The organism is Paraburkholderia sp. J94, from assembly GCF_905220285.1.
GTDB classification, from domain to species: Bacteria; Pseudomonadota; Gammaproteobacteria; order Burkholderiales; family Burkholderiaceae; genus Paraburkholderia; species Paraburkholderia tropica_A.
On the sequence record NZ_CAJMZH010000005.1, the window covers coordinates 55577 to 170919 of the forward strand.

The 115343-nt window shown below is 64.4% G+C and carries 104 protein-coding genes and 1 pseudogene (1 of these 105 cut by a window edge); 58 read left to right on the top strand and 47 right to left on the bottom strand.

The annotated features are described in order from the left end of the window. The first annotated feature begins 218 nt into the window (after window positions 1-218). Window positions 219-1313, top strand: a complete 1095-nt coding sequence (serC, locus tag U4Y88_RS11480) for a 3-phosphoserine/phosphohydroxythreonine transaminase (protein WP_321783974.1) — start codon at window positions 219-221, stop codon at window positions 1311-1313. Next, on the top strand, window positions 1306-2694 hold the full coding sequence (locus U4Y88_RS11485) for a tetratricopeptide repeat protein (protein WP_321783976.1): 1389 nt from the start codon (window positions 1306-1308) through the stop codon (window positions 2692-2694). Before serC ends, U4Y88_RS11485 begins: the two co-directional genes overlap by 8 nt. A gap of 50 nt (window positions 2695-2744) precedes the next feature. On the opposite strand, the gene U4Y88_RS11490 is transcribed toward U4Y88_RS11485, so the two are convergent. The 12 genes from U4Y88_RS11490 to U4Y88_RS11545 all read right to left on the bottom strand — a co-directional run bounded on the left by U4Y88_RS11490 (window position 2745) and on the right by U4Y88_RS11545 (window position 15892). Next, on the bottom strand, window positions 2745-3050 hold the full coding sequence (locus U4Y88_RS11490) for a hypothetical protein (protein WP_224013316.1): 306 nt from the start codon (window positions 3048-3050) through the stop codon (window positions 2745-2747). Between the two features lie 53 nt (window positions 3051-3103). Further along, entirely contained in the window at window positions 3104-4591 is a 1488-nt protein-coding gene (locus U4Y88_RS11495; protein WP_321783978.1) for an alginate export family protein, read from the bottom strand. Window positions 4592-4596: 5 nt separating this feature from the next. Next, a complete protein-coding gene (locus U4Y88_RS11500) occupies window positions 4597-5550 on the bottom strand; it encodes a glyoxalase (protein WP_321783980.1) in 954 nt (317 codons plus the stop codon). 43 nt (window positions 5551-5593) lie between these two features. Next, the gene (locus tag U4Y88_RS11505; RefSeq protein WP_321783982.1) at window positions 5594-6325 is read right to left on the bottom strand and encodes a YoaK family protein; all 732 of its coding nucleotides are present in this window, start codon (window positions 6323-6325) and stop codon (window positions 5594-5596) included. Further along, window positions 6307-6558 carry a DUF1427 family protein gene (locus U4Y88_RS11510; protein WP_321783984.1) on the bottom strand — a complete coding sequence of 84 codons (252 nt, stop codon included), beginning with the start codon at window positions 6556-6558 and terminating at the stop codon, window positions 6307-6309. Before U4Y88_RS11510 ends, U4Y88_RS11505 begins: the two co-directional genes overlap by 19 nt. A gap of 52 nt (window positions 6559-6610) precedes the next feature. Beyond that, window positions 6611-7312, bottom strand: coding sequence for a phosphohydrolase (locus U4Y88_RS11515; RefSeq protein WP_321783986.1), 702 nt, complete (start codon window positions 7310-7312; stop codon window positions 6611-6613). Between the two features lie 62 nt (window positions 7313-7374). Further along, on the bottom strand, window positions 7375-7779 hold the full coding sequence (locus U4Y88_RS11520) for a DoxX family protein (RefSeq protein ID WP_321783988.1): 405 nt from the start codon (window positions 7777-7779) through the stop codon (window positions 7375-7377). A gap of 16 nt (window positions 7780-7795) precedes the next feature. Next, on the bottom strand, window positions 7796-9688 hold the full coding sequence (locus U4Y88_RS11525) for an amidohydrolase (protein WP_321783990.1): 1893 nt from the start codon (window positions 9686-9688) through the stop codon (window positions 7796-7798). A 144-nt stretch (window positions 9689-9832) separates the two neighbouring features. Next, window positions 9833-10468: a hydrolase gene (locus U4Y88_RS11530; protein ID WP_065059686.1), complete on the bottom strand. Its 636-nt coding sequence runs from the start codon at window positions 10466-10468 to the stop codon at window positions 9833-9835. A gap of 123 nt (window positions 10469-10591) precedes the next feature. Next, window positions 10592-11584, bottom strand: coding sequence for an alpha/beta fold hydrolase (locus U4Y88_RS11535; RefSeq protein WP_224013324.1), 993 nt, complete (start codon window positions 11582-11584; stop codon window positions 10592-10594). 335 nt (window positions 11585-11919) lie between these two features. After that, complete coding sequence (locus U4Y88_RS11540; RefSeq protein ID WP_321783992.1) at window positions 11920-12831, bottom strand: LysR family transcriptional regulator; 912 nt, start codon at window positions 12829-12831, stop codon at window positions 11920-11922. Window positions 12832-12922: 91 nt separating this feature from the next. Beyond that, the gene (locus tag U4Y88_RS11545) at window positions 12923-15892 is read right to left on the bottom strand and encodes a winged helix-turn-helix domain-containing protein (protein ID WP_321783994.1); all 2970 of its coding nucleotides are present in this window, start codon (window positions 15890-15892) and stop codon (window positions 12923-12925) included. A 488-nt stretch (window positions 15893-16380) separates the two neighbouring features. Here U4Y88_RS11545 and U4Y88_RS11550 point away from each other — a divergent pair, with 488 nt between their 5' ends. Next, window positions 16381-17313, top strand: coding sequence for an AraC family transcriptional regulator (locus U4Y88_RS11550; RefSeq protein WP_310631124.1), 933 nt, complete (start codon window positions 16381-16383; stop codon window positions 17311-17313). On the opposite strand, the gene U4Y88_RS11555 is transcribed toward U4Y88_RS11550, so the two are convergent. The 3 genes from U4Y88_RS11555 to U4Y88_RS11565 are packed head-to-tail and all read right to left on the bottom strand — an operon-like array spanning window position 17310 to window position 23185. Beyond that, window positions 17310-18836, bottom strand: a complete 1527-nt coding sequence (locus U4Y88_RS11555; protein ID WP_224013328.1) for an efflux transporter outer membrane subunit — start codon at window positions 18834-18836, stop codon at window positions 17310-17312. The two genes, U4Y88_RS11550 and U4Y88_RS11555, sit on opposite strands and share 4 nt — an antisense overlap. Continuing rightward, window positions 18829-21996: an efflux RND transporter permease subunit gene (locus tag U4Y88_RS11560; RefSeq protein WP_321783996.1), complete on the bottom strand. Its 3168-nt coding sequence runs from the start codon at window positions 21994-21996 to the stop codon at window positions 18829-18831. Before U4Y88_RS11560 ends, U4Y88_RS11555 begins: the two co-directional genes overlap by 8 nt. A 13-nt stretch (window positions 21997-22009) precedes the next feature. Further along, entirely contained in the window at window positions 22010-23185 is a 1176-nt protein-coding gene (locus U4Y88_RS11565; protein WP_415774425.1) for an efflux RND transporter periplasmic adaptor subunit, read from the bottom strand. 344 nt (window positions 23186-23529) lie between these two features. Between U4Y88_RS11565 and U4Y88_RS11570 the strand changes: the two genes are divergently transcribed. Further along, entirely contained in the window at window positions 23530-24246 is a 717-nt protein-coding gene (locus U4Y88_RS11570) for a TetR family transcriptional regulator (protein WP_321783998.1), read from the top strand. On the opposite strand, the gene U4Y88_RS11575 is transcribed toward U4Y88_RS11570, so the two are convergent. From U4Y88_RS11575 to U4Y88_RS11600, 6 genes are all read right to left on the bottom strand, one after another. After that, window positions 24225-25532: an ATP-binding protein gene (locus tag U4Y88_RS11575; RefSeq protein WP_321784000.1), complete on the bottom strand. Its 1308-nt coding sequence runs from the start codon at window positions 25530-25532 to the stop codon at window positions 24225-24227. The two genes, U4Y88_RS11570 and U4Y88_RS11575, sit on opposite strands and share 22 nt — an antisense overlap. Continuing rightward, a complete protein-coding gene (locus U4Y88_RS11580) occupies window positions 25507-26247 on the bottom strand; it encodes a response regulator (RefSeq protein ID WP_321784002.1) in 741 nt (246 codons plus the stop codon). Before U4Y88_RS11580 ends, U4Y88_RS11575 begins: the two co-directional genes overlap by 26 nt. A 242-nt stretch (window positions 26248-26489) precedes the next feature. Next, the gene (locus tag U4Y88_RS11585) at window positions 26490-27077 is read right to left on the bottom strand and encodes a hypothetical protein (protein ID WP_321784003.1); all 588 of its coding nucleotides are present in this window, start codon (window positions 27075-27077) and stop codon (window positions 26490-26492) included. A 40-nt stretch (window positions 27078-27117) separates the two neighbouring features. After that, window positions 27118-27612 carry a hypothetical protein gene (locus U4Y88_RS11590; protein ID WP_321784005.1) on the bottom strand — a complete coding sequence of 165 codons (495 nt, stop codon included), beginning with the start codon at window positions 27610-27612 and terminating at the stop codon, window positions 27118-27120. Window positions 27613-27657: 45 nt separating this feature from the next. Continuing rightward, window positions 27658-28083, bottom strand: coding sequence for a hypothetical protein (locus U4Y88_RS11595; RefSeq protein ID WP_321784007.1), 426 nt, complete (start codon window positions 28081-28083; stop codon window positions 27658-27660). 161 nt (window positions 28084-28244) lie between these two features. Beyond that, complete coding sequence (locus tag U4Y88_RS11600; protein ID WP_224013335.1) at window positions 28245-29132, bottom strand: LysR family transcriptional regulator; 888 nt, start codon at window positions 29130-29132, stop codon at window positions 28245-28247. A gap of 149 nt (window positions 29133-29281) precedes the next feature. On the opposite strand from U4Y88_RS11600, the gene U4Y88_RS11605 reads away from it, so the two are divergent. Together U4Y88_RS11605 and U4Y88_RS11610 are read left to right on the top strand one after the other, a co-directional pair. Next, window positions 29282-30574 carry an MFS transporter gene (locus U4Y88_RS11605; protein WP_321784009.1) on the top strand — a complete coding sequence of 431 codons (1293 nt, stop codon included), beginning with the start codon at window positions 29282-29284 and terminating at the stop codon, window positions 30572-30574. Window positions 30575-30639: 65 nt separating this feature from the next. Further along, window positions 30640-31569 carry an amidohydrolase family protein gene (locus tag U4Y88_RS11610; RefSeq protein ID WP_321784011.1) on the top strand — a complete coding sequence of 310 codons (930 nt, stop codon included), beginning with the start codon at window positions 30640-30642 and terminating at the stop codon, window positions 31567-31569. On the opposite strand, the gene U4Y88_RS11615 is transcribed toward U4Y88_RS11610, so the two are convergent. Beyond that, entirely contained in the window at window positions 31536-32609 is a 1074-nt protein-coding gene (locus tag U4Y88_RS11615) for an alkene reductase (RefSeq protein WP_321784013.1), read from the bottom strand. The genes U4Y88_RS11610 and U4Y88_RS11615 overlap by 34 nt on opposite strands. A gap of 126 nt (window positions 32610-32735) precedes the next feature. Between U4Y88_RS11615 and U4Y88_RS11620 the strand changes: the two genes are divergently transcribed. Continuing rightward, on the top strand, window positions 32736-33623 hold the full coding sequence (locus tag U4Y88_RS11620; RefSeq protein WP_321784015.1) for a LysR family transcriptional regulator: 888 nt from the start codon (window positions 32736-32738) through the stop codon (window positions 33621-33623). A gap of 34 nt (window positions 33624-33657) precedes the next feature. Here U4Y88_RS11620 and U4Y88_RS11625 read toward each other — a convergent pair whose 3' ends face one another. Beyond that, window positions 33658-34551: a LysR family transcriptional regulator gene (locus U4Y88_RS11625; RefSeq protein WP_224013340.1), complete on the bottom strand. Its 894-nt coding sequence runs from the start codon at window positions 34549-34551 to the stop codon at window positions 33658-33660. Window positions 34552-34744: 193 nt separating this feature from the next. Between U4Y88_RS11625 and U4Y88_RS11630 the strand changes: the two genes are divergently transcribed. Both U4Y88_RS11630 and U4Y88_RS11635 read left to right on the top strand, forming a co-directional pair. Next, entirely contained in the window at window positions 34745-35728 is a 984-nt protein-coding gene (locus tag U4Y88_RS11630; protein WP_321784017.1) for an aldo/keto reductase, read from the top strand. Window positions 35729-35816: 88 nt separating this feature from the next. Then, window positions 35817-36557 (top strand): SDR family oxidoreductase, encoded by a 741-nt coding sequence (locus tag U4Y88_RS11635; protein ID WP_321784019.1) that lies wholly within the window; start codon window positions 35817-35819, stop codon window positions 36555-36557. An 18-nt stretch (window positions 36558-36575) separates the two neighbouring features. On the opposite strand, the gene U4Y88_RS11640 is transcribed toward U4Y88_RS11635, so the two are convergent. The 3 genes from U4Y88_RS11640 to U4Y88_RS11650 form a co-directional block, all read right to left on the bottom strand. Continuing rightward, window positions 36576-37034 (bottom strand): hypothetical protein, encoded by a 459-nt coding sequence (locus U4Y88_RS11640; protein ID WP_321784021.1) that lies wholly within the window; start codon window positions 37032-37034, stop codon window positions 36576-36578. A gap of 112 nt (window positions 37035-37146) precedes the next feature. Next, window positions 37147-38409, bottom strand: coding sequence for an MFS transporter (locus U4Y88_RS11645; protein ID WP_321784023.1), 1263 nt, complete (start codon window positions 38407-38409; stop codon window positions 37147-37149). A 252-nt stretch (window positions 38410-38661) separates the two neighbouring features. Continuing rightward, window positions 38662-39621: a LysR family transcriptional regulator gene (locus U4Y88_RS11650; RefSeq protein ID WP_310633316.1), complete on the bottom strand. Its 960-nt coding sequence runs from the start codon at window positions 39619-39621 to the stop codon at window positions 38662-38664. Between the two features lie 109 nt (window positions 39622-39730). On the opposite strand from U4Y88_RS11650, the gene U4Y88_RS11655 reads away from it, so the two are divergent. After that, the gene (locus U4Y88_RS11655; RefSeq protein WP_224013346.1) at window positions 39731-40897 is read left to right on the top strand and encodes a mandelate racemase/muconate lactonizing enzyme family protein; all 1167 of its coding nucleotides are present in this window, start codon (window positions 39731-39733) and stop codon (window positions 40895-40897) included. Between the two features lie 69 nt (window positions 40898-40966). Here U4Y88_RS11655 and tehA read toward each other — a convergent pair whose 3' ends face one another. The 3 genes from tehA to U4Y88_RS11670 form a co-directional block, all read right to left on the bottom strand. Then, entirely contained in the window at window positions 40967-41962 is a 996-nt protein-coding gene (tehA, locus tag U4Y88_RS11660; RefSeq protein ID WP_321784024.1) for a dicarboxylate transporter/tellurite-resistance protein TehA, read from the bottom strand. Between the two features lie 194 nt (window positions 41963-42156). Then, window positions 42157-43368, bottom strand: coding sequence for an Ig-like domain-containing protein (locus U4Y88_RS11665; protein ID WP_321784026.1), 1212 nt, complete (start codon window positions 43366-43368; stop codon window positions 42157-42159). A 130-nt stretch (window positions 43369-43498) separates the two neighbouring features. Beyond that, window positions 43499-44401, bottom strand: a complete 903-nt coding sequence (locus U4Y88_RS11670; protein WP_224013348.1) for a LysR family transcriptional regulator — start codon at window positions 44399-44401, stop codon at window positions 43499-43501. A 103-nt stretch (window positions 44402-44504) separates the two neighbouring features. On the opposite strand from U4Y88_RS11670, the gene U4Y88_RS11675 reads away from it, so the two are divergent. The 4 genes from U4Y88_RS11675 to U4Y88_RS11690 all read left to right on the top strand — a co-directional run bounded on the left by U4Y88_RS11675 (window position 44505) and on the right by U4Y88_RS11690 (window position 47315). Beyond that, the gene (locus U4Y88_RS11675) at window positions 44505-45710 is read left to right on the top strand and encodes an MFS transporter (RefSeq protein ID WP_310631167.1); all 1206 of its coding nucleotides are present in this window, start codon (window positions 44505-44507) and stop codon (window positions 45708-45710) included. Window positions 45711-45756: 46 nt separating this feature from the next. Continuing rightward, window positions 45757-46563 carry a 2,5-didehydrogluconate reductase DkgB gene (gene dkgB / locus U4Y88_RS11680; RefSeq protein WP_321784028.1) on the top strand — a complete coding sequence of 269 codons (807 nt, stop codon included), beginning with the start codon at window positions 45757-45759 and terminating at the stop codon, window positions 46561-46563. Between the two features lie 10 nt (window positions 46564-46573). Then, window positions 46574-46990, top strand: coding sequence for an SRPBCC family protein (locus U4Y88_RS11685; RefSeq protein ID WP_321784030.1), 417 nt, complete (start codon window positions 46574-46576; stop codon window positions 46988-46990). A 106-nt stretch (window positions 46991-47096) separates the two neighbouring features. Next, entirely contained in the window at window positions 47097-47315 is a 219-nt protein-coding gene (locus U4Y88_RS11690) for a hypothetical protein (protein WP_224013352.1), read from the top strand. 15 nt (window positions 47316-47330) lie between these two features. Here the strand turns inward: U4Y88_RS11690 and U4Y88_RS11695 are convergent, their stop codons facing one another. Next, window positions 47331-48662, bottom strand: coding sequence for a cation:proton antiporter (locus tag U4Y88_RS11695; protein WP_321784032.1), 1332 nt, complete (start codon window positions 48660-48662; stop codon window positions 47331-47333). A gap of 178 nt (window positions 48663-48840) precedes the next feature. Here U4Y88_RS11695 and U4Y88_RS11700 point away from each other — a divergent pair, with 178 nt between their 5' ends. Both U4Y88_RS11700 and U4Y88_RS11705 read left to right on the top strand, forming a co-directional pair. Beyond that, window positions 48841-49236, top strand: a complete 396-nt coding sequence (locus U4Y88_RS11700; protein ID WP_321784034.1) for a DUF3022 domain-containing protein — start codon at window positions 48841-48843, stop codon at window positions 49234-49236. Between the two features lie 5 nt (window positions 49237-49241). Further along, complete coding sequence (locus U4Y88_RS11705; RefSeq protein WP_321784036.1) at window positions 49242-49970, top strand: MgtC/SapB family protein; 729 nt, start codon at window positions 49242-49244, stop codon at window positions 49968-49970. A 12-nt stretch (window positions 49971-49982) separates the two neighbouring features. Here the strand turns inward: U4Y88_RS11705 and U4Y88_RS11710 are convergent, their stop codons facing one another. From U4Y88_RS11710 to katE, 3 genes are all read right to left on the bottom strand, one after another. Beyond that, window positions 49983-50309: a chemotaxis protein gene (locus U4Y88_RS11710; protein ID WP_321784038.1), complete on the bottom strand. Its 327-nt coding sequence runs from the start codon at window positions 50307-50309 to the stop codon at window positions 49983-49985. Between the two features lie 125 nt (window positions 50310-50434). Beyond that, window positions 50435-51268 (bottom strand): CHAD domain-containing protein, encoded by an 834-nt coding sequence (locus U4Y88_RS11715; RefSeq protein WP_321784040.1) that lies wholly within the window; start codon window positions 51266-51268, stop codon window positions 50435-50437. 27 nt (window positions 51269-51295) lie between these two features. Next, window positions 51296-53404 carry a catalase HPII gene (gene katE / locus U4Y88_RS11720; protein ID WP_321784042.1) on the bottom strand — a complete coding sequence of 703 codons (2109 nt, stop codon included), beginning with the start codon at window positions 53402-53404 and terminating at the stop codon, window positions 51296-51298. 201 nt (window positions 53405-53605) lie between these two features. Here katE and U4Y88_RS11725 point away from each other — a divergent pair, with 201 nt between their 5' ends. Continuing rightward, entirely contained in the window at window positions 53606-53866 is a 261-nt protein-coding gene (locus U4Y88_RS11725; protein ID WP_224013359.1) for a DUF1488 domain-containing protein, read from the top strand. Window positions 53867-53952: 86 nt separating this feature from the next. On the opposite strand, the gene U4Y88_RS11730 is transcribed toward U4Y88_RS11725, so the two are convergent. Then, on the bottom strand, window positions 53953-54285 hold the full coding sequence (locus U4Y88_RS11730) for a DUF1488 domain-containing protein (protein ID WP_310631190.1): 333 nt from the start codon (window positions 54283-54285) through the stop codon (window positions 53953-53955). Window positions 54286-54316: 31 nt separating this feature from the next. Further along, window positions 54317-55222, bottom strand: a complete 906-nt coding sequence (locus U4Y88_RS11735) for a LysR family transcriptional regulator (protein ID WP_321784044.1) — start codon at window positions 55220-55222, stop codon at window positions 54317-54319. Between the two features lie 127 nt (window positions 55223-55349). Between U4Y88_RS11735 and U4Y88_RS11740 the strand changes: the two genes are divergently transcribed. After that, window positions 55350-56945, top strand: a complete 1596-nt coding sequence (locus U4Y88_RS11740) for an MFS transporter (protein ID WP_321784046.1) — start codon at window positions 55350-55352, stop codon at window positions 56943-56945. Window positions 56946-57055: 110 nt separating this feature from the next. After that, window positions 57056-58732: a tannase/feruloyl esterase family alpha/beta hydrolase gene (locus U4Y88_RS11745; RefSeq protein WP_321784048.1), complete on the top strand. Its 1677-nt coding sequence runs from the start codon at window positions 57056-57058 to the stop codon at window positions 58730-58732. Window positions 58733-58810: 78 nt separating this feature from the next. On the opposite strand, the gene U4Y88_RS11750 is transcribed toward U4Y88_RS11745, so the two are convergent. Continuing rightward, on the bottom strand, window positions 58811-59599 hold the full coding sequence (locus U4Y88_RS11750; protein WP_321784050.1) for a hypothetical protein: 789 nt from the start codon (window positions 59597-59599) through the stop codon (window positions 58811-58813). Between the two features lie 100 nt (window positions 59600-59699). Between U4Y88_RS11750 and U4Y88_RS11755 the strand changes: the two genes are divergently transcribed. Further along, window positions 59700-59963, top strand: a complete 264-nt coding sequence (locus U4Y88_RS11755; RefSeq protein WP_310631179.1) for a hypothetical protein — start codon at window positions 59700-59702, stop codon at window positions 59961-59963. A gap of 49 nt (window positions 59964-60012) precedes the next feature. Here the strand turns inward: U4Y88_RS11755 and U4Y88_RS11760 are convergent, their stop codons facing one another. Continuing rightward, window positions 60013-60420, bottom strand: a complete 408-nt coding sequence (locus tag U4Y88_RS11760) for a TraR/DksA family transcriptional regulator (protein ID WP_321784052.1) — start codon at window positions 60418-60420, stop codon at window positions 60013-60015. Between the two features lie 370 nt (window positions 60421-60790). Here U4Y88_RS11760 and U4Y88_RS11765 point away from each other — a divergent pair, with 370 nt between their 5' ends. The 4 genes from U4Y88_RS11765 to U4Y88_RS11780 all read left to right on the top strand — a co-directional run bounded on the left by U4Y88_RS11765 (window position 60791) and on the right by U4Y88_RS11780 (window position 64301). After that, window positions 60791-61708 carry a LysR family transcriptional regulator gene (locus tag U4Y88_RS11765; RefSeq protein ID WP_321784055.1) on the top strand — a complete coding sequence of 306 codons (918 nt, stop codon included), beginning with the start codon at window positions 60791-60793 and terminating at the stop codon, window positions 61706-61708. 185 nt (window positions 61709-61893) lie between these two features. Further along, complete coding sequence (locus tag U4Y88_RS11770) at window positions 61894-62037, top strand: hypothetical protein (RefSeq protein ID WP_224013367.1); 144 nt, start codon at window positions 61894-61896, stop codon at window positions 62035-62037. Between the two features lie 128 nt (window positions 62038-62165). Then, window positions 62166-63194 (top strand): sensor domain-containing diguanylate cyclase, encoded by a 1029-nt coding sequence (locus tag U4Y88_RS11775; RefSeq protein ID WP_224013368.1) that lies wholly within the window; start codon window positions 62166-62168, stop codon window positions 63192-63194. Window positions 63195-63380: 186 nt separating this feature from the next. Further along, window positions 63381-64301 carry a bestrophin family protein gene (locus U4Y88_RS11780; protein ID WP_321784057.1) on the top strand — a complete coding sequence of 307 codons (921 nt, stop codon included), beginning with the start codon at window positions 63381-63383 and terminating at the stop codon, window positions 64299-64301. 42 nt (window positions 64302-64343) lie between these two features. Here the strand turns inward: U4Y88_RS11780 and U4Y88_RS11785 are convergent, their stop codons facing one another. Beyond that, on the bottom strand, window positions 64344-65768 hold the full coding sequence (locus U4Y88_RS11785) for a PLP-dependent aminotransferase family protein (RefSeq protein ID WP_321784059.1): 1425 nt from the start codon (window positions 65766-65768) through the stop codon (window positions 64344-64346). Window positions 65769-65968: 200 nt separating this feature from the next. On the opposite strand from U4Y88_RS11785, the gene U4Y88_RS11790 reads away from it, so the two are divergent. The 9 genes from U4Y88_RS11790 to moaD all read left to right on the top strand — a co-directional run bounded on the left by U4Y88_RS11790 (window position 65969) and on the right by moaD (window position 78220). Next, a complete protein-coding gene (locus tag U4Y88_RS11790; RefSeq protein WP_321784061.1) occupies window positions 65969-68296 on the top strand; it encodes an FdhF/YdeP family oxidoreductase in 2328 nt (775 codons plus the stop codon). Between the two features lie 90 nt (window positions 68297-68386). Next, window positions 68387-69781, top strand: coding sequence for a cytochrome ubiquinol oxidase subunit I (locus tag U4Y88_RS11795; RefSeq protein ID WP_321784063.1), 1395 nt, complete (start codon window positions 68387-68389; stop codon window positions 69779-69781). A 46-nt stretch (window positions 69782-69827) separates the two neighbouring features. Further along, on the top strand, window positions 69828-70814 hold the full coding sequence (gene cydB / locus U4Y88_RS11800) for a cytochrome d ubiquinol oxidase subunit II (RefSeq protein WP_224013373.1): 987 nt from the start codon (window positions 69828-69830) through the stop codon (window positions 70812-70814). Window positions 70815-71134: 320 nt separating this feature from the next. Beyond that, the gene (locus U4Y88_RS11805; RefSeq protein WP_321784065.1) at window positions 71135-73414 is read left to right on the top strand and encodes an FdhF/YdeP family oxidoreductase; all 2280 of its coding nucleotides are present in this window, start codon (window positions 71135-71137) and stop codon (window positions 73412-73414) included. 110 nt (window positions 73415-73524) lie between these two features. Beyond that, window positions 73525-74913, top strand: a complete 1389-nt coding sequence (locus U4Y88_RS11810; protein ID WP_321784067.1) for a cytochrome ubiquinol oxidase subunit I — start codon at window positions 73525-73527, stop codon at window positions 74911-74913. Between the two features lie 4 nt (window positions 74914-74917). Further along, window positions 74918-75925, top strand: a complete 1008-nt coding sequence (cydB, locus tag U4Y88_RS11815; RefSeq protein ID WP_321784068.1) for a cytochrome d ubiquinol oxidase subunit II — start codon at window positions 74918-74920, stop codon at window positions 75923-75925. A 278-nt stretch (window positions 75926-76203) separates the two neighbouring features. Further along, window positions 76204-77307: a GTP 3',8-cyclase MoaA gene (moaA, locus tag U4Y88_RS11820; protein ID WP_415774426.1), complete on the top strand. Its 1104-nt coding sequence runs from the start codon at window positions 76204-76206 to the stop codon at window positions 77305-77307. A 62-nt stretch (window positions 77308-77369) separates the two neighbouring features. Beyond that, complete coding sequence (locus U4Y88_RS11825) at window positions 77370-77912, top strand: molybdenum cofactor biosynthesis protein MoaE (protein WP_321784070.1); 543 nt, start codon at window positions 77370-77372, stop codon at window positions 77910-77912. A 50-nt stretch (window positions 77913-77962) separates the two neighbouring features. Beyond that, a complete protein-coding gene (moaD, locus tag U4Y88_RS11830; protein WP_321784072.1) occupies window positions 77963-78220 on the top strand; it encodes a molybdopterin converting factor subunit 1 in 258 nt (85 codons plus the stop codon). 91 nt (window positions 78221-78311) lie between these two features. On the opposite strand, the gene U4Y88_RS11835 is transcribed toward moaD, so the two are convergent. Then, window positions 78312-78725, bottom strand: coding sequence for a DUF3331 domain-containing protein (locus U4Y88_RS11835; protein WP_321784074.1), 414 nt, complete (start codon window positions 78723-78725; stop codon window positions 78312-78314). A gap of 572 nt (window positions 78726-79297) precedes the next feature. On the opposite strand from U4Y88_RS11835, the gene U4Y88_RS11840 reads away from it, so the two are divergent. The 10 genes from U4Y88_RS11840 (at window position 79298) to U4Y88_RS11885 (ending at window position 89355) form a co-directional block, all read left to right on the top strand. After that, window positions 79298-80152 carry a transporter substrate-binding domain-containing protein gene (locus tag U4Y88_RS11840; RefSeq protein ID WP_224013384.1) on the top strand — a complete coding sequence of 285 codons (855 nt, stop codon included), beginning with the start codon at window positions 79298-79300 and terminating at the stop codon, window positions 80150-80152. A 39-nt stretch (window positions 80153-80191) separates the two neighbouring features. Beyond that, the gene (locus tag U4Y88_RS11845) at window positions 80192-80854 is read left to right on the top strand and encodes an amino acid ABC transporter permease (protein WP_224013385.1); all 663 of its coding nucleotides are present in this window, start codon (window positions 80192-80194) and stop codon (window positions 80852-80854) included. A 31-nt stretch (window positions 80855-80885) separates the two neighbouring features. Beyond that, window positions 80886-81539: an amino acid ABC transporter permease gene (locus tag U4Y88_RS11850; protein ID WP_321784076.1), complete on the top strand. Its 654-nt coding sequence runs from the start codon at window positions 80886-80888 to the stop codon at window positions 81537-81539. Next, window positions 81536-82363, top strand: a complete 828-nt coding sequence (locus tag U4Y88_RS11855) for an amino acid ABC transporter ATP-binding protein (RefSeq protein WP_224013387.1) — start codon at window positions 81536-81538, stop codon at window positions 82361-82363. Before U4Y88_RS11850 ends, U4Y88_RS11855 begins: the two co-directional genes overlap by 4 nt. Beyond that, complete coding sequence (locus tag U4Y88_RS11860; protein ID WP_321784077.1) at window positions 82360-83610, top strand: M20 family metallo-hydrolase; 1251 nt, start codon at window positions 82360-82362, stop codon at window positions 83608-83610. Before U4Y88_RS11855 ends, U4Y88_RS11860 begins: the two co-directional genes overlap by 4 nt. A 40-nt stretch (window positions 83611-83650) precedes the next feature. Then, window positions 83651-84349, top strand: coding sequence for a DUF1989 domain-containing protein (locus U4Y88_RS11865; RefSeq protein WP_224013389.1), 699 nt, complete (start codon window positions 83651-83653; stop codon window positions 84347-84349). 220 nt (window positions 84350-84569) lie between these two features. Beyond that, a complete protein-coding gene (locus U4Y88_RS11870) occupies window positions 84570-85205 on the top strand; it encodes a cupin domain-containing protein (RefSeq protein ID WP_415774433.1) in 636 nt (211 codons plus the stop codon). 12 nt (window positions 85206-85217) lie between these two features. Further along, on the top strand, window positions 85218-86198 hold the full coding sequence (gene speB, locus U4Y88_RS11875; RefSeq protein WP_321784081.1) for an agmatinase: 981 nt from the start codon (window positions 85218-85220) through the stop codon (window positions 86196-86198). A gap of 429 nt (window positions 86199-86627) precedes the next feature. Next, the gene (locus U4Y88_RS11880) at window positions 86628-87788 is read left to right on the top strand and encodes a porin (RefSeq protein WP_224013392.1); all 1161 of its coding nucleotides are present in this window, start codon (window positions 86628-86630) and stop codon (window positions 87786-87788) included. Window positions 87789-87951: 163 nt separating this feature from the next. Then, window positions 87952-89355: a DHA2 family efflux MFS transporter permease subunit gene (locus U4Y88_RS11885; RefSeq protein WP_321784083.1), complete on the top strand. Its 1404-nt coding sequence runs from the start codon at window positions 87952-87954 to the stop codon at window positions 89353-89355. Window positions 89356-89392: 37 nt separating this feature from the next. Here the strand turns inward: U4Y88_RS11885 and U4Y88_RS11890 are convergent, their stop codons facing one another. The 6 genes and pseudogenes from U4Y88_RS11890 to U4Y88_RS11915 form a co-directional block, all read right to left on the bottom strand. Further along, complete coding sequence (locus U4Y88_RS11890; protein ID WP_321784085.1) at window positions 89393-90637, bottom strand: acyl-CoA dehydrogenase family protein; 1245 nt, start codon at window positions 90635-90637, stop codon at window positions 89393-89395. Between the two features lie 48 nt (window positions 90638-90685). Further along, window positions 90686-91450: an SDR family oxidoreductase gene (locus U4Y88_RS11895; protein WP_321784086.1), complete on the bottom strand. Its 765-nt coding sequence runs from the start codon at window positions 91448-91450 to the stop codon at window positions 90686-90688. A gap of 44 nt (window positions 91451-91494) precedes the next feature. Then, window positions 91495-92178 (bottom strand): histidine phosphatase family protein, encoded by a 684-nt coding sequence (locus tag U4Y88_RS11900; RefSeq protein ID WP_321784088.1) that lies wholly within the window; start codon window positions 92176-92178, stop codon window positions 91495-91497. Between the two features lie 124 nt (window positions 92179-92302). Next, the gene (locus tag U4Y88_RS11905) at window positions 92303-93202 is read right to left on the bottom strand and encodes a LysR family transcriptional regulator (protein ID WP_321784090.1); all 900 of its coding nucleotides are present in this window, start codon (window positions 93200-93202) and stop codon (window positions 92303-92305) included. A gap of 107 nt (window positions 93203-93309) precedes the next feature. Further along, complete coding sequence (locus tag U4Y88_RS11910; RefSeq protein WP_321784092.1) at window positions 93310-95142, bottom strand: SLC13 family permease; 1833 nt, start codon at window positions 95140-95142, stop codon at window positions 93310-93312. Between the two features lie 167 nt (window positions 95143-95309). Next, a pseudogene (locus U4Y88_RS11915) lies at window positions 95310-96249 on the bottom strand (LysR family transcriptional regulator). 154 nt (window positions 96250-96403) lie between these two features. Here U4Y88_RS11915 and U4Y88_RS11920 point away from each other — a divergent pair. The 7 genes from U4Y88_RS11920 (at window position 96404) to U4Y88_RS11950 (ending at window position 102691) form a co-directional block, all read left to right on the top strand. Then, window positions 96404-97273, top strand: coding sequence for an NmrA family NAD(P)-binding protein (locus U4Y88_RS11920; protein ID WP_321784094.1), 870 nt, complete (start codon window positions 96404-96406; stop codon window positions 97271-97273). A gap of 248 nt (window positions 97274-97521) precedes the next feature. After that, complete coding sequence (pqqA, locus tag U4Y88_RS11925) at window positions 97522-97593, top strand: pyrroloquinoline quinone precursor peptide PqqA (protein ID WP_110327818.1); 72 nt, start codon at window positions 97522-97524, stop codon at window positions 97591-97593. Between the two features lie 84 nt (window positions 97594-97677). Next, window positions 97678-98589, top strand: a complete 912-nt coding sequence (pqqB, locus tag U4Y88_RS11930; protein WP_321784096.1) for a pyrroloquinoline quinone biosynthesis protein PqqB — start codon at window positions 97678-97680, stop codon at window positions 98587-98589. Between the two features lie 103 nt (window positions 98590-98692). Beyond that, a complete protein-coding gene (pqqC, locus tag U4Y88_RS11935; protein WP_224013402.1) occupies window positions 98693-99439 on the top strand; it encodes a pyrroloquinoline-quinone synthase PqqC in 747 nt (248 codons plus the stop codon). A gap of 22 nt (window positions 99440-99461) precedes the next feature. Next, entirely contained in the window at window positions 99462-99737 is a 276-nt protein-coding gene (gene pqqD / locus U4Y88_RS11940) for a pyrroloquinoline quinone biosynthesis peptide chaperone PqqD (protein ID WP_224013403.1), read from the top strand. Further along, window positions 99730-100878, top strand: coding sequence for a pyrroloquinoline quinone biosynthesis protein PqqE (gene pqqE, locus U4Y88_RS11945; protein WP_224013404.1), 1149 nt, complete (start codon window positions 99730-99732; stop codon window positions 100876-100878). Before pqqD ends, pqqE begins: the two co-directional genes overlap by 8 nt. Then, entirely contained in the window at window positions 100844-102691 is a 1848-nt protein-coding gene (locus U4Y88_RS11950) for a S9 family peptidase (RefSeq protein ID WP_321784098.1), read from the top strand. The genes pqqE and U4Y88_RS11950 overlap by 35 nt, the downstream gene beginning before the upstream one ends. A 44-nt stretch (window positions 102692-102735) precedes the next feature. Here U4Y88_RS11950 and U4Y88_RS11955 read toward each other — a convergent pair whose 3' ends face one another. Together U4Y88_RS11955 and U4Y88_RS11960 are read right to left on the bottom strand one after the other, a co-directional pair. Further along, window positions 102736-103044 carry a non-heme iron oxygenase ferredoxin subunit gene (locus U4Y88_RS11955; RefSeq protein ID WP_224013406.1) on the bottom strand — a complete coding sequence of 103 codons (309 nt, stop codon included), beginning with the start codon at window positions 103042-103044 and terminating at the stop codon, window positions 102736-102738. A 51-nt stretch (window positions 103045-103095) separates the two neighbouring features. Beyond that, a complete protein-coding gene (locus tag U4Y88_RS11960) occupies window positions 103096-104178 on the bottom strand; it encodes a fatty acid desaturase family protein (RefSeq protein WP_321784100.1) in 1083 nt (360 codons plus the stop codon). Between the two features lie 175 nt (window positions 104179-104353). On the opposite strand from U4Y88_RS11960, the gene U4Y88_RS11965 reads away from it, so the two are divergent. The 8 genes from U4Y88_RS11965 to U4Y88_RS12000 form a co-directional block, all read left to right on the top strand. Continuing rightward, entirely contained in the window at window positions 104354-105415 is a 1062-nt protein-coding gene (locus U4Y88_RS11965) for a LacI family DNA-binding transcriptional regulator (protein ID WP_321784102.1), read from the top strand. Between the two features lie 463 nt (window positions 105416-105878). Then, complete coding sequence (locus U4Y88_RS11970) at window positions 105879-106277, top strand: hypothetical protein (protein WP_310633105.1); 399 nt, start codon at window positions 105879-105881, stop codon at window positions 106275-106277. Window positions 106278-106507: 230 nt separating this feature from the next. Then, window positions 106508-107695, top strand: a complete 1188-nt coding sequence (gene hpnI / locus U4Y88_RS11975; protein ID WP_415774434.1) for a bacteriohopanetetrol glucosamine biosynthesis glycosyltransferase HpnI — start codon at window positions 106508-106510, stop codon at window positions 107693-107695. A gap of 58 nt (window positions 107696-107753) precedes the next feature. Continuing rightward, window positions 107754-108809: a flippase-like domain-containing protein gene (locus tag U4Y88_RS11980; protein WP_224013411.1), complete on the top strand. Its 1056-nt coding sequence runs from the start codon at window positions 107754-107756 to the stop codon at window positions 108807-108809. Between the two features lie 40 nt (window positions 108810-108849). Then, on the top strand, window positions 108850-109638 hold the full coding sequence (locus tag U4Y88_RS11985) for a metallophosphoesterase (protein ID WP_224013412.1): 789 nt from the start codon (window positions 108850-108852) through the stop codon (window positions 109636-109638). 139 nt (window positions 109639-109777) lie between these two features. After that, window positions 109778-113053, top strand: a complete 3276-nt coding sequence (locus U4Y88_RS11990; protein ID WP_321784106.1) for an efflux RND transporter permease subunit — start codon at window positions 109778-109780, stop codon at window positions 113051-113053. Window positions 113054-113119: 66 nt separating this feature from the next. Further along, a complete protein-coding gene (locus U4Y88_RS11995) occupies window positions 113120-114328 on the top strand; it encodes an efflux RND transporter periplasmic adaptor subunit (RefSeq protein WP_321784108.1) in 1209 nt (402 codons plus the stop codon). Beyond that, window positions 114325-115343 carry the 5' portion of an efflux transporter outer membrane subunit gene (locus U4Y88_RS12000; protein WP_321784110.1) on the top strand. Its footprint extends 445 nt past the window's final position, so only the first 1019 of its 1464 coding nucleotides appear in the window; the start codon lies at window positions 114325-114327; the stop codon falls past the right edge of the window. The genes U4Y88_RS11995 and U4Y88_RS12000 overlap by 4 nt, the downstream gene beginning before the upstream one ends.

Genomic DNA, 115343 nt, shown 5'->3' on the forward strand with positions numbered 1-115343 from the left:
GCGTGCAATGCGCCTGAAAGCCTCAGATTACAGTTCTGAATATTACTGAAAGGCTGCGGAAATCCACATCCGCGAAATTGGCGTACGTTTGCCCCTTTGCTCCGCTCCTCATCGCGGCGTCATGCTTGTTAGGCTTGAGCGTCACTGAAACTGGCGTCTGAAGCGCACCTCCGCGCTTTAACGCGCCGCTGAACACACGCTCCGACGCCCGACGCCCGATGAAGTCCAACGCTCTCAATTTTTCCGGCGGTCCCGGCGCATTGCCGGCCGCCGTGCTCGACGCCACGCAGACCGCCATCGCCGCCTTGCCCGAAACGGGCCTGTCCGTGCTCGGCATGAGCCATCGCTCGGACTGGTTCGTGCAGATCGTCGACGAAGCCGAACGCAATCTGCGCGCCCTGCTCGGTTTGCCCGACCGCTACGAGATCTCGTTTCTGCAAGGCGGCAGCAGTCTGCTGTTCGCGACGATTCCGCTGAACTTCGCGACGCGCGCGTTCGCGCCGCCCGACTACGTCAACTCCGGCTACTGGAGCCGCCGCGCGAGCAGCGAAGCGAAACGCGTAGGCGCGTGCCGCGTGGTGTGGGACGGCGCGCCGTCGAGCTTTCGCGAGTTGCCGTCGCTCGACCGGCTCGCCGTCGCGCCGAGCGCCGCGTATCTGCATTACGTGTCGAACGAAACCGTCGAAGGCTTGCAGTTCGCCGCGCCGGACACCACGCCGCGCGTGCCGCTGATCGCCGATATGTCGTCGGACTTTCTCTCGCGTCCCGTCGACGCGGGGCGCTACGGCATGATCTACGCGCACGCGCAAAAGAATCTCGGCCCGGCGGGCGTGACGGTCGCGCTGATCGACCGCGAGCTGCTCGCGCGCATTCCCGACGGCCTGCCGCAGATTCTCGACTTGCGCACGCAGATCGAGCATCGCTCGAACTACAACACGCCGCCCGTGTTCGCGATCTACGTGCTCACGCTGGTCACGCGCTGGCTGCGCGAGACCGTTGGCGGACTCGATGCGATGCAGCGCATCAACGAAGCGAAATCGACGCGGCTCTACGACACGCTCGACGCGATGCACGATGTGGTCGACGTGCACGCGCTCAAGCCGTGGCGCTCGCAGATGAACGCGGCCTTCACGTTCCGCGATGCGCGTCTCGACCGCGCGTTCCTCGACTTCGCGGGCGAGCGCGGCATGGTGGGACTGGAAGGCCATCGCTCGATTGGCGGACTGCGCGCGTCGATCTACAACGCGGTCACGCTGGAAGCCGTCGACACGCTCTGCGACGCGCTGCGCGAATTCGGAGCGCGTCATGGCTGATGTGCTCATCGCGAGCGAAGCGGATTCGATTGAAGCGCTCTCGCAAGCGCTCGACGCCGCGCCGCTCGATATCGGCCTGCATACGCGCATGCTCGCGGCCCTGCGCGCCGCGCAAGATCTCGCGGGCAGCGCGGCGCATGAACTGGCGCTCGCGGCCTTTGGCCTCCTCGGCGCGACGCACGGCGATCAGCCCACGGATCAGCACGCCCTGGTGCTCTACAACATCGCGACGGTCTACGCGATGAACGGACGGCGCAAGGACGCGATCCGCTGGTATCGGCATACGCTGCGAGTCGATCCTGCGCTCGCCATCGCACATCAGAATCTGGCCGCGACGCTCGACCGCGAAGGACTCGCCGACGAAGCGCGCGTGCATCGCGAACGCGCGTACCGGCTGCAACGCGTGTTCGTCGATCCGGCGATCAGTGCGGAGCAATTGCGCGTGCTGATATTGGGCGTGGGCCAAGGCACCGGCAACGTGCCGATCGACGCGCTGCTCGACGCGCAAACGACCACGCGCATCCGCTACGCGATCGATTGCGCCGACGAAGCGGAAGACGCGCAGTTGCCGCCGCATGACGTGGTGTTCAATGGCATCGGCGACGCCGACGTGGCCGCACGCACGCCCGAACTCGCCGCGCGTCTCGCGCGTTTCGCGGCGCGTTGCGAACGGCCGCTGCTCAATGCGCCGGAAGCGATTGGGCGCACGCATCGTCATCGGCTGGAGACGTTGCTCGACGGTGTGCCCGATGTGATCGTGCCGCGCTGCGTGCGCTTCGATGAACGTCCGTCGAACGTGGATGAGCTCGCGGCGCACCTCGCGCAAGCGAAGCTCACGCTACCGCTCTTGCTGCGCCCGCTCGCCGCGCACGGCGGCGAAGGCGTAACGCTGCACGCGTCGATCGAGTCGCTGTGGCATGCGCTCGCCGATGTCGATGCGCCCTGCTATCTCACGGCCTTTCACGATTTCCGCGCCGCCGACGGGCATTACCGAAAATACCGCACGCTATTCGTGGCAGGCGAGCCGTATCCCTACCATCTCGCCATTTCGCGTCACTGGATGGTCCACTACTTTTCCGCCGAGATGGCCGGGAATCCGTGGAAGCTCAACGAGGAACAGCACTTTCTCGCCGACCCGCGCGCAGCGCTCGGCGAGCGCGCGAACGATGCGATCCGCGCGATCGGCGAGCGGCTCGGGCTCGCTTATGGCGGTGTCGATTTCACGCTCACGGCCGATGGCCGCGTGCTCGTGTTCGAAGCGAACGCGACCATGCTCGCGCATCGCGAAACGCCGCACGGCCCGTTCGCGCACAAGAACCGCACCATCGAGCGGATCATCGACGCCTTCGGGCGCATGCTGCGCGACGCGGGCGCGCGTTAATGCGCTAACGCACCAAAGCATTCACGCATTGACGCATTAACGACGCCCTCTCACCAGAATTGCGGCAGCACGAGCGCGCTCGTCTTCGGCGCGCTCTTGCGGCGTCGGTGCAGTTTCACCTGCGTCTGCGCGATGCCGCTCCACGCCTGCTCCGCACGGCGCACGGCGCAATCGAACGATTCGTCCTCGACCGTGCAGCGGTTATCGACCGTGATCTGCCAGCCCTGACGCGTACGCGTGCAGCGCACGCGGTCGTCCTCCATCAGATCGGCGTACCAGCGCCAGACGCGTGCGTCATCGGCGTTTGCGCGCGCGGCGGCGGACAGCCGCGCGACTTCGAGATTATGCGTCGACATGACCATCTCGTTCCCCTGTTTTCATTACGCTCAACGGTTCCATCGTCAATCCGTCACCAGCCGAATTTCGCTTCGACGCCGACATAATCGGCATTGCGCGCGCCCAAGGCGCGCAGCGAATCGCCCACGTTGAAATGCACGGCTTCGAGCGCGAGCGCCACGTTGTCGTTGACGATCCAGTCGGCGCGCACCTGCGCATACATGCCGGTCCAGCTATTGCCCTTGCCCGCCGTGCCCGGCACCGTCGCCATGCCCTGGCCGTAGACCGCGTCGGCGGTCGTTTCGCGCCACTGGAAACCGAGCGCGGTCAGCAGCGTGAGCTTCGGCGTGATCTTGAAGGTCAGCGACGGCTTCACGTGAATCAGGTTGCTATAGCCGGTGTAGCCCGCGAGCGTGAAGTAATAGCCGTTCGGAAACAGCGGATTGAACGTGCCCACGTGGCCGTCGCCGGGATGCCGGTCGCCGGACGCGCCATCGACCTGCAAGCCCACGCGCGGCGTGCCCGGCAGCGCCGCGAGCGTATAGCCGCCCAGCGCGCCGAACGCCCACGCGCTGACCGCGCTCGCGCCCACGTGACCGGTCTGGAGCATCGTTTCCACGTCCCAGTCGAACGGCGCCGATTTGCCCGCGTAGCGCGCATCGAACACATCGCGCCGCTCGTTGCCGCTCGCGTCGATGAAGCGCGCGTTGTCACGCTCGTAGCGCGACCAGTACGCCGAGAGATCGCCGGGGCCGAGACTCGCGCGCTCGACGCGCACGCCGTCGAAGGTCAGATGACCGTTGGAGACATCGTCGAAGGTCGAGTCGTCGCGATACTGCACCGGCTGCGTCAGATAGCCGATGAAGCGCCATTTGCCGATCTCGTAGTCGGCCCAGAGCGCGTCGAAGGCCTGGCGCACGTTCGGGCCGTCGCGCACGGACACGAAGCGCTGCAAGTCGAACGCCATTTCCTGACGCCCGACGCGCGCCTTGAACGTGCCGCCGCCCACGCCGTAGACGAACGCGACGAACGCCTGTTCGATGTCGAGCGGATTCTTGTCGACGGGTGTGACGGAGTCCTTACCATAGGGACGCGCGTCTTCAAGCTGAAAAAACGCCTGGACGTGTTCGCCGAAACGCGCATCGGCATGCACTTCGGCGCGCTGGATCAGCCAGCTATCCGGTTTGTTCGCACCGAGGCCGAACAGCGGCGTGTTGTTCAGTTCGAAGCGCTCGCGCAGATTCGCGCCGAGCGAGAGATACCACGACGGGTCGCTCGACAGCGGAATGTACTTGAGCGTATCGAGCGGCTTGCGCGGCACACACGGATTCGCGAGCGCGCCCCAGTCTTCCTGCCAGCGGTTGAACGACGGGATCGGGCGCTGCGCGTTGCAGGCCGCAGCACTCGAAGCCGAAGCCGACGCAGAAGCCGCCTGCGCGTCCGTACTCGTCGCATTCGCCGCATTCGCCGCGCCCGCGTGCAGCCCGGCGAAGGCGGCGCCCGCGAGCGCCGCGCGCCGCCATCCCTGCGCCTCGCGGCGCGATCTCTTGCTCGTGCGCATGCTGCTTACTTCGCGCGCTGATGCAGTTCGGCCACGTAGCCGCCGGGGAACTCGACCATCGCCGTGCGCCCTTCCACGTTCTGCGCGACGGGCACCAGCACCTTCACGCCGGCGGCCTGCGCCTTGGCGAGCGTGGCGTCCAGATCGGGCACGTCGTAGCCGGTGGTTTCGCGGCCATACGGGTAAGGCAGCTTGCCGTCCGTCACGAACACGAGCATGTTGCCGAAGCCCGATTGCAGACGCACGCGGCGAATCGTTTCGCCCGGCTTGCCGATCTCGGCGCCGTCCGCGCGATGATTATCGGAGACGATCTTGCCGTGCGAGAAGCGCAGGAATCGCTTGATGAAGTTCTGCGCTTCGTACTTCGAAACATACACGCGGTTGTCCGGCACGTATTCGAGCGGCGCATACGACGGCGCCTTCGTGTGCCAGTAAAGCTGCATCGTCAGACCGCCCGGCCACTGGATGATGGCGTCCTTGCCGATCGGATCGTCGAACGATTCGACCAGCACGTCGGCGCCCGCCGCGCGCGCGGCGCGCACGGCCTTGTCGATATCGGTGACCAGATAGCCGGTGCGCTCGTTGCCGAACGGGTAGGGAACCGGCGTCTGGAACGCGAACACCGAGAGCATGCCGACCGGCGTCTGCACGTATTGCGACGCGGTCTTGCTCGGCGTCGGCGTGACCGTGAAGACGGCGCGCGGCGACGCCTTGCCGCCGAAGGTCGCGAGGAAGCTGTTGACGAACGCGTCGATGTCGTCGTTGGCGACGTAGACGTGCGTGGTGTCGTATTGCGGACCGACCGAGACGACCGGCGACTGCGCGGCTTGCGCGGCGTGCGCGGATTGCGGATATTGCGCGTCGTCGGCGAAGGCGCTCGACGCGGGCAGCATGACGCCCAGCGCCGCAAGCGCGACGACGAGCGTGCGCAGGGGTCGTTGAAATGCGGAAAGATTCACGTAGTGCTCCTGATGAAAAAGCGAAACGATAAGGCGTAGAGATTCAGGCGGCGGATTCGACAGGCTCCGCGCGCCACGCCGATGCGGCCAGCGCGGCGAGCAGCGCGAGCGGCACGATCAGCGCCCAGAACGAGGCGCTGAGCCAGCCGAGCGCTCCGCCGCCCGCGCCCAGCGCGAACGCGAGCACCGGCGGCAGCGTGCGGGCGAGCCGCTCGCGCGTATCGGCGCGATCCACCTGCGCGCGGCCCGGAAACAGCAGATCGAATACGTCGATCACGGCCTGCGTGACGTTGCCGGTCATCACCGTGTTGGCGACCACGCTGCGCGACGCGAGCCGCGCATGCGCGTTCTGCACGCCCATGCCCGCCGCGCCGAGCAGGCCGCAGACGATCGTGAGCGGCGCGTCCGCATTCGTGATCGGCGCGGCCAGCACGCCCGCGATCATGAACGCGGCGAGCAGCGCGATCTGCAAGGTGTACAGGCCGCCCGCGCGCGTGCCGTGCGCCGCATCGCGCAGCGCGTTGTCGAGCACGCGCGCCGCCACGATGCCCGCGATAAAGGCCGGAAACGCGAGCCACTTGATCAGCAGCCCGCTGCCCGCGCCTGCGAGCCCCGAGCCGATCAGAATGAAATTGCCGGTGACGTGCGCCGTGAACAGCCCGAACAGCGCGACGAAGCCGAGCGTATCGACATAGCCCGCGACGAACGCGAGCGCGACGTTCTCGCCGCGCAACGGCGCGAGCACGGCGGCGGGATTCAAGGCTCGTTGCTGCATGACGTTTGCGCCGCGGCGACGGTGGTGGTCGGGTTGACTGGCTGTGATTGTGATTGCGTCTGCGCCACGGGCTGTTTCAGTTGCGCCTGCACGAACGGAATCGCGTGCTCGCCGATCACGATGCCGAGCAGGCCCGCGAGCGCGATCAGCGGCGGCGCGGGCGACTGCACCCGCGAAAAGTAATAGAGGAGACCGACCACGAGGCCCGCTCCCAACGAAATCAGATACGACATGATTGCTTCTCCTTGCTGTGCTGCTGCACCGAACCGCAACGGCGCGGCGCGCTTACCGGGAATGAAGGCGCACGCGCCCATCCGCTGCGTGTGCGTTTCGCCAGCGCGAGCCCAGAATCTGCCCGCAAAAATTCGTGCGGCAATAGTCGGGGTCGACGCGGTCGAGCACGTCGGCGCTCGCGGTGCCGAAAGTCGTGTGCGGCCGGTGCGCCACGCCGCGCCCAATCGCGCCGATGATCTCTTCCTCGAAGCCCTTGCCGCGCGGATACGCGGCCAGCACCCCCGAGCGCTCGCCGCACGTGTAATCGTCGAACTGCGCCGCGACGAGATCCGTGCGCACCGCCGCCGCGAGCACCTCCGCGAGCGGCGAAACACGCGCGGGCACGCCCGGCGTGGTGTGCAGCGCGATCGCGAGCCACGCCTCGTCCTGATCGCGCACGCTCGCGCCGTAGTGACGCAACAGGCGACGCGCGGCATCGGCGCTGTCGAGTTCGTAGCGCGCCGTCGAATGCGCGTAGGCGGCGCTCAAACCCATGTTCGCGTACATCGAACTGACGTAGAGCGTGCCCTCGTCGCAGGCGAGCCCGCCGCGCCGCGCGTTGAGCGCCGCGAATACGAACACGCGGCTCGCGTGACCGAGCAGGACGGGCGGCAGCGCCGCGTGCGCGCTCTCCGCTGCGGCGATGGCGAGCGGCGTGCTCGGAATATGCACGCCCGCCACTTCTCCGCCCGCCCTCCATGACGCTGTTCGCATGCCCCGTTTCCCGTCTCTTGTTCTAATTGATTGTCGATGGCGCGCGCTCACGCGCGCCGCCATCAGGCGCGATGCGTCCGCGCGGCGAGCGGCCCGTTCAGCCGGTAACGGCCCGCGCCGCCGATCGCCACGGTGCCGAACAGGATCAGCAGCATCCACGCGAACTGCCCTTGTTCGAGCGTCCAGTCGGGATGCACGAGCCCGAGCGCGACCAGCGTGACGACGAGAATCGGCAGCGACGCAAGCCGCGTGTAGATGCCGAGGATCATCAGCACGGGACACACGACTTCGGCGAAGATCGCAAAGGCGAGCGTGAAGCCGCTGCCCAGATGCAGCGGATCTTCGATCGCGCCCAGCTGCGCATGCACGTGCAGCGCCTTCGGCAAACCATGCACGAACAGCACGAGCAGGCTCGCGGCCACGCGCAGGAACAGCAGCGCGGCGTCGGTGGTATCGATGCGTTTCATGGCGGCGCGCTCCCGTTCAGAACGCGAAGCAGCTACAGCCGAGCGCGCCCCAGAAACCGTTCTGGTCCGAGACCGGCGCGTTGCTGCGCCACGCCCGGCCGTGTGCGTGCTGATGCACGCCGCACAGATTCACGCAGGCGTCGCTGCACGATTGCGCGGCGTTCGCCACCGAGTTTGCGACCACCGGCCGATAGCGCGCATAGCCGCCGAACTCCGCGACCGGCGACCACGTCGGGCTCACCGGCAGCGCGGGCGGCGCGAGCGTATCGAATTCCTCAACGGCGTAGACCACGCGGCCGTTCACCACGGTCAGCACCGAAGTCAGATGCTTGATCGACTCTTCCTCGATCGTGAAGAAGTCGTCGCTGAGCACGGCGAAGTCGGCGTACTGGCCGGGCACGAGCGCGCCCTTCTTCGTCTCGTCGTTCGAGAACCACGCGCTGCCCACGGTGTAGCGGCGCAGCGCTTCCATGCGGTCGAGACGGTCGCGTTGCGCGTACATCGGCGTGCCGCCCACGGTGCGGCCCGAGGCCAGCCAGTAGAGCGAGACGAACGGGTTGTAGCTCGCGACGCGCGTGGCGTCGGTGCCCGCGCCCACGGGCAGGCCCGCTTCGAGCATCTTGCGCACGGGCGGCGTCTGCGCGGCGGCTTCGGCGCCGTAGCGCGCGATGAAGTATTCGCCCTGATACGCCATGCGATGCTGCACGGCGATGCCGCCGCCGAGCGCCGCGATACGCTCGATATTGCGCTCCGAAATCGTCTCGCAGTGATCGAAGAACCAGCGCAGGCCGTTGAACGGCGTATCGGCGTTCACACGCTCGAACACGTTCAGGAAGCGGTCGATCGATTCGTCGTAGGTCGCGTGTAGACGCCACGGCCAGCGGTTCTGCACCAGCAGGCGCACGACGTCTTCGAGTTCCTTCTCCATGCCTTCGGGCAGGTCGGGACGCGGCTCCAGGAAGTCCTCGAAGTCGGCGGCCGAGAACACGAGCATTTCGCCCGCGCCGTTGACCTTGAGGAAGTCGTCGCCGTCGCCGGGACGCGTGGCCTTCACCCACTTCGCGAAGTCTTCCACCTCGCGCTTGGCGTTCTGCGTGAACAGGTTGTACGCGATGCGGATGCTCAGCTGATCGCGCTTCGCCAGTTCCATGATGACGGCGTAATCGTCGGGATAGGCCTGATAACCGCCGCCCGCGTCGATGGCGCTCGTCACGCCGAGGCGATTCAGTTCGCGCATGAACTGGCGCGAGGAATTCATCTGGTCGTCGAGTGCGAGCTTCGGACCTTTCGCGAGCGTGGCGTAAAGCAGGCCCGCGTTCGGACGCGCGATCAGCATGCCGGTGGGATTGCCGCGCCGGTCGCGCTGGATTTCACCGCCCGGCGGATTGGGCGTGTCGCGGTCGTAGCCCACTGCGCGCAGCGCCGCCGCGTTGAGCAGCGCGCTATCGTAGAGGTGCAGGATGAAGACCGGCGTGTCGGGCGCGATCGCGTTGATTTCTTCGAGCGTCGGGCCGCGCTTTTCCGCGAACTGGAATTCGTTCCAGCCGCCCACCACGCGCACCCATTGCGGCGCGGGCGTGCGCGCGACCTGCTCGCGCAGCATGTTGAGCGCGTCGGCCAGCGACGGCACGCCGTCCCAGCGCAATTCCATGTTGAAGTTCAGACCGCCGCGAATCACGTGCAGATGCGAGTCGTTGAGACCCGGAATCACGGTGCGGCCGTTCAGGTCGATACGGCGGGCGTCGTCGCGCGCCCATTGCATGACGTCGCGCTCGGTGCCGGTCGCCACGACCTTGCCGTTCGATACGGCCAGCGCGGTGACGAACGAGCGGCGCTCGTCCTGGGTTGCAATCTTGCCGTTGTAGATCACCAGGTCGGCGACGCGGGCAGGTTGATCGGGTGCGCTCATCGACGCTCTCCTGTGTTCTCGATGCGATGGATTAATGCGGCTAATTCGGTGTGCTGCTGCGCGCGCGAAGCCGGCCTTCAGTTTTTTTCAGGCCGCTTCGCGCGCGTCATCCAGCGAGGCTCGCGCAAGCGCGAGCGTTCAGCTTCAGCCCGCCTCGCTCGCGTGCTCGCCGAGGATCTGCTTGGCGTAACGCACGCCGATGCCGTAGGCGCTGTGCGCCTTGAAGATGTCCATGCAGCCTTCGTAGGTCTCGCCGCGCGCCCAGTCGCGTTGCAGTTCGCACATGAATTGCAGCGAGTTCATCGGCACCGCGCCCGCCTGGACGATGCGCTGCACGGCGCGCTCGTGCGCTTCTTCCGTGATGTCGCCGCAGGCGTCGGTCGGCACGTAGATCTCGAAGCCTTCGTTGAGCATCTGGATCGTCGGGAACGTCACGCAGACTTCGGTCCACAGACCGGCGATGACGATCTTCTTGCGGCCCGTGGCCTTGATCGCTTCGCGGAAGCCCGCGTCTTCCCACGAGTTCATCGACGTGCGGTCGATGGGCTTTTGCTGCGGAAACACGGCTTGAACTTCCGGCAGCAGATGGCCGCTGAACGAGTCGGCGGCGATGGTCGTGAGGACCGTCGGCACCTTGAAGAGCTTCGCGGCTTTCGCGAGGATCTGCACGTTGTGCAGCACCGTGGTGCGCTCGTGCGAGTGCGTGCCGAAGAACATCTGCGGCTGGTGGTCGATCAGCGCGAGCGCGCAGGTGTCGGGGGTCAACAGTTCTTTTGCCATGAGAGGCTCCGTGTAGAGGGTGTGTCGGCGACGGTGAGATTAGGGCTCGCGCGCCGCCGTGTCCTTGTCCGTATCTGAAATGTCCTGAATCGCTCAGGATCGCCCAGCATCAATCAGGATCGCTTACGACTTCAGGAAGGCCAGCAGATCGGCGTTGACCTTGTCGACGTGCGTGCTGCACATGCCGTGCGGCGCGCCTTCGTAGATCTTCAGCGTGGCGTTCTTGACGATCTTCGCCGAGAGCTTCGCCGAGTCGTCGATCGGCACGATCTGGTCGTCGTCGCCGTGCAGGATCAGCGTGGGCACGCTGATCTTCTTCAGGTCGTCGGTGTAATCGACTTCCGAGAACTGCTTGATGCACTCGTACTGGCCTTTGATCGAACCGGCCATGCCCTGACGCCAGAAGTCCTGCACCAGACCTTGCGAGACCTTCGCGTTCGGACGGTTGAAGCCGTAGAACGGCAGCGCCAGATCCAGATAGAACTGCGAACGGTTCGCGGCCACGCCCGCGCGGATGTTGTCGAACACCTGCATCGGCAGGCCGTTCGGGTTGGTCGGCGACTTGACCATTTGCGGCGGCACCGCGCCGATCAGCACGGCCTTCGCCACGCGCTTTTCACCGTGACGGCCGATGTAATGCGCCACTTCGCCGCCGCCCGTGGAATGGCCCACGAGCATCGCGCCCTTCACGTCGAGCGCGTCGAGCACGGCGGCCAGATCGTCGGCGTAGGTGTCCATGTCGTTGCCCTCGGACGGCTGGCCCGAGCGGCCATGACCGCGGCGGTCGTGCGCGATCACGCGATAGCCCTGGTTCACGAGGAACAGCATCTGCGCGTCCCACGCATCGGCGCACAGCGGCCAGCCGTGCGAGAACACCACCGGCGTGCCCGTGCCCCAGTCCTTGAAGTAGATCTGCGTGCCGTCCTTCGCGCTCACGTAGCCGCCGCCGTGATGGTGGCCCGTGCCGTGCGCGTGGGGCGCGGCGCCTGCCGGGGTGGCTGCGTTCGCGGCCAGGCTCGACATGGCGGCCATGGCGCCGGCCATGCCCGCGCTGGCCGAAAGCATCCGGCGACGCGAGGCCGAAGGAATGGTCGTGTCGATTTGCTGCGTGTTCATGCTGGATCTCCGTCGTTGCATCGCTGCGTGTGCAGGGGCGATGAGGTTGCGCGTGTCGGCGTGTCGTTGAAGCGCAGTGCGGCGAGCGAGAAGTGATGAAGTGGGCGCCGCATGCGTGAGCGCAGATTACGGAGACGGACCTGCAAAGTCCTTGTCGCGATCTGAAAAGTCCTGAATTCAGAAACGCACGGTTGGACGGAAAACGGACGAGCGGCATCGGCGGCCCAGGCGGGGCCGCGATGTTTCGATCAATCAGCGGGTGAATCGGAGGGAGGCTCGGAGGGAGGCTCGGAGCGAGAAAAGACGTGCCGCGCGTGCGTTCACGCGCGACGGAATCAGCGCACGTTCAGGTGTGCTTCGAGAAAGCGCAGCAGCGCGCGCACCTTCGTGGAATGACGCCGATTCGGCAGATACGCGGCGTGCACGACCGCATCGCCGCCTTGCGGACTCACCTGCCATCCGTCGAACACGCGCACGAGCCGACCGGCAGCGATCGCCTCGCACACGAGCCATTCGGGCAGCAGCGCGAAGCCCTGCCCCGCGAGCACGGCGGCGAACAGCATGTCGATGCTGTCCGAGACGAGGCGGCCGCGCACGTTCACCGGCTCCTGCGTCTCGCCGCGCGTGAAAGTCCAGATCTGGCGCGCGCGATAGCTGCCGCCATAACTCACACGCAGACATTCGCGCTGCGCGAGTACGGCGGGCTCGTCGGGCACGCTCTCGCGTTCGAGATAGCCCGCGCTCGCCACCACGACGCGCGTATTCTCCGCGAGCGTCTTCACGACGAGTTGCGGATTCGAATCGGGCAAGCCGATGCGCACCGCGAGATCGATGCGCTCCAGCGCGAGATCGACATAGCGGTCGGCGGCCACCACGTCGAGCGTCATACGCGGATGCGCTTGCAAAAACGCGGCCAGATGCGGCGCGAGCACCACACGGTTATAGGTGGACGGCACCGCAATGCGCAACATGCCCGCCGGTTCCGCGCCGCTGTCGAGCACGCTTTCGTCGGCTTCCGCGAGATCGTCGAGCACCTTGGCGATCTGCTCGACATAAGTCGCGCCCGCGTCGGTCAGGCTGACGCGGCGCGGCGTGCGCGTGAGCAGCACGGCGCCCACGTCCTGTTCGAGCGCATCCATCAGCCGCGTGACCGACGAGGTGGCGACGCCGAGCCGTTGCGCGGCCTTGGCGAAACCGCCGGCGTCCGAGACTTCGAGCAGGGTCTTGAGGGCGAGTAGCTTGTCCATGGCGGGCATTATGCCAGCGCGCCAACTGCGCGGATTTCAGGCGTTCTCGGGCGTTTTCACACGTCGCCGGTTTCGGCCGCGCGCGCGGCGTTCACTGCGGTTGAAGCCGTTCCGCGTGCTGCGCGCGCGCCGCTTGCAGCGCCTGCCTGAGCGCCGCGAGACGCTGAAAGTCGGGTGCGTTCGAGGTCAGATCCCAACCCGACGCATTCAAGCCGTCGATCAAGGCCGCCGCGCGCGCCGTCTCGCCCTTGTCCCGCTCATACGCCGCGAGATCCAGCGTGGCGCGCAGCGCCCACAGCGGCGCGCCATCCGCGTGCGCCATCGAGATCGCTTCGTCGAGCAGACGCCGCCCCGCTTCCTCGCGCCGCGCCGCGTCGTCGGGCGGCGTGCCGCGCTGCGCCGCGCGCCGCAATTCCAGCCAGCCGCGCGCGCGCTGCAACTCAGGCGCGAAGTAACGCTCGCCATTCGCGCGCGCATTCACGAGCGCCTCGTCGAGCCGCGTGCGCGCTTCGTCGAAACGTCCCGCGTGCGCGAGCGCCTGCGCGTGCAGCACGACAAATGGCGTGACCACGCGCCGGAAGCCACGCGATGCAAGACGCGGCAACGCGTTTTCCAGCCGTTCGAGCGCGACGTCGGCGTGGCCCGCGAGCATGTCGCGTTTCGCCGCCAGGCATTCGGCGTAATCGAGCCAGATGCCCAGCCGATGACTCGCCGACTGCGAACGCAGCAGCGACAGATAATTGGCCGCCGCCTGCTTCTCGCCGCAGTCGAGCGCAATCGGCACGGCCACGCAGGCCAGCACATGACTCAGCGACGGCTCCAGCGCATCGCCATGAATCAGGTTGAGCGTGCTTTCCACCAGTTGCATCGCCTTCGCGGGCTGGCATTGCAGCAGCGCGATGCGCGCGAGCGTGCCGCGCGCGTAGATCAGCGGATACACCGTGAGCCAGCCGCGCGACGGCATCGTCGCGCCGAGCGTCGTGAAGGCTTCGACGGTGCGTTCGAGCCGTTCGCGCGCCTGATCGTGCTCGCCGAAACAGTGCAGCGAAATCGCGAGCGTCTGCTCCGCGAGCCAGCGCCGCCACGGCGAATCGCCACTCGCCACCGCCTGCTGAAAACGCGTGGCGTAACGCAGCGACGTGTGGATGTCGCCGCTCGATTGCATCGCGTTCCAGAGGCCCCAGAGCGCGTCGGCGGCGAAATCGGCATCGTCGGCGGCGCGCGCGAGACGCAGCACGCGCTCCCACAACGCGACGGCCTGGCCCATGTCGTCGCCCACGTGCAGCAGCGAGGTCGCGTAGGCGGCGCACAGCTTCATCTCGCAGACGACGTCGACGGAACCCGCCGGCAGCGCGTCGAGCACCGCGAGCGCGCGTTGCGCGCGCTGGCAGCACTCCTGCACGTGCGAAGTGCTGAGCAAGGTGCCGACGAGCGCGCCCGCGAGCGCCACGCCGAGCACCTTGTCGCCGTCGTCGGAGAAGGCCCAGTCGTAGGCGCTGCGTGCGTCGTCGAGCGAGAGACGCGTGCTCACATCGGCGCCATCGTGTTCCGGCTGCCCGACAAGCGGCCCGCTCTCCTCGATACGCTTGCGCATATAACGCACGTGGCGCGTGGCGATGATCTGCGATTCGCCTTCGTCGCGCAGCTTTTCGAGCGCATAGGCGCGCGTGCTTTCGGTGAGCCGGTAGACGGCGATCGCGCCGCGAAACTCCACATTGAGCAGCGACTTGGTCGCGAGTTCGGAAAGGCTCGACACGATCACCGCGATCGACATGCCGGGCTCGGCCGTGACCGCGCAGACCGCCTCGAACGTGAAGGCGCCCGCGAAACAGCCCGCGCGGCGAAACAGAATGCGCGACGCGCCGTCGAGCAGCATGTAGCTCCACTCGAAGGTTGCGCGCAAGGTCTGATGGCGCGGCAGGGTCGAGCGCAAGCCGCCCGTGAGCAGATTGAGGCGGTCGTCCAGACGCGAGGCCACGCCTTCCACGCCGAGCGTGGCGACGCGCGCAGCGGCCAGTTCGATCGCGAGCGGCAGGCCTTCCAGCCGACGGCAGATTTCGGCGACCAGCGCGATGCTCGCCTGATCGCGCGCGCAATCGGGCGCGAGCGCGCGGGCGCGGCACAGAAACAGCGCGACGGCGGAATGCGCGAGGATCGCCTCGGTGGACACGCCGTTGGCGGGCACCGCGAGCGGTTCGAGGCGCAGCACGGATTCGGCCCAGATATGCAGCGGCTCGCGGCTCGTCACGAGCAGGCGTGCGCCATGATGGCGCGTGACCAGCGTATCGACGAAACCGGCCACCACGTCGATCACATGCTCGGCGTTATCGAGCACGAGCAGACAATTCGACGCCGCCACGGCCTGGCAGATCGCGTCCTCGCGCGACACGCCCGGCTCGCCGGGCAGATCAAGCGCCTCGGCCAGTGCCGCAAGCACGGTCTCACGCGAGCTGGCCTTGTTCAGTTCGACGAAGCAGACGGCGCGGCCCTGGCGGCGCTGCATTTCGCGCGCCGCGTGACGCGCGAGACAGGTCTTGCCGATGCCGCCCGCGCCCACCACCGTGGTCACCGGCACGTGCTCGAACTGCTCGACGATGCGCGCGATTTCGGCTTCGCGGCCGATCAGCGGCGCGGTGCGAAGCGGCGGCAACGAAGGCGCCAAAGCCGCTTGCGGCTGCGAAGGCGACAGTGGCGGCATGGGCGGCTGTAGCGTCGAAGGCGGCGCGCTATCACGCACGCTGTGATGGGCGCGGTCCTGCACGCCGTGATGCACTTTCGGCACGACGAGCACATAGCCGCGTCCCGCCACCGTCTTGATGAGGTCGCGCTCGACGCCGAGCAGCTTGCGCAGCGCGGCCACGTGCACTTGCAGGCGGTTCTCCTCGACGATCGCGCCAGGCCACACGGCGTCCATGATCGCGTCCTTCGAGAGCATCGAGCCATTCGCGCGATACAGCACTTCAAGCACGTCGAACGCGCGCGCGCCGATGCGCATCACGAGCCCGTTGCGCCGGATCTCGCGTTGCTCGAAACTGACCCGCAATGTGCCAATCTGAATCATGGTCATCTCCAGGACATATTTGCGTGTTTGCACGTGACCTGACACGCACCTGGTTGAACACCGTCATTCGAAACAGCGTGACCGCCCGGTTTCGAACCCAATATCGCGCCTCCTCTCATTGACCTTCGGCTGTCCCCTCTATTTCGTGCCGCGAAGTGTAATGATTGGCAATAAATCCGTCTTGAACAATAATTCGCGTTATGCCCGGCGAGGCGCGCCAAATGGGCCGCACGCCTCGCGCGAGGCGATTATTTTTCAAGTCATTTCGGGTTCGAAATTGTTAGCAATCGGCGGCTGATTCACTGCCGAACCGGCATTCAGCGGGCATTCGGCCGGCATTCAGACCGATAAGCGCAAGGCATGGCGCGCGTTGCCGCTGTTTCTGACCAATGGTATAAATGTCACCTCGAATCTGGCGAACCGGTTACAGCGCAGTGTTGTCCGCGCCGTCCAATACATCCGGGCAATCCGGCACGAGGTCACCGTTCATGATTTCGCGAGTCATTTCCGCGCCGGTTGCGGCCACGCCCAAAGACAATCTGGGCTGTGTTTCCAGCAAATTGCGAAAAGATATCCATGTGGACAGCGGGGATATCACGTTCTATCGAAAATGCATGGAAGAAGCGGATCTCAGCCGCGTAACCATGCCCGCCTGCGAACGCGGATTTTTGACGGGCATTTCATTAGGCCATGCGCACCGCCGGAAAATATTCACGGGCGCACGCACGTTAGATCGGCATTTCGATACCGATTCGATCTATATCCGCGATTTTTCTGAAGATTATCAGGCGGATATGTATGGCAATTTCGATTTCGTATTGATCGAATTGTCACGGCCCTTTCTGGACCGCCTCGCCGACGAGCAGGACCTGCCCGCCATCAGCGGCCTGACCTGCGACGTGCAGCAAAAGGATGCGGTGCTCGGCCATCTGGCCCGCGCGCTCGCCGCGAATCTGGAACTCGCGGGCTCGATCAATACCTTGTTCGTGGAGCAGATCGGTCTCGCGATCGGCTCGCATGTCGCGCGCCAGTACGGCAGTTTCAATGCCGCGAACGAACGCGCCAAGGGCGCGCTCTCCGCGGTCAACGAAGCACGCGCGAAGGAACTGCTGCTGGAGCGTTCGCGCGACGGCGTGTCGATTGCCGACATCGCGCGCGAGTGCAATCTGTCGCGCGGCTATTTCATCCGCGCATTTTCGAAGTCGACGGGGCGCACGCCCCATCAGTGGCTGCTAGAACAGCGCACCGACGAGGCGCGCCAGCTTGTCGAACGCACCGACATGACGCTCTCGGAGATCGCCGCGCAATGCGGTTTCGCCGATCAGAGTCACTTGAGCCGCGTGTTCCTCAAACTGGTGGGCGTGTCGCCAGGCGCCTGGCGGCGGCACGCCCTGCGCGCCGCACTGTCTCGACAGGATTAACGCACCGCGGTCGCGGCGCTCGCCGGCACGGCCGCGCGCGACGTTTCCATCGCCGTGCGGTCCGAATCGGCGTTGCGCGGCGCGTCGCCAGTCTGTGCGACCCAGCCGCCTCCCAGATACTGGTAGAGATCCACCAGATTCGTGAGACGGCTCAGATTCGCGCTGATCAGCGATTGCTGCGCGGAATACAGATCGGTCTGCGCGCTCAGCACCGAGAGGTAGCTGTCCACGCCGTTGCGATAACGCAGATCCGAAAGCGTGTAGCGGCGCTGCTCGCTTTCCGTGTACGCGCGCAGATCGCTGATCTGCGAGTCGTAGGTGCCGCGCGCGGCGAGACCGTCCGCCACTTCGCGGAACGCCGTCTGAATCGCCTTCTCGTACGACGCCACGTCCTCGTCTTTTTCGAGCTTCGCCACGTCGAGGCTGGCCTTGTTCGCGCCGCCCTCGAAAATCGGCATCGTGATCGTCGGACCGAAATCCCACGCGAGTTGACCCGGCTTGAACAGCGAGCCGAGGCTCGCGCTCGCATAGCCGAACTGGCCCGTCAGGCTGATGCTCGGGAAGAACGCCGCGCGCGCCGCGCCGATATTGGCGTTGGCGGCCTTGAGCGTTTCCTCGGCTTCGAGAATGTCGGGACGGCGCGTGAGCAGATCGCTGGGCAGGCCCGCCGGAATATCGGCGAGCAGTTCCTGCGAATCGAGCGGCAAGCCCTCGGGCAGATCGGCGGGCAACGGCGCGCCCACCAGCAGCACGAGCGCGTTTTCGGCCTGCGCGCGCAGACGCACTTCGCTCTCGTAGTTCGCGTGCGCCTGCTGCACCACGCCCGCCGCTTCACGCAGATCGAGTTCCGAGCCGGTGCCGGTGTCGAATTCCGTCTTCGTCAGCTCATACGATTTCTGCGCGGCGTCGAGCGTCTCCTGCGTGACCTTCATCGTGTCGTCGTAGGCGAGCATCGTCAGGTACTGGTCGGCGACTTCGGAGATCAGCGTCAGCTCCGCCGCCTTGCGCGCCTGCGCCGTCGACAGATAGGTGTGCAGCGCCTCGTTCGAGAGGCTGCGCACCTTGCCGAAGAAGTCGAGTTCCCACGACGCGCCCGCAGCCGCGTCGTAGTCGCTCGCGACCGTCGCGCGGCCCACGTACGAGAGATCGGCCGGCGTGCGCGTGCGCGTGCCGGTGCCGGTCACGGAGACCGTCGGCATCAGGTTGGCGCGCTCGATGCGGTACTGCGCGCGCGCCTGCGCCACCTTGAGCACGGAGACACGCAGATCGCGGTTGTTCTGCAACGCCAGCTCGATGAGCTTTTGCAGGCGCGGGTCCTTGAAGAAGTCGCGCCAGCCGATATCGGCGGCCGAGTGACCTTGCGCGCTGCGCGCGCCGGCACCCGGCTGGCTTTCATAAGCCGGACCCGTGGGATAGGCCGCCGAAACCGGCGCGGCCGGTTGCGTGTAGTGCGGCTCCAGCGTGCAGGCGGCGCTGAGGAACGCCGCCGCCACGCCGAGCGCGGTCAGCGAGAGCTTATTCATCGTGGCTCTCCTGCGTGCCGTGGGCCGCATCGGTGCCGCTCTGCGCGTTGTCTTCGGAGCGGCTGAATTTCGATCGAATGACCACATAGAACATCGGAATCATGAAAATGGCGAGGAACGTGGCCGTGAACATGCCGCCGATCACGCCGGTGCCGATCGCGTGCTGGCTCGCCGAGCCCGCGCCGTTGCTGATCGACAGCGGCAGCACGCCGAGCACGAAGGCCATCGACGTCATCAGGATCGGGCGCAGACGCAGACGTGCGGCTTCCAGCGCCGCCGCGACCGCGGTCATGCCGTGCTGCTCCTGCAGTTCGCGCGCGAACTCCACGATCAGAATGGCGTTCTTCGCCGAGAGACCCACGGTGGTCAACAGCCCCACCTGGAAGAACACATCGTTTTCGAGGCCGCGCAGCGTCACCGCGAGCAGTGCGCCGATCACGCCGAGCGGCACGACCAGAATCACCGCGAACGGAATCGACCAGCTTTCATACAGCGCCGCGAGACACAGGAACACCACGATGATCGAGATCGCGTAGAGCAGCGGCGCCTGCGAGCCCGATTGCAGTTCCTGGAACGAGAGACCCGTCCACGAATAGCCGATGCCTGCCGGCAGCTTCGCCGCCAGTTGCTCCATCGCGCTCATCGCCTGGCCCGTCGACTTGCCTGCCGCCGCCTGGCCCTGGATTTCGAGCGACGAAATCCCGTTGTAGCGTTCGAGCTTCGGCGAGCCGAAAGTCCACTTGCCCGTGGCGAACGAGGTGAACGGCACCATCGTGCCGCTCGTGCCGCGCACGTACCACTTGGCCAGATCGTCCGGGTTCATGCGGAACGGACCGTCGGCCTGCACGTAGACGCGCTTGATCCGGCCATCGGTATCGAGGAAGTTGTTGATGTACTTCGAGCCCCACGCGATCGAGAACGTATCGTCGATGTCGGCGGCGGCGACACCCATCGCCTGGGCCTTCTCGCGATCGATATCGACCTTGTATTGCGGCGTGTCGTTCAGGCCGTTCGGACGCACGAGCGCGAGGTTCGGATCCTTCGCGGCCATGCCGAGCAGTTGATTGCGCGCGGCCATCAGCTTCTCGTGACCGAGCGAAGCGTTGTCGGTCAGTTCGAAGTCGAAGCCCGATGCGGTGCCGAGTTCAGGAATCGAAGGCGGATTGATCGGGATGATCATCGCGTCCTTGTCGCCCGCGAAGTGCGCGAACACGCGGCCCACCAGCGCCTGCACCTTCTCGTTCGACGCGCGGCGCTTCTCGAAGTCCTTCATCTGCACGAACACCATGCCGGAGTTCTGGCCACGGCCCGCGAAGTTGAAGCCGTTCACCGTGAACACCGACTCGACGATGTTCTTCTCGTCGGTCAGCAGATAGTCGGTGACCGCCTTGAGCGAGCGCGCCGTGGTTTCCTGGGTCGAGCCCGGCGGCGTCTGCACCTGCACGTACATCGTGCCCTGGTCTTCATCCGGCAGGAACGACTTCGGCAGACGCACGAACAGGAAACCCACCGCGACGATCACGCCGAGATAGATCACGAACCAGCGCGACGAACGGCGGATCACATGCTGCACGCCGCTGTGATACTTGTCGCGGCTCTTGTCGAAGCTGCGGTTGAACCAGCCGAAGAAGCCCTTCTTCTCTTCGTGATGGCCCTGCGGAATCGGCTTGAGAATGGTCGCGCACAGTGCGGGCGTGAGAATCAGCGCGCAGAGCACCGAGAGCACCATCGCGGCCACGATCGTCAGCGAGAACTGACGATAGATCGCGCCCACCGAGCCGCCCGAGAACGCCACCGGCACGAACACGGCCGAGAGCACGAGCGCCACGCCCACGAGTGCGCCGGTGATCTGGCCCATCGCCTTGCGCGTGGCTTCCTTCGGCGGCAAGCCTTCTTCCGCCATCACGCGCTCGACGTTTTCGACCACCACGATCGCATCGTCCACGAGCAGGCCGATTGCCAGCACGAGCCCGAACATCGAGAGCGTGTTGATCGAGAAGCCCGCCGCCGACATCACCGCGAACGTGCCCAGCAGCACCACGGGCACCGCGATCGTCGGGATCAGCGTGGCGCGCAGGTTCTGCAGGAACAGATACATCACGAGGAACACCAGCACGATGCCTTCGAGCAGCGTCTTGACCACTTCCTCGATCGACAGACGCACGAACGGCGTGGTGTCGTACGGATACTTCACGACGAGGCCGTGCGGGAAGTTCTTCGACAGTTCCGCGAGCTTCGCGCGAACGAGTTGCTCGGTTTGCAGCGCGTTCGCGCCGGTCGCCAGCTGAATGCCGAAGCCCGCTGCCGGTGCACCGTTGTACTTGGTGTCGAAGTTGTAGTTCTCGCCGCCCAGTTCGATACGCGCCACGTCGCGCAGGCGCACCTGCGAACCGTCCTGGTTCACCTTGAGCAGCACGTTGCCGAATTCTTCAGGTGTCCGGAGGAACGAAGCTTCCGTGATGGTCGCCTGCATCGCCTGGCCCTTCACGGACGGCGTGCCGCCGATCGAACCCGCTGCCACCTGCACGTTCTGGTTCGTGATGGCCGTTTCCACGTCCACCGGCGTCAGCGCGTACTGGTTGAGCTTGTCGGCGTTGAGCCACACGCGCATCGAGAACTGCGTGCCGAACAGCGTGACCGTGCCGACGCCGTCGACGCGGCTCAGCGGATCTTCGATGTGCGACGCCACGTAGTTCGAGAGGTCGTAGCGGTCCATGCTGCCGTCTTGCGAGACGAACGCCATCACCATCAGGAAGCTGTTGCTGGACTTCGTGACCTTGATGCCCGCTTCCTGCACGACGGTCGGCAGCACGGGCGTAGCGAGTTGCAGCTTGTTCTGCACCTGCACCTGCGCGATGTCGGGATTCGTGCCCGCCGCGAAGGTCAGCGTGATCGTGGCCGCGCCCGAGTCGTCCGACGTCGACGACATGTACAGCAGATGGTCGAGGCCGCTCATCTGCTGCTCGATCACCTGGGTCACGGTGTCTTCGACGGTCTTGGCCGACGCGCCCGCGTAACTCGCGCTGATCTGGATGGAAGGCGGCGCGATGGTCGGATACTGCGCCACCGGCAAGGAGAAGATGGAGGCCCCCCCCGCCATCATCAGGATGATCGCGATCACCCAGGCGAAGATGGGCCTGTCAATAAAAAATCGAGCCATTTAACGCGTCACCTCACACTGCGCCAGCGGACGCCGCGGCGGGCGAGGAAGCGGAAGCGGCCGCAGCCGCATCCGTTGCTGATACCGGCGTTGCGCCCTGATCGACGGCGTGCACGGTCTCGCCCGGCTGCACCTTCATGCCGCCCGAGATCACCACGCGGTCGCCCACGTCGAGACCCTTCTCGATGATCCAGTTGTTGTTCGTCACGCCGCCCGTGGTGAGCTGGCGCAGTTCGACCTGGTCCTTCGCGTTGACGACGAGCGCCGTCGGGTTGCCCTTCTGGTCGTGCTGAACGGCGGCTTCGGGCAGCAGCACGGCCTGCTCGTTGTAGCCTTCGTCGATACGCGCGCGCACATACATGCCCGGCAGCAGCACGTCGTGCGGATTGTCGAAGGTCGCGCGCACGGTGACCGAGCCGGTCGTCTGATCGACGGTGACGTCGGAGAATTCGAGGTGACCCGTGCCCTTGTACGGCTGGCCGTCTTCGAGCGTCAGCTGCACCTTCGCGGCGTGCGGGCCGGTCAGCGTGACCTTGCCGTCGGCGGCGGCGCGGCGCAGCTTCAGACCGTCGACGCTCGATTGCGTGAGGTCCACATACACCGGGTCCATCTGCTGCACGGTGGCGAGTTCGGTCGCGCCGCTCGACTGCACATACGCGCCCGGCGTCACCGACGACTTGCCGATGCGGCCCGTGATCGGCGAATAGACCGTCGTGTAGCTCAGATTGATCTTCGCGGTTTCCACGCTCGCGGCGTCGGCTTCGACATCGGCTTGCGCTTCGTCGGTGGCGGCCACGGCGTTGTCGTAATCCTGCTTGCTGACCGCGTTGGCCGCGACCAGCACCTTGTAGCGGTCCGATTGCGCCTTCGCGGCGATCAGCGTCGCGCGCGCCTTCGCGAGCGCGGCCTTGGCGTTGTCGAGCGTCGCCACGTAGGGCGCCGGATCGATCTGATAGAGCAACTGCCCGGCCTTCACCTCGCTGCCTTCGACGAAGGTGCGCTTGAGCACGATGCCGGTCGCGCGCGCCTGCACCTCGGCGACGAGATGCGCGCTGACGCGGCCCGGCAGATCGACGGTCACGGGCACGGCGGTGGTCTGCACGCGCATGACGTTGACTTCCGGCGTGGCGGCGGCGGCGTGTTGCGGTTTGTCCGAGCAGCCTGCAAGGCCGATGGCGGCGCAAATCACCGCGCAGTGCGCGGCGAGCGTACGGAGTGACGGCGTTCCCGGTGTGATGGCGTAATTTCCTGAGTGTCTTGTCATATTCGCTAGAGGCGCGCCGGGCCCCTGCCCGGCTAACTTACCAATCCCTTAACCATTGCTTCACGCGGAGGTTACGCAAACTACACATACGCCGCGTTACGTAAAAAACGCTCCGTAAGATTCACTAAGCAAACGCGGCGCGAGCGTTGATAAGATCGGCGCGAGTCGATGTTCCACCCGCGTTCGCGCACCGTTTCGTCACGTCGTCGCGTGGTGGGGCCGGATGCCATCACGGTGTGGGACGCACGGAATTTGAAGGGCCGAGTGATATGAGAAGGACGAGGGAGCAATCGCTCGCGCAGCGTCAGACGCTGCTCGATTGCGCGGAGCAGATCTTCTACAAGAAGGGATTTGCGGCCGCCACGCTTGAGGAAATCGCCAGCAAGGCAGGCGTGACGCGGGGCGCGATCTACGTGCATTTCCGCAGCAAGGCGGCGATTTTCGAGGCGCTGTTCGAGCGCCCCGATCTCTCGCTCGCGCCGTTCGATCTGCCCGCGCGGCCGGCGTCGGCGCGGCCGATGGCCTGGCTCGCGCAGGAATTGCGCGCGCGTCTCAAGCGCATGCTGGGCAATCGTTCGGCGCGCCACCTCTACGGCATCGCGCTCGCGGACGCCGAATCGGTCCGCCGCAACGCGCCGCTCGCCGCACGCATGCAAAGCGCGGCCACTCACGCCGAAACGACCATCGCCACCGTACTCGACGACGCCGCGCATCTCGGCGAAATCGACGGGCCGCTCGATGCGCTCGGGTCCGCGCGTTTCATCTATTCGGCGCTCACGGGATTTTTCTGCCGACAGCTATCGAGCGGCCAGCCCGCCGCCGACGATCTGCTCGTCGCGCGCGTGGTGGAGACGGTGCTGTGCTGCGTGCAGTTGAGCGTCTCCGATCATGTGCATCAACCGGCGGCGATGCGCGAAACACCGGCGCGCGTAACCAGCGCGCCGACGCCCGCCAGCAGCGCCGATCAACCCGCCTTGCGCGGATAAGGAAAGCTCATCGTCACGGCGAAGCCGCCTTGCGGATCGTTGGCGACCTCCATCGCGCCGCCGTGATGACGCACGAGGCGGCGCACGATCGCGAGACCAAGGCCGCAATGCGCATCGCCGCTGCGGGCCGCGTCGAGACGCACGAAAGGACGCTGCACGCGATGCAGATCCGCTTCGGGCACGCCCGCGCCGTGATCGCGCACGTGCAGCACGTAACGGCCATCGGCGAGCGCGGTCGAGACTTCCACGGGCGGCTCGCCATACGTGAGCGCGTTTTCGATCAGGTTCGAGAGGATGCGGTCGAGATCGACGGCGGGCAGCATGAAGCCTTCGCCCGCCTGGAGATCGAGCTTCACGAGCGCGTCGTCTCCCGCTTCGCCGGATTCGCCCGATTCGCCCGATTCGCCCGCTTGCGCGCCGTAATCGCGACGGCAATGCTCGTCGACACTCACGAACACCGAGTCGGTCACGTTCTCGCGCGCGAAGTCGAGAAACTGCGTGACGATGCGCGACATCGATTCGGTCTCGCGCAAAAACGCGGCGCGGTCGGCGGGCGTGGCGAGCAGATCGGCGCGTAGCTGCATGCGCGTGATCGGCGTGCGCAGATCGTGCGCGATGCCCGCGAGCATGATCGAGCGCTCGCGCTCGCTTTCCGCGAGTTCGTTCACCATGTCGTTGAAATCGCTGACCAGTTCGCGCACTTCGTGCGGTCCCGCCTGCCTCACGCGATGCACGCCGCGCCCGATGCGATATTCACGCGCCGCGCGCGCGAGTTCGCGCACGGGCCGCTGCACCTGCCACGCAAAAATCACCGCCGTGACGATCGCGAATACGAGCGTGAGCGCCGAAAAACCCATGAAGCGGCTGAACGGCGGCATGTAACCCGGCATCACGATCCAGTATGGCGCGTCGCGCTTGCGCACCCATACGCTGCTGGTTTGCGGCTCGACCACCACGTGGCTGCCCTCGCCCAGACGCGGACGCAGACTCTCTTCGAGCGGACCGTCCGTGTCCGTGCACGGCGCGGGACAGCCGGTCGCGATCGCGTGCTCCGCGCTCACGTAGCGAATGCCGAGCGTCTGCGCCACGTGATCGGCGAGCACCGGATCGCGCTCGCGCACCTGCGCCGCCACGACGAGATTGTTGAGCGAGCGCTGTGCGTCGATCTTCGCGCGCTCCTTGTCGATCAGCAGCAGCGCCATGACATGCACCATGATCACGAGCCCGACGATCATCAGCGAAAGCCGGCCGAACAGCGTGTCAAGCGGGCGGAAGGGATGCATCATCGGCGTCATCGTCGGGAACGAACATGTAGCCCACGCCGCGCATCGTCTGCAGACGGCGCGGGTTGGATGGATCGACTTCGATCAGACGGCGCAGCCGCCACACCGGCACGTCGATGCCGCGCTCGGTCACGGCCGCGCCCGGCCCGTGCAGCAGGTCGAGCAGCTTCGCGCGCGAAAGCGTTTCCATCGGATGCTGGGCGAAGATTTCGAGCATCGCGTACTCGCTGCCGGTGAGCTTGACCGGCTCGCCGTCGCGCAGCAGCGTGCGCGTCGCGAAGTTCAGTTCGAACGGCCCGAAGCGGCACGGCGCGCGGCGCTCGGGCGCACCGCGATCCGGTTCGCCCTGGCGGCGCAGCACGGCGCGAATGCGCGCGAGCAGTTCCTGCGGCATGAACGGCTTGCCGAGATAGTCGTCGGCGCCGAGTTCGAGGCCGACCACGCGGTCGGCGCCATCGGCGCGCGCGGTGAGCATGATGACCGGAATGCGGTCGCCGCTCGCGCGCAATTGTTTGAGCGCCGTGAGGCCGTCGACGCCCGGCATCATCACGTCGAGCACGATGACCGAGGGACGCTCGCGTTCGAGGCGGCGTTCGAGCTGCGTGGCGTCGTGCAGCACCGAAAACGCGATGTTGCGCTGCTGGAAGAATTCGCGCAGGAGGTCACGCAGCGATTCGTCGTCGTCGACGAGGAGAACCTGGAACTCAGGATCGGACATCGTGGACGCCTCCGGGGAAGGTGCAACGGCGGTCGGCGGGAGGATGGCGCTGGATCACGGAAAATCTTTGTCAATCAGGGTGTTGCGGCTCGCAGGGCGAGACATGGCGAGTCGGGGCGGCACGGGGTCGAAGCGGATCGACCGGCGCGCGCTGGGGCTATTGTGCCTGTGTTGGCGGGGATGTGGCGGCGAGGGATGCTGCGGCGATCCGTGCCGTCCCCTGTGCCGGGACGGCCTGGTGCTCAGTCGAGCGGCTTGATGCCCATGAGTTTCGCGTTGTAGCTTTCGGCGAGTTTTTTGCCGGCGGCGTTTTCCGGCACGCAAAAGCGCGAGCGGAATGATTGTTTGTCGTTGCCGGCGGCCATAAAACTGCACATGACCTTCAGCGAATAGCTCCCGTCCTTTCTGTTCTGCCAGGCCGGCAGCACCTGGACGAAAAACTCGCCCGATCCGGTGTAGCCGGTCAAGCCGTTGAACGAGACAGGCGCGGCCGGATCGAGATGCAGCGTCTTGATCGTGACGCGCGCATCTTCGACGTCCTCGCTGATGAAATAATGCGCGCCGTTTTCTTCGATGAAATACGTATCGTCGCCGAGCATGGTTTGAATGCTGCGGGAATCCGAAAAACCCAGATAGTCGAGTTGCGCGTAATTCTTCTTGTCTTGAACGACGTAGGTACAGCCGTCGTCCACACGCAATTTCACCGCGCCATCGTCCGGTATCGCAAAGCCGCAGGCGGAAGACGCCAACGCGGACGCCGAGAAGCCAAGCGCTCCGCACAGTGCACCCCAGCGCGCAATCCATTCTGATGCAGATAAATAAGGCTTCACGGCACGTCCGTTTCGTTAGCGTCTCCCGCGTTGCGCGGTATCAGCGCAATTTAATACAAGTCAGCCCTTTCTGGCGCGGGCTGACCTTTCGCAGTTTCACGGGCGTGGCCGGATGGCCGTCGTTATCGACTTCGATCGCGGCCATGATGCACTGGTAGTCGTTCACATGCCCTAACGCGCTGAGCCACGAGCGGTTCGGATCGCTGGGCGCGCGCCCTTCCTGCGCGACCATCAGATAATGCGTGCCTTGGCGCGGCGTGAATTTCGCCTGCATCATGCAGCCGTCGCCCTCGTAGGAGATGACGAGCGGCTTGTCCGGGACGACTTTCACCGGCGCGGCGTCCGGATTGCCATCGACGAGCGTTTTGCCCGCGTAGCAATCCTTTTCGTTAAAGGAAAGCAGATAAACCCCGGCGCCGCTCACGCGTAAATCTGCCGATGGCTCCGAGTCTTTCGGGAAAGGATACGGCTTGCCGAGCGTGGTGCAGCCCGCCAGGAGCGCGCCCAGGCAGGCGATAATGATGGTCGACTTCACGGTGTATTTTCTTCTAATGTCGTTACGCGAATGGCGAGGCGCGCTTCATTCGAAGCTGAAACGCAGATCCTTGACGATCGGCTCGTTGCCCCATTTGAACGAACACACGCGCGCGACTTCGACGCCCACCGTGCCCGAGCCGGAACTCGACGGCTGCTTTTCGCTGACCGGCACGCATCCGCCTGCGATGGTCACCGTCGGCGTGCCCTGCTTCGAGAGCGGGAATTCAATGCCGGCGTCTTCGGGAATCGTGTGCGTGAGCGAGACGTTTTCGATGTAATCGTCCGGTGCCGTGAGGATCAGCGCCTTGTCGACCACGAGCGAGTAATAGTCGTGCTGGAACGGCACTTCGGTGAGGCACACCGTTGCGGTGTGTTGCCCGAGCGTTTGCGATTCGCAGCGCGGAGCCGGCGCGGCAGCCAATGCCGATACTGCGCCGAACAACAGGGGAAGCGTAACGAGTGATTTCATTCAGGTTGAATATTGTGGATATTGTGTCTGTTATTTCGACCGTTTCAATGAAATCTTGAGTCATTTATTACGCCGCGGTTTATTCACCTCTAAAAGGAAATACACCATTTCGCCATTCATTCGATAAAACAACCCGATAGCGCATGGCAAAAGTCAGCCAATCAACCGGCGCTCAGTAATTCGGCGAATTTATCCGCGAGCGCGGGACGCGAACGATGCGGCCAGATCGCGCTGAGTTCGAAAAACGGCAGCACGTCGCCTTCGCGGACCTCGCACACGCGCACGCCCGCGAACTGAATTGCCTTGACCGACTGCGGCAGCAGCGAAGCCCCGCATCCCGCCGCCACGCAGGCGAGCACGGTGAGCGAGCGATTCGCGTCCTGCACGATATTGGCCTCGCACCCGAACGTGCGAAACGCGCTGAGAATGCCCGCGCGCACCACCGGCAATTGGCCGTGCGGAAACCACACGAGCCCCATGCGCGCGAGTTCCGCGAGGCCGATCTTGCCGTCCTCGCCAAGCGGATGCGACACGGGCACGACCGCCTGCAGGCGCTCGCGCACGATCAGCTTTTCGCGCATGCGTCCACGCACGGCAACCGGCGTATGCAGCAGCCCGATATCGATCTCGCCCGACTCCAGCGCGCTCGCCTGCTCCGCGTTGCTCATCTCGCGCAGCGTCAGTTCGACATTGGGCACGGCCGCGCGCAAGGCCGCGATCGCCTTGGGCATCACCTCGAACAGCGCCGCCGAGGCAAAGCCGATGGCGAGCCGCCCGCCGCGTTGCGCACCGATATCGCGCGCCCGTTTCTCCGCCGCTTCGATGCGCGCAACGCTCAGACGAATGTCCTCGACCACCGCCTCGCCCGCCGCCGTGAGCGCCGCGCCCCGGCGCGTGCGCGCCAGCAGTTTCACGCCCAGATCCTGCTCCAGCCGCGTGACGGCCTGGCTGAGCGCGGGCTGCGCCATGCCGAGCTGGGCCGCCGCGCCGGTGACGCTGCCCGCGTCGACGATAGCCAGAAAATACTTGAGCGTGCGGATCGATTCCATCGGCGGCTTTCCATATCACGATGCTATGAAAGAACAACATTTCCATAGTATGCACGTGATCCACGCTTTTCTAGAATGGCGTCCAATTATTCAACAGCGAACCAACAGCGGCCGCCCGGCCAACGGCGCGGCACGCACAGGAGACGACCATGCGCTGGTACCGCGACATCACGCCCATCGAAAAACGCACCTTATGGAGCTGCTTTGGCGGCTGGGCGCTCGACGCCGTCGACACGCAGGTTTTCTCTCTCGTCATTCCGTCGCTGCTCGCGACCTGGGGCATCAGCAAGGGCCAGGCGGGTCTGATCGGCGGCGCCACGCTCGTCGCGGGCGCGCTCGGCGGCCTGCTCGCGGGCATTCTGTCCGACCGCGTCGGCCGCGTGCGCGCCTTGCAGATCACCGTCATCTGGTTCTCGCTGTTCACCTTCCTGAGCGCCTTCGCGCAGAGCTTCGACCAGTTGCTGGTGCTGAAGGCGCTGCAAGGCATCGGCTTCGGCGGCGAATGGACGGCGGGCGCGGTCCTGCTCAGCGAAACCATGAACCCCAAACATCGCGGCAAGGCGATGGGCATCGTGCAAAGCGCGTGGGGCTTCGGCTGGGGCGCCGCCGTGCTGCTCTACATGGCGGTGTTTTCGTTCGTCTCGCCGCAATGGGCGTGGCGCGTGCTGTTCGCCATCGGCCTCGTGCCCGCGCTGCTCGTGCTTTACATGCGCCGCAACGTGGTCGAACCGCCGCGCGAAGCGCAGCCCGCGCGTGACGTGCATGGCGATCAAACCGGGCGCGGCGTGTTCCGCATCGCCGCGGGCATCTTCGATCCGGCCGTGATCCGCACCACGCTCGTTGGCGGCCTGATCGGGCTGGGCGCGCACGGCGGCTATCACGCCATCACCACGTGGCTGCCGACCTACCTCAAGACCGAGCGCCATCTTTCGGTGCTGGGCACGGGCGGTTATCTCGCGGTGGTGATCGTCGCGTTCATCGTGGGCTGCTTCGTGAGCGCGTGGTTGCAGGATCGCATCGGACGGCGCTGGAACGTGATTTTCTTCGCGGTCTGCTGTGCGGTGATGGTGAACATCTACACGTTCCTGCCGATCGGCGACACCACCATGCTGATCCTGAGCTTCCCGCTCGGCCTCTTCTCCGCCGGCATTCCGGCGACGCTCGGCGCACTGTTCAACGAGCTTTATCCGCAAGGCGTGCGCGGTACGGGCGTGGGCTTTTGCTACAACTTCGGGCGCATCGTCTCGGCGGGCTTTCCGGTGCTGATCGGCCATATGAGCGCGTCGATGTCGCTGGGCGCGGCGCTCGGCATCGATGCGGGCGTGGCCTACGGTCTCGTCGTGGTCGCGGCGCTGATGCTGCCCGACACGCGCCGCCAGCGCAGCGCAACGGCCGCACAAGACGCCACGCATGGCGAGACGGCGATGGCCTCGCGGCACTGAGCGCATCCGAGATGCCGCTGAGCGCAGCTCGCACATCGTCAACCGACTCACAGGGATTCCCCACGATGGACCTCTCCTTGCCCGGCACCCCGGCCGATCCGTTCGACGGTCTCTCCCCGGCGTCTTCCGACTGGCTCGCGGACACCCGCGCGCCCATCACGGGCATCGACTCGCACGCGCACATCTTCGTGCGAGGACTGCCGCTCGCGGCGCAGCGCCGTCACGCGCCCGACTACGATGCCACGCTCGATCAGTACATCGAACGACTTTCCGCGCACGACATGTCGCAAGGCGTGCTGGTGCAGCCGAGCTTTCTGGGCTTCGACAATACATTTCTGGCGAGCGTCTGCGCGCGCTATCCGCAGCGCTTTCGCGGCGTGGCCGTGGTTGCGCCCGAGATTACCGATGCCGAACTCGCGGCGCTGAACGCCGCGCATATCATCGGCGCGCGCCTGAATCTGATTGGCCTGCCGCTGCCCGACTTTAGCGAGCGCCGCTGGCAGGCGCTGCTGGCGCGGCTCAACGCGCTGCGCTGGCATGTGGAAGTGCAGGCGAATGCCGCCGATCTGCCGGTCGTGCTCGATGCGCTGCTCGCACAAGGCTGCACGGTCGTCGTCGATCATTTCGGGCGGCCCGATGCGCAACTCGGCGCGCGCGACGCGGGCTTTCGCGATCTGCTGTCGCGCGCGGCGAGCGGCAAGGTGTGGGTGAAACTCTCGGCGGCCTATCGCAGCGCGCAAGAGACGGACGGCACGGAAAACGCCCTCGCCCTTGCCGACGCGCTGCTCGCCGCGTATGGCCCGCAGCGGCTCGTCTGGGGCAGCGACTGGCCGCATACGCAGCATCGTCATCGGATCGATTACGACGGCGCAGTCAATGCACTGCGCACCTGGGTCCGCGACGACGCCGCGAGACAAACGATCCTCACGGCGTCGGCGGCCGAACTGTTCCGCTTCGAAATTCAGACCGCCAGCGCTGCATCGAGCGTCGGATAGTCGGTATAGAACTGCGCGGTGCCGCCAAAGAAGCCTTCGCGGCGCGGCGCGTTCATCGGCGCATTCGTCTTGATGCGCTCGACGAAATCGGGATTCGCCAGCACCATCGCGCCATACGATTCCAGATCGGCCACGCCCGACGCGACATCGTCGCCCACCTGCTCGCGCGGACGCCCCGCGCGGTTCAGCATCAGCGTGCCATTCCAGCGCGCGCGAATCTCGGCCAGCAGCGGCTCGTCGCCCTGATGCGCGAGATGCAGATACGCCAGCCCGAGTTTGTCGAGTTCGCTCACCAGGTAGCGGTACAGCGCCGGACCTTCCGCGCCCTCGTCGATGCCCCACAGCGACATGCCCGGCGACAAACGAATCGCGGTGCGGTCCGCGCCGATCTCGTTCGCGATGGCCGTCGCCACCTCGATCGCAAAGCGCGCGCGATTCTCGATCGTGCCGCCGTATTCGTCGGTGCGCTGATTGGCGCTCGGCGCGAAGAACTGCTGCACGAGATAGGCATTCGCACCGTGAATCTCGACGCCATCCGCGCCCGCTTCGATCGCGCGGCGCGCCGCCTGCGCGAAGTCGGCGACCGTGCGGCGGACTTCGTCCGTCGAGAGCGCGCGCGGCACCGGAATGTCCTGCATGCCCTTCGCGGTGAACATGCCCGAACCCGGCGCGATGGCCGACGGCGCGACACCGGCGCGATGATGAGGCGTGTTATCGGGATGCGACATACGCCCCGCATGCATCAGCTGAATGAACAGGCGGCCGCCCTGCGCGTGCACGGCATCCGCGACCGGCTTCCAGCCCGCCACGTGCGCGTCGGTGTAGATGCCCGGCGTGTTCATATAGCCCTGACCATCGGCGGACGGCTGCGTGCCTTCCGTGACGATCAGGCCCACGCTCGCGCGCTGCGCATAGTAAGTCGCGGCGAGTTCGCCGGGCGTGCCGTCGAACTGGGCGCGCGAGCGCGTCATCGGCGCCATGACCAGGCGGTTGCGCAGCGCATGACGGCCGACGCGGACGGAATCGAACAATGTATTCACGGCGAACTCCTCGAATGGGTTGAACGCAAGCGATATCGGCCTGCGATGGAGCCATGATCGTCTGCTTCATGAGGAAGATAAAGACGGGCAATCGGATATCATTGATCCATTGATGGAGCAATGACGATGGACGATTACCTCAATGACATGGCGCTGTTCGTGGAAGTCGTGAAGGCGAAGGGCTTTCGCCACGCCGCCGACGCGCTGGGCATGCCGAACTCCACGCTCTCGCGGCGCATCAGTGCGCTGGAGAAGCACATCGGGCTGCGCCTGCTGCATCGCACGACGCGCAAGATCGAGCTGACCGAAGCCGGGCAGATTTATTTCGAGCGCTGCAAACGCATCGTCGACGAGGCGCGGCTCGCGCACGCCCAGCTCGGCTCGTTGCTCGCGCAGCCCAGCGGGACGCTGCGCGTGTCGCTGCCGGTGGATTTCGCGCTCACGTATCTCGCGCCGCTGATCGTGGAATTCGGCGAGCGTTATCCGGGCATCCGCTTCGATCTCGATCTCACGCCGCGGCGCGTCGATCTGGTGAGCGAGCCGTTCGACGTGGCGATCCGCATCGGCGAATCGGAAAACTCGCAGTTGATCGCGCGTTGGCTCGCGTCGCTCACGCCGTCGCTCTATGCGTCGCCGGGTTATCTGAAACGTTCAGGCGTCCCGGAGAAGCCCGCCGATCTCGAACGGCACGCATGCCTGACGATCCTGAAGGCCAGCGCGTGGACGCTGCACGACAGCCAGCGCAAACGCTCGGTCACGGTGCCGGTGAGCGGCCGCTACACGCTCAACAGTGTGGGCATGATCCGGCGCATCGCAACGCTCGACGGCGGCATCGTGCTGGTGCCGCGCGAAGTCGTCGCCGACGATCTCGCGAGCGGCGCGCTCGTGCCCGTCATGCCGCACTGGCACGGCACGCCCACGCCGATCTACGCGATGACGGAAACGCGCTTGCTGCCCGCCAAGACGCAGCGCTTCATCGAGTTTGTGCAGGAGCGTCTCGCGGAACGAACGTAGCACGCACAAACGTCGCGCACCGTTCCGCGCCGTTTCATGCCCCGCGCCGCAACGCCTCGGCCACGACCGTGAACGCCGGAGTCGGCTGCCGTCGACTCGGGTAATACAGATAAAAACCAGGAAACGGCGCGCACCACTCGCTGAGCACGCGAATCAATTCGCCGCGCTCGATATAGGGCAGCACGCGCGCCTCGGGCACACAGGCGAGCCCCGCGCCCGCGAGCGCGGCCTGCACCGCCAGCGTCGCCGTATTGAAGATCAGCCGCCCTTCCACGCGCACCTTGAGCGCGCGCCCGCCCTTTTCGAATTCCCACGCGTAGAGGCTCCCGGCGCTCGGCAGCCGGATATTGACGCAGTTATGCGCGGTCAGGTCCTGCGGCGTTTTCGGCTTCGGATAGCGCGCGAAATACGCGGGCGTGCCGACCACCGCCATGCGCATCTCGGGCCCGATGCGCACGGCCACCATATCGCGCGCGACCTGCTCGCCGAGCCGCACGCCCGCATCGAGCCGCTGCTCGACGATATCGGTCAGCCCGTTGTCGATCACGAGTTCGATCGTGATGTCGGGATACGCAGGCAACAGCTTTTCGATGGCGGGCCAGAGCAGCAATTCCGCCGCGTGCTCGCCCGCCGCGATGCGCACGGTGCCCGCCGGTTTGTCGCGCAGCGCCGTCAACGCGGCCAGTTCGGCCTCGACTTCGTCCAGCCTTGGACCGACCGACTGGATCAGCCGCTCGCCCGCCTCGGTGGGCGAGACGTTGCGCGTCGTGCGCGCGAGCAGCCGCAAGCCCAGACGCGCCTCCAGATTGCGCACGGTCTGGCTCAGCGCCGACTGCGACACGCCCAGCTGCGCGGCGGCTTTCGTGAAGCTGCCCTCGCGCGCCACGGCGAGAAAAGCGGTGATATCGGAAAGATCGGATCGCGCCATTGATAAGCCCAGCTTCTAACTTCATCCCGATTCTAGCGCTTAATCGCAAGGCGACACGCTGCTAAATTGATCGTCGTGCCGCAGTCGAAGGGAAATCGCAGCGCGGGTCTCGCGCGCCAGGCGCATTCGCTGCATCCGGCATCCGGCAATGGGCAACAGGCCGCCACGGCCGCCAACGCATAAGGAGTCGATGATGAAAAAACGTGTTCTCGGTAACAGCGGTCTTGAAGTGTCCGCGATCGGTCTGGGCTGCATGGGCCTGAGCTACGGCTATGGCCCGGCCACCGACAAGGCCGACGCCATCAAGCTGATCCGCACCGCGTTCGAGCGCGGCGTGACCTTCTTCGACAGCGCCGAAGCCTACGCGCAAGGCGCGAACGAGGAACTGCTCGGCGAAGCGCTCGCGCCGTTCCGCGACGAGGTGGTGATCGCGACCAAATTCGGCTTCGAGGGCGGCGACGTGCAGAAAGGCGTCAACAGCAAGCCCGACAACATCCGCGCCGTCACCGACGCCGCGCTCAAGCGGCTGCGCACGGACCGCATCGACCTGCTCTATCAGCATCGCGTCGATCCCGAGGTGCCGATGGAAGACGTCGCGGGCGCGGTCAAGGACCTGATCGCGCAAGGCAAGGTCAAGCATTTCGGCCTGTCGGAAGCGGGCGCGCAGTCGATTCGCCGCGCGCACGCCGTGCAGCCGGTCGCCGCGCTGCAAAGCGAATACTCGATGTGGTGGCGCGAGCCCGAGAAGGAAATCCTGCCGCTGCTCGAAGAACTCGGCATCGGTTTCGTGCCGTTCAGCCCGCTCGGCAAGGGCTTTCTGACCGGCGCGATCGACGCGACGACGAACTTCGACAAGACGGATTTCCGTAACGTCGTGCCGCGTTTTTCGGAAGAAAACCGCAAGGCCAATCAGCGTCTCGTCGATGTGCTCAAGCAGATCGCGGCGGGCATGAACGCGACGCCCGCGCAAATCGCGCTCGCCTGGCTGCTCGCGCAAAAGCCCTGGATTGCGCCGATTCCGGGCACGACCAAGCTGCATCGGCTGGAAGAAAACGTCGGCGCGGCGGCGGTCGAATTGACGGCGCAGAATCTGCGCGACATCGAAGCGGCGCTCGCGAGCATCGCCGTGCAAGGCGACCGCTATCCGGCGCATTTGCAGGCGCGTGTCGGCAAATAAGCGACGCAAGCCGCGCACTCATCCGCGCACCCATTTCCGGGCGCGATGCGCACGCGCGCTCGCGCCCGGCTCCGCTCAAGGAATCACCATGTCAGCGAATATCGCGGGAAAAGTCATCGTCATCACGGGCGCGAGCAGCGGACTCGGCGAGGCCGCCGTGCGCCGTCTCGCCGCCAGTGGCGCGAAGCTCGTGCTCGGCGCGCGGCGCGTCGATCGCCTTGAAACGCTGGCCGACGAACTCGGCCTGCCCGAGAACGCCGCCGTCGAAACCGACGTCACCGACGCCCGCCAGGTTCAGGCGCTCGTCGATAACGCGGTCGCCGTGCATGGCCGCATCGACGTCATGATCAACAACGCCGGCCTCATGCCGCACTCGCCGCTGGAGCGCGGCAAGATCGCGGACTGGGACCGCATGATAGACGTGAACATCAAGGGCGTGCTGTACGGCATCGCCGCCGCGCTGCCGCACATGACGCGCCAAAAGAGCGGCCATATCATCAACGTGTCGTCGGTCGCGGGGCACAAGGTCGGCAAGAACAACGCCGTGTATTGCGCGACCAAAACGGCGGTGCGCGTGCTCTCCGAAGGGCTGCGCCAGGAAGTGAAGCCGCACAACATCCGCACGACGATCATCTCGCCGGGCGCGGTGCAGTCGGAACTGCCGCAGAGCGTGACCGAAGCCGATGTGGCCACCGGTATCGCCGACTTCTACGAGAAGTTCGCGATTCCCGCCGACAGTTTCGCGCGCATGGTCGCCTTCGCGATCGAGCAGCCCGACGATGTGGACGTCAACGAAATCCTGTTCCGGCCCACGGCGCAGGAGCCTTAATCGATCGCGTCGCGCGCGTCAGTGCACGACGAGGCCGTTGGACTGCGCGTTGCCCGAGCCCGCCGCGATATTGATGCCGATATTGCCGCTCGCGTTGGCGAGCGCGCCCGCGCCGAGTTCGGCCGTGCCGCTGCCCGTCATGTGCGCGACGCCCTGCACGGTCTGTTGCGTGACGATTTCCGCGCGCGGCGTACTGACCAGCGCGATCTGATTGGCCTGCGCGTTGAACGCGCCCGCGGCGAGGTTCACGCCCGCGTTGCCGGTCGCGCCGCGCAGCACGTCGGCGCCCACGCTGGCCGATTGCGCGTCGAGATCCGCGCGGCCTGCCGTGTTTTGCAGCGTGGTCAGTTTCACCGGAGCGAACACGGCGGCGCTGTCGTCGGCGGACAGTTCCATCGCGCTATCGGCGAACGCCGATGCAGCGCTCGCGCACGCGGCCGCGCAGATCGTCGCGGCAATCCACAAACGCAGTTTCATCGGCGGCTCTCCGGTGTGGGCGAATGATTCGGATAGCTGCGATATCGGCCATCGGCGGCGCGCTTGAAGGGCGGGTTTTCCCGGCACGCGCACGCCGTGCGATCGCATGCGATCACATCACCTTCGTCACCGCTTCCGTCCCTTTCACCGGCAGCAGCACGATCACCAGCACCGCCAGCGCCGCGACCGCCGCGCCCGCGACGTAATTCGCGCCCAGACCGGCCGCATCGACGAGATAACCCGCCAGCACGGTCCCGCAGCCGATGCCCACTTGCGTCGTGAGCGTGAACATCGCCGACACCGTTTCGTCCTCGATATCGCGGATCTGCCGATGCCACATGTTCAGCGCCAGCGGCAGCGCGCCCCACGACACGCCCCAGAGCGCCACCAGCGCGAGCACCACGCCGCGCAGGCCCGTCACCGCGGGCAGCGTCAGCAAGACGACGGCCATCAGCGCGGTCGCGCCGAGCAGCGTGTTGCGCAAGGTCTTCGCCACGTAGCGGCTCGCGAGCGCGTTCGAGAGGAAGCCGAACGCGCCGTAGGCGAGCAGCACCCAGGTGGCGTCCTTGCCCGCGAAACCGGCCTCGTTGAGCAGCGGCACGAGGAACGTGTAGGTGCCGAAGTGCGCGGCGAACAGCAGCGTGATCGTCGCCATGCTGCGCTGGGCCATGCGGTTGCGCGCGAACGCGAGCAGGCGCGCCGCGCCGGGCGTGGCCGCCGCCGTCGCGGGAATCGCGGGCAGCGCGACGATCTGCACGATCAAGGCGATGGCCGAGAGCGCCGCCGCCGCGAGAAACGCGCCGCGCCACGACGTCAGGTCCGCGACGAAGGTGCCGAACGGCACGCCGACGATCATCGCCGTCGTCGCGCCGCCGAACACGGCCGCCGCCGCGTAATGGACGTGATCCGCGCGCACCAGCCGTCCGGCGACCGCCAGCGCCATCGCCCAGAACGCGCCGAGACTGGCGCCGACCATCGCGCGTCCGAGCAGCATCCAGCCGAACTGCGTTGACACCGCCGAGGTGAGCGCCGACGCGAGCAGCAGCACCGAAAGCGCGAGCAGCAGCGTGCGCCGGTCGATACGCTTGCCGACGAGCAGCACGCCCGGCGCGGCGATGGCGGCGAACACGCCGGGCAGCGTCATCATGAGGCCGCCGTGTCCGGCGGTGACGCCGAACGACTTCACCACGTCCGGCAGCACGCCGACCGGCAGAAACTCCGTGGTCACCGATGCGAACGAGCCGAGCGCCAGCGAGGCGACGGCGGGCCATGCGTCGCGCGGCGCTGCGGCGATGGAATCGGTGACGGAATCAGCGATGGAACCAGAAACGGAATCGGTGACAGAACCGCAGACTCGGGGATCGATTTCAGACATAAAACGCCAGCCGGCCGAACGAACCGCATTCAGCCGACGATTGAAGAAGGGAGCGAGAGGCGAACGCCTCGCAATGAATGGCGCACAAGCGCCAGCGCCAGCGCAACAACGCGTCAGGGACACATCGCGCGATGCCGCGCCAACCTGATCCGCAAGAAGCGAATGGTAGCGCGACTCGATCGTGACTGGAAGCCGCGCGTAAGCTGCGCGCGCCTGGATTGCACCTGGATCGCGCCTGACTTGCGCCTGCGTTCAGCGCTTCGCCCTGCCCGCTTTCTTGCGTTCCGGCATGGCCTGGCTCACGTCGACCGGCACGAACGGCGCCTCGAAATGCTTGACCAGAAAATCGATGAAGGCCCGCGCGCGCGGCGACTCGTTACGCTGGCCCGGATAGTAGACATACAGATCGGCGGACGGCAGCACGACCTCGGGCAGCACGAGCTTGAGCCTGCCGCTCTGGATATATTTCGCAAGATCCCATTCCGAGCGAATCAGAATGCCGTGGCCGTCTAGCGCCCATCGCAGCACGATATCGCCGTCGTTGCTCGCGAGCGCGCCGCTCACCTTCAAGGCCTCCAGATGATCGGCCTGCATGAAGCGCCAGACGCCCGACGCATCGTCGTTCTGCGTGTGAATGATGCAGCGATGATCGACCAGATCCTCCTTGCGCTGCGGCACGCCATGCCGCTCCAGATATTTCGGCGACGCGCACAGAAAGCGCCGGTTGCTCATCAAGCGGCGCGCACGCAGACGCTGATCGGGCAACTCGCCGAAACGGATCGCCATATCGAACGCGCCTTCGACGAGATCGACGGGCCGGTCGGTGACTTCGAACTGAATATCGACACGCGGATAACGCCGCGCGAACTCCGACACCAGCGGCGCGATCGTGGTGCGCCCGAAGCCGAGCGTCGCGTTGATGCGCAGGCGACCGTGCGGATCGGCGGGCGAACCGGCGATCGCGTCTTCCATCTCGCGCACCTGTTCGAGAATCTGCGCGGCGTAGCGCGCGAAGGTCTCGCCTTCCGGCGTCAGGCTCACGCTGCGCGTGGTGCGGTTGACGAGCCGCGTGCCGAAGCGTTCTTCAAGTATCCCGAGCCGCTTGGTCGCCGCGGGCGGCGTGATGCCCAGCGAGCGCGCCGCGCCGGACAGGCTCTTGAGCCGCGCGAGCTGCACGAAGAATTCGAAGTCGGACGTCGAGTCAGTTCTCACTTTTGGTAAAGAATGAAATGAATAAGGGTGAAGTATAGGGCGCGCTGCGGCGGCTATGCTACGTCCCATTGCGACATCGCACCAACGCCTTATTCCAGGAGACCGCCTCATGAGAATCGTCGAGATTCGCGAGCAAACGCTGCCGATCAGTTCGCCGATCCGCAACGCCTATATCGACTTCAGCAAGATGACGCTGAGCCTCGTCGCCGTGATCACCGATGTGATCCGCGACGGCAAGCCGGTCGTCGGCTACGGCTTCAATTCGAATGGCCGCTACGGTCAGGGCAAGCTCATGCGCGAGCGCTTCATTCCGCGCCTGCTCGAAGCCGATCCGGCCTCGCTCGTCAACGACGCCGGCGACAATCTCGACCCGCACAAGATCTGGGCGACGATGTTCACGAACGAGAAGCCCGGCGGCCACGGCGAGCGCTCGGTCGCCATCGGTACGATCGACATGGCCGTGTGGGACGCCGTGGCGAAGATCGAAGGCAAGCCGCTGTTTCAACTGCTCGCCGAGCGCTACGGCAACGGCGAGCCGAACCGCAAGGTCTTCGTCTATGCGGCGGGCGGCTACTACTATCCGGGCCAGAATCACGACAAGCTCAAGGACGAGATGCGCAGCTATCTCGACCGCGGCTACACGGTCGTGAAGAAGAAGATCGGCGGCGCGTCGCTCGACGAGGATCTGCGCCGTATCGACTCGATTCTGAGCGTGCTCGGCGACGGCCAGAAACTCGCAGTCGATGCGAATGGCCGCTTCGATCTCGATACCGCGATCCAGTACGCGAAGGCGCTCTCGCAATACGATCTGTTCTGGTACGAGGAAGCGGGCGATCCGCTCGACTTCGAATTGCAGGCCACGCTGCGCAACTACTACGACAAGCCGATGGCGACCGGCGAGAATCTGTTCTCGATGCAGGACGCGCGCAACCTGATCCGCTACGGCGGCATGCGCGCGGACCGCGACTGGCTGCAATTCGACTGCGCGCTGAGCTATGGCCTCGTCGAGTATCTGCGCACACTGGACATGCTGCATCAGCACGGCTGGTCGCGCAGCCGCTGCATTCCGCACGGCGGCCATCAGATGTCGCTGAATATCGCGGCGGGTCTCGGGCTCGGCGGCAACGAGTCGTATCCCGATCTGTTCCAGCCGTATGGCGGCTTCCCCGATGGCGTGAAGGTCGAGAACGGTTTCATCACGATGCCGGATCTGCCGGGCATCGGCTTCGAGGGTAAGGCGGATCTGATTGCGGAGATGCGGAAGGTTTCGGGTTGAGGCTTCGTCGTTCGCTAACGTAAAAAGGCCTCACGGATGTGAGGCCTTCTTATCGCGCGAATCGCCCGCTCACGACACCGCACGCACCGGCAGCAACTTCCCTTCCCAGAGCAACGCCGCAGTCTTGACGATCAACAACCCGATCACGAGGTTCGCGGCCACGAACAGCACGAACGCCAGTTCATGCTCCCACTGCGGTGCGCCGCGTTGCGCGATCAGCATCGCCAGCGTGGGCAGCGCGGCCGTGCCGAAGCTGAAGGCCCAGTACGAAGGCGCGAAAGCTTGCGCACGGATCCACGGCAGCAGACGCAGCAGCAACAGCGCCTGATACAGCCCATAGCCAAGCAGCGCGTAAGCGACCAGGTTCATCGTGCCACTCGAACCCACCGTCAAACCCGTATGCGCGGCCGCTCCCGTGATCGCCATCCACGCCACGCCGCCCACCACCGGCGGCGCGAGTTGCACGCCGAAGCCGGGACGCAGCGCGGGCGCGGTCGGCGCGGCATGCGCGGCGCGATTGAGCAGCATCGATTCGATCGCGAGCCACGAGAGCACGCCCGCGCCGAAGAACAGCATCGCCAGCTCCGGCAGACCGAACGCGGCGGCCGTGGTCGCGGCGACGAAGCCCGGCGCGACAGTCGGCAGATAGATCGCCGGGGTCACGAGTTCGGCGTTGCGCGCGCCTTGCCAGAGCCGTCCGTGCAGCATCACGCCGACGCCCAGTTGCGCGACCGCGCCCGCCGCAAACACCGCTAGCGCGAGATCATGCGACCAGAGCTTGAGCGCCTGCGCGGCCAGCATCGTCGAGACCGGGCCGAGCGCCACGAACGACGACTGCACTTCGTGCTGCCACTCCTTGCGCGCGGCCTCGCGATGCGCGACCCACTTCAGCGCGTACATCGCCATGATCGCGCCCCACACCACGAGCGCCGCAACCGTCAACGCCTGCGCCGCGACTTCCGGCACCTGCCACAGCTTCGCCGCGACGCGCCACGCGCCCGCCAGCGCCAGCGCGCCCACTGCGATGCCGAAGAAGCCCGCCGGCATCGGTTCATGCTTTGCCATCCATGCGTTCATGACCCACTCCCAGACTTGAGACGGCGGAAGCCGTCGTTCGATGGAGTGACTTTAGGCGCACGCACGCGCCGCGCGAATGCCGCGCGCGCTCAGGAATATGCCCGATCGTCTCAAGCGGTCCGAACGCGCGCGAACGTGCCTAAAAGTGCCGGACAGCGCCGGACAGCGCCCGCCAGGCCTTGTCAGGAAGCCGTCTGCGCGAAATCCATCACGGCCTTGAACCAGCCCGACGTCGTGTCGATCACGAGCAGCGCGCCCGTCGACGGATCGGTCTGGCTGCTCGAAATCCACAGGATGCAGCCGTCCGCGCCTGCCGCGCGCAGCGCATCGAGACGGTAAGTCATCTGGTCGTAGGTCAGCAGGTGCTCCGTGCCCGCGCTGTCGGTCCAGACCGGCGTGATGTACGGCAGCACTTTTTTCGAGGTGCCGTTGAGCGTGTCGAACGCGCGCGACTGCGCGACGGCGAAGGTCGCGGCCGAATTCCAGTTCGTATCGCCGGTCGAGGTGCCGTCGTAGCTGTAGTTGTAGAGCGACGGGCTGTAGTAATCGACCAGCGCGGCCACGCTCGCGTACTGCGGGTTGAGCGCGCTATAGGTGGCCTCGGTCGACGAACTCCAGCCGAAGGTGTTTTGCGGCACTTCCCCGTAAAGCCCGACCACGGCGCCGGGATTGTCGGCCTTGAAAAGCTGGAGCGCCTCGCTCAGATTCTCGACGATGGTCTGGCCGTTGCCGGTCGCCACGGTCGGATAGAAGCGCTTCGTGTCCCACACTTCCAGGTCGAGCGAGACCGGCGTTTTACCGGTGCTGTCGGCGGCCTCGGCGGCGGTCGCGATCTTCGTGCTGTCGACGACATATTCGTCGGTGCAACTGGACAGCGGGCACGTCACGAGATTGCTCGAATAGATCAGATTGAGCGGCTCGACGCTCTCGCTCTCGAACCACGCGTCGCTGATCGAGTGCGTGCCGCTGGCGTCCTGATACTGCTTCAGCTTCAGGAACTCGTAGACGGAAAACGGCTTCGCGCAGGTAACGGCGATCGTCGCCGTGTGGCCGTCCGCCGTGCTCACGCTGATGGTGGCCGAGCCCGCCGCCACGCAGCTCACCGCGCCCTCCGACGAGACCGTGGCGATCGATGCGTCGCTGCTCGACCACGTCAGCGCGCTGCTCGCGGGCAGCACGGTCGCCTGCGCCGCCGCCGATTTGCCGACCGCCAGCGCGAGCGTGGTGGGCGTGACGCTGACGCTGGATGTGGAGCTGTCGCTGGGCGTGCCGCCGCCGCACGCGTTCAGGGAAACGATCGCGGCGCCAAGCAGCACCGCGCGAAAACACTGGAGAGAAATCTGGCGCGAAATTTGCCCCGAAAATTGCCGCCCAATGCGGCTCGAAAACGTCATGTACAACCTTTTATGCAATGGCAGAAAGAATCCGGCGACGCGCGCGTGGGCGCGCCGCCTTTATCCTTGTCGGCAAAAATGGGGCATGACTTGAGGTCGCGGCGCTCACGAGACGCACGCGGCGACGCGCTCAGCGCGCGAATTCGCTGTCGCGCACGGCCTCGATCAGATAATCGACGAAGGACGCAATGCGCGCCGAAATCGCCGTATTGCGGTAGTAGACCGCGTTAATCGGCTGAAGCACTTCGAGCGTCTGCGCCGCGAAAAGCTGCACGAGCGCGCCTTCGCGGCGGTCGCGCGCGGTCATGAAATCCGAGAGACAGACGATGCCCTCGCCCGCCAGCGCGAGTTGCCGCAGCGTCTCGCCGCTCGACGAACGGATGCCAGGCGCGATGCGGTACGGCTCGTTATCCGGCCCCGCGAGCGGCCAGACGTTGAGCGCCTCGGGCTCGGTGAAGCCGAGCAGCGTGTGCTTCGCGAGGTCCGCCACGCGGCGCGGCTGGCCGTGCGCCTTCAGATACGCGGGACTCGCGAGCACGCGCACGCGGCTGCGCCCGACCGGCTTGCTGTGCAGCGTGGAGTCCTTCAACTGGCCGATGCGGATCGCCACGTCGGTGCGCCGCTCCAGCAAATCGATGATCCCTTCGTTGCTGTTCAGCTCCAGCTCGATCTGCGGATAGCGCGCGCGATAACCCTGCACGAGCGGCACGATCACATGCAGCATGAACGGCGTGGCCGCATCCACGCGCAGACGGCCCGACGGCCGCTCGCGCCGCGCGGCCATCTGCTCCTCCGCGCCCTCCACCGACGCGATGATCGCCCGCGCATCGCGCAGGAACGCGCTGCCCTCCTCGGTCAGTTCGAGCCGCCGCGTCGTGCGCCGCAGCAGCGTGGTCTTGAGCTTGTCCTCCAGCCGCCCCAGCGTACGGCTGGTGGCCGAGATCGTGAGCCCGAGCTGATGCGCGGCCGCCGTGATCGAGCCCGTATCGACCACGCTCACGAAGGCCTGCAATTCGTCCAGTGTGACTTTCATTCTTGATTTGAAATCAAAACTCTTTCGTTTATAGACGACTTTTTCTGCAAAAGTAAAGCGGGCACACTGCGTCCTGTTCAAAAACCGCTGGAGCCTTTCCGCCATGACCCCGCCCCTCACTGCCACGCCCGAACGCCCGGGCCACGCCTGGCTTTCGCTGCTGGCGCTCGCCATCGGCGCATTCAGTATCGGCACCACCGAGTTCTCGCCGATGGGCCTGCTGCCCGTGATCGCCGAGGGCGTGCACGTGTCGATTCCCACCGCCGGCATGCTGATCACCACCTACGCGATCGGCGTGATGGCCGGCGCGCCGCTGATGACGCTCGCGCTTTCGCGCTGGTCGCGGCGCGGCGCGCTGATCCTGCTGATGAGCCTGTTTACGATCGGCAACCTGCTGTCGGCGTTTTCGTCGGACTACACGACGCTGCTGCTCGCGCGCCTCGTCACGAGCCTCAATCACGGCGCGTTCTTCGGCCTCGGCTCGCTGGTCGCGGCGAGCGTGGTGCCGCGCCACAAGCAGGCCAGCGCCGTCGCCACCATGTTCATGGGCCTGACGATCGCCAATATCGGCGGCGTGCCTGCGGCGACCTGGCTCGGCCAGACCATCGGCTGGCGCATGGCGTTCGCGGCGACCGCCGGGCTCGGCGTGCTGACGATGCTGATCCTGCGCGTGGCGCTGCCCAAGGGCGAAGCGGGCCAGGCGCCGAACCTGCGCGGCGAGCTGAAGGTGCTCACGCGCCCCGCCGTGCTCACGGCGATGGCGACCACCGTGCTCGGCGCGGGCGGGATGTTCACGCTCTACACGTATATCGCGCCGACGCTCGAACAGATCACGGGCGCTTCGCCGACCTTCGTGACGGCCATGCTCGTGCTCGTCGGCGTGGGCTTCTCGATCGGCAACGCAGCGGGCGGCAAGCTCGCGGACCGCTCGCTCAACGGCAGCCTCGTCGTGTTCCTGACGCTGCTGGTCGCGATCATGCTGGCCTTCCCGCTGCTCGCGAAAACCCATCTGGGCGCGGCGTTCGCGGTGGTCGTCTGGGGCCTCGCCACTTTCGCCGTGGTGCCGCCGTTGCAGATGCGCGTGATGCGCGCCGCCGCCGAAGCGCCGGGCCTCGCCTCCTCGGTCAACGTGGGCGCCTTCAATCTCGGCAACGCCGTGGGCGCGGCGGCGGGCGGCGCGGCGATTTCGGCGGGCTTCAGCTACGCCGCGGTGCCGGTGGTCGGCGCGCTGATCGCCGTCTCGGGCCTCGCGCTGGTGCTGTTCCAGATCGCCCAGCAACGCCAGCCCGCGCCGAGCGCCGCGCGCTGATTTCCCTCTTCACGCTTTTCAATCGCATTCTTTTACGGAGCCCAATATGAGCCACATTCCCGCATTCGGTCTCGGCACGTTCCGCCTGCAAGGCCAGGTGGTCATCGACTCGGTGCGCAACGGCCTCGAACTCGGCTATCGCGCCATCGACACCGCGCAGATCTACGGCAACGAAGCCGAAGTCGGCGAAGCCATCGCCGCCTCGGGCGTCGCACGCGACGAACTGTTTCTGACCACCAAGATCTGGGTCGACCACTACGCGCGCGAGAAGCTGATTCCGAGCCTCAAGGACAGCCTCCACAAGCTGCGCACCGACGTCGTCGATCTCACGCTGATCCACTGGCCCGCGCCGGATAACGGCGTCTCGCTCGACGAATTCATGAGCGCGCTCGCCGAAGCGAAACAGCAAGGTCTGACGAAACAGATCGGCGTGTCGAACTTCAACATCGAACTGACGAAGCAGGCCATCGCCGTGGTCGGCAAGGACAACATCGCGACGAATCAGATCGAATTGAGCCCGTATCTGCAAAACCGCAAACTCGTCGATTACTTGCAGCAGGAAGGCATTCACGTGACCTCGTACATGACGCTCGCGTATGGCAAGGTGCTCGGCGATCCGGTGATCCGCGCGATTGCCGAACGCCGTCACGCGACGCCCGCCCAGGTCGCGCTCGCATGGGCGCTGCGGCTCGGTTACTCGGTGATTCCTTCGTCGACGAAGCGCGAAAACCTCGCGAGCAACCTGCTCGCGCAGACGCTCGAACTCAGCGACGAGGACATGGCGCAGATCGCCGCGCTCGAACGCAATGGCCGCGAAGTGAGCCCGGAAGGTCTCGCCGCGCAATGGGATTAACGCAATGACGATGGCAAGCGTAAGCGTCTCCGTCGATATCGACGCGCCCGTGGAATCGGTCTGGGCCGTGCTCGGCGACTTCGACGGCCTGCCCGCGTGGCTCGAATTCGTGCGTTCGTCGCGGCTTTCGGATGGCGGCCGCCTGCGCCACCTCGAAGCGATCGGCGGCGCGATCATCGTCGAGGCGCTGCTCGAACACAGCGACACGCAACGGTTTTATCGCTATTCGATCGTGGAAGGCCCGGACCCGGTGTCGGGCTATGAGGCGAAGGTGTCCGCGCAGCGCATCGACGCGAATCGCACGACCGTCACGTGGGCGAGCCGCTTCGAGCCGCTCGACGCGCAAAACGGCGCTTCACTCATCGGGCATTACGAGGTGCTGTATCGCGCGGGGCTGAACGGCCTGAAAACGCTGGCCGAGCGTTGAAACCCGGGCGGGCGCGCGCAGATCGCACCGCGCCATCGCCGCCCGCCTGGGGACGCGCTATTTCCCTTAGAATGGACGTCCACCCACCCTGCAAGGCGACGCGCCGATGGAACAAGAGCGATACAAGGGCTATGTCCTCTGGGGACATGCCATCGCGCAGCAGGAAGAACTGCTCGCGCCCGAGCGCTATGCTTCGAGCGGCACCATCACGCTCGACCTCAAACTGATCGAAGCCTCCGGCATACTCGGCATTTTCGACACCGAGCTGGAAGCGCAGGACGTCGGGCTCTCGTGGGCGCGCGCGTGGGTGGATTCGCACGGGTAAGGACCGGCGGCACGCTCATGCCGCCGCTTTCCTCGCCTCCGGCTGCCGATAGTAGCGCCGATAATATCGGCCCAGCACATAGCCCGCCGTCGATCCATGCAGCAGCACGGAGATCACGATCGCGTCGAGCGCCGCGGGCAACACGGGCCGTAACACGTCGCCCGCTTCGGCCAGCCCCCAGACCGCATAATAGAACGCGCCCACGCCGCGTATCCCCATCCACGCCATCAGGCCGCGCTGCCGCGCATCGGCGCGCGCGCCCGCCATCGACGCGAACACCGCCAGCGGACGCACCACGAACACCAGCACGAGCGCGAACGAGACGGCGCGCCAGTCGAGCATCTCGCGCCAGTGCGCCGACACCACGCAGCCGATCATCAGCAGTACGGAGAACTCCGCGAAGCGCTCGATTTCCAGCGTGAAGCCCGTCATGCTTTCGGCCAGCAGCGCATGCGCGCGCTGCGGATCCTTCGCCGCCTCCACCTGCTCGCCGAGCTGCACGGTTTCCAGCGCCTCGGCGGGCAGGCGCTCCCCGGTCGCACGCAATTCCTCGTGGCGCAGCGCGACGCCCGCCGCAAACACGGCCACGAATGCATACGCGTGCAGCAGCAGTGCCGCACCATAGGTCACGGACATCAGCCCGATCGCGATGAAGCCGTCGAGGCCCACGGCTTCGCCATAATGCGTGCGCAGATGAAACACGAGCCGCACACAGAGCGTTGCCAGCGCCGCGCCGATCAGCAACGCGCCCGCGACGCCCCACGTGAGCGAGAGCGCGAACGCGGGCACGCTCGCCATGCCAGCGACGTGCACGCCGCTGAGCGCGAGGGCGAGCAAGGCAAACGGCAGGGCCGCGCCGTCGTTGAGCCCGCCTTCGCCCGATAGCGCGACGCGCACGGGCTCCGCGTCGCCGGCCGCCTGCACGCGCAATTCGTTGGCGAGCACCGGGTCGGTCGGCGCGAGCGCGGCGGCGAGAAAGAGCGCGACGCCTGGCGCGGCGCCCATCGCCAGCCCGAAGGCGAACATCAGCGCAACGCTGATCGCCATCGCGATCACGCCGAGCCGCAGCGGCAAGATCCAGAGCCGGTCGAGCAAGCGCACGCGCAAATGCATGCCGACCGAGAACAGCGAGACCACCAGCCCGGCTTCGGCGAGCACGGCGAGCGTGCGCGCGTTTTCGGCCAGATCGGTATGAACGAGACCCAGCACGCCCGGCCCGACGACCACGCCGACCGCCAGATAAATCATCGCACCCGTGAGCGGCAGACGCGCAATCGGCCCGCGCGCGAGCGCCACGAACATCAGCAGCACGCCGACCAGCAAGAACCACAGTGCTTCCTCCGGCATCGTCCAGACCTTCTCCGTTTTTTTGGCTGCGGCGCTTTGTGCAATCCATCGCGCAATCGAAGGATGATCGAAGGATGATCGCAACGGGCGTGCCACGCGCGTGATCGCGCCCGGACGCCGACGCGGCACGCGCGTTGCGCGCCGTATCGGCAGATCCTCCCGTCCGATGGAGCGCACCATGAACACTTACGATTTCGACCAGCGCATCGAAGAAATCCAGCTGTCGCTCGCGCAGATTTTCGACTCGCCGAAACAGCCCGCCGTCAGTCTCGTCGACGAAGGCGACGTGCTCGTGCTGCATCTGAGCTGGGTGACGCAATCGGAGCGCGATACGACGCTCGACGCGCGTTGCGCCGCCACGCTACGCGCCACGCGCGCGCAGATCGAGCGATACGCCGGGCTCGACACCGCGCAGCGGCGCACGATCCAGCAGCGTATCGGCGCGCTCGTGCGCGGGCGTTATGAACTCATGCGCGAGGCCTCCGCGCAAAGCGATGATTGCGCGATCGACCTCGTGCTCGACGACGTCCTGTTCGATACCGAAAGCGATCTCGACTATCGTCCGACGCTCTGAGCGCGATGAACACGATGCCGCTCACCGTCACCTGGCTGGATTTCGCGGGCCGACTCGCGCTCGCGATGCTCGCGGGTGCGCTCATCGGCCTGAATCGCGGCGAATCGGGCAATGCGGCCGGATTGCGCACGACCTTGCTCGTGTGCCTCGCTGCGTGCCTCGCGATGCTGCAAGTGAATGTGCTTTTGCTTCAACATGGCAAAGATCAGGATTCCTTTGTGATGCTCGACCTGATGCGGCTTCCGCTGGGTATTCTGTCCGGCGTCGGCTTTATCGGCGCGGGCTCGATACTGCGCAAGGACGGTCTCGTGCAAGGCGTCACCACGGCGGCGACGATGTGGTACGTCACGGTGATCGGGCTGTGCGCGGGCGGCGGACAATACGCGCTTGCGATTGCCGGAACCGCACTCGGCCTCGTCGTGCTGCAGGCGCTTCAACTGCTCGAACACCGCTTGCCGCGCGGCCGCCGCGCACGCGTGGCGCTCGGCCACGACGCGGGCGACGACGTGCGCCCCCTGCTCGACGAAGCGCTGCGCGATTGCCGCGATTGCCATTGCCGCGTGCTCGCGCTCGGCGTCTCGCATCGGCTCTCGGAAAGCATTCCACATGGACGGCTCAAGGCGTCTTACGAGGTGCGCTGGCAAGCGCGTCCAGGCGACGAAACCGTCGAGTGCGCGCTCTCCGCGCTCGTCGCGCGTCTGCACGACGAGGCGTCGTGGTCCCTGGAAAAATGAATCGATAGTGAACTACAGGTCTTCCGGCCCTTCGATGCGGTCGGGCAAGATATCGTCGTCGGGGCGCAGCGTTTCGTCGCCGTCCGCCGCCGCGCGCTCGCCGGTGCCGCTGCGGTCGGTGTCGCTATGTTCCTCCTCTTCGCCGGCTTCGAGCGCGTGATTGTCGAGTTCCGTGTCGCGATCGAATTCGTGGCGCTTCGCGCCGAGCGTGTCGCTGCCGCTATCCGACGAATCGCCGGGGCCGAGCGATTCGATATCGTGTCCGGGCGCGGCCGGTTGCGTCGTGTCGCCTGCATCGTCGTTATCGTTGTCGTTGTCGGGGTCGAGTGTGCTGGTCATGATGATGTCCTCCGTGCGGTTGGGCGTGCGATGCAATCGCGCCAGGCGCGCGCATCGTCACGCCTTTAGCGCGCAATCGTCGAACCCGGCAACAGCGAACGTGGCGCAACATCCGTGACGCAACATCACGCGCCGATCAACTTCGCCGCGCGGCGCATCCGGCGTTTGCGCGTGCGTGCCAGCGCGGCGAGCGTGGCATCGGCGCTCGCCGCGTCGGCAAACACTTCGCGATGTGCGTCAAACAGCTGCGCAACCGACACCGCATCGTTGAGCGCGCCGAACCGGTTCTGCAATCTCTTGAGCGGCTTCAGGCGCTTCACCTCGCGGCGCGGTAAATCGGCAGAAAAAAACTCCAGCACGTAACGCAATTTTTTCGCCGCTTTGCGCACGTCGTGCCACGCGGCGTAGTCGCTTCGCTTCGCGCGTTTCGCGCGGCGCTCGCGTTTTTTCAGGGCGCGTTGCGCCGCACGCAAACGCTCGCGCGCGAAGCGTTTGACGGGCACGCGGCGGTGCGCCGTATTCAACTCGCGATTCATCGCATGCAGCATCTCGCGCAACGCGGATTTGAGGCCGGTGGCAGCCAGCGTCGCGCGCGCCCGTTCGCGCGCCTCGGTGCGCGCCGCCTGCATGCGCTCGCCGACGATGGCGGCGTCGTCGGCGTACTCATGCACCAGCGTCATGGCGATATCCCAATCGCGCGCACTGCCCGCCGCCATGCCTGCACGCTTCAGATACGCGCGCTCGATCTTCACCGCTTCCCCATCCAGCAGCGGACGCCACGCCCACAACAGCGTGCGCAATCGACGCAATGCGACACGCAGTTTGTGCAACGTGTCCGCGCCAGCGTCGAGATGCGCGGCGTGCTGCAGCGCCTCGTTCACGAGCGGCTTCGAACAGGTGGAAAAGCGCGTCTGGGCATTGTCGCGCGGCCTGGGTTTCTTGCGACTTCGCGTTGTCATCTTCACCTCGCCTGATGCGGCCCGCGATCACGCGGGCACCGATTCGGCCTGCGCCGCGCGGGTCCAGACACGATGCTGTCCGGCTGCTTCGATAAACGCCTTGAGCACGGCCTTGAGGTCGGACGCGTCGCCTTGCGCCACACCATCCGCCGGATCGGGCAACTGCGCGGCGCCCAGCAGCAAACGACCCGTGTCGATCGCGGCGAGCGCCTTCAGATGCCGGAACGCTTCGGCCACGAAGTGACGCGCGTCGCCCGACTGCACGAGCGTTTGCGACGCGATCTCGCCGCCCGTCACGAACACCGCGTCGAACATCACCGACGGCATGCCCGCGAGCGTGGCGTCCGGCACGAGACCGTCGATGGGCGCAAGCGTGGGCGCGACGATCAGCGCCGTCGCGCCTTCCTTCGCGAGCGCATCGCGCACGGTCTTGAGCGTGGCCGCGTCCGCGCCCGGCGCCGCCAGCAGCGCGATCTTGCGCGTCTTGATCCCGGGCTTCACGCGATTGAGCAAGCTGAGCGCGGGCGAGGCGGCGGGATTCGGCTTGCCCGGTTTCGCGCCCGTCTTCGCCTTGGGCAAACCGAGCGCGAGCGCGACGCGCGCCGCGAGATCGGCATCGATATTCGCCAGAATGGCGTTGACGGTGCGCTCGCGAATCTCGGGCTTCGTGACCTTGCCGAGCTCGAACGTATATGCCGCCACGATGTGCTCCTTTTCGGGCGTCGACATGCTGTTGTAGAACATCGCCGCCTGCGAAAAGTGATCGGCGAATGAATCGCTGCGCACGCGAATTTTCGTGCCTTCCACGCGCTCCTGATAACTTTCGAAACCGCCATCGGCGGGTGCGGTTTCCTTCGGCCAGCCGTCGCTCACCGTATTCGGCTCATACGACGCCTGCCCCACGTTGATCGTCTGCCGGTGCATGGCATCGCGCTGATTATTCACATACGTGCAGACCGGTCGATTGATCGGAATCTCGTGAAAATTCGGCCCACCCAGACGGCTGATCTGCGTGTCGGTGTACGAGAACAAACGCCCTTGCAATAGCGGGTCGTTCGTGAAGTCGATGCCCGGCACAATATGGCCAGGGTGAAATGCCACCTGCTCCGTTTCGGCGAAGAAATTGTCGGGATTGCGATTGAGCGTCATCTTGCCGATGATCTTGACCGGCACGATTTCTTCCGGCACGAGTTTGGTCGGATCGAGCAGATCGAAACCGAATTGATGTTCATCGGCCTCCTCAATAATCTGCACGCCTAATTCATACTCGGGATAATCGCCACGCTCGATGGCTTCCCACAAATCGCGCCGATGAAAATCGGGGTCCTTGCCCGCGATCTTTTGCGCTTCGTCCCAGATCAGCGAATACGAGCCCAGCACCGGCCGCCAATGCCACTTGATAAAGCGCGCCTTGCCCTTCGCATTGACGAAGCGGAACGTATGTACGCCAAAGCCTTCCATCGTGCGCAGGCTGCGTGGAATCGCACGATCCGACATCGCCCAGATCACGGTATGCGCGCTCTCCGGCACGAGCGAGACGAAGTCCCAGAACGTATCGTGCGCGGTGCCGCCCGTGGGCATTTCATCGGGCGCCTCGGGTTTCACCGCGTGGACAAAATCGGGAAATTTGATCGCGTCCTGAATGAAAAATACCGGCACGTTATTGCCGACGAGGTCGAAATTACCTTCATCGGTATAAAACTTTGTCGCGAAGCCGCGCACATCGCGCACCGTATCGGCGGAACCGCGCGGACCTTGCACAGTCGAAAATCTCACGTACACGGGCGTGGTTTTCGCCGGATCCTGCAGAAAAGACGCGCGCGTCATATCGGCCTGCGATTCGTAGACCTGAAAGACGCCGTGCGCAGCGGAGCCGCGTGCGTGCACGATCCGCTCGGGAATACGCTCGTGGTCGAAATGCGTGATTTTCTCGCGCATAATGAAATCTTCCAGCAGAGAAGGACCACGCGGACCGGCGCGCAGGGTATTCTGGTTATCGGCGATCTTCACACCTTGATTCGTGCGCAGCGCTTCACCGTCGGCGCGCGAGCGAAACGATTCGAGGCTTTCCGACTTCGCATCGGTTTGGCCCTGGACATGGGTGGCTTTGCCGTGGGATCGGTTGCGAGATGACATGGGACAGCTCCTCATCAGCGTTGGACCCAATCAATTGCGCAATCGATGTGCCGATTGAATGGAATGGGCGCACGGCTGTCACCGCACTTCGAGCGCAACGAGGCAGCAGGTCTGCACCTTGCTGCGCACGACAGGCCCGCCAGATCCGCAAGGATTTTGCGCCGGGCCCTATTTACTACGCCAACTTCACGGAGGATCGAGATGAGAATCGAGTTTACGAATCGGCGTCATAGCGTGGCGGCTTCACGCATTGCCTTCGAAGCCCACGTCGACGACCGGCCCGTCTGGTGCAGCGTGTCGATGGACGCGCTCAATGCACGCTTCGGCAACGAAGGCACGTCATCGCATGCGCTGCTGAGTGCGTTCGACGCCAACCGGCCGACCATCGAGCGCGCGGCACGACACGCGCTCACGAAGAACGGCGGCCAGTCGCTCGAACTCGAACCCGGCGACTTCTCATGAATAGCGGCGCATGAATCACCGCACGTGAATCACCACGCCGCGCGTCAGGAAGCGCGCGGCGCATCGGTTTAAACCATCACCCCGTTTCAATAAAAATCGCGCGCAAACAGCGGACAGCGTCCCGCTATCGCGCGATGCGGAATGACGCGCTGCGCCACCGCTTCGATACGGCTGCGATGCCGATCGAACGCGGCGATCAGGCTGTCGCGGCGCGAACGGTTCGCGCCGAAATGATCTTCTATGGCTTCGAGCGACAACTCGCAAATAATCTCGACGCCATCGACGAAAGCCGGAAAGGCGAGCGTGCGATTTGGCGTCCAGGATGCGGGGCCGGATGTGAAGTTTATTAACAACGTCGTTCTCCCACGGAAACGCGCCCTATGCGCGCTGGGTGGAAGCGCAATTCCCGCTCCCGACATCGCCACACCGCGGCATCGAATAATTAAAAAATCAGTCGCCGATCATCTCGGGAATCCGCGCCTTCAATGCGTCGATCGCCACGCGCGTCTTTGCGCGTAAATGGCGCGCTTGCGGCCACACCGCGTAAATCTCCTGCGAACGCACGCGATAGCTGTCGAGCACCGGCACGAGCGCGCCGCTCTCCACATGGCGCGCGATCAGCCAGCACGGCAGCCACGCCAGCCCGTGACCGTCGATAGCGGCCGACGCGATCGCCTGAATATCGTCCATGCTGATCTGCGTGCGGATGCGCACAGGACGCGGCTCGGCATCGGCCCCGCGCGCGTCCCACGGTGCGATGGCGCCGCCGCGCGAATAGGCGATGCCCGCGTGATCGGCGAGATCGGCGAGACTCGCGGGCGTGCCGTGTTGCGCGAGATACGCAGGCGACGCGGCAATCACGATGTGCTGCGTGCCGAGATGTCGCGCAGCCAGCGTGGTGCTGTCGCGCAACGCGCCGATGCGCACCGCGAGATCCAGCCCCTCCTCGATCAGATCCGTGTAGCGGTCGGTGAACGACAGATCGATCTGCAACTGCGGATACGCCTTCGCGAGATCGAGCAGCACGGGCGCAACGCACCAATGGCCGAAGGCCTCGGGCACGCTCACGCGCAGCCGCCCGGCGGGCTCCACGCGGCTCGTGTCGAGCGCGGCCTCGGCGCTGTCGAGTTCCGCGAGCGCGCGCACGCAACGCTCGTAATAGCCCTGGCCCTCGGTCGTCAGCGTCTGGCTGCGCGTGCTGCGATGAAGCAGGCGCACGCCCAGCCGCGTCTCCAGCCGCGTGATCGCCTTGCCGACCGCCGAGCGCGTGAGGTTCAGCCGCTCGGCCGCCAGCGCGAAGCTGCCCGCCTCCACGACCTGCACGAAGGTCGCGACGCCATCCAGTTTGTCGTTCATTGGTGCCTTAAGGGAATCCACAAGGGGACGCAAACGCGTCAATACGGGAATTCTATTCCCATAAACTGACTGTAGCCGATTCAACTACGCCGCCACGACCCGGCGGCGCACTCTCCCTGGAGTCCCCATGCAGTTATCCGAACTCGGGCGCGACCTCGCCCAAGACGAGCGGCGCCCCGCGCAAACGCGCCAGAACACGCTCGCGCTGATCGCCGTCTGCCTCGCCGCCATGATGTTCTCGCTCGAAATCTCCAGCGTGCCGATGATCCTGCCGACGCTCGAAGTCGTGCTGCACGGCGACTTCAAGCAGATGCAATGGATCATGAACGCCTACACGCTCGCCTGCACGACCGTGCTGATGGCGACCGGCACGCTCGCCGACCGCTTCGGCCGCAAGCGCGTGTTCGTCGTCACCATCGTCCTGTTCGGCGCGGCGTCGTGGCTGTGCGGACTGGCATCGAGCACGACGGCGCTGATCGCCAGCCGCTTCGTGCAAGGCGCGAGCGGCGGCGCGATGCTGATTTGCCTCGTCGCCGTGCTCTCGCATCAATTCCCGCAAGGCGCGCCGCGCGCGCGGGCATTCAGTGCGTGGGGCATCGTGCTCGGCATCGGCCTCGGATTCGGGCCGCTGGTGGGCGGCGCGATCGTCGCGCTGTCGAGCTGGAAATGGGTGTTCTGGGTCCACGTGCTGATCGCCGTCGCGACGCTCGGCCTCGCGCTCGCGGGCGTGCGCGAATCGCGCGATCCGCTGGCGCGCAAGCTCGACGTGGCCGGCATGGTCACGCTCTCGGCCTCGGTGTTCGGCTTCGTCTGGACCATCACGCAGGGCGCGGACAGCGGCTTTTTCAGCGCGTCGAGCTTGAGCGTGCTCGCCGCGAGCGCGGCCAGTTTCGCGGCCTTCGTCGCGATCGAATTGCGCGTCGCGCATCCGATGTTCGACTTCTCCGTGTTCAAGGTGCGCCGCTTTTCGGGCGCGCTGCTCGGCTCGGTCGGCATGAACTTCAGCTTCTGGCCGTTCATCATTTACTTGCCGATCTATTTCCAGAGCGTGCTGCGCGAAGGCCCGCTCGCGTCGGGGCTGTCGCTGCTCGCCTACACGCTGCCGACGCTCGTGTTCCCGCCGATCGGCGAACGCCTCGCGCTGCGCTACCGGCCCGCGCTGGCGATTCCGGCGGGCCTGTTCACGATCGGGCTCGGCTTCCTGCTGATGCGTGCGGGCAGCGCGCTCGGCCACGGCGACGCGCTGGCCGTGCTGCCCGGCTGCCTCGTGGCGGGCGCGGGGCTCGGCATGACCAACACGCCGGTCACGAACACGACGACCGGCTCCGTCTCGGCGGATCGCGCGGGCATGGCTTCGGGCATCGACATGAGCGCGCGCATGGTCACGCTTGCCATCAACATCGCGCTGATGGGGGCGCTGCTCGTGGCGGGCGTTGCGCATCGTCTGCAAGACGCGTTGGGCCGCAACGTGGAAGGCGTGTCGTGGCAAGCGCTGGCCGCGCGCGTGGCGGCGGGCAATCTCACGCCCGGCGATGCGTTGAGCGCGCACGCGGGCTTCGATGCCGCGAGCGTTGACGCACACGCCTTCGAAGCGCATTTCGAACCGATCGCGCGCGCCGCGCTCGAAGCCGGTTTCCACGCACTGATGCTCTATGGCGGCCTCGCGGTCTGCACGCTCGCGGTGCTGAGCTACCTGATGTTCTCGCGCGGCGAATCGCGCTGATTCGGGATGCTTTTTGGGCAAGCGAGCCGCCGATCTATGTCATATTGGCGGTCTCGCGCGCGGCCATCGTGCCGCCGCCTTCCCATTCGACTCAACCGCCCTATGGAGCGATGAAAGCACACCGGCCGTTCGCGCGTAGCATTCGATTCCACGCGGCCGCCGGCGCGGCGCTCACGTTCCTCGCGAGCGGCGTCGCGCACGCGCAGCGCGCGCCCGACCTGCCGCTGCATTGCACCGATCTCGCGGGCGTGCTGCTGCCGCCCGCCGCCATTGCCCTGCCGACCGACGGCGCGCTCGTGCAGACCGCCACGATGATCGCCGCGACGGCCACCGGCAATCTGAACGGCGACTTCTGCCGACTGACCGGCGTGATCCGCGCGCAGACGGCGGGCGCGCCGGATATCCGCTTCGAAGTGAATCTGCCGAGCCGCTGGAATGGCCGCGCGCTGCAATTCGGCGGCGGCGGCTATAGCGGCGTGGTGGTGACCGGCACCGGACCGATGCCGTTCTCGCCCGACCGCGCGCCGCTCGCGCGCGGCTACGCCACCTTCGGCGACGACTCGGGCCACAACGGCGACTCGTCGGTCGCCACCTTCGGCCTGCTCGACGAAGCCGTGACCAACTTCGGCTACGCGCATCTGAAGAAAACCCACGACGTGGCGCTCGCGCTGATCGAACGCGGCTACGGACGCGTGCCCGAACACATGTATTTCGCAGGCGGCTCGACCGGCGGGCGCGAAGGCTACACGGTCATCCAGCGCTATCCCGACGACTACGACGGCGTGATCGCCAATTCGCCCGCGCTGAATTTTTCCGGCGTGCGATTGATCGGCGTGGAAATCGGCCGGCTCGAATATCGCGTGCCGGGCGGCTATGTGCCGCCCGCGCTGCTCGAACGCGTCTACGCGCGCACGATGCAGGCGTGCGACAAGCTCGACGGCGCGGCGGACGGCATCATCAGCAATGTCGTGGCCTGCCGCGCGCTGGAACCGCAGATCATCGATTCGCTGCGCTGTCCCGCCGATGCCACCGATCACAACGCCTCACACGATTCACACGACGATTGCCTCACGCCGCCGCAACTCGCGACGCTGCAAAAGCTGCGCGACGGTCTGCATCTGCCCTACGCGCTCGCCTGGAACGTCGACCGTTATCGCGGCTACAACGTCTTTCAGGGCACGCGCTTCACGAGCACGCTCGGTCTCGCGCATGTGCCCGACCGTTCGCCGCAACTCACCTTCCGCGCGAACGGCTATCTCTACGCGCAGGGCGACGCGTACATCAAATACTTCATCACGCACGACCCGACCTTCGATTCGTCGAATTTCGACGTGATGCATCCGGGCCGCTATCAGCAGCGGCTCGCCATGCTTTCGGCGACCATCGGCGCGATGAATCCCGATGTCGCGCATTACATCGCGCGCGGCGGCAAACTCATCACGCTGCATGGTCTCGCCGATGAAGTGATCAGCCCGAATCAGACCATCGCGTGGTACGAGAACCTCGTCGCGCGTTACGGCGAGGCGCGCGTGGACAGCTTCATGCGGCTCTACATGGTGCCCGGTTATCAGCACGGCAATGGCGTGTTCATTCCATCCGTCGATCTGATCGGCGCGCTCGACGATTGGGTGTCGCGCGGCGTTGCGCCGGACGCGCTCGTGACCACCGATATCGCGCAGGACACCAATGGCCGCACGCGGCCCTTGTGCCGCTATCCCGCGTATCCGCGATATCTCGGCAAGGGCAATCCCGATCGCGCGAGCAATTACGCGTGCGCGACGCCGTGAATCGCTCGCACGCCGCGAACGTGTCGATGAGCAACGCTCAATACCCTTCGATTCCGTAACGAATAGAAAGGGAAAGCCTTACACGGAGGAAGAACGGCTTGCGGCCCGTTGCGGAATCAACGCAACGCTCAGCACCATGAAAATCAGCAAAATGCCCGAGGCGTAAAACCGGCTGACATCGAGACCGCCCTGCGCAACCGGCTTATCGAGCAAGTCGCCGAGCGTCGCGCCAAGCGGCCGCGTCAGCACGAAGGCCGCCCAGAACAGCGCCGTGCGCGAGACACCGCGCCACAGCCACAGCAGCCCCACGACCACGAGGCCCGCGCCGAAAATCGCCGCGCCCATTTCGAAACCCAGACCGAGGCCGCCGCGATCGTCGCCCGCGACCCAGTCGCCGAGCGCGGTACCGAGCGTTTGCGAAAAGAGAATCGTGGCCCAATAAAACCATTCGACGCGCGGCGTGCTTACGCTCTCGATCGACACGGTGCCTTCGCTGCGATACCAGATCGCGAGACTCAGCACGAGCAGCGCGACGATGATCGCCACGCCACCTGGATAACCGATTCCGAGCGAGCGGTCGCAGAAGTCGGCGAGCGTCGTGCCGAGCGTGGTGGTGGCGACGATCGTCGCCCAATAGAGCGCGGGGTTGAAATTTTGCGCGCGCACCTGAGCGGCAACGAGCACGACAAAAGCCGCGAAAAAGATCAGCGTGCCGACGAGATAGCCGAGATTCAACGACATGGTGACCCAGTCGCCGCCGGTTTCGCCCAGCGTGGTCGCGGCAATCTTGATGATCCAGAATCCGAGCGTGAGGGCGGGCACTTTCGTGGCCGCGTCCAGCAAGGTTTTTTCCGTGGTGGTATTCAAGGGCAGCCTCCAGAAGGACGCAACGTCCATGAAAACTGTCCACGCTATACGCAGGTGACTTAAGAGAACCTTACGGCGACGCAAAAACAGGATCGGGACCTTGATTCCTCAAGTTTCCGATTTATTTGCCGATACGTCGAGAATGAATACAACTATCGCCCACGCACAAGCAGGCAGCATCATCCGCACCGCGACGAAACTCTTCGATCTCGTGCTGGAGGCCAGGCAGATCGATGCGCGCTCACCCGAAGCCATCGAGCTTTATAGCGAGATTGTGCACGGTGCACTGTGGCGCGCCGCGCCGCGCGCGACCATGACGGAACTGCTCGAACTGTTTGACGAGCCGGTTAGCGCGGTGGCTTAAAAGCCGCTCGATCGCGCAAGGCGGCCTCGAAACATCGCGACGCCGACGCTCAATGCCGGGCGTCGCGCGCGCTTTGCTCCTGCACGGTCAACACCGCTTCGGGCAATGCTTTCAGGCGTTCGATGGGAATGGGATCGCCGCTCTGATCGGAAAAACCGTAAGTACCATCGGCGATTTTTTCTAGCGCGCGCTGAATATCGGCAATGCGCTGCACATTCATATTGCGCAGCGCCTGATTCGCAATATCCTGCTCCATTCTCTGCGCGTCGTCTTCGTATTCCTGGGCTTCCGAGCCGGTGGATTCTTCGTCGTTACGCTCCGCGCCTATCGTGTTTTCCTCGCTGCCCAGCACGTCGCGCTGCATCGCGAGCAAGCGCTGACGCTGTTCCTCAATGAACGCTGCGCTCAATGTCTGTCCGGTCATGTCGATTCTCCGATGAACAGCCCGCGCGTTCATGCGCCAGGCCCTGGAGCCAATTCACAGCGTCCAAGCAGCGTCCAGGCGCGCTCGCATTCAATCCGACAAATCGCTTACATCGGATGAAAGCACCGGCCGCGCGCCGCCGGATTGGCTTATCGAGAATAGCACTCGCCCTGCGCAGCCCGATGCCTGGGCGCAAGACACCGCCACTCAAACTGTACTCTCATCAACCGCGCCGATTTGTGCATTCTGCGACTCACTGTGTCCTTTTAATCTGTGACTCATGATGGCGTCGCATTCCTTCCACGCGACGCTTCGGATCAGGAGCGCAAAGCATGCAAGGAGTCGCAGATAGATGGACGGCGCGCACGTACGCGTTATTGCCGCGAACGGCAAGGAGCGGCGCATGAACCTGCTCGAAGCCATGCGGATTTACGTGAGAGTGGTCGAGCGCGGCAGCATTTCGGGCGCCGCGCGCGATCTGGACATCGGCCAGCCTGCCGTGAGCGAGCGGATCGAACGGCTGGAAAAATTTCTCGGCTGCCAATTGCTGCTGCGCAACGCGCGCACCTTCAAGTGCACGCCGGAAGGCATCATCTTCCACGAACGCAGCAAGTCCGTGCTGGGCGCGGTCGAGCAGGCACTCGCGGAAGTGGCCAACGACGAGCAGATCGTCAAAGGCACGATCCGTATTGCCGCGCCGCACTGCTTTGGTGAAACGATCCTGCCGGAAGGTTTGAAGCGCGTGCGCGAAACCTATCCGCGGCTCGATATCGAACTCGTCTTGAACGACAAGATCGCCGATCTCGTGACTGAAGGCGTCGATATTTCGTTTCGCCTCGGCCCGCTCGGTGACGGCGCGTATATTGCTTGGCCGCTCGGGCAGGTCCGTCGCCTGCTGGTGGCGTCGCCCGATTATCTGCAGCGCCACGCAGCCATCGATACCCCTTCGCAACTCGCGGAGCACAACTTCATTCGCGTGAAAGGCACGTTCGACGCGAACCAGTTGCCGCTCGCGCTCGACAGCGCCATCGTCGACAGCGTGCCGATCCGCACGACCATCAAAACCACGCACTGGCGGCCGATGTACGAGATGGTGATCGCGGGCGTCGGCATGGGCGTGCTGGAGGAACCGGCGGCGACCGCCGCCATCGAAGCGGGACGTCTCGTGCGCGTGCTGCCCGACTACGAGGTGCCCGCGCTGGCGTTGAATCTGCTGATCCGCCCGCAACGGCCCGTACCCGCGCGCGTGCGCAAGATCGTCGAGACCTTGAAGATGTTTGTGGCCGAGACCTTCGAACACCGCGAGAACGCCGAAGTCTGAAAAGACGCTGCATCCTGAAGCGCGCCACGCAATACATTAATCAGGAATGCCATCGATTTTGTCGAACGATTTCGTTGGCCGTCTTTCGCGTCACTTCCGCTATCCCGCATCGCCTGCGCCACGTATTGATCGCCGGCGCAAGGCGATGCCATAATGCCCCAGCAGACCTTCAACAGGAGTCGGCCATGAAACGTGAGTCGGGGAATCGCCGCCAGCGCTTTCTGCACGATCTGAAGTGGATTGCCATTCTCTGGTGCGTCGGTTTTGGCGCCACCGTGCTGCTGACCCTGCCGTTTCACTTCCTCGTCATGGCGATGATTCACAAATAGCACATCGCGCACCGAATTTCATCATACGAATCAGCGCGAATTTATTCCGCTGTTTCCGGCGCCTGGCACTCAAGTTCGCGCGGAAAATGCCGTTGACCTGTGCTCGACGGCAACCCACGGACTCCGCATTGGCCTTTTCCCCTGACGATCGCCTCCCTTCCGCCTTTCATGGCGCGGAAGTCCATGGCGCCCGCGAGTCCGGCGACTCGCCGATCATCGAATGGCTGCTGCACGACGATCAGGTCATGCGCGAGTGCTTTCGCCACGCCGCCGCCATTCTCAAGACCGTCACGGGCGCGTCGATCACGGCCGTGCTGCTGCTCGACGCCGAACATCAGCACTATCGCGCCGAGGCCGGCGCCGTCTTGCATCCGGTGCCGCGAAAGCAGTCGCTGAGCAATTACGTGATCGAAAGCGACGAGCTTTTCGTGGTGGAAGACACGCGCGGCGATCCGCGCTTCACGCAATGCCTGCTGGTGACCCACGCGCCCCACGTGCGCTTCTACGCGGCCATTCCGCTGCACGCGCCCGACGGCGAGCGCGTGGGCGCGCTCTGCGCGATGGACCCGGAACCGCGCGTGCTGACCGCGGCGCATCGCGATGTGTTCGAGCATTTGCGCGCCATGATCGAGAACGATCTGAAGCTGCGCTGCGCGACCGCCACCGATCCCGTGACGCGCCTGTTCAACCGCCGCTTCATGCTCGAAAGCGTGCGCCAGAAATGGCACGACGCGCAGCCCGGCGACTGGCTCACCGCCGTCATGGTCGATATCGACTGGTTCAAGCAATACAACGATACCTATGGTCATCCGGCCGGCGACGTCTGTTTGCAAAAAGTCGCCGCGGTTTTGCAGGAAGTGGCCGACGAATATCAGGTGATCGCGGGGCGCATGGGCGGCGAGGAATTCGGCATGCTGCTCAGCGGCCAGCCTCGCGGCGAAGTGCCCACCATCCTCGAAAAGCTGCGGCGCGGCGTGATGCAGCTCGACATCGCGCATCGGCATTCCAAGGCGGGCGTGGTGACGGTGAGTGTCGGCGCGGCGCTCACGCAACGCTCCGCACTCGACGCCGCGAGCAGCCAGGCCGCCTTCGCCGCCGCCGATCTCGCGCTGTACCGCGCGAAACACGCGGGCCGCAACGCGGTCGTGATTCACTAGCCCCAAGGCGCGCCGCGCCCGTTCGCATTTCAATCCGGGACGTCAAAACTGTACTCTTCGGATCGGCGATGAAGTGTGCGTACTCGTGCAAATCGAGCCCGCGTACGCTTCGACTATTCCTGATCGTGCGCACCGTATTCCGCACGATCGAATGCGCCCTTCGACGAAACTCCTGACGTCCCTTCTATGATCATCCGCCCCGCGCCGAACTGGTTTCGCATGCTTTTTGTCTGGCATGGCTCCGTCCTCAAGGCGATCATCCCGCAACTCGCGTTTATGACGCTCGTGAGCGTGCTCGCGATGTGCACGCACGGCCGCATTCTCGGCGAAAAGATTCCACTGAACACGACGCCTTTCACGCTGTGCGGCGTGGCGCTGACGATCTTTCTCGCGTTCCGCAATAACGCGAGTTACGAACGCTATTGGGAAGCGCGCCGCTTGTGGGGCAATGTGCTGATTTCGGCGCGCGCGCTCATTTCGCAATTCCGCAATTACGTGCCAGCCAGCGCCGCGCCATTCGAAAATCGCCGCGTGCCGCGTTTGCTGATTGCTTTCGCTTACGCGCTCAAACACGAATTGCGCCATTCCGATCCCAGCGCCGATTTCACGCGCCTGCTGGGCGCAGAGCAAGCGGCCGCGTTGGGCACACGCGTTTTCCGGCCGATCGTCCTGCTCGACGAAGTACGCCGTCACCTTGCCGCGCTCAAGCGCGCGGGCGCGCTTTCCGACACGCAACTGTGGCTGATGGATCAGCAGATCAACGATCTCGGCGCGGCCGTGGGCGGCTGCGAACGCATTCTCGCCACGCCGATTCCGTTCGCCTACGGCGTGCTCCTGCATCGCACGGTCTACGCCTATTGCGCGCTGCTGCCTTTCGGCCTGATCGATTCGATTGGCTTTGCCACGCCGCTGATCTGCGTGTTCGTTTCCTATACGCTGCTCGCGCTGGAAGCGATTGCCAGCGAAATCTCCGATCCGTTCGGGCTTGCGCCCAACAATCTCGCGCTCGACGCGATGACCTGCACGATCGAACGCGCGGTGCTCGAACTGTGCGACGAAGCCTTGCCGCCCGCCACGCAGCCCGGCCCGTACTATCAGCTCACCTAGAGCCGCGCGGCGCGCACGCTGTACTCGCGCGCGCCGCCACGCTCAACGCGCACAAGACGCCGCGAGCTTGCCCACCGTGATAATCGCCTGCTCGATTTCCGGCGACCACGGGCTGCTGTAATTGAGGCGAATGAAGTTTCGATAATTGTCCGAGACCGAAAACATATAACCCGGCCCGATCGTAATGCCGCGCGCCAGCGCAAGCTGGTAGAGCTTCATCGAATCGACCTTTGCAGGCAGTTCGATCCACAGCACATAGCCGCCCGCAGGACTCGACATGCGCGTGCCCGCCGGAAAGAAACGCGTGACCATCGCCTTCATCAGATTGGCCTGCTGCGCGTAATTCTTTCGAATGCGTCGCAGATGATGCTCGTAGCCGTCGCGTTCGAGATATTCGGCAATGGCCAATTGCGGAACGACCGAGGTCGTGAGCGTATTCAGAAACTTCAGTTTCTCGACCTGATCGCGGTAACGCCCCGGCAAAGCCCAGCCAATGCGATACGCGGCCGTCAGGCTTTTCGAAAACGATCCGCAATGCAGCACCATGCCCTTTTTATCATACGATTTAAGCGTGGTCGGATGCGAATCGCCAAAATACAGCTCGTTATAGACGCCGTTTTCAATCACCGGAATCTCCGCTTTCGCAAGCAGATCGACGAGTTCGCGCTTGCGTTCGTCGGGCATTAAAAAGCCGAGCGGATTCTGGAAATTCGGCATCACCATGCAGGCCGCCACCTTTTGCGTTTCGATGATCTTCGCGAGCGCGCCCACATCCATGCCGTATTCGGGATGCGTCGCCACTTCGATGGCCTTCATGCCCGAACGCTCGATGGCGTGCAGCATCGCGTAGAACGTGGGCGATTCCACGGCGATCACGTCGCCCGGTTTCGCCACGGCCTGCAAGCACAAATTCATGGCTTCGGTCGCGCCCACGGTCACGATGATCTCGTTGGGGTCCACGGCCATGCCGTTCTCGAGATAGCGGCGGGCAATTTGCCGCAGCAATTCCGGGTTACCCGGCGGCAAGGCGTTGTTCACACCCCACAGCGATTTCTTGCGCCCCACCGCCGACGCATAGCGATTGATCTTTTCATACGGAAACAATTGCGGATCGGGATACGGCGAGCCGAGCGGCACGGCGTCGTCGGTGCCGATGGAACGTAACGTCGACAACACGAGCCGGCTCACGTCGACTGTGGCCGATACGGCAATCGGCTGACTCGGGCGCAATTCATCGGATTGCACACTGCCTTCGCTCACGCGCACGCTCACGAAATAACCCGATTGCGGGCGGCTTTCGAGCACGCCACGGCTTTCCAGCAGCAAATACGCACGAATCACCGTGGTAATGCTGATGCGGTGCTGCTGGCTCGCCTGGCGCACCGACGGCACGCGATCACCCGGCCGGTACACGCCCTTGCGGATCAACGTTTCAATGTCGTCCGCGAGCTTTTCATAGAGTTTCACTGCGTTCTCCCTTCAGTCGCTCACAGCATGGCTCGCGCAGTGTACTGCGGTGGCGCGGCGCAACTGTACTCTAAGTTGCGAACGGATTTTGTGTGTCATGCACGCCGTCCTTACCTTTTACGCTTTCACCTAAGCAGATACAGCGCTTTACGCCTCGCGGATCGACCCGGGGCCGCGCAACGTCAACGGAGCCAAGGGTAATGGACAAGGCCAAGCCAAAGGGAAAAATCGAGGCGTATCACCACCCCGCCGCGGGCTGGGGCGCACTCAAATATGTCGCCATCAATCTGATCAAGGAGCGTGTGTCGGGCGGCAGTTACCGCACGCTGTTCAAACAGAATCAGCCGGACGGTTTCGACTGCCCCGGCTGCGCATGGCCCGACCGCCAGCATGCATCGACGTTCGAGTTCTGCGAAAACGGCGTGAAAGCCGTGGCCGCCGAAGCGACCACCAAGCGCGTCACGCCGGACTTTTTCGAATCGCATACCGTCGAGTCGCTGATGAAGCAGACCGACTACGAACTCGAACAACACGGCCGCCTCACCGACCCGATGGTCTACGACGCGATCACCGACCGCTATCAACCCATCGCCTGGCACGACGCCTTCGCGCTGATCGCGAAGCACCTGAACGAACTCGATTCGCCCGACGAAGCCGCGTTCTACACCTCGGGCCGCGCGAGCAACGAAGCCGCGTTCGTCTATCAGTTGTTCGTGCGGATGTTCGGCACCAACAATTTCCCCGACTGTTCGAACATGTGTCACGAAGCCACCAGCCGCGGCCTGCCGTCGACGGTCGGCATCGGCAAAGGCACGGTCACGCTCGACGACTTCGAAGCCGCCGACACCATCATTATCTTCGGCCAGAATCCGGCGACGAATCACCCGCGCATGCTCGGCGAATTGCGCGAGGCGTCGCGACGCGGCGCGACGATCGTCTCGGTGAATCCGCTGCGCGAACGCGGGCTCGAACGCTTCACGAGCCCGCAGCATCCGATGGAAATGATCACGTTCGGCAGCACGAAAATCGCCTCGATGTTTATTCAGCCGAAACTCGGCGGCGATTTCGCGCTGATTAAAGGCGTGGCCAAACGCCTGATCGAACTCGACGACGAAGCGCTCGAAAACGGCACGGAGCGCGTGCTCGATATCGACTTCATTCAGCAGCACACGCTCGGCTTCGCGGCCTTCGCCGAAGATCTGCGCAACGAAAGCTGGCCGCTGCTCGAAGCGGAATCCGGCGTGGCGCGTGAAGATATCGAAGGACTCGCGCGCGTCTATGCGAACGGCAAGCGCGTGATCGCCACGTGGGGCATGGGCATCACGCAGCACAAGCATTCGGTGCAGACCGTGCATCTGCTGTCCAATCTGCTGATGATGCGCGGCAATATCGGCCGCGAAGGCGCGGGGCTGTGCCCCGTGCGCGGCCATTCGAACGTGCAGGGCAATCGCACCGTGGGCATCGAGGAGAAACCTTCGCAAGCGTTTCTCGATCGACTCGGCACGGTATTCGATTTCGCGCCGCCGCGCGAACATGGACTCGACGTGGTGGAAACGGTCGAGCACATGATCGAAGGCCATCTGAAAGTGTTTATCGGGCTCGGCGGCAACTTCGCCATGGCAACGCCCGATACGTTGCGCACATTCGACGGCCTGCGTTCGTGCAGGCTCACCGTGCATATCACCACGAAGCTCAATCGCAGCCACCTCGTCCACGGCGAAAACGCATTGATTCTGCCGACGCTCGGGCGCACCGAAATCGACGTGCAGAACGGCATCGCGCAAGGCGTGACGGTCGAGGACTCGATGAGCATGGTGCACATCTCGTACGGCATGAACAAGCCGGCGTCGCCGAACCTGATGTCGGAAACGGCGATCGTGGCGAATATCGCGCACGCGACGCTCGGCGACGCGAAAGTGGACTGGCTCGGCTACGCGGGCGACTATGCGAAAGTGCGCGACGCCATCGAACAAACCGTCGAAGGCTTCGACCGCTACAACGAGCGCATCCAGCATCCGGGTGGTTTTCATCTGCGCGTGGCCTCGCGCGAGCGCGACTGGAAAACCGACACGGGCAAAGCGAATTTCATCGTGCACGCCGTGCAGCAGGACACGCCGATCGCACGCGCTAAAGCGCAGCACGGCGACCGCCTGATGACGCTCATGACAACGCGCTCGCACGATCAGTACAACACCACGATCTACGCGCTCGACGACCGCTATCGCGGCGTGTTCGGCCAGCGCCGCGTGGTGTTCATCAACCCCGCCGACATCGCCATGCTGGGTTTCAAGAATGGCGACTGGGTCGATATGAGCACGGTCTGGGACGACGGCATCGTACGCCGCGCCGATCATTTCCGTCTCGTGGAATACGACATTCCGCGCGGCTGCATCGGCGCCTATTACCCCGAGACCAATCCGCTCGTGCCGCTCGCGAGTGTGGGCGACGTTTGCAACACGCCGACTTCCAAGTCGATTCCCGTGCTGTTGCACGCGTCCTCCGAGCCTGCGGCCATGCCCGCGTTTTAAAGCGCTTTTCAAGCTGCTTTTCGAAGTTTTCATGACGCGCGCCGCGCCCGATGCGGGCGCACGCGCCGTTCAATCTGCCTGGTGACCCTCATGTCTGTCGAAGCCCTGAATCTGGCACGCGGCCAGTTTGCCCTGACCGCGATCTTTCACATACTCTGGCCGATTCTCACGATCAGCCTTTCCGCTTTTCTGCTCGTCGTCGAAACGCTCTGGGTGAAAACCAGCGACGTGGTCTGGTATCGACACGCGCGCTTCTGGAGCAAGCTGCTGATACTCAATTTCGCCGTGGGCGTGGTGAGCGGCATTCCGATGGAGTTTCAATTCGGCACCAACTGGGGACCGTTCTCGCAATACACGGGCCAGTTCTTCGGCAATATTCTCGGCTTCGAAGGCGCAATGGCGTTCATGCTCGAAGCGGGCTTCGTCGGCATCATGATGCTCGGCTGGGGCCGCGTGCCCAAGGGCGTGCATCTGTTCGCCACCGCGATGGTCGCGCTCGGCTCCTCGCTTTCCGCGTTCTGGATCATGGTCGCGAACTCGTGGCTGCAAACGCCGCGCGGCGTGGCGCTGGTGGACGGCAAGCTCGTGGTCACCGATTACGTGAAAGCCATTTTCAATCCCGACATGGCCTGGGGCGTCTCGCACATGTGGTTCGCCGCACTCGAAACCGGCCTCGTGGTGATCGCGGGCATCTCGGCCTATTACCTGTTCAAACGCCGCAATCCGACGTTCTTTGTGCGTTCGTTCAAACTCGCGCTGCTGTTGCTCGCCTTCGTTGCGCCCGTGCAGATCTGGCTCGGCGATTCGAGCGGCGTGGACGTGTTCGAAACGCAGCCCGCCAAGGGCGCGGCGATCGAAGGCCACTGGCAAACCAATGCGCCGGGCACGGGCGCGAGCTGGTCGCTGCTCGCGTGGCCCGACGCCGCGAAGCAGACCAACGACTGGTCGCTCGAAGTGCCGGGCATGCTGAGCATTCTCGGCACGCATAGCCTGCACGGCAAGGTCACGGGCATGCGCGACATTGCGCGCGCCGACCAACCACCCATGCTGCCGCTGCTTTACTACGCGTTCCGCGCGATGGCCGGCATCGGCTTCCTGTTCATGGTGCTCGCGTTCTGGACGCTCTATGCGCTGCGTAAATCGCGCGGCCATCTCGACGCGCTGCTCGCACAACGCAAGCTGCTGCTCGCGTGGGTACTCGCGATTCCGCTGCCGTATATCGCCGTGGAATGCGGCTGGATCGTGCGCGAAGTGGGCCGCCAGCCGTGGGTCGTCTACGGTCTGCTGCGCACCGATCACGCGGCCTCCGCGATTCCGGCGGGCGCGATCACGGGCAGCATGATCATGTTCACCGCATTCTTCGTTGTGCTCATCACGTCCTTCTTCGTGTTCGCGCGCCGCTGGCTACGCAACGGCCCCGATCTCGCGCTGATGCCGCCCGTCGAACCGGTGCGCCAGGCGGTGCCGCACGCCGTCGATTATTGAACGCCGCCACGTCTTCAAGAACCGCATTTATCGCACAGGAAGTCACATGACCCCCGCTTCAACTCAGGACCTCTTGAACCACGCGTGGTTCGGACTCATCGGCCTGATGCTCGTGCTCTATGTCGTCACCGACGGCTTCGATCTCGGCGTCGGCATCCTCACGCTGCTGCGCCGACGCGAAGCCGACCGCGACCTCATGATCCAGTCCATCGGCCACGTCTGGGACGCCAACGAAACCTGGCTCGTCGCGCTCGGCGGCGCGCTGTTCGGCGCGTTCCCCGCCGCCTACGCGATGATCCTCTCGGACCTCTACGTGCCCGTGATGGTGCTGATCGCGAGCTTCATCATGCGCGGCGCAGCCATCGAATTCCGCCACGCCGCCCACACCAGCAAACTCGTGTGGGACCGCGTGTTCGGTCTCGGCAGTCTGCTCGCGGCAATCTCGCAGGGCATCGTGCTCGGCAAGATCCTCACCGGCTTCGTGCCGGGCCTCGCGAGCGCCGGCTTCGTGGCCGCGACCGCCGTGGGTGTGGTGTCCGGCTATTGCCTGCTCGGTGCGACCTGGCTCGTGAAGAAGACCACAGGCGACATTGAAAGCCGCTCGCGCCGCCATGCAATCGTGGCCGTGTTCACGACCGTGGCCGCCGCGCTCGTGGTCTCGTTCGCGACGCTCAAGCTGAGCCCCGTGGGCATCACGCGCTGGCAGGAGCAAGGCGTGTTCCATCTGCTGATCGCGCTCGCGGTGCTCGCCGCGCTGACCTTCGCCTACGTGCTCTACGCGATACACATGCGCGGCGAACACGGTCCGTTCGCGGGCGCGACGCTGCTGTTCGTGTTCTCGTTCGCGGGCCTCGCGATCAGCATGTTCCCGTATATCGTGCCCGGCCAGTTGACGGTAGCGGCCGCCGCTTCGGACAGCACCACGCTCACCTTCATGCTGTTTGGCATCGGTATCGTCTTTCCGATCATGATTGGCTACAACCTTTATCAGTATCACCTGTTTCGTGGCAAAGTCGTACCGGTAAAACACTAATGCCATTCACGCCGCCGCCGATAGCTCATATCGGATCGGCGGTAGTTCACGCGCTGAACGCGCGTCCCTAGAATGGGCTGGCACGCTTCAATTCCGCCCTGTTCGCAAGCCGCTTCGGCGGCATTGCGCATTTCGAAGCGCGTTATTTGTCTTGGGAAATCGATATATTCAATTAAACACAACGTGGACCTATCCGCGGAAACACGCGATGGCGAATCGGGGTATTTCATTCTTGTCTCCATATCGGGATTTCCTAAACTGAATCCTGACAACAGGGACTGGATTTCATCCGCTATGCGGAACACCGAATGGAGTTTCCTATGACGAAACTACGTGATGTGCCAGGCGTCCATCCCTACACCGGTCCCGCAGGCGGATGGGGCGCGCTCAAAGCGACCGCGCAGGCGATTCACGATCAGATGGAAAGCATCGAGGCGCCCATCACGCTGATGCGCACCAATCAGCCCGACGGCTTCGATTGCCCCGGCTGCGCGTGGCCCGACAAGGAACATCGGTCCACGTTCCAGTTCTGCGAAAACGGCGCAAAGGCCGTCACCTGGGAAGCCACCACCAAACGCGTCACGCCGGAATTCTTCGCGGCGAATACCGTCACGTCGCTGCTGCAAAAGACCGATTACGAACTTGAGGACATGGGGCGGCTCACGCATCCGCTCGTCTACGACCGCGCGACCGATACGTTTCGCCCTGTCGACTGGGAAGACGCCTTTTCGCGCATCGGCGAAATTCTGCGTTCGCTTTCGCCGGATCAGGTGGAGTTCTATACGTCCGGGCGTGCATCGAACGAAGCCGCGTTTCTCTATCAGTTATTCGCGCGTGAATTCGGTACCAATAATTTCCCCGATTGCTCGAATATGTGCCATGAGCCGACCAGCGTCGGCCTGCCGCAATCGATCGGCATCGGCAAAGGCACGGTCTCGCTCGACGATTTCGATTCGACGGAATTGATTATCGCCATCGGCCATAATCCCGGCACGAATCATCCGCGCATGATGGGCACGCTGCACGAAGCCGCGCGGCGCAACGTGCCGATCATCGTGTTCAATCCGCTGCGCGAGCGCGCGCTCGAACGTTTCGCCGATCCGCAAAGCATGTTCGAAATGGCGACGTTCGGCTCGACGCGCATCGCCTCCACCTATTTTCAGGTCGATGCGGGCGGCGACGCGGCCGCGCTCAAAGGCGTAATGAAAGCGCTGTTGCAAATGGAAGCGGAACAAGGCGGCGTGCTCGACAAGGCATTCATCGCGCAGCACACTTCCGGCTTCGACGCCTTCGCAGCCGATCTCGACGCCACCTCGTGGGACGACATCGAGAAAGCCAGCGGCCTCGCGCGCCCCGACCTCGAACACGTGGCCCTCGCCTACGCGAAATCGAACGCGACCATCGTCACCTACGGCATGGGCGTCACGCAGCACAACAAAGGCACGGCCAACGTGCGCCTGATCGCCGACCTGCTGCTGATGCGCGGCAATTTCGGCAAGCCCGGTGCGGGCATTTGCCCGCTGCGCGGCCATTCGAACGTGCAAGGCAATCGTACGGTAGGCATTACCGAAAAGCCGTCGAAAGCTTTTCTTAAACTGATTGAGGACGCGTGCGGCTTCACACCGCCCGCCGGCCACGGCCACGACGCGGTACAGGCCATGCAGGCGATGATCGACGGCACGGCCAAGGCGCTGCTGTGCCTCGGCGGCAATTTCGCGGTGGCGCTGCCCGACTCCGAGCAATCGTTTCCCGCGATGGCCGCACTCGATCTCGGCGTGCATATCGGCACCAAACTCAATCGCACGCATTTGCTGGTGTCGAAGGAAACTTACTTGTTTCCGTGCCTCGGCCGCACGGAACTCGACCTGCAAAGCAGCGGACGGCAATCGATCACCGTGGAAGATTCGATGTCGATGGTGCATGCGTCGGCGGGCAAGCTCACGCCCGCGTCCGACCAGTTGCGCTCCGAACCCGCGATCGTCGCGGGCATGGCGCGCGCGACGCTGCCGAATACCAAAGTGCCGTGGATGGAATTGATCGCCGATTACGACAAGATCCGCGATCTGATCGAACGCACCGTGCCCGGCTTCGAGGACTTCAACCGGCGCATTCGCGTGCCGGGCGGCTTCCGTCTGCCGCTGCCGCCCACCGAGCGGCACTGGCACACGCCCTCGGGCAAGGCCGAATTCTCCGTCTACGGCGGCGTGAAAGAAGACGCCGACGTGCTGGGCGCGCAAAACGTGCTGCGGCTCATTACGATTCGCAGCCACGACCAGTACAACACGACGATCTACGCGATGGACGACCGCTATCGCGGTGTGTTCGGCCGCCGCGACGTGCTGTTCATGAACGCCGACGACATGGCGGCCTATGGCATCGAACACGGCGATCTCGTCGATATCGAAACGGTGACGTCGTCGGGGCGCGCGCTTCGTCTGAAGAACATTACGGCGATCGTGTACAGCATCGCGCGCGGTTCTGTCGCTGCGTACTATCCTGAAGCCAATGTGCTCGTTCCGCTCGACTATATCGACAAGGAGAGCGGCACGCCCTCGTATAAATCCGTGCCAGTACACGTCATGCGTGCGGCGGGGAATTAGGCGCGGCGAATCAGGCACAGGCATGGCCGCTTGCCGGGCCGGGTAGCGCGCGGTCCCGGCACGCGGCCGTGGGCATGCGCATGCAGTCGTTAAGGGAGTGCAAAAGAATCATGGATATCTTCGACGCATTTCATCTCGCCAGGCTGCAATTCGCTTTCACGGTCTCGTTTCATATTGTCTTTCCGGCGATCAGCATCGGTATGGCGAGTTTTCTGGCCGTGCTCGAATGGCGATTGCTGCTGACCGGCGACCCCGCGTATAAAGACATGTACCGCTTCTGGGTGAAAATCTTCGCGGTAGGCTTCGGCATGGGCGTGGTCTCGGGTGTCGTGATGGCGTACGAATTCGGCACGAACTGGAGCGGCTTTTCGACCATAGCGGGCAATATTACCGGTCCGCTGCTGACCTATGAAGTCTTGACCGCTTTCTTTCTCGAAGCCGGTTTTCTTGGCGTGATGCTGTTCGGCTGGAGTCGCGTGAGTCCCAAAGCGCATTTCTTTTCGACGGTGATGGTGGCAATCGGCACGCTCATTTCCACATTCTGGATTCTTTCGTCGAATAGCTTCATGCAGACGCCGCAAGGCTATGCGATCGAGAACGGCCGCATCGTGCCCGTGGACTGGTGGAAAGTGATTTTCAATCCGTCCTTTCCTTTCCGCCTCGCGCATATGACGATCGCGGCATTTATCGTGGCCGCGTTTATCGTGGCCGCGTGCGGCGCATGGCATTTGCTGCATGGCCGCCGCGACGTGCCGGTCAAGCGCAGTTTTTCGATGGCGCTCTGGATGCTGCTCGTGCTCGCGCCCGTGCAGATTTTCGTCGGCGACGCGCACGGCCTCAATACGCGCGAATATCAGCCCGCGAAAATCGCAGCCATCGAAGGCCTTTGGGAAACCGAACACGGCGGCACCGCGCTCAATCTCATCGGCTTTCCCGATATGGATGCCGAAGTCACGCGCTACGCCATCCAGGTACCGCATTTAGGCAGCCTGATTCTCACGCATAGCTGGAATGGCGAAATTCGCGGCCTCAAGGAATTTGCGCCGCAAGACCGGCCCTATTCGCCCATCGTATTCTGGACGTTCCGCATCATGGCGGGACTCGGCATGCTGATGCTGCTGACCGCCGTGCTCGGCCTGCTGCTGCGATCGGGCGGACGGCTTTATGAATCGCGCTGGTTTCAGCGGCTGGTGCTGTGCATGGGGCCATCGGGCATTCTGGCGCTACTCGCGGGCTGGATCACCACCGAAGTCGGCCGCCAGCCGTGGACCGTCTATGGCGTGGTCCGTACCATCGATTCGGTTTCGCCCATCGGCGCGCAACAAGCGGGCGTATCGCTGCTGATTTTCGTGATCGTCTATTTCCTCGTATTCGGCACGGGCGTGTATTACATGCTCAAGATGATGAAGAAAGGTCCGGCGACCGGCGTGGAAACAAACGAGTCGCTCAAATATCCGGGACTGCACAATCGCGCGCTCGACGCCGTGGTGGGAGAGTAAGGCCATGCAAATCGACCTTCCTGTGATCTGGGCCGCCATTATCGGACTCGGCGTCTTTATCTATGTGATGCTCGACGGTTTCGATCTCGGCATCGGCCTGCTCTTTCCGTTTTTCGAAGGCAAGGGCGAACGCGAGGTGATGCTCAATACCGTCGCGCCCGTCTGGGACGGCAACGAAACCTTTCTCGTGCTCGGCGGCGCCGGTTTATACGGCGCCTTTCCCGTGGTTTATTCGACCTTGCTGCCCGCCAATTACATGCCGCTGGTGCTGATGCTGGTGGGCCTGATTTTTCGCGGCGCGGCATTCGAATTGCGCGCGAAAGCCACGCGCACGCAGCATGCGTGGGATCTCGCGTTTATCGGCGGCTCGGCGCTCGCCGCCATGTGCCAGGGCATCACGCTCGGCTCGCTGCTGCAAGGCATCAAGATCGTCGACGCTAAATTCGCCGGCGATCCGTTCGACTGGTTCTCGCCATTCAGCGTGTTCTGCGGTTTCGGCGTGCTGCTCACCTACGCGACGCTCGGCTGCGGCTGGCTCATCATGAAAACGGACGGCGAGCTACAGCGCAAAATGCGCGAAATCATGCGCCCGCTCGTAGCGGTGCTGCTGCTCGCCATCACCGTGGTCAGCCTGTGGACCGTGCTCGGTTTGCCTTCGGTGAGACAGCGCTGGTTCTTTAGCGGCAATCTCGGCTGGTTCCTGCCGGTGCCGATTCTGGTCGTTGCCAGCGTGTGGGGTATTTTCCATTCGCTGCGCGCGCGCCACGAAACCACGCCATTCGTGCTTTCGCTGCTCATCTGCTTTCTCGGCTATACGGGGCTCATTATCAGCATCTGGCCGTATATCATTCCGCCTTCGCTGACGATCTGGGAAGCCTCGTCCACGCATTCGAGCCAGCTTTTCGCGCTCGTCGGCACCGTAATCGTGCTGCCGATCATTCTCGTCTACAACGCGATGCAATATCGCGTCTTCCGGGGCAAGGTGCGCGAGGGCGACCCCGGTTATCACTGATCCCCATGACGCCGCGCGTCGCCCGTTTTACACGGGCGCGCGCTGGCCGTATCTGAATTGACCCGAGCGAATCGAGCCGGTTGATTCGATCTCGCGTCGCCCCGCAGACCGCAACTGTACTGCTGTGTTCCGTCGCCGACTGTGCACCAGTCTCGGGCGCTCGCGGCACTATGCTCCTTACACGCTCGCGACATCGCGCGATCCGGCCGCCACCAGGCGCCGCAATAGCGCGATGCCGCCGTTTTTCCAAACGCTATTTCGCCAGACCCACACTGATCGTGAACGCCATCGCCGAAGCCGTTATTGTTGAACCCGCCGTGCCCGACCGCGCCGTGGCTTCGCCCGCCGCCGCGGTGCGCGACGGTCGCGACCGGCCGCTGCGCGATTTGCGCCTCTCCGTCATCGATCAGTGCAATTTCCGCTGCACCTACTGCATGCCGCGCGAGGTCTTCGACGAGCACTATCGCTTTCTGCGCGCATCGGAGCGGCTCTCGTTCGACGAAATGATGAAGATCGCGCACGCATTCGTCGCGCTCGGCGTCGAGAAAATCCGCATCACCGGCGGCGAGCCGCTGTTGCGGCGCGGACTTGAAACGCTGATCGAACGCCTCGCGCGGATGACCACGCTGAAGGGCAAACCGCTCGACATCGCGCTCACCACGAATGGCTCGCTGCTGGGCGCGCGTGCGCGAGGGTTGCGCGATGCGGGTCTCTCGCGCGTGACAGTCAGCCTCGACGCGCTCGACGACGCCGTATTCCGCCGCATGAGCGATGTGGATCTGCCGGTCGCGCGCATTCTCGACGGCATCGAACAGGCGCAGGCCGTGGGCCTCGCGCCCGTGAAAGTCAACACGGTGATCGAACGCGGCGTGAACGACCATCAGATTCTGCCGCTCGTGCGCCATTTCAAAGGCAGCGAGATTGCGCTGCGCTTTATCGAATTCATGGATGTCGGCGGCGCGGCCGGCTGGTCGAATTCCACGGTATTGAAAGCGCGCGATATTCGCGCAATCGTCGAAAAGGAATTTCCGCTCATTGCCGCCGATCACGCGGATAGCGGCGCCACCTCGGTGAATTATCGTCACGCGGACGGAAAAGGCACGGTCGGTTTTATCGCCAGCGTTTCCGAACCCTTTTGCGGGGAATGCTCGCGCGCACGCGTTTCCGCCGACGGCCAGCTCTACACCTGCCTGTTCGCGACGCAAGGCGCGGATCTGAAACCGTGGCTCGGCGAAGCCGTGCCCGGCGAGCAATTGATGGACGCCATTCACGCGCGATGGAATGCGCGCGACGACCGCTATTCGGAATTGAATGCAGACCGCCGCCGCGCCGGGACCGGTAAAACCTGGCCCACCGTGCGCATGTCGCTGGTGGGCGGCTGAACCGCTCGCACGGCTTTGGGCCTCACGAATCCCGCGCTGCGGACCTTCGAGGACATCACGCAATGACACAGCACTCCGCCCAAGACGAGCGGCAAGCCAGCGATACGCCACTCGCGACAGACACCCCGACGCCAGCCGGCGGCATTGCGGCGGGCTTCGAAGTGCGCGTGCAACACGCCCCTATCGACGTCGTCGCCGAGGTCTCGCCGATCATGCGCAATCCCAACGTGGGCGCCGTGGTGGATTTCATCGGCATCGTGCGCAATAACGGCGACTGCGACGACATTGTCGCGCTCGAACTCGAACACTATCCGGGCATGACCGAGCATTCGCTCTGGAGCATCGTCGAGGAAGCGGCGGCGCGCTGGTCGCTGGATGCGGTGAAGATCGTGCACCGCGTCGGGCGCATCGCGCTCGGTCACGCGGTGGTGTTCGTCGTGGTGGCATCACCGCATCGCGCGGCCGCCTTCGAGGCCTGCGAATTCATCATGGACTTTCTGAAGACGCACGCGCCATTCTGGAAGAAAGAAATTAACCGCGACGGCAACGCGCATTGGGTCGAAGCCAAAACGCACGACGAGCAAGCCATGCTTCGCTGGGGTTGAAAAACGCTTATGAAAATACGGCTGCCGTACTCCGCATCAGGAACGCTTTCATGAAACTCACCATTAAATATTTCGCGAGCATTCGCGAGAAACTCGGCATGGCGCAGGAAATCGTCGATATCGACGCCGCGCAGATCACGATAGACGGGCTGCGCAATCGGCTCATGGAACGCGGCCCGGATGCCGCCGAAGCACTCGATATCCAACGGCCCGTGCGCGTGGCCGTGAATCACGAAATGGTGGCCAATAATTTCGTGGTCCGGCAGGACAGCGAGATTGCGTTTTTCCCGCCGGTGACCGGTGGATAAGAAGCGCCGCCGATAATCGTTATCGGCGCGCTCGCGATCTCCAAAGTCAGACCTTCTCACTCCCCAAGGCACGCCGCTTTGGGGAGTTTTTTTATGCCTTCGCGCGCTGTTCCAATGCGGAGGCCAGCACGGCCCAGTCCGCGTTGATCGGCGCCACGCCGCGCGTAAAAGGCCGATAGATCTTGTCGCCGCGCTGAATATCCGCGCCCGTGAGCGCGCACAGGCCGCGCTTTCTCGCGATGCACAGACGCCACGGCTGCTCCGCATAGCGCCCGCTGGTGGGATCGCTCCACGATACCGAAATGAGGTTGTCCGACCATGCCTCGACGAAGGCAAGATGCGCGCGCAGCGCGGGTACGGATCTGGGCAGCGAGGGATCGGCCATCGCGGCACGACTGGCGCACGCGCGGCGTGGATTGCGGCCCGCATGGGCATGAAGCACCGAGCCGCCACCGAGCAGATTGAGCGTGTATTGCCACGCATTGCCGCCACTGAGTTGTCGCATCGTGCGCCTCTCCTTGAAGATCGGGATCATCTTGTTCGATTCATACCGTATGACGATTCTTTTATTGATGACGGAATGAACCCCGATTCATTTCCATGCTAGCACCCGAAACGGGGAAATGATCTATTTCATTCCGATACGATGAATCGGTCAATATCCGCGCGACCACGGAATGGAATCCGCGTTACGTCTGGCTTTCGACGCAATCAACAGGCAATTCACCCACGCGATTCGCGCCGCACAATACTAGCGCCGCGCATCGCGCAAAGACCATCACACTCCGGCACCGCGCCAAAGAGCACAGTTCCGCGCTCCCTCTTCCTTTTCCTTTTCCCCACACGCACCCATCTGAACCCGCATCCCCATCACGGTGCATCGTGCCTTTTATGCGGTGCACATCGCCGCGCCACTCACGCTCGCGGTGCACGCCGCGCCGTGCTCATCGACGGCTCTCCCTTGTGCAGCGGCGTTTCCCGCCGCTGGCACGCATCATGCTAATTGAACATCATTCAAGTTACTTGAATACGATTCCTGTCACTTTCACCACTCGCCACGGTTTTCCAGGGAACATCATGCACAAGTCAGTCCGCCGTTTCGTCCTCGCCCTGAGCGGCGTCTTCACGCTCGCCGCCGCCGCGCCCGTGCTCGCACAGGACGATCTGCTCGCGCGCATCAAATCGAACAAGGAAATCACGGTCGCCACCGAAGCGCGCTACGCGCCGTTCGAATATGTCGACAACGGCAAGATCGTCGGCTACGACGCCGACCTCATGGCCTACGTGCTCAAGTCGCTGCCCGACGTGAAAGTGAAGCAGCTCGATCTGCCGTTTCAGGGCCTGCTGCCGGGCCTCGATGCGAAGCGCTTCGACATCGTCGTGACCGCCGTCACCGTGAACAAAGACCGCGCCGATCACTTCGCCTTCACGCTGCCCGTGGCCGACGCCACCACCGGCGTGCTGCTGCGCGCGAACGAAAGCGCCATCAAGTCGCCGAGCGATCTGAACGGCAAGGTCGTCGGCTCGCAAACGGGTTCCGCACAACTGCAGGCGCTCATCGCGCTCGACAAGAAGCTCAAGGAAGCGGGCGGCCCCGGCATCAAGCAGATCAAGCAGTACGTGTCGTTCGATGAAGCGTATGCGGACCTCGCGGTCGGCCGTCTCGACGCCGTCGCGCAATCGGTCGCCAATCTCGGGCCGCTCATGAAGTCGCGTCCGGGCGTGTTCACGCTGCTGCCGCAAACCATCGGCCCGAAGAGTTACTTCGCATGGGTCGCGCGTAAAGACGCGGACAGCGCCGCGCTGCTCAAGCTCTTTAGCGACGGCATCGCCCGCGCGAACAAGGACGGCACCATGAAGAAGCTGCAGGAAAAGTGGTTCGGTTCGACCATGGACGTGCCCGCCGACGCCCTGCCCGCACCGACGCTTTAATTCACGCACTCACTCACGTTTCATCGGACCTCGCGCAACATGAACGCACCCGATCTGCTCACGCGCTGCGCCGGCTATCTGCCGCAGCTTCTCGACGGCGCGCTGACGACGCTCTGGCTGTCGGCCGTCGCCGTGGGCTGCGGCTTCTTCGTCGGCGTGTTCGTTCACACCATGTCGGTCAGCCACAGCCGCCTGTTGCGCGGCGCCGCACGCGTCTATGTGAGCGTGCTGCGCGGCACGCCGGTCCTTGCGCAATTGCTGGTGTTCTACTACCTGCCCTCGGCGCTCGGCATCGAATTGCCGGGCGTCGTGGCCGCCGCGATCGGGCTCTCGCTGAACACGGGCGCCTATCAATCGCAGATTCTCGGCGCGGGTTTTCGCGCCATCGCGCCCGGCCAGATCGAGGCCGCGCTCACCTTCAATCTCACGCGCCGCCAGGTGCTCTGGCATATCGAGGTACCGCAGGTCGTGCGCGCCACGCTGCCCGCGCTGGTGTCCGAAATGATCGACATCGTCAAGGCATCGGCGGTGGTCTCGGTGATCTCGGTGACCGACCTGATGCGCGTGGGTCAGCAACTCTCGTCGTCGAGCTACCGGCCGCTGGAGGTCTATTCGCTCGCGGCGGTCTTTTATCTGGCGATCACTTCGCTGCTCGCCTGCGCCGGCCACGTCTTCGCGCGACGCACGGCGCGGCGCGCCTGATTCGGCACGGATAGCCCGCACGGATGCCCTCATGGACTCGCTGATTGCCCTCATTCCCCGCTTCGCCGCCGCCACGGCCGTCACGCTCGAAGTGAGCGTGCTCGCCGCGCTTATCGGCATGGTGGCGGGCTTCGCGCTCAACGCGCTGCGCCTCACATTCGGACGCGCCTTCGCGCTGCCGTATGGCGCATTCATCTGGCTGATTCGCGGCACGCCGTATCTCTCGCAGCTCGTCATCGTTTATTTCGGATTACCGATGATCGGCGTGACGATGAGCGCCGTGGAAGCCACCGTCGTCTCGCTCGCGCTCTACGCCAGCGCCTATTTCGCGGAGATCTTCCGCGCCGCGTGGGCCAGCGTGCCGCGCGGCCAGCTCGAAGCAGCCGCCGCGTTCGGCGTGAGCCGGCGCGCGACGTTCCGCGCGATCGAACTGCCGCAGGCGCTCGCCTTCGCGCTGCCGCTCGTCGCCAATCAAACGATTCTCGTGATCAAGGAAAGCGCGGTGGCGTCGATCATCACCGTGCCCGAACTGACGATGACCGCGAGCGACGTGGTCGCCTCGACCTATACGTATATCGGCCCATACGCGCTGTTGATCGCGTGTTACTGGCTGTTGACCCAGGCCGTCTCGCTGCTCGCGCAGCACGCGACGGCACGCATTCCCTTTCTGCGAAAGACCTCATGAGCGCCCTCCCGATTCTCCAGCTGCGCGCCGTCGGCAAGTCATACGGCGCAAACCGCGTGCTCAAGGGCATCGACCTCGACATCATGCGCGGCGAAATCGTCACGCTGATCGGGCCGTCCGGCTCGGGCAAAACGACCGCCCTGCGCTGCATGAATTTCCTCGAGGCCTACGACGAAGGCGAAGTGTGGATTAAGGGCCAACTGCTCGGCTATCGCTCCACCGGACGCACGCCGCGCGATCGCGACAGTGAAGCGAGCATTGCCGAAGTGCGCCGCCCCGTTGCGATGGTGTTCCAGCAATTCAATCTGTGGCCTCACATGAGCGTGCTCGACAACGTCGCCGCACCGCTCGTGCTCGCCAAGCACATGCCGAAGCGCGAGGCGCGCGAGAAAGCGCAGAAGGCGCTCGAACGCGTCGGCATGGGTCACAAGGCCGACGCCTGGCCCGCCAGCCTCTCGGGCGGCCAGCAGCAACGCGTGGGCATTGCGCGCGCGCTCGCCATCGAGCCCGAAGTGATGCTACTCGACGAACCCACGTCCGCGCTCGATCCCGAACTCGTGGAAGAAGTGCTCAACGTGATCCGCTCGCTCGCGCAGGACGGCATGACGATGGTGATGGTCACGCACGAAATGAGCTTCGCCGCGAAGATCTCCGACAAGGTCGTCTTCATGGAAGCGGGCAGCATCGTCGAAGCGGGACCGCCCGCGCAATTGTTCGGCAACACGCGCACGCCGCGTCTGCAGCAGTTTCTCAAACCGTGGCTCGAACGCAGCCTGACGTTCGCCGCCGAACCCGCGCTCGCCGCGCAAGGAGCCGCATCGTGAACGCGCCGCTTGAACTCGCGAACCGCATCGCGCATCACGTCGATGCCGAGCGTTTGCTCGCTTCCGTCGAGACGCTCGCGTCGTTCGGCGCGCGCGACGACGGCGGCGTGAATCGCCCCGCTCTGAGCGCCGACGATCTCGACGCGCGCCGCTATCTGATCGAACGTGCTCACGCACTCGGCTGCACCGTTTCCGTCGATGCGTGCGCGAACCTGTTCATCCGCCGCGCGGGCACTGAAGCGCTCGCGCCGGTCGTGACCGGCAGCCATATCGACACGCAGCCTTCGGGCGGCAAGCTCGACGGCTGCTATGGCGTGCTCGCGGGCTTCGAAGTGCTCGAAGCGCTCAACGACGCCAACGTGCAAACGCGCCGCCCGTTCGAAGTGGCGATCTGGACCAACGAGGAAGGCACGCGTTTCGCGCCGGGCGCGATGGGGTCGAGCGCGTTCGTCGAACCGCAACGTATGGCGCGTTATCTCGATGCGCGCGACGCGCAAGGCGTGACGCTGCGCGAAGCGCTCGACGCACACCGCAAGGCGTTTCCCGAACTCGCCTCACACGAAGCGGGCGAAGCCGCACACGCCTTCGTCGAATTGCATATCGAGCAAGGCCCGCAACTCGAAAACGCCGACCTGCCGCTCGCGGTCGTGAGCGGCATTCAAGGCGTGCGCTGGTACGCGTTCCATTGCACCGGCGTGGCGGCCCATGCGGGCACCACGCCCATGCCGCTGCGCCGCGATGCGATGACGCTCGCGCTCGCGCTGCACGCCGAACTCGACGGCATTGCGCAGCGTCTGGGCGCGGAGCACACGCGCGTCACCTTCGGGCGCTGGAACGTCGAGCCGAATTCGATCAACACGATTCCGTCGAACGTGAGCTTCACGGTGGATTTCCGCCATCCCGACTCTGCCGTGCTCGACGCCTTCGACGACGCCGTACACGCGCTCGCGAAACGCCACGAGGCCCGCCTCGAAGCGCTGTTCGCACACGCGCCGGTGGCCTTCGACGATACGGTGCTCGCGACGCTCGACGACGCCTGCGAGGCGCTCGGCGCGCCGGCCACGCGGCTGACCTCGGGCGCCTTTCACGACGCCATGTATCTCGCCGGGCATTGTCCGAGCGCGATGCTGTTCGTGCCGAGCATCGGCGGCATCAGCCACAACCCCGTCGAAGCCACGCATCCGCATCATCTCGTGCTGGGCGCACGCGCGCTCGCTCACAGTCTCGTCACGCTCTGCAACGCCTGAGCGATTCACCCACTTCACCCGCACAACATCAGGAGTACAAATGAATTTCCCCGCCGCCACCGCCACGATCGCCGAAGACAACGGCACCGAAAACGGCATCAACGCCACGCTGCATGAGCCGATTTCCGCAGACGGCACGCCCGAACTGGGCAAGACCTACACGGTGCCCGCGCGTTGCGGCCGCGCCGTGCGCGTGAAGGCCGGCCAGACCATCCGCATTGCGAATCCGCACGGCACGCAGGTCTGCGATACGTGGATCTTCAACGCGCAGCATCTGAACGAATTCCTGTCGTTCGAACACACGCGCGCGTACCTCGACAAGATCATTCCGCAGCCGGGCGATCCGCTCGTGACCAACCAGCGCCGCCCGATCGCCGAACTCGTGACCGATACTTCTCCCGGCGTGCACGACACGCTGATCGCCGCGTGCGATCTGTATCGCTATCGCAATCTCGGCGTGGAGGGGTATCACGACAATTGCGCCGACAATCTGCGTCTCGCGCTCAAGGCCATCGGCCTGCGCACGCGTGAAGTGCCGCAGCCGTTCAACCTGTGGATGAACATTCCCGTGAAGCCCGATTATTCGATCGACTGGCTGCCGCCCGTTTCGAAGGCCGGCGATTACGTGGAAATCAAGGCGGTGATGGACTGCGTGGTGGCGATGTCGGCGTGCCCGCAGGATATCATTCCGATCAACGCGCTCAACCCGCTCGAAGTCGAGTTCACGGTGTTCGCGTAACACGCGCAATACCGGCGAGGGCGGCAACCAACACGATGCCGCCTTCGCCCTGATCTCTCCGATCGACGGAAACACACACGTGGCCAACGACAAACGTTCTTCCTCGACGGGCGCCGCCCGTCCTCAACGCGCGGGTACGGGCACGCGCGCCGCCACCTCCGGCACCCCGAAGGCGGAGCCGAAAGCCGCCGTGAAGGTCGCGCGAAAGGTTGCCGCGAAACTGGCGCCGAAATCCGCCACGCGCGCGGCAAGCGGCGCGCACGCCGCCGCGTCCAACGGTTCCGACGGCCTCGGCACGCGCCTGCGCCACGCGCGCATGGTGCAGCAGATGACGCTCAAGGCGCTCGCCGAACAGGCGGGCTGCTCGGAGAGTCTGCTGTCGAAGGTCGAAGGCAGCCACGCCACGCCCTCGCTCGCCACGCTGCACCGGCTCGCGCTGGCGCTCGACACCAACGTCGCGGCGCTGGTCTCGGGGCCGGTTGCGTCGGCTTCGCCGGTGCAGCGCGCGAGCGAGCGTCCCGCCGTGCGCTTTCCGGCGGCACAGGGCGCGCGCGGTCGTTCGGCGCAACACACGATCGTGCTCGAACGCCTCGTCGTGCCGGGGCCGGGACGCCTGCTGCAAGGCGACATCCACGTGCTCGAACCGCAGGCGCGCAGCGACGAACAGATCAGCCACGCGGGCGAAGAACTCGGCTACGTGCTCGAAGGCGAACTCGAACTCACGCTCGGCGACGAGAGCTGGCGTTTGCAGGCCGGCGACTCGTTCTATTTTCCGAGCACCGAGCCGCACAGCTATCGCAATCCCGGCGACACCGTCACGCGCGTTTTATGGATCAACACGCCGCCGACTTTCTGAGTGCACCCGCAGATGACCCAGACCGACCTCTCGCAAATGCAGATGCCGCGTTTCGCCGGCATCCCCACGTTCATGCGCGTGCCGTTCGCACGCGACCCGCAGGACTACGACATCGCGCTCGCAGGCGTGCCCTACGACGGCGGCGTGACCGCACGCCCCGGCGCGCGCTTCGGCCCGCGCGAGATCCGCAATATGTCGACGATGATGCGCGCGATCCATCACGTCACGCGTTTCAATCCGTTCGAAGCGTGCCGCGTGGCCGATATCGGCGACGTGCCGTTCGAACATCTCTACGACATCGAGCGCGCGCACGCCGATATCCGCGCGTTCTTCGAGCCCGTGTTTCGTGCCGGAAAACGCGCGCTGATCGCGGGCGGCGACCATTCGATTACCTTTCCGATTTTTCAGGCGATGGCCGCGGCGAAGGCGGCGAATGGCACACACACGCCGTTCGCGCTCGTGCACATCGACGCGCACACCGACACCTGGGACGCGTATAAAGGCTCCAAATTCACGCACGGCGCGCCCTTCCGGCGCGCGGTGGAAGCGGGTCTGCTCGACCCCACGCGCACGATCCAGATCGGCATACGCGGCGCGCAAAACACCGACGAAGGCTGGCGCTACTCGCTCGATCACGGCATGCGCGTGGTGTTCATCGAGGAATTCGAGGCGCTCGGCCCCGCCGCCATCGCGGCCGAAGCGCGACGGATCGTGGGCGACATGCCTGTCTATCTCTCGCTCGACGTGGACGGACTGGACCCGGTCTTCACGCCCGGCACCGGCACGCCGGAAATCGGCGGTCTGACGACGCGCGAAACGCTGGCGCTGCTGCGCGGACTCGACGGCCTGAACTGGCTAGGCGGCGACGTGGTGGAGGTCTCGCCGCCTTACGATCCGTCAGGTAATACCGCGCTGGTTGCGGCCACACTGATGTACGAAATGCTCTGCTTATTCGCTCGCAACCACGGTATTTCAGGCGACGAACACAGATGATTGATATCGGCCACTTCAATTTGTGAACGAATCTATTGCTGAATCCGCACTAATTACGATTTCTTGATGCCATACAATGGCGCCAACTGTTTTGAGTTTCAAACAGTTATCCACGCTTGATAGCCTCGCCTGACCGGCGGGGCTTTTTTTCTGGCGCGAAGGTTCTCTTCTGCGGCTAAAACCCCTTGAAATGCGGCATTAAATCACTTGCGCAACGCGCCGCACGCCATTCTTCATTACCATTTATTTCATCGCTTTCAATACGTTGGCGCAATCCGCGTTGTGACGGCGTGCAGGCATTTAGCTGATTTTTCTCTCCGTGTTGTCACAAATTTGCTACGGCTTTTTTAATTGCTTGCGCATCAATGAGGGCACGCGATAGCCTTCGCCTCTCGTTTCAAACGACACACTACAACAACGGAGTTACAGATGAAATCACGCGCCCTTACGCTTGCAGCACTGGCTACGTTCGGCATCGCCGGCGCCGCCCACGCACAATCGAGCGTCTCGCTCTACGGTGTGATCGACACGTCGATCACCTACGTCAACAACGCACAAGGCAGCCAGAATCTGTGGGCCCTCGGTAACAGCAGCGCCGGCAACCTGTCGGGTTCGCGCTGGGGCGTGAAGGGTTCGGAAGATCTGGGCAACGGCCTGAAGGCAATCTTCCAGCTCGAAAACGGTTTTAACCCGTCGACGGGCGGCCTCGGCCAGGGCAGCAAGATGTTCGGCCGCCAGGCATTCGTCGGCCTCGCAAGCGACCGCTTCGGTACGGTTACGCTCGGCCGCCAATACGATCCGCTGGTCGACCTGGTTCAAGGCATCACGGAAGACAACTACTTCGGTTCGGCATTCGCAACCGCTGGCGACGTCGACAACTACGACAACAGCTTCCGCGTGAACAACGCCGTCAAGTACACCTCGCCGATCTATCGCGGCCTGCAAGTGGAAACGATGTACTCGTTCGGCGGCGTTGCCGGCTCGACGGGTTCGGAGCAGTCGTACTCGGCCGCCGTGTCGTACAACAACGGCCCGCTGGCAATCGCAGGCGGCTACTTCTACGCAGCGAACAGCGCAGGCGATCGCGCGTCGACGGGCTGGACGAGCACGTCGGACGGCGGCACGTTCGACAGCGCGGTCAACACCGGCTACGAAACCGCGCACTCGCTGCAAATCGCACGCCTCGCAGCGCAATACACGGTGGGTTCGTACAACCTGGGCCTCGCTTACAGCAACGCGCAATACGCGGCTGACGCTGACTCGGCGTTCAACACCACGCAGAAGTACAACACGGCGCAAGCGTTCGTGAACTACCAGGTGAACCCGGCACTGCTGCTGGGCGTGGGCTACAGCTACACGCACGCAAGCGGCGACACGTCGGCGAACTACCACCAGATCTCGCTGGGCGGCGACTACAACCTGTCGAAGCGTACCGACGTGTACCTGACGGCGGCTTATCAGCACGCAAGCGGCACGACGCGTGACGGCGACAACGGCGTCGTCGCGGCGCAAGCTTCGATCGGCTCGTACGGCTACAACGGCACGGCTTCGCAGACGATGGTCAACCTCGGCATCCGTCACCGCTTCTAAGCAATACCTCACGAATGCGCCGGCTCCGCCGGCCACTCGCGTCGTACCCGAACCGCCCGAAACGCCCTGCGTTCCGGGCGGTTTTGCATGATGGGCCATGATGGCGCGAGCCGATGCGGGCTATACTCGACCGCTCAATGCCGTCGACCTTCGCCCGCCCGTTATGAGACTCGCCCTCGACCGCCGCACCGCGACCGCCCTGCTCGTCGCCGCCGTGTTCTTCATGGAGAACCTCGACGCCACCGTGATCGGCACCGCGCTGCCCACGATGGCGCGCGACTTCGGCACTGCCGCCGCGCATCTCTCGATCGGCGTCTCCGCGTACCTCGTCGCGCTCACGGTATTCATTCCGATCAGCGGATGGATGGCCGACCGCTTCGGTGCGCGCAACGTGTTCTGCGCCGCCATCGTCATCTTCACGCTCGCCTCGCTGCTCTGCGCCGCGAGCGGCGATCTGACCGCGTTCACCGCGGCGCGCACGCTGCAAGGCGTGGGCGGCGCGATGATGGTGCCGGTCGGACGGCTCGTCGTGCTGCGCCATACACCGAAAGAAGAGATCGTGCGCGCCATCGCGATCCTCACGTGGCCCGCGCTCGTCGCGCCCGTGCTCGGCCCGCCCGTGGGCGGCTGGATCAGCACGCACTGGAGCTGGCACTGGATCTTTCTGCTGAATCTGCCGCTCGGCATCGCGGCGCTGATCGCGGCCATCGCGCTCGTCGACAACGAGAACGCGCGCCGCGCGCCCTTCGACGTAACCGGCTTCATCTTGACGGGCGCGGGCTTCGGCCTCTTCATGTCGGGACTCGAAGCGGCAAGCCGCGCAGACGTCTCGCGCTGGCTCGCACTCGCGATGCTCGCGGCGGGCCTCGCGCTGCTGGCGATTTCCGCATTCCACCTCAAGCGTGCCGCGAATCCGCTATTCGGCCTCGCACCGCTTTCCATCGCCACGTTTCGCGTGACGGCGCTCGGCGGCTCGCTGTTTCGCGTCGCTATCGGCACCGCGCCCTTTCTGCTGCCGCTGATGTTCCAGCTCGCGTTTGGTTATAGCGCGGTCGAAGCGGGCACGCTGCTGCTCTGGCTATTCGCGGGCAATCTGGCGATGAAGCCGGCCACCACGCGCATCATGCACGCGTTCGGTTTTCGTCAGGTGCTGATCGGCAATGGCGTGCTGGTCGCGCTGGGCTTCGCGGCCTTCACGCTGCTGAATGCGGATACGCCGCGCTGGATCGTTTGCGCGCTGCTGTTCGTGAGCGGCATGACGCGCTCGATGCAATTCACGGCGATGAACACCATCGGTTTCGCCGACGTGCCGCAAGCGCAGATGAGCCACGCCACCACGCTCTTTTCGGTCCTGCAGCAGATGAATGCGGGGATGGGCATTGCGATTGGCGCGCTCGCGTTGTCGATTGCGCAATTGCTGCGCGGCACGCCCGCGAGCACACCGGGCGCGAGCGATTTTCATCTGGCGTTCGGCATGATCGCGGCCGTCGCGGCGCTGGCGATCGTCGACAGTGTGATGCTCGCGCACGATGCGGGCGAACGCGTTCTTGCGCGCGAACGGTCCTAGTTTTTAGGCATGAGGCCGTGCCTCATGCCCGAACGCCCTATACAGAAGGCTTCAAATACGGATTGCCGTCCGCCGTTTCGCGACGCAGCGCCTTCACTTCCATGCGCGCAATGCTTTGCAGATGCACTTCGTCCGGGCCATCGGCGAAACGCAGCGCGCGTCCCCAGGTCCAGCTATCCGCGAGCGGCGTGTCGGGACTCAGCCCCATCGCGCCGAACACCTGCATCGCGCGATCGCACACAGCGGTGTGCACGCCCGGCACGAGCGCCTTGATCATCGAGATTTCCTTGCGCGCGTCTTTCGCGCCCACGTTGTCGATCATCCACGCGGTCTTTAGCACGAACAGCCGCGCCTGATCGATTTCGATACGCGACTTGGCGATCCCTTCAGCGACCGTACCGTGCTCGAACAGCGTCTTGCCGAATGCCGTGCGCGTCTGCGCGCGTTCGATCATCAGTTCGAGCGCGAGTTCGGCGGCGCCAATCGAGCGCATGCAGTGATGAATGCGGCCCGGACCGAGACGCGCCTGAGCCAGCGCGAACCCGCTGCCTTCCTCGCCGAGCAGATTCTCGCGCGGCACGCGCACGCCCTTGAATTCGATCTCGCAGTGCCCCTCGGGCGCGACGTGATTGAGCACCGAAATATTGCGGATGATCTTCACGCCCGGCGTATCGCGCGGTACGAGAATCATGCTTTGCTGACGATGCGCGGGCGCATCGACATCGGTCTTGCCCATCACGATAAACAGCTGGCAATTCGGATGCGCCGCGTTCGTGATAAACCATTTGCGGCCGTCGATTACATAATCGTTGCCGTCACGCCGGATCGACGTGGTGATATTGGTGGCATCCGACGACGCCACCGCGGGCTCCGTCATCGCGAACGCCGAGCGGATCTTGCCGTCCAGCAGCGGATCAAGCCATTGCGCGCGCTGCGCGGGCGTGGCGAACATATGGAGCAATTCCATATTGCCCGTATCCGGCGCATTGCAATTGAACACTTCCGACGCCCACGACACGCGGCCCATGATTTCCGCGAGCGGCGCATAGTCCAGATTTGTCAGCCGCGTGCCGGGTTCGTCGTCGTGCAGATGCGGCAGGAACAGATTCCAGAGACCTTCCGAACGCGCCTTGTCCTTGAGCGCTTCCATGAACGAAACCGGATAGATTCCGGCATTCACTTCTTCGTGCCATTGATGAATGCGCGGCACGATATGCGCGTCCATGAACGCGCGCAATTGCGTGCGCAGCGCCTCGACTTTGGGGCTAAACGCAAAATCCATTTCATTCTCCCAGAAGGCCATTCAAACTACGATGCACGGTGCACGCACTCAGATCGTCTGTCCGCCATCGACGACAATACATTCGCCGGTCGTAAAGCTCGCAGCATCGGAAACCAGATACAGCACGGTGCCGGCCATTTCGCGCGGCTCGGCGTGACGGCGCAGCGGAATCGTCTTCATCCAGCCTTCGTAGAGCGCCTGATTCTCGAACAGCGCGCCCGCGAAACGCGTCTTCGTGAGACCGGGCAACAAGGCATTCACGCGAATGCCGAGCGGCCCGCATTCCTTGGCAAACGCGCGCGTCATATTGACGATGGCGGCTTTCGTGATCGAATAAACAGCCTGTTTGTCGCCCGGTTGCAGCGCATTCACCGACGCCGTATTGACGATGGCCCCGCCGCCCTTTTCGCGCATCATCTTTCCGGCTTCGACGGACATGAAGAAATAGCCGCGCAGATTGACTTCGACGGTTTTCTCGAACGACGCGAGATCGGTATCGAGAATATGGCCGTAATACGGATTGGTCGCGGCGTTATTGACGAGAATATCGAGGCGGCCGTGCTTTGCGCGAATATGCTCGAAGATCGCCTGAATATCTTCCATGCGGCCCACGTGGCATGGAAACGCCTCGGCGCTGCCGCCCGCATCGCGAATCGCGCTAGCTACGCTTTCACAGTCGTCGCACTTGCGGCTCGACACGATCACATGCGCGCCCTGCTGCGCGAACAGCCGTGCGATTTCCTCGCCGATTCCCCGGCTCGCGCCGGTCACCAGGGCGATTTTCCCCGTCAAGTCGAATAGATTCGTCGTCACATTCCACCTCCTTGATTGTCGATTGATACGTTCCGTCGCGCGCGTCAGCCGTAAGTGACGAATTCGCGCCGATCGGCGTGATCGAGATGCGGCAAGGCGTTGAAGCTCACCAGCGACATCGCCTGCTCGTTGCAAACGTAATGGCTCACGCTGCTATTGCGAATCTGCATATTCAGCGCGATCGACGCCGCGGCGGGCGCCTGCAAGATCTGCTGCGTGAAAACGGAAATCGGGCCGCCCGAACTGACCACCAGCACGCGCTTGCGCCCCATGCGCTGAATGGCGTGGCGCGCGCGTTCGACGCGCGTCTGAAACTGCGCCCAGCTTTCCGGCAAGTCGCCGGGCAAGCGGTCCTCGGACCACAGTTGCAGCGTTTGTTTGAGGACCTTGTAGAAGTGTTTCGGCGAGCTTTCCGGCGCGATGCCGGACGCGAATTCCTTTTCGCCACACTCGCCGCGCGCCGCGAACAGCGCGCGAAAATCGTATTCGTTGAGGTCGGCGTCCTGCACGACGTCGATGCGCAAACCGCGCATGGCCCAGAGAATGGCGTCGGCGGTTTGTTCGTGACGACGCATCGTGCCGATCACCACGCAGTCGAATTCGAGCGCCTGCTGCGCGAAATATTCGCCGAGCCAGCGCGATTGCGTGCGCCCCGAAGGCGAAAGCTCGTCGTAGTTCTCAGCGCCGAACGACGCCTGACCGTGCCGTACCAGATAGAGTTCCGCCATGCCATCCTCGTCTGAACATGGCAGTCACGATACCGGCCCGCAAGGCATTCAGGAAATTTATTCTATTGATACCCGGGCATAACGAATGGTGATTACCCATCGCTGCCGTGGCACACGCGGAAATTCAGTGCTTGCGCGAACGCATGAGACGCCCGATCTGCTCGCGCAGCCAGCGATGCGCGGGGTCGCCCGACACACTGCGATGCCAGTATCCATGCGTTTCGAGTTCGGGCAACGCGAACGGCAGCGCGAGAATGCGCGCGTCGTAGCGGCGCACGAGCGCGAGCGGCGCGGTCAGCACGAGATCGGTGCGCATGGCGATCAGCGGCGCAACCAGATAATGCTGCACGCGTGTCTGAATCGTGCGCCGCAAGCCGAGCTTGTTCAATTCGGTATCGACGAGACCGGGCCCCTGCCTGCGGCTCGACACGTGAATATGACCAAGCCGCAAATAATCATCGAGCGTGAGTTTCTTTTTCGTGAACGGATGATCCTTGCGCAGCAGACACGCATAGCGGTCGCAGCCCAGCGCCTGCTGTTCGAGTTGCGGATCGTCGATCAGTGGCGCGTCGATGGCGAGATTGACCGCGCCGCTCGCCAGCGCCTCGGGCACTTCGCGGCGCGTGGTGAAGTAGCTTTCGATGCGAATGCCGGGCGCCTGACGTTGCAGCACTTCTTCGAGCGCGGGCAGCAGCAGGGCCTCGGTGAGATCGTTCATGCTGAGCCGGAAGGTGCGCTGCGACGTGGCCGGATCGAATTGCTCGCCCGCATGCGTGCTCGAATCGAGTAGCTGAAGCGCCTCGCGCACGCGGCCGATGATGTTCTCGGAAACGGGCGTCGGCATCATGCCCGCGGCCGTGCTCACGAACAAGGGATCGCCGAACGATTTGCGCATGCGCGCGAGCGCATTGCTCACGGCAGGTTGCGTGATGAAAAGCAGTTCCGCCGCGCGCGTGAGATTGCGCGTGCGATACACGGCTTCAAAAACCACAAAGAGATTGAGATCGATCTTCGTCAGGCTCATGGGCGAATTCCTTACCGGCTCGCGCGAGACTAACCGGCGCGGCACCGCGCCGTCAATCGGCTATTCAACCGTTTCATGCGGAATTCAATGCCGCATTCCATGCCGCTTCAATGCGGATAAGCCGGCCACAGCAACGGCACGAGCAACACGTTGATGACCAGTGCCGCCAGCGAAGCAGGCAAACCGACACGAAAGAACTCGCCGAAACGATAACCGCCCGCCGTGCTCACGAGCGAATTCACGGGCGTGGACACCGGCGACATATACGCCGCCGACGCGGCCACCGCCACCGTCATCGCGAACGGATACGGCGAGGCCTGCAAATGCGCGGCCATCGCGATCACCACGGGCGCCATCAGCACCGCCGTGGCCGTGCTCGAAATGACGATGCCGACCACCAGCGTCAGCACGAACATCGCCGCCAGCAGACCGTGCACGCCCCAGCCGCCCGCGACACGCAACACCGCGTCCGCTGCAATATCGATGCCGCCCGTGCGTTGCAGCGCGATCGAAAACGGCAGCATGCCGACGATCAGCACGAGGCTGCGCCAATGAATCGCGCGATAGGCGCTATCGAGATTCACGCAGCCGAGCGCACCCATCAGCAGGCAGCCGATCAGGCCCGCGAGCACGTTCGGCACCCACGGCGTGAGCAGCATCGCGATCACCAGCGCCATGCACGCGAGTGCATGCGGGGCCTTGTGCGGCGCGGGCACGAAAGCCTCGCTTTCGACCGGCATCGCGAGACAGACGATATCGTGCTCGACCGAGTCCATCGTAAAGAGACTGAGCCACGGACCGACCACGAGCAGCGTGTCGCCGGCCTTGATTTTGGTGTCCTGCAGGCTGCGCGCGAGCGGCGCGTCGCCGCGCCGCAAACCCACCACCGTCACGCCATGACGACGCAGCGCCACCGAGCTGCGCGGCTCGCTGCCGACGAGCTTCGAATCGGGCGGCACGATCACCTCGGCCATGCCCACATCGTGCGTTTGATCCGTGAAATACGCGCCCGACATGCGCATCCGCACGAGCGCGAAACGCGTGCAGAACGCCTGCACGTCGAAACCTTCTTTTTCGACATCGAGCAGCAGCACATCGTTGGGCGCGACGTTGCTATCCGATGTCGCGAGCAACACCGTGGTGCCCATGCGCGCGCGGCGCTCGATGGCGACCACGTGCGCGTCGGGATCGTCGTCGAGTCCGCATTCGCCGAGCGTCTGGCCCACCAGCACCGAATGCGCGCGCACGCGCAAACGGAACGCGCGCCCTTCGAGCGAATAATGCTGCACCCAGTCGTTGATCGAGGGACGCACGGCCGTCGCGCCTCGTTCGGCGCCGCGCAAATGACGCTTCGCGAACAGCATCCACGCGATGCACGCGAGCAGAATCGGTACGCCGATGGGCGTGATTTCGAAGAAGCCGAAGCCGCGATGGCCGCGATGCACGAGCGCGCTGTTGACGACCAGATTCGACGTGGTCGCGACCAGCGTGAGCATGCCGCTCGTGAGCGCGGCCATGCTCATCGGCATGAGCAGGCGCGCGCGAGAGACACCCGACTGACGCGCGATGCGCAGCACGATCGGAATGAAGATCGCGACGATGGCGGTCGAACTCATCACCGAACCCATCAGGCCCACCACCGCCATGATCAGCACCACGAGCCGCCCTTCGTTCGAGCCGCCGCGCGCGATCAGATAGTCGCCCACGCGCTGCGCGACGCCGGTGCGCACGAGTCCGTCGCCGAGCACGAACAGCGCCGCGATCAGCACAATGTTGGCGTCGGAGAAACCGGCCAGTGCCTCGGGCACGGTGATCACGCCCGCGAGCGGCAGCGCGACGATCATGATGAGCGCCACGGCATCGGCGCGCGGGCGGCCGATCAGGAACATCGCGATGGCGCTCGCGAGACAGCCAACGGTAATCAGAAGGTCGGTGGACACGATAAACGCCTGGCGAGTCGGTTGGCCGGGTTGCTTCGCGGAGTGTGCCGGATTATCGCCGCGCGTGAATCGAGTGGCAGTAAGCCTCTGTTTTGTCGGGATAATTCAGTCGATTATAAAGTCTAAAGAAAAGCCGCCCGCCAGAAGGATTTCGCGCCGCGTGCGCCTCAATACCACGGCACATCCTTCAACGTCGCGCCGGTCATCTTGACGATAAAGTCGAGAAACGCCCGCACTTTCGCCGACGGCAAACGCCGCGACGGATAAAGCGCGTAAAGCGGAAAGCGGAAAGCGTTCGTCGGGCCAATCGGGAAAGAGATCGACGAGCTTGCCGCTGTCGAATAACGGCTGCGTGCCGAGCGCCATGATCTGCGCGATGCCGTGGCCCGCGAGACACGCGCCATGCATCGTCGAGACGTCGTTCACCATCAGCCGCCCGCGCGCCGCGATCGTCACTTTCTTGCGCGGCCGATGAAATTCCCACACGAATGGCCGCCCCGTTTCCGGGTCGCGATACTGAATGCACTGATGCGGCTCGCGTTCGAGATCGGCAGGCTTGAGCGGGCGTCCGTGCTTCTTCAAATAGGCCGGCGACGCCGCCGTGACGATGCGCGTATCGAGCAACTTGCGCGCGATCAGCGTCGAAGGACGCGGCACGCCGAAGCGCACGGCGAGATCGAAACCGTCGGCGACCATATCGCCAAGTTCGTCGCGCGTGATGAGATCGACATCGAGTTCGGGATGACGCTCGATGAATTGCCCGATGCGCGGGCTCAACACGATCTTCGAGAAGAACGGATCGACGTTCACGCGCAAACGCCCACGCACCGCGCTCGCGCCGCCTGCCGCCGATGCTGCGGCTTCTTCGAGCCCGTCGAGCAGCGGCACGATTTGCGCGTGGAAACGCCGGCCCTCGTCGGTGAGCGTGACGGTGCGCGTGGTGCGGTCGAACAGGCGTATGCCGAGCCGCGCCTCCAGCCGCGCGACCGAACGGCTCACGCCCGATTGCGTCATGTCGAGCCGCTCCGCCGCCGCCGCGAAACTGCCGCTGTCGACGATGGCCGTCATCACGCCCATGCCGTTGAGAATGCGTTCGTCGAAGGACATCGTGAATCTCCTGTAGCGTCAATCACGCCCATCACCGGGTCATGCCATTGTGTCATGAGTCCAATGCCTTTCATGTCATGGTGTAACGCGCAGCCCGCACCCAGAATGACGAGCGTCGAACACTTTCCTCGAACCATTGAACGGGAGCATGACGATGTACGCCATTACGGGAATCACGGGTCAGGTCGGCGGCGCGCTCGCGCATACGCTGATCGAACAGCAACTGCCGGTGCGCGCGGTCGTACGCAGCGCGGAAAAAGGCGCGCCGTGGGCGGCGCGCGGTTGCGAGGTCGCGCTCGCCGACATCAACGACGCGGATGCGCTGCGCCGCGCATTCGACGGCGCGCGTGGCGCGTTTGTCTTGCTGCCGCCGGTATTCGATCCGTCGCCGGATTTCGCGGAATCGCGGTGCGCGATCGAGGCGCTGCATACCGCGTTGAGCGCGGCACGGCCGGAACGCGTGGTCGTGCTCTCGACCATCGGCGCACAGTCGCGCGAACCGAATCTGCTCACACAGCTCGGCATGATGGAAACCGCGCTGCGCACGCTGCCTTCGCCGGTCGCCTTTCTGCGTGCGGCGTGGTTCTTCGACAATGCCGCGTGGGACGCGCAGCCTGCACGCGACTCGGGCGCGATCGCAAGCTTTTTGCAACCGCTGAACAAGCCCGTGCCGATGGTCGCCACCGACGACATCGGCCGCGTGGCAGCGCAATTGCTTCAGGAAACCTGGCAAGGCGCGCGCGTCGTCGAACTCGAAGGACCGCGCCGCGTGACGCCCAACGAAATCGCCGCCGCTTTCGCGCAGGCGCTCGGCCAGCCCGTGCACGCGCATAGCGTGCCGCGCGAGGTCTGGGAGGCGCAATTCCGCGCGCAAGGCATGCGCAATCCCTTGCCGCGCATGCGTATGCTCGACGGTTTCAACGAGGGCTGGATCGAATTCGAAACGCCCGCCGAGTCCTGGAAAGGCCGTGTGACGCTGGAAACGGCGATTCGCCGGATCTGTGAGCGCAGTGAAATGGCGTGAATCGCATGACGCTTACATTTCTATAATGCCCGCCATTCAGCGCAATATTGCCATTCAACCCTTAATTATTTCGCCGATAGAAATAATCAGAGGAATTAGCGTGCATTCATGTAGCGGAAAACACCAATTGCAAACGTCAATGCGGCATTGCGCACAAATTTGATACGATGCGCGTGAGGCGGATGGCGCGCGTGTACGCTCACCCGGCGTCCGCCTGATCAACCTGTTTTAATGAAAGGAGTTCCGCCATGTGGACCAAGCCCGCTTATACCGATCTGCGTCTCGGTTTTGAAATCACGATGTACATCTCGAACCGTTAATTCGCAGCATCGACGGTCACGATAGCCCCGGCCCGCCGGGGCTTTTTCACTTGACGCGCGCCACGGCGTCGCCTTTCATCAAGCATGCATATTCAAATTCTCGGCTCAGCGGCCGGCGGCGGCTTTCCGCAATGGAACTGCAATTGCGCCAATTGCGCGGGCTTTCGCAGCGGCCGCATTCGCGCCCAGGCGCGCACGCAATCGTCGATCGCCGTCTCGGACGACGGCGTCTCGTGGGTCCTGTGCAACGCCTCGCCGGACATCCGCGCGCAATTGCAGGGCTTCGCGCCGATGCAGCCGAACCGCGCGCTGCGCGACACCGGCATCGCCGCCATCGTCCTGATGGACAGCCAGATCGACCATACGACCGGCCTGCTGAGTCTGCGCGAAGGCTGCCCGCACGAGGTCTGGTGCACGGACATGGTCCACGAGGATCTGAGCACGGGCTTTCCGCTTTTCACGATGCTGCAGCACTGGAACGGCGGCTTGCGCTGGAACCCGATCGTCTCGGGCGAGGCGTTCCAGATTCCCGCCTGCCCCAATCTGCGTTTCTCGCCGTTCGCGCTGCGCAGCGCCGCGCCGCCGTATTCGCCGCATCGCCACGATCCGCACGAAGGCGATAACATCGGTCTCGTGATCGAAGATCTGCGCACCGGCGGCAAACTGTTCTACGCGCCCGGACTCGGCGAAGTCGATGCGGCCTTGCTCGAACGCATGCATGCCGCCGACTGCCTGCTCGTGGACGGCACGCTCTGGACCGACGACGAAATGCAGCAACGCGGCGTGGGCACGCGCACGGGCAGCCAGATGGGCCATCTCGCGCAAAGCGGCGCGGGCGGTATGCTGGAAGTGCTTGAGCAGTTTCCGCGCGCGCGCAAGATTCTCACGCACATCAATAATACGAATCCGATTCTCGATGAGGATTCGCCCGAGCGTGCGGAACTGGCGCGACGCAACGTGGAAGTCGCGTTCGACGGCATGAGCATCGAGATTTGACGAACACGCTTCCGACATCACGCACGCCGCCATCCACCGCGCGCCGAACGCGATTTCCGAAGCCCCCGCGCGCGAATTCGCCGCGCAGCCACAGGACCGAGTCATGAGCCAAACCGCCCTCACTCCCGAACAATTCGAACAGGCCCTGCGCGCGAAAGGCGCGTTCTACCACATTCATCATCCGTATCACGTGGCGATGTACGAAGGCCGCGCGACCCGCGAGCAGATCCAGGGCTGGGTGGCGAACCGCTTCTATTACCAGGTCAACATTCCGATGAAGGACGCAGCGATTCTCGCCAATTGTCCCGACCGCGAAGTGCGCCGCCAATGGATCCAGCGTCTGCTCGACCACGACGGCGCGCCGGGCGAAGACGGCGGCATCGAAGCGTGGCTGCGTCTGGGCGAAGCCGTCGGGCTCGATCCCGAGCAATTGCGCTCGCAGGAACTCGTGCTGCCCGGCGTGCGTTTCGCAGTGGATGCTTACGTGAATTTCGCGCGCCGCGCGAGCTGGCAGGAAGCGGCGAGCAGTTCGCTCACGGAATTGTTCGCGCCGCAGATTCATCAGTCGCGTCTGGATACGTGGCCCGCGCATTATCCGTGGATCGATCCGCGCGGCTACGAGTATTTCCGCTCGCGTCTGAGCCAGGCGCGCCGCGATGTCGAGCATGGTTTGCAGATCACGTTGCAGCATTACACGACGTATGAAAGCCAGCAGCGTATGCTGGAGATTCTGCAATTCAAACTCGATATTCTGTGGACCATGCTCGACGCGATGTCGATGGCCTACGAACTCGGCCGCCCGCCCTATCATTCGGTCACGAACGAGCGCGTCTGGCATAAAGGTCTTTAAAAGACCGCTAAAGGAACACACTGTGAATTTCGACCGCAATCTGAAACCGGTCTGGCGCCGGGGTTATCGCTTTCAGTTCGAGCCCGCGCAAGACGCGCACGTGCTGCTCTATCCCGAGGGCATGGTGAAGCTCAATGAAAGCGCCTCGGCCATCGGCTCGCTGATCGACGGCGAGCGCAGCGTCGCGGCCATCATCGACCAGTTGAACACGCAATTCCCCGGCGTGCCCGAACTGGCCGAAGACGTCGAGCAGTTCATGCTCGTCGCGCGTGAAAAGCACTGGATCGATCTTGTCTGAACTGAAACCCTCGCCCGCTGCCCCGAGCGTCGGCCTGCCGCTGTGGCTGCTCGCGGAAGTCACCTACCGCTGCCCGCTGCAATGCCCGTACTGCTCGAATCCCGTGGATTTCGCGCGTCAGGGCAACGAGCTGAGCACGCAGGACTGGATTCGCGTGATGACCGAAGCGCGCGCGATGGGCGCGGCGCAAATCGGTTTTTCCGGCGGCGAGCCGCTGGTGCGCCAGGACCTCGCCGAATTGATCGGCGAGGCGCGCAAACTCGGCTATTACACCAATCTGATCACGTCGGGCATTGGTCTGACCGAACAGAAGATCGCCGATTTTCAGCGCGCGGGCCTCGATCATATTCAGATCAGTTTTCAATCGAGCGACGAGCAGGTGAACAACATGCTCGCCGGTTCGAGCAAGGCGTTCGCGCAGAAACTCGCGATGGCGCGCGCCGTGAAGGCGCACGGTTATCCGATGGTGCTGAACTTCGTCACGCACCGCTATAACATCGACGATATCGATCGCATCATCGAATTGTGTATTGCGCTCGAAGCCGATTTCGTCGAACTCGCGACCTGCCAGTTTTACGGCTGGGCCAAGCTCAATCGCGCGCAATTGCTGCCCACGCGCGAGCAGCTCGAACGCGCCGAACGCATCACCAACGAATACCGCGAAAAACTCGAAGCGAGCGGCAATCCGTGCAAGCTCATTTTCGTGACGCCCGATTATTACGAGGAGCGTCCGAAGGCCTGCATGGGCGGCTGGGGCGCGATTTTCCTCACCGTCACGCCCGACGGCACCGCACTGCCGTGCCACGGCGCGCGCCAGTTGCCGATTCAGTTTCCCAATGTGCGCGATCACGATCTGCGCCACATCTGGTACGACTCGTTCGGCTTCAACCGCTTTCGCGGCGACGCATGGATGCCCGAGCCATGCCGCTCGTGCGACGAGAAACAGAAGGACTTCGGCGGCTGCCGCTGCCAGGCGTTCATGCTGACCGGCGACGCGGCGAACGCGGACCCCGTGTGCGGAAAATCGCCCGAGCACCGCATCATCGTGCAGGCGCGCAGCGAGGCGGCGCAGCCGGTGCCCACGACCCAACCGCTCATCTTCCGCAATGACCGAAACTCCCGCACGCTCGGCAATCCCTGAGCGCATCACCGCCGAGCAGGCCGTCGCAGCCGGCAAGGATTTCATCGAACTGGCCGCGAGCGATCGCGGAGTCTTCTGGACTGCGTACGATCCCGCCGATGCGGCCTGCCGCATCTGGCGCGCCGTGCCTCATGACGATGGCCATGCGCCGCGCTGCCTCACGCCCGATGGCTTCAGCGTGCGCGGACGCGTCTACGAATACGGCGGCGGCTCGTTCTGCATCGCGGGCGATGCGCTGGTATTCGTCAACGAGAAAGATCAGCAGCTTTATCGGCAGCCGATTGAAGGCGATGCCGCGCCCGCCGCGCTCACGCAGGGCACGCGGCGTTATGGCGATCTGCGTTTCAGCCACGGCGCGATTCTCGCGGTCGAAGAGGAAGGCGGCACGCATCGCATCGTCTCGATCGCGCTCGACGATGGCGCGCGCACGGTGCTCGCCGAAGGCGGCGACTTCTACGCCGCGCCCGGCATCAGCCCCGATGGCTCACGGCTCGCGTGGATCGAATGGCAGCGACCGCATCAGCCGTGGACGTCGACGCAATTGCGCATCAGCGAACGCACCGCGCAAGGCTGGAGCGCGCCGCGCACGCTCGCGGGCGACGCGCGCGAAGAAGCGCTGCAACAGGCGCATTTCGACGCGCACGGCCACCTGTATTGCCTCAGCGATCGCGCGGGCTTCTGGCAGCCCTGGCGCGAAGCCAACGGCGCGCTCGAAGCGCTGCCGGGCACGCCCGCCGATCACGCGGCCGCACCGTGGCAACTCGGCGGACGCAGCTGGATCGCGCTCGACGACGGCACGAATCTGGGCGCGTGGATGGAGAACGGCTGGGGCAAGCTCGGTCATCGCGATGCGCATGGCGCGTGCCATGAACTCGCCGCCGGCTACAGCCGCTTTCGCAATCTCGCCGCCGACGCCGACCATCTTTACTGCATCGCCGCGTCGCCCACCTGCCCGGCCGCCGTGCTCGCGATCGGACGGCGCGATCATCGCGTGCGCGTGCTGGCCGAGGTCTCGCCGATGATGCCCGACGCACGCATTCCGCAGCCGGAGATCCTGCGTTTTCCGAGCGGCGATCAGCACGCGCACGGCTATTTCTACGCGCCCGAAGGCGATATCGAAGCACCGCCCGTTGTGCTGTTCATTCACGGCGGCCCGACCTCGGCCTGCTACCCCGTGTTCGATCCGCGCATTCCGTACTGGACGCAGCGCGGCTTCGCCGTCGTCAATCTGAACTACCGCGGCAGCACCGGTTACGGCCGCGCGTTCCGCGAAGCGCTGCGCGACAACTGGGGCGTGGCCGACGTCGACGACTCCTGCAACGCCGTCGCCTGGCTCGCCGCGCAGCACCGCATCGATCCCGCGCGCGCCTTCATTCGCGGCGGCAGCGCCGGCGGCTACACGGCACTCTGCGCGCTGGCGTTCCGCGACGTGTTTCGCGGTGGCGGCAGCCTGTATGGCGTGAGTGATCCGCTCACGCTCGGCGAGCACACGCATAAATTCGAAGCCGATTATCTCGACTGGCTGATCGGCGACCCGGTTGCCGATCTCGAACGTTATCGCGCGCGCACGCCGCTGCTGCATGCAAGCCAAATCCACGTGCCGGTGATTTTCTTCCAGGGCGAACTCGACGCCGTGGTCACGCCCGATCAAACGCGCAGCATGGTGACCGCGCTGGAACAAAACGGCGTGCGCGTGGAAGCGCATTATTACGCCGACGAGCGCCACGGTTTTCGCAAGGCGGCCAATCAGGCGCATGCGCTCAAGGCCGAATACGCGTTTTACTGCGCAATTCTCGGCTTGCCTGTGGAATAACGCACGGCGGCGCGCCCTCGATATCGACTTCAGATTTATCGACTTCAGATTTCGAGCAGGATGCGCCCGCCCTCCACTTTCGCGGGCCACGTCTTGAGTTTTTCGCAGACTGGCGCGCACAGCGGGCGTCCGTCGCGCACATCGAATCGGCCATTGTGTTTGGGACATTCGATCACGTGGCCCATCACGAGTCCATCGCTCAGATGCACCTGCTCATGCGTGCAGAGTCCATCGCTCGCATACACATCCTCGCCGATGCGATAAATCGCGTAAGTATGGCCCGCGTGATCGAAGCGCATCACGTCTTCGTCTTCGATATCGTCGAGCGCGGCAGCGTCGATCCATTGCGTCATGTTCGTCTCCTGATTGTCGTGTCGTGTTTTCGCGTTACGTTGTTGCGCGCTTCATGCCTGCGCGACGCCCGCGCCCGGAATCGGCCGCGCAACCGCATAGGAAGGATCGCGCGTCTGCCGCACCAGCGCCGGAATGATTTCCGCATACGCCGCAATCGTGCTGGAATACGGCGTGGGCATATCGTCTTTCACTACATCGTGCAATTTCGGCAAGGCATGAAACGGCACCATCGGAAACATATGATGTTCGACGTGGTAATTCATGTTCCAGTAGAGAAAACGAAATAGCGGATTCATCCTCACCGTACGGCAATTGCGGCGATGATCGAGCACGTTCTCGGGCATGCCTGCGTGCTGCGTGAGTCCGAAATACAGATACAGCCACGCGCCATACAAACTCGGCAAGCCGATATACAGCAGCGGCAAAATCGAGCGAAAGCCAATGCACGCAGCAATCACGAGCACATAAACCGCCAGCGCGATACGCGCCTCGCGAATCACCTTCGGCCATTCCGAAGCCGGAATAAAGGTCTCTTCTTCCGCGCCGATACGGCCGAACGCTGCGCTCACCATGCGTGGCAGCTCGTGCGCCACATGTTTGATCGCGAAGATATTGAGGCCGAGCGCAAGCCAGTCGGTGGGACGCTGCGCGCCGATTTCCGGGTCGCGCCCGACCACGAGCGTATCGGTATGGTGACGCGCGTGGCTCCAGCGCCAGACCGTCGCGCGCCGGAATACCTGAAACGACGCGACCTGATACAACGCGTCGTTCATCCAGCGCGTTTTAAACGCGGTGCCGTGACCGGATTCATGCCAGCGCGAATCCGCGGGGCTGCAATAGAGCGTGCCGTAAAGCAGAAAGGCGGGAATCGCCCAAAAAGAATGCCAATGCCACGCGTAACCGGCCAGCGCGCCGCTCGCGATAATCGACGCGTACCAGAGCAAGGTGTCGCGAATCGCGCGGCCGTCGCTGCGCTGCATCAATTGCTTCATCGTCGCGCGCGGCACCGCGCATTTGTACCAGTCCGCGTTGACGAGGCCGGCCGCCTGCGCGCGCTCGCCAGCGCCGCCGATCAGCCGATACGCCTCGCGCGCCGAGGCACCGGCCGTTTCCGCAGTCTCCGTATGCGCCACTTGTGTCTCCTTGTCGGAAGGCGCCGCATCGTGTGCGCGGCGCTCATGTGACGAACATAGGTGAGCGCGCGGCGCGCCTCAATGCCAGGATTGACGAAATTTCGTCTTTCTTCTAGCGTTAGCACGACGCGCGCACCTCAGCGTGCAGCGCAACATCGCCACCAGGAGACGCCACGTGTCGAAAACAACGCCGCCGCATTGGCGCAAGCGCACCGCCCGCTTCATCGAAATCGCGGAACTCGCGGGCGTCAGCACGACGACCGTCGACCGTGTGCTCAACGAGCGCGGCAGTGTTTCCGCGCAGGCGCGCGAGCGCGTGGTGGCCGCCGCGAAGCAACTTGGCGTGCCGCGTTCGATGCCGGACACGCAGCATGGCCTCGTGCATATCGACGTCTTGCTGCCGGACAGCGACCTGCCGTTCTTCAGCCGATTGCGCGAGGCGTTGCAGCGCGCGATGCAGATGCTCGACCGACGCGTGGTCGTGCATCGCACGCTATTGAGCGCCGCTGACGAAGCGCGTCTGCCGGAATCGATCGGTCACACGCGCCATCGCCGCGCCGCGCTCATCGTCACCGCGCAGGACACGCCCGACGTGCGCGCCGCGCTCGCCGCCGCCATCGCGCGCGGCGAAACCGTCGTGACGATGGTGACCGATATCGGCGGCATCGAGCGGCGGCATTTCGCGGGTATCGACAATCTGCGCGCGGGCCGCACAGCGGGCTATTTTCTCGGCCGACTCGCGAAGCCCGGCCGCGTGCTGCTCTTGCCCGCACGCCTCGACTATCGCGCGCACGCCGACCGCATCGCAGGCTGCCGCGAACAGATCGCGGAGCATTTCCCCGCCCTGGCGTGCGAAGTCTCGTCGAGCGAATCGCACGACGCCGACGACCGCTGCTATCGCGCCGTGAACGCCGCGCTGCGGCGCGGCCCGCTCGCGGGCATCTACAACACCGGTTATGGATCGGCGGGCATCGAAGCGGCGCTGCGCAAAGCGGGACTCGCGGGCGAGGTCGTGTGGATCGGCCACGAGATGCTCGACATTCATCGGCACTATATCGACGCGGGCATCATGGATATCGCCATCGATCAGGACCCGGACGGTCAGGTCATCGCGGCGCTTCAACATGCGCTGCACGCGGGCGGCATCGTCGCCGATACGCCCGCCGCCGAGCCCGTGGAGTTTCGCGTGTTCTGTCCGGCAAACGTGAGGCGCAGCGCGTATCTGGTCAACGCCTAGAACACCGGAAAGTTTTTGGAATGTTATGTAAGCACCCATGCGAATCACGCGAATCGATTATCGATTTCATTAAGGTGATTCTGCGAATTCGTTGCATGCGGGAATAGTTTCAGCACGCATATTGCGCGCGTTGAGCATATCGTGCAGATCGCGACATAAAGCCGACACACGGGTGTCTCAATTGGTTTGCTATCCTGATCGCTGACAAAAAGCTTTCCATAAGCACACGTTGGCATTGATAAAACATTAATAGCGCAAGCGCTGTAACGATCCGTCAAGAAATAGGCCGCGCGAATCATCGTAGCCTTAAGCAAGCCTTCAGCTAACGGCTCGTACGATCACAGGATCTCGATCTGCAGCGCGTTAAAAGACGCACGTTTTACCGCAATCGAAATGCATGGTTCCGCATGGAATTTGAAATCCACTCATGCCTGTCGCGGTACGCACCGCTGGAGTCGCATTCGTGAAATTCTGGACGATTCGCCAGTGGCAAGCGCATATTCTCGTCGCCGCTCTCGCCGCCCTCAGTATTCAAGGCATGGTCTTTATTGACGTGCTGATAATGGGCGCACCGGCCGAGCGTTTCGACACGCCAACCTTTCATCTGACGGCTGCAGTGTCGGTCGCATTGATCGTTCTGATCGTGCGCGTGATCGCGCATGCCGCTTATCGTCACGCGGCCAGCCGCGGCATGCTGCGCAATGCATGCGGCCCGCAGGAAATAATGGGGCTGTCACACGATTGCCCTCATCGTGTGCTGATCACCTTGCATTGCCTGCTCTGCGAGCCGAGACTCGACGATGTCCACGGCGCATTCGCAGGCCGTCGCGATGCGCCCCGTTATTCGGACCCGAAGTTCTGACTTCGCTGCGTCACCTGACTCACCGACACTATGACCAGGCATGGACTGATGCAGGGCGACACTCGACTTATGACAACGCTGTTCTGGCTGATGCCGTCGAACGAGACATTCGACGACACCACGCGCTCGCGCATCCGGGTGCGCGCCGCATGATGCGCCCGCCTCGCTCCTACGACGACCTCTCGCTGAAGGCTCTGGCCATGGCGAGCGTGGGCCTTTCGCTGCTGGCGATGCTCGCCCTCGACGATACCGCGACGCACACCGTCGCGCATTTCGCGGCGTGGCTCGCGACCGTGGCGTGTTCCGTTTTTGCGGCCATCGGCGTGGCGTATACCCTGTTCGCCGCCGTTCTGGTCGATCGCTTTTTCAAGCGCAAAGCCGCGGCGCCCACGCATTTTCCGGGCATCACGCTCGTGAAGCCGCTGCATGGCACCGAATGGCGGCTCGAAGAACATCTGGCGAGTTTTTTCGATCAGGATTATCCGGGGCCGGTTCAGCACGTGTTCGGCGTGCACGACGCCAACGACGCCGCACTCGACATCGTGAACGCGTTGCGCGCGCGCTTTCCCGCTGCGGACATCGACGTGGTTGTCGATTCGCGCCTGTATGGCCCCAATCGCAAGGTCGCGAATCTCGTCAACATGCTCGATCATGTGCGCCACGACGTGCTGTGTTTCGCCGATAGCGACGTGAGCGTCGAACGCGACTATCTGCGTGCGATCGCGGGCGAACTCGAACAGCCTGGCGTCGGCATCGTCACCTGCGCCTATCGCGGCGTCGCCGCGCCCGGTTTCTGGACACGCGGATCGGTCGCCGCCACGCACTATCAGTTCCTGCCCGGCGTGATCACCGGACTCGCGATTGGCCGCGCGCGCCCATGCTTTGGCCAGACGATTGCGATGACGCGCGCCACGCTCGACGCCATCGGCGGCCTGGCGCAGTTTTCGCACCACCTCGCCGAAGATCACGCGCTCGGCGAAGCCGCGCGCCACATCGGCACGACCGTCGCGGTGCCCGCGCATCTGGTCAATCACGCCTGCACCGAAGCCACGTTTACCGCGCTGTTCACGCACGAATTACGCTGGAGCCGCACGATCCGCGCCGCCGACCGGCTCGGCCATCTCGGCTCATGCCTGATGCATCCGGTGCCGTTCGCACTGCTGGCGCTGCTCGCGTCGGGCGGCACACTCGCTGCCTCGGGCATGCTGATGCTCGCGCTTGCGGCGCGGCAACTGCTGCGCTGGCGCGTCGACCGCGCGACCGCTCAATCCGCGCGAGGCTGGTGGCTGCTGCCGATGTGGGATATCGTGCAATTCACGGTGTATCTCTGCAGTTTTCTTTCCTCGCATGTCATGTGGCGGGGCCACCGCTTCCGCGTCAATCGCGCGGGCATGCTGACGCTTTCATCGGATGAATGAGCCGTTGGCCGCATCGGATAAGCGTGTTCTTCCTTATATAAGCTGGACCAGAATGAATATGAAGCACGTCGGTCGCGTCGCCGCACTCTGCGGTTTGCTATTCGCGATCTGGCTCGTTTGGCGAGACAACCCTGCAACCATCGTCGATTTGATGCGCAAGGCCGGCGTCGGCCTCGTGATCGCGGCGCTCGTCCACGTGCTGCCGATGCTCGCGAACGCGTGGGACTGGCGCCTGCTGATCCGGCGCGCGCAGCGCCCGACGTTTGCGTTCATGCTCAAACTCGTGTGGATACGCGAATCGGTCAACGGCTTGCTGCCGGTCGCGCGCATCGGCGGCGAACTGGTGTCGTTCCGCCTGCTCGGCCGCGAAGGCGTGCGGCCCGCCGCGATCGTCGCGAGCCTCGTCACCGACATGCAGCTCACGCTGATCAGCCAGGTGATTTTCGCGCTGCTCGCGATCGCGTACCTGCTCGCTCAGGCGAGCAGCATGGGCGCGCGCGTCGCCGCGCATTTCGCGCTCGGCATCGCGCTCTTTACGCCGATTCTTTTGCTGTTTGCGCTCGTGCAGCACGCACGTCCGTTCGAGCGCGCGGCGAATCTCGTCAATCGCGTAACGGGCGGTAAGGTTTATGGGCTGATTGGCAATTCGCGGCGTATCGACGATTCGATTAAATCGGTCTGGCGTCAGACTTCCGTGGTGATGCAATACCTCGTGATCTGGCAAACGCTGCAATGCCTCGGCCTCGCGCTCGAAATCTGGGTCGCGCTGCACGCATTAGGTGTGGACGCAACGTTCGCCGAGGCCTTCGTATTCGAAGCGCTCATTCAACTCGCGAGCAGCATCGCGTTTCTGGTGCCCGGCAGTCTGGGCGTGCAGGAAGGCGGTTTCGTGCTGATCGGCTCCGTGCTGGGCATCGACGCGCCCACCTGCCTCGCGCTCGCGGGCGCGCGCCGCGTGCGCGATCTGCTGTTCTATCTGCCCGGACTCGTAGCGTGGCAGATCGCGGAGAACGCGACTCCGGCACCTGAACCCGCGATTGCAGCATGCACGAGCGATCATGCAAACGGCGCGCCTGCAAGCGAAGCTGCACCCAATCGGCTGGATTCGCGATAATACGCAGCGTCAGATTCTCCGCTTCGTTGGCAGGCCCCTTATGCGTATTCAGATCGCTTCCGATCTGCACCTCGACGCGCTCGATGCGCGCTTTGCCGAGGCGCCCCCTTTTCCGCCCGCCCCGGACGCCGACGTGCTCGTGCTCGCCGGCGACATTCATCGCGGCACACACGCCATCGACACCTTCGCGAACTGGCCCGTGCCGGTGGTCTACGTCAGCGGCAACCACGAAGCCTATGGCGGCGCGTGGCCCGACGTGACCGCCGCGCTGCACGCGAAGGCCGAAGGCACGTCGATCCACTTTCTGGAGCGCAGCGCGGCCGTGATCGGCAACGTGCGTTTTCTGGGCTGCTGCCTGTGGACCGATTACGCGCTCTACGGCAATCGCGCGCGCGACATGCAATATGCGCTCGACACCAATTCGGATCACAGCGCGATCACGCTCGACGGCCGCGCGCCATTCAGCCCCGCTGACGCCTTGCTCGAACATCAGCGTTCGGTGGCCTGGCTCGTGCGCGAACTGGCGACGCCATTCAAGGGCAAAACGATCGTGGTCACGCATCACGGCATTTCGCCCGATTCGATTCACGACCGCTTCGCCACGCATCCCGACAATCCCGCCTTTCTCAGCGATCTGCGTTATTTGCTGCCCTACGCGGATCTCTGGATTCACGGCCACGTGCACGATTCGTTCGACTATCGCGCGAATGGCGCGCGCGTCGTGACCAATCCGCGCGGCTATCCGCTCAATGCCGGCGAGGCGCATCGCGCCGGCGAACTGGTCTGGGAAAACCGCGCCTTCGATCCGCTGCGCACCCTCGAGGTCTGATCCGCCTCGCCACATGACGATTTTGTAATCCGACGGTCACCCTGCGGCAAAGCCCCCGACGTCAGACTGCCGACTTCTGCCCGCATTGCGCGCGCGTTGTCCTGCACGCCGCGCGCGCTCACCGTCAAACAGGTTCGTCATGTGGATTGTCCGGCTCGCCCTGCGCCGCCCTTATACGTTCGCCGTTCTCGCGATTCTCATTCTGATCGCGGGACCGCTCGCGATTCTGCGCACGCCCACCGATATCTTTCCGAACATCGATATTCCGGTGGTCAGCATCGTCTGGTCGTATAACGGCTTTTCGGCGCAGGACATGGCGCAGCGCATCACTTCGAATTACGAACGCGCGCTGACTTCCGATGTGGACGATATCGAGCATATCGAATCGCAATCGCTGAACGGCGTGTCGGTCATCAAGGTGTTCTTTCATCCGGGCGCCGATATCAATCGCGCCATCGCGCAGGCCGCGAGCAATTCGGCGTCGATTCTGCGCGTGCTGCCGCCCGGCACGCTGCCGCCGAACATCATCACCTATAACGCCTCGACGGTGCCGATCCTGCAACTCGGCCTGTCGAGCGCGACGCTCGCCGAACAGCAGCTTTACGACCTCGGCAACAGCTTCATCCGCACGCAGCTCGCAACGGTGCAAGGCGCATCGGTGCCGCTGCCGTTCGGTGGCAAGGTGCGTCAGATCGTGGTCGATATCGACCCGCACGCGTTGCAGGCAAAAGGTCTCGCGCCGCTCGACGTGGTGAATGCGATCAACGCGCAGAACCTGATCTTGCCGGGCGGCACCGCGAAAATCGGCGCGCGCGAATACAACGTGCAGATGAACGGCAGCACCGACAGCATCGCCGCGCTCAACAATCTGCCGATCAAGACCGTGAATGGCAGCGTGATTTATGTGCGCGATGTCGCTCACGTGCGCGACGGCTACGCGCCGCAAACCAATATCGTGCGCAGCGACAGCAAGCGCGCGGCGCTGCTCACGGTCGAAAAGACCGGCAGTACCTCCACACTCACGATCATCGATCAGGTGCGCGCGCTGCTGCCGCATATCGCGGCAGGCCTGCCGAAAGCGCTGAAGATCACGCCGCTCGGCGACCAGTCGGTATTCGTGAAGGCCGCGATTGGCGGCGTGGTGCGCGAAGCGCTGATCGCCGCCGCGCTCACCGCGCTGATGATCCTGTTGTTTCTCGGCAGCTGGCGCGCGACGCTCATCATTGCCGTGTCGATTCCGCTCGCGGTGCTCACGTCGATACTCGCGCTTTCCGCGCTCGGCCAGACCATCAACATCATGACGCTCGGCGGCCTCGCGCTGGCCGTGGGTATCCTCGTGGACGACGCGACGGTCGCCATCGAAAACATCACGCATCACCTCGAAAACGGCGAACCGCTTTACGACGCCATTCTCAATGGCTCGGGCGAAATCGCGGTGCCGACATTCGTTTCCACGCTGTCGATCTGCATCGTATTCGCGCCGATGTTTCTGCTCACCGGCGTCGCGCATTATCTGTTCGTGCCGATGGCGGAAGCGGTGATATTCGCCATGTGCGCGTCGTATTTCTTTTCGCGCACGGTGGTGCCCACGCTCGCGCTCTATTTGCTCAAGCAACGTGCACCGGGCAAGACGCGCGCAAATGCGTTCGTCGCGCGCGTCACGCAATTTCAGGCCGCATTTGAAGCCCGTTTCGAAGCGTTGCGTTTGCGCTATCGCGCGGCGCTCGTAGGCGCCATCGCCAATCGCCGCCGCTTTATTCCGGTCTTTCTCGGCTGCTGTTTCGCCTCGCTCGCACTGCTCGCCTTCACGGGCCGCGACTTCTTTCCGAGCGTCGATACCGGCGAAATCCGCCTGCATCTGCGCGCGCCCACCGGCACGCGAATCGAACAAACCGCGCGTCTCACCGACGAAGTGGAAGCGCGCATTCGCAGCGTGATTCCCGCCGCCGATCAGGGCGCGATCCTCGACAATATCGGCGTGCCGGTCAGCGGCATCAATCTCACCTACGATTCCTCGGACCCGATCGGCACCGAAGACGCGGACGTGATGGTGTCGCTCAAACCCGGCCATCGACCGACTGAGCAATACGTCGCGCAATTGCGCGCGGCGCTGCCGAAGGCGTTTCCCGGCGTGACCTTCGCGTTCCTGCCCGCCGACATCGTGAGCCAGATTCTCAACTTCGGCTTGCCCGCGCCAATCGATATTCAAATCGTCGGCAACAAGCTCGCGGCGAATCGCGTCGTCGCCAACGATCTGCTCACGAAGCTGCGCGGCGTGCACGGTCTCGTCGATGCGCGCCTGCAGCAACCGGGCGACGCACCCGCCATCAATGTCGACGTGGACCGCACCAAGGCGATGCAATCGGGCCTCCTGCAACGCGACGTCGCGCAGAATCTGCTGATCGCGCTTTCGGGCAGCTCGCAGACCACGCCGAATTTCTGGCTCGATCCGAAGAACGGCGTGAGCTATCCGCTGCTGGTGATGATGCCGCAGTACGACGTGAATTCGCTGCAAGCGCTCGCGAATCTGCCGCTCACCGGTTCGAGCGCGAGCAACGTGAATGGCCCGCAAAACGCGGCACAAAACGCGAACGGCGCGCCGCCCGTGCAGAACCTGCTCGGCTCGCTCGGCAGCTTTACGCGCGCGACGCAGCAGGCCGTGGTCTCGCATTACAACGTGCAGCCCGTGCTCGATATTTTTGGCTCGGTACAGGGCCGCGATCTCGGCGGCGTGGCGAACGACGTGGCCGCCATCGTGCACAGCGAGGAAGCGAAGCTGCCGCCCGGTTCGTCCATCGTGATTCGCGGCCAGGTGCAGGCCATGCACGAAGCTTTCTCAGGCCTCCTGACCGGTCTCGTATTCGCCGTCGCGCTAGTCTATCTGCTGATGGTCGTGAACTTCCAGTCGTGGCTCGATCCGCTCATCATCCTGAGCGGCCTGCCCGCCTCGCTCGCGGGCATCGCGTGGATGCTGTTCGCCACCGACACGACGATCAGCGTGCCCGCGCTCACCGGCACGATCCTCTGCATCGGCATCGCTACCGCGAACAGCATTCTGGTGATCACCGCCGCGCGCGAGCGTCTGGCCGAAGGGCTCTCGCCCGCCGACGCCGCCGAACAAGCGGGCTTCACGCGCTTTCGCCCTGTGATGATGACCGCGCTCGCGATGCTGATCGGCATGTTGCCGATGGCGCTCGGGCTCGGCGACGGCGGCGAGCAGAACGCGCCGCTCGGCCGCGCCGTGATCGGCGGGCTCGCGTGCGGCACGCTGTCCACGCTGATGTTCGTGCCGGTGGTGTTCAGCATCGTGCATGGCTGGCTCGCCCGCCGCAAGGCGCGCGCCGAAGCGCGGGACGCTCAGCAAGCGCAGGACGCCGCCGCGCTCGACGTGCAAGCCGCCGACGCCGACCAATAACACCACGTGCTTCGCATTCCGCACTTAGCACCTGGCGCTTCCCTCTCTCTCGCTCGATTCACGATCATGAACGACATCGACCATTCACCCGAAAGCGGCACGCGTGCCAAACGCCGCTCACGCTCGTACGCCCTGCCCTTGCTCGCCGCGCTTGCGCTTGCGCTGCTCGCGGCGGGCGTGGTGCCGCGGCTGCGCGCGAGCCAGGCGCTCGCCGCGCAAACGGCCACGCAAAACACGCTCACCGTTTCCGTGGTGCAGCCGAAGCACGCGCCCGCGAGCGAAGACCTCGCGCTGCCCGGCGCCGCCACGCCTTACGCCGATGCCGCGATTTACGCGCGCACGAGCGGCTATATCGCGCACTGGTACACCGACATCGGCACGCACGTGAAGGCGGGCCAGGTGCTCGCCGATATCGCCGCGCCCGATCTCGACGCGCAATTGCGCGCCGCGCGCGCCGACGAAGTCTCCGCGCAAGCCGCGTATGCGTATGCGAAAACGACTGCCGCGCGCTGGCAAACCATGCTGCAAAGCCAGTCGGTCGCGCAGCAGGACGCCGATGCCAAGACCAGCGACATGCAGACGAAACAGGCCGCGCTCGCGGCCGCGCAAGCGAACGTCGCGCGCCTGACGCAACTGGTCTCGTATGAAAAAGTCACCGCGCCGTTCGACGGCGTGATCACGTCGCGCGACGTGGACGTGGGCGCGCTCGTCACCGCAGGCGGCACGCCGGGCACGCCCACGGCCGCGAACGAGTTGTTCCATCTTTCGCAAACGCAGACCTTGCGTGTGTTCGTCGATGTGCCGCAAGACGACGCGGCAAGCATCACGCCCGCCACGCAGGCGTGGCTGACGACGCAGCAATATCCTGGGCGGCGTTTCAACGCGCGCGTCGCGCGCACGGCGGGCGCGCTCGATCCTGTGAGCCGCACGTTGCGCGTGGAAATCGACGTCGACAATGCGGACGGCGCGCTGCTGCCCGGCGGCTATGTGCAGGCGCATCTCGCACTCACGACCGCGACACCCGCGCTCGACATTCCCGTGAGCGCGCTGCTGTTCCGTCCCGATGGCGTGTCCGTCGCCACCGTCGATGCGAGCGGCAAAGTGCACATCAAGCTCGTGCATCTGGGCCGCGATTTCGGCACGCATGTGGAAATCACTTCGGGTCTCGCCGACACCGATCGCGTGATCGACAATCCCGGCGACAGCATCACGAACGGCGAAGCGGTCAGCATCGCCACTTCATCGCCTGGCGCGGGAGCGAAGCAATCATCATGAGTCTCTGCACGCTGCCCAAACGCGCGCTCGCCGCTGCGCTAACCTCGACCGTGATCGCCACGCTGGCTGCGTGCTCGACGGTCGCGCCGTATCAGCCGCCCAAGGTCGAAGTGCCCGCGCATTTCGCGGGTTCGTCCGACGCGTCGGTGAACAAATCGGCGAACAAATCGGCGTGGCAGGTCGCAACGCCCGCCGACGCCACGCCGCGCGGCGCGTGGTGGACCGTTTTCAACGACACGGAATTGAATACGCTCGAAGCGCGTATCGACGTGTCGAATCAAAGCGTGCGCAAGGCGCTCGCGAATCTGAATCAGGCGCGCGCGTTGACCGATTATCAGCGCGCGGGCTTTCTGCCGACCATTACGGCGGGCGTCGCGCAGGACCGCTATCGCACGTCCGCGAACAAGCAGGGTTCGTCGCTCGCGGGCAAGACGATTCCCGATTACGCCGTGGGCGTATCGGCCACATGGGAACCCGATGTGTTCGGCCGCATTCGCGACGAAGTCACCAGCGCGAGCGCGAACGCCCAGGCGAGCGCAGCCGATCTCGAATCCGTGCGGCTGGCGATGAGCGCGCAACTCGCGGTCGATTATTTCGACCTGCGTTCGCTCGACGCGCAAAAGCAATTGCTCGATGCGAGCGTGCAGGCGTATGCGGACGCGCTGCGCATCGTGCAGAATCAGCAACGCAATGGCGCAATCGATGCTTCCGCCGTCGCGCAGGCGCAAGCGCAGCTCGACAGCACGCGCACGCAGGCCCGCGATATCGACGTGAACCGCGCGCAACTCGAACACGCGATGGCCACGCTGATCGGCGAACCGGCTTCGATATTCTCGCTGCCTGCCGCGCAAACGCGTTTCACGCTGCCGACCATTCCGCCGGGCCTGCCCTCGCAATTGATCGAGCGGCGTCCCGACATTGCCGCCGCCGAACGGCGCGTCGCCGCCGCCAATGCGCAGATCGGCGCAGCGCATGCAGCGTTCTTTCCCAATCTCGTGTTGAGCGCGACGGCGGG

Excerpts from the sequence above, each read along its gene's own strand:
- serC (WP_321783974.1), top strand. The coding sequence starts at position 219 with ATGAAGTCCAACGCTCTCAATTTTTCCGGCGGTCCCGGCGCATTGCCG.
- U4Y88_RS11485 (WP_321783976.1), top strand. The coding sequence starts at position 1,306 with ATGGCTGATGTGCTCATCGCGAGCGAAGCGGATTCGATTGAAGCGCTC.
- U4Y88_RS11490 (WP_224013316.1), bottom strand. The coding sequence starts at position 3,050 with ATGTCGACGCATAATCTCGAAGTCGCGCGGCTGTCCGCCGCCGCGCGC.
- U4Y88_RS11495 (WP_321783978.1), bottom strand. The coding sequence starts at position 4,591 with ATGCGCACGAGCAAGAGATCGCGCCGCGAGGCGCAGGGATGGCGGCGC.
- U4Y88_RS11505 (WP_321783982.1), bottom strand. The coding sequence starts at position 6,325 with ATGCAGCAACGAGCCTTGAATCCCGCCGCCGTGCTCGCGCCGTTGCGC.
- U4Y88_RS11510 (WP_321783984.1), bottom strand. The coding sequence starts at position 6,558 with ATGTCGTATCTGATTTCGTTGGGAGCGGGCCTCGTGGTCGGTCTCCTC.
- U4Y88_RS11515 (WP_321783986.1), bottom strand. The coding sequence starts at position 7,312 with ATGCGAACAGCGTCATGGAGGGCGGGCGGAGAAGTGGCGGGCGTGCAT.
- U4Y88_RS11520 (WP_321783988.1), bottom strand. The coding sequence starts at position 7,779 with ATGAAACGCATCGATACCACCGACGCCGCGCTGCTGTTCCTGCGCGTG.
- U4Y88_RS11525 (WP_321783990.1), bottom strand. The coding sequence starts at position 9,688 with ATGAGCGCACCCGATCAACCTGCCCGCGTCGCCGACCTGGTGATCTAC.
- U4Y88_RS11530 (WP_065059686.1), bottom strand. The coding sequence starts at position 10,468 with ATGGCAAAAGAACTGTTGACCCCCGACACCTGCGCGCTCGCGCTGATC.
- U4Y88_RS11535 (WP_224013324.1), bottom strand. The coding sequence starts at position 11,584 with ATGAACACGCAGCAAATCGACACGACCATTCCTTCGGCCTCGCGTCGC.
- U4Y88_RS11540 (WP_321783992.1), bottom strand. The coding sequence starts at position 12,831 with ATGGACAAGCTACTCGCCCTCAAGACCCTGCTCGAAGTCTCGGACGCC.
- U4Y88_RS11545 (WP_321783994.1), bottom strand. The coding sequence starts at position 15,892 with ATGATTCAGATTGGCACATTGCGGGTCAGTTTCGAGCAACGCGAGATC.
- U4Y88_RS11550 (WP_310631124.1), top strand. The coding sequence starts at position 16,381 with ATGATTTCGCGAGTCATTTCCGCGCCGGTTGCGGCCACGCCCAAAGAC.
- U4Y88_RS11555 (WP_224013328.1), bottom strand. The coding sequence starts at position 18,836 with ATGAATAAGCTCTCGCTGACCGCGCTCGGCGTGGCGGCGGCGTTCCTC.
- U4Y88_RS11560 (WP_321783996.1), bottom strand. The coding sequence starts at position 21,996 with ATGGCTCGATTTTTTATTGACAGGCCCATCTTCGCCTGGGTGATCGCG.
- U4Y88_RS11570 (WP_321783998.1), top strand. The coding sequence starts at position 23,530 with ATGAGAAGGACGAGGGAGCAATCGCTCGCGCAGCGTCAGACGCTGCTC.
- U4Y88_RS11575 (WP_321784000.1), bottom strand. The coding sequence starts at position 25,532 with ATGATGCATCCCTTCCGCCCGCTTGACACGCTGTTCGGCCGGCTTTCG.
- U4Y88_RS11580 (WP_321784002.1), bottom strand. The coding sequence starts at position 26,247 with ATGTCCGATCCTGAGTTCCAGGTTCTCCTCGTCGACGACGACGAATCG.
- U4Y88_RS11595 (WP_321784007.1), bottom strand. The coding sequence starts at position 28,083 with ATGAAATCACTCGTTACGCTTCCCCTGTTGTTCGGCGCAGTATCGGCA.
- U4Y88_RS11600 (WP_224013335.1), bottom strand. The coding sequence starts at position 29,132 with ATGGAATCGATCCGCACGCTCAAGTATTTTCTGGCTATCGTCGACGCG.
- U4Y88_RS11605 (WP_321784009.1), top strand. The coding sequence starts at position 29,282 with ATGCGCTGGTACCGCGACATCACGCCCATCGAAAAACGCACCTTATGG.
- U4Y88_RS11610 (WP_321784011.1), top strand. The coding sequence starts at position 30,640 with ATGGACCTCTCCTTGCCCGGCACCCCGGCCGATCCGTTCGACGGTCTC.
- U4Y88_RS11620 (WP_321784015.1), top strand. The coding sequence starts at position 32,736 with ATGGACGATTACCTCAATGACATGGCGCTGTTCGTGGAAGTCGTGAAG.
- U4Y88_RS11625 (WP_224013340.1), bottom strand. The coding sequence starts at position 34,551 with ATGGCGCGATCCGATCTTTCCGATATCACCGCTTTTCTCGCCGTGGCG.
- U4Y88_RS11630 (WP_321784017.1), top strand. The coding sequence starts at position 34,745 with ATGAAAAAACGTGTTCTCGGTAACAGCGGTCTTGAAGTGTCCGCGATC.
- U4Y88_RS11635 (WP_321784019.1), top strand. The coding sequence starts at position 35,817 with ATGTCAGCGAATATCGCGGGAAAAGTCATCGTCATCACGGGCGCGAGC.
- U4Y88_RS11640 (WP_321784021.1), bottom strand. The coding sequence starts at position 37,034 with ATGAAACTGCGTTTGTGGATTGCCGCGACGATCTGCGCGGCCGCGTGC.
- U4Y88_RS11645 (WP_321784023.1), bottom strand. The coding sequence starts at position 38,409 with ATGTCTGAAATCGATCCCCGAGTCTGCGGTTCTGTCACCGATTCCGTT.
- U4Y88_RS11655 (WP_224013346.1), top strand. The coding sequence starts at position 39,731 with ATGAGAATCGTCGAGATTCGCGAGCAAACGCTGCCGATCAGTTCGCCG.
- tehA (WP_321784024.1), bottom strand. The coding sequence starts at position 41,962 with ATGGCAAAGCATGAACCGATGCCGGCGGGCTTCTTCGGCATCGCAGTG.
- U4Y88_RS11665 (WP_321784026.1), bottom strand. The coding sequence starts at position 43,368 with ATGACGTTTTCGAGCCGCATTGGGCGGCAATTTTCGGGGCAAATTTCG.
- U4Y88_RS11670 (WP_224013348.1), bottom strand. The coding sequence starts at position 44,401 with ATGAAAGTCACACTGGACGAATTGCAGGCCTTCGTGAGCGTGGTCGAT.
- U4Y88_RS11675 (WP_310631167.1), top strand. The coding sequence starts at position 44,505 with ATGACCCCGCCCCTCACTGCCACGCCCGAACGCCCGGGCCACGCCTGG.
- dkgB (WP_321784028.1), top strand. The coding sequence starts at position 45,757 with ATGAGCCACATTCCCGCATTCGGTCTCGGCACGTTCCGCCTGCAAGGC.
- U4Y88_RS11685 (WP_321784030.1), top strand. The coding sequence starts at position 46,574 with ATGGCAAGCGTAAGCGTCTCCGTCGATATCGACGCGCCCGTGGAATCG.
- U4Y88_RS11690 (WP_224013352.1), top strand. The coding sequence starts at position 47,097 with ATGGAACAAGAGCGATACAAGGGCTATGTCCTCTGGGGACATGCCATC.
- U4Y88_RS11695 (WP_321784032.1), bottom strand. The coding sequence starts at position 48,662 with ATGCCGGAGGAAGCACTGTGGTTCTTGCTGGTCGGCGTGCTGCTGATG.
- U4Y88_RS11700 (WP_321784034.1), top strand. The coding sequence starts at position 48,841 with ATGAACACTTACGATTTCGACCAGCGCATCGAAGAAATCCAGCTGTCG.
- U4Y88_RS11705 (WP_321784036.1), top strand. The coding sequence starts at position 49,242 with ATGAACACGATGCCGCTCACCGTCACCTGGCTGGATTTCGCGGGCCGA.
- U4Y88_RS11710 (WP_321784038.1), bottom strand. The coding sequence starts at position 50,309 with ATGACCAGCACACTCGACCCCGACAACGACAACGATAACGACGATGCA.
- U4Y88_RS11715 (WP_321784040.1), bottom strand. The coding sequence starts at position 51,268 with ATGACAACGCGAAGTCGCAAGAAACCCAGGCCGCGCGACAATGCCCAG.
- katE (WP_321784042.1), bottom strand. The coding sequence starts at position 53,404 with ATGTCATCTCGCAACCGATCCCACGGCAAAGCCACCCATGTCCAGGGC.
- U4Y88_RS11725 (WP_224013359.1), top strand. The coding sequence starts at position 53,606 with ATGAGAATCGAGTTTACGAATCGGCGTCATAGCGTGGCGGCTTCACGC.
- U4Y88_RS11730 (WP_310631190.1), bottom strand. The coding sequence starts at position 54,285 with ATGTCGGGAGCGGGAATTGCGCTTCCACCCAGCGCGCATAGGGCGCGT.
- U4Y88_RS11735 (WP_321784044.1), bottom strand. The coding sequence starts at position 55,222 with ATGAACGACAAACTGGATGGCGTCGCGACCTTCGTGCAGGTCGTGGAG.
- U4Y88_RS11740 (WP_321784046.1), top strand. The coding sequence starts at position 55,350 with ATGCAGTTATCCGAACTCGGGCGCGACCTCGCCCAAGACGAGCGGCGC.
- U4Y88_RS11745 (WP_321784048.1), top strand. The coding sequence starts at position 57,056 with ATGAAAGCACACCGGCCGTTCGCGCGTAGCATTCGATTCCACGCGGCC.
- U4Y88_RS11760 (WP_321784052.1), bottom strand. The coding sequence starts at position 60,420 with ATGAACGCGCGGGCTGTTCATCGGAGAATCGACATGACCGGACAGACA.
- U4Y88_RS11765 (WP_321784055.1), top strand. The coding sequence starts at position 60,791 with ATGAACCTGCTCGAAGCCATGCGGATTTACGTGAGAGTGGTCGAGCGC.
- U4Y88_RS11770 (WP_224013367.1), top strand. The coding sequence starts at position 61,894 with ATGAAACGTGAGTCGGGGAATCGCCGCCAGCGCTTTCTGCACGATCTG.
- U4Y88_RS11780 (WP_321784057.1), top strand. The coding sequence starts at position 63,381 with ATGATCATCCGCCCCGCGCCGAACTGGTTTCGCATGCTTTTTGTCTGG.
- U4Y88_RS11790 (WP_321784061.1), top strand. The coding sequence starts at position 65,969 with ATGGACAAGGCCAAGCCAAAGGGAAAAATCGAGGCGTATCACCACCCC.
- U4Y88_RS11795 (WP_321784063.1), top strand. The coding sequence starts at position 68,387 with ATGTCTGTCGAAGCCCTGAATCTGGCACGCGGCCAGTTTGCCCTGACC.
- cydB (WP_224013373.1), top strand. The coding sequence starts at position 69,828 with ATGACCCCCGCTTCAACTCAGGACCTCTTGAACCACGCGTGGTTCGGA.
- U4Y88_RS11805 (WP_321784065.1), top strand. The coding sequence starts at position 71,135 with ATGACGAAACTACGTGATGTGCCAGGCGTCCATCCCTACACCGGTCCC.
- U4Y88_RS11810 (WP_321784067.1), top strand. The coding sequence starts at position 73,525 with ATGGATATCTTCGACGCATTTCATCTCGCCAGGCTGCAATTCGCTTTC.
- cydB (WP_321784068.1), top strand. The coding sequence starts at position 74,918 with ATGCAAATCGACCTTCCTGTGATCTGGGCCGCCATTATCGGACTCGGC.
- U4Y88_RS11825 (WP_321784070.1), top strand. The coding sequence starts at position 77,370 with ATGACACAGCACTCCGCCCAAGACGAGCGGCAAGCCAGCGATACGCCA.
- moaD (WP_321784072.1), top strand. The coding sequence starts at position 77,963 with ATGAAACTCACCATTAAATATTTCGCGAGCATTCGCGAGAAACTCGGC.
- U4Y88_RS11835 (WP_321784074.1), bottom strand. The coding sequence starts at position 78,725 with ATGCGACAACTCAGTGGCGGCAATGCGTGGCAATACACGCTCAATCTG.
- U4Y88_RS11840 (WP_224013384.1), top strand. The coding sequence starts at position 79,298 with ATGCACAAGTCAGTCCGCCGTTTCGTCCTCGCCCTGAGCGGCGTCTTC.
- U4Y88_RS11845 (WP_224013385.1), top strand. The coding sequence starts at position 80,192 with ATGAACGCACCCGATCTGCTCACGCGCTGCGCCGGCTATCTGCCGCAG.
- U4Y88_RS11850 (WP_321784076.1), top strand. The coding sequence starts at position 80,886 with ATGGACTCGCTGATTGCCCTCATTCCCCGCTTCGCCGCCGCCACGGCC.
- U4Y88_RS11855 (WP_224013387.1), top strand. The coding sequence starts at position 81,536 with ATGAGCGCCCTCCCGATTCTCCAGCTGCGCGCCGTCGGCAAGTCATAC.
- U4Y88_RS11865 (WP_224013389.1), top strand. The coding sequence starts at position 83,651 with ATGAATTTCCCCGCCGCCACCGCCACGATCGCCGAAGACAACGGCACC.
- speB (WP_321784081.1), top strand. The coding sequence starts at position 85,218 with ATGACCCAGACCGACCTCTCGCAAATGCAGATGCCGCGTTTCGCCGGC.
- U4Y88_RS11880 (WP_224013392.1), top strand. The coding sequence starts at position 86,628 with ATGAAATCACGCGCCCTTACGCTTGCAGCACTGGCTACGTTCGGCATC.
- U4Y88_RS11885 (WP_321784083.1), top strand. The coding sequence starts at position 87,952 with ATGAGACTCGCCCTCGACCGCCGCACCGCGACCGCCCTGCTCGTCGCC.
- U4Y88_RS11890 (WP_321784085.1), bottom strand. The coding sequence starts at position 90,637 with ATGGATTTTGCGTTTAGCCCCAAAGTCGAGGCGCTGCGCACGCAATTG.
- U4Y88_RS11900 (WP_321784088.1), bottom strand. The coding sequence starts at position 92,178 with ATGGCGGAACTCTATCTGGTACGGCACGGTCAGGCGTCGTTCGGCGCT.
- U4Y88_RS11905 (WP_321784090.1), bottom strand. The coding sequence starts at position 93,202 with ATGAGCCTGACGAAGATCGATCTCAATCTCTTTGTGGTTTTTGAAGCC.
- U4Y88_RS11920 (WP_321784094.1), top strand. The coding sequence starts at position 96,404 with ATGTACGCCATTACGGGAATCACGGGTCAGGTCGGCGGCGCGCTCGCG.
- pqqB (WP_321784096.1), top strand. The coding sequence starts at position 97,678 with ATGCATATTCAAATTCTCGGCTCAGCGGCCGGCGGCGGCTTTCCGCAA.
- pqqC (WP_224013402.1), top strand. The coding sequence starts at position 98,693 with ATGAGCCAAACCGCCCTCACTCCCGAACAATTCGAACAGGCCCTGCGC.
- U4Y88_RS11950 (WP_321784098.1), top strand. The coding sequence starts at position 100,844 with ATGACCGAAACTCCCGCACGCTCGGCAATCCCTGAGCGCATCACCGCC.
- U4Y88_RS11955 (WP_224013406.1), bottom strand. The coding sequence starts at position 103,044 with ATGACGCAATGGATCGACGCTGCCGCGCTCGACGATATCGAAGACGAA.
- hpnI (WP_415774434.1), top strand. The coding sequence starts at position 106,508 with ATGCTCGCCCTCGACGATACCGCGACGCACACCGTCGCGCATTTCGCG.
- U4Y88_RS11980 (WP_224013411.1), top strand. The coding sequence starts at position 107,754 with ATGAAGCACGTCGGTCGCGTCGCCGCACTCTGCGGTTTGCTATTCGCG.
- U4Y88_RS11985 (WP_224013412.1), top strand. The coding sequence starts at position 108,850 with ATGCGTATTCAGATCGCTTCCGATCTGCACCTCGACGCGCTCGATGCG.
- U4Y88_RS11990 (WP_321784106.1), top strand. The coding sequence starts at position 109,778 with ATGTGGATTGTCCGGCTCGCCCTGCGCCGCCCTTATACGTTCGCCGTT.
- U4Y88_RS11995 (WP_321784108.1), top strand. The coding sequence starts at position 113,120 with ATGAACGACATCGACCATTCACCCGAAAGCGGCACGCGTGCCAAACGC.